The sequence below is a fragment of the Pectobacterium polonicum genome (assembly GCF_005497185.1).
In the GTDB taxonomy this organism is placed as follows: Bacteria; Pseudomonadota; Gammaproteobacteria; order Enterobacterales; family Enterobacteriaceae; genus Pectobacterium; species Pectobacterium polonicum.
Genome location: NZ_RJTN01000017.1, coordinates 1 through 99,724, shown reverse-complemented (window position 1 = coordinate 99,724; position 99,724 = coordinate 1). Strand labels below are relative to the sequence as shown.

Sequence of the window (99,724 nt, the reverse complement as noted above, 5' to 3'; positions counted from 1 at the left end):
ACATAATGCTGTGTTAATAATATTTGATTTATTGTAATGATTCGGCAACATCTATTATTAATATCATGTGCCACCCATCTTCCAGTTCCAGGCTACATTAACTTTAATGACGAGACTGGGCTTGTTCTAGCTCTTTTTTCAAATTATCTATCGTATTCCTGCTCTTCATCAGAAGAACCCCAACAGTAAGGCCGAGAGCAAAGCTGAGCAATTCTTTCATAGTACGTTCCCCATCTAATGGATTACCTTTAGAGGGCTATATTTACTCGATTAAAGCGACAATCTGTGTCGCCAATCGCTGTTATGCCAGAGAGATATATGGATGCCAGACCAACACGAGTAAAAAGTGAGTTGCGCTAGCCATTCATAATGCTCGAAAACGGTTGTGCTAGTATCATCAGACTATCGTCACAGCCAATATCAGATAAAAAGCTAAATAAATCAATAGAATTGGTGAACTCATTATCAACCTATCAACACATCCCCAGAGCAAAGGGATGAGTTCTTTAGTGTGCGCTGCTTTTAGAAAGGCACCGGACATCTCATCTTTACACGCCCCGAGCTGATCGAGCAGATGAACAGCATTGTCGCCAAACATTATCCAGAAATGTTGGCGGCGAGGTAATCATCTCCTTTCTTGTCAGCCTGGTATTCATGCCGATCCCCGAACGTACCAAGATTTACCACATTCTTCACATTGATCGACCTCGTTTGTCACGTGGCATGATCAAGGGGCAGATTCAGGATGATTAATCCTTACGGCTCCAGCACTCTAATCAGGCGTCTTTCCCCAATATGGAGTGAAAATTTCTCTTCTGGTTGGAAGGGGCAATGCCGAAGCCTACCAGCTCGGCTCCAACAATAATGTTCGGAAGCGTTAAAGGTGAGCTGGCCGTCAACCTGTATGTTTAAACCTTCGCTCATCCAGAGCAGACATAACGTGTTGTGATGGCTTCATGCCTGATTCCTCATTTTTCCTTTCTGTTGCACTGGGAAGCCTGAATGTTGCCTGAAATATTTCCCTGGCAGATAACTGTCGCTTTTTAACCTGAAAATGGTCCTTAAAAGATCATTTAACTGCCTATTGCAGTGATTTTTGTTATTAAATTCCACCATTTATTTACTCTTGGTTTTTTATGCTTTGCATGCGTTTTTTTATAGGTTTAAAATCTTTTAATTTTTGTTAAATAACAAATAATTGCTAAATTATCTAATATTTATTTTTTAATAAGGAAATAGTTTCTTAAGGTTGTATGGTTTTTTGTTCTGACAAAAGTAAAAAATAGAGGGTAAGTTGTTTTGCTAAATTAAAATTAATGCACCATTTGTGATTTTTTTAATTTGTTAGCGAATTAAGTATTTCGTTTTTAACGAAATTAAAAGGCACAAAATATATCCTTTTTCTTCTAATAGAAAATCAACGAATTATTCTGTTTTTATATTGATATTTTTACTTAATATTACCTTAAGATGTTGTTTTTATTTGATTGTTTGTTTTAATGATTCCATTTACTTGCTCTGCTATATAAGCGTTGACCATGCGTTTAGGTTGTGTGTATGATCTAAATTCAAAATATAAATGTATTTACATTCCTTCTTGGTGTAACTCTTTTTACACCGATATGAGCCGTAAAATTACGGTTTTATTGTGTTTTTAATTCGGTTTTAATTTATTTCATCTCGCTGGTCGAAAAACAAATACGATATTTGTTTGCCGAATCGCTGCCGTTCTTATGGATTACGGCGGGCTTTTGGTAGGAATCGACTTTACTTCTCCGGGCCCGAGTGCCCTTACGTTGGTATAGACACATGGCAAAAGGAACTGATGGTGCATCTGTCGCACCAAAGGAACGTATTAATATCAAATATGTTCCGGCCACTGGTGGTCAGCAGGCGGAAATAGAATTGCCGTTGACGCTGATGATCGTGGGAAATATGAAAGGGCGCACAGAGGAAACGCCGATCGAAGAACGTCAGACCGTATCGATCGATAAGAACAACTTTACCTCGGTGATGAAAGAAGCAAATCTGGAATTGAATTTCAGTGTGCCAAACCGCCTTGAAGAAGAAAGTCCGGACGATCTGCCAGTGAAACTGAGCATCGGCGGTCTGAATGATTTCTCCCCTGACCGCATTGCCCAACAGGTGCCTGAATTACGTAAGTTGCTTGATTTACGTGAAGCACTGGTCGCGCTGAAAGGCCCCCTCGGCAATATTCCCTCATTCCGTAATCGTTTGCAGGATCTGTTGTCCAGCGAAGAAGCCAGAGAGCAGCTTTTGAAAGAGCTCGATCTGGTAAAACCCGCCGAATAATTGACGAAATAGGGAAATAAATATGTCAATAATTGAAGAACAGGTTCAGGCAGGCGCTGCCAGCGCTTCTGGATCGCTGCTTGATGACATCATGGCTCAAGCGCGTATCAGTCCGGTTGATGAAGGCTACAGCGTGGCTAAACAGGGCATTGCCGCGCTGGTCGCTAACATTCTTGATAGCGGTAATGCAGCAGAGCCCGTGAACAAAGCGCTGGTCGATAGCATGATCGTCGAACTGGACAAAAAGCTCAGCAAGCAGATTGACGTTATTCTGCATGCTAAAGAATTACAGGAACTGGAATCTTCCTGGCGTTCGATGAAACTGCTGGTCGATCGCACTGATTTCCGTGAAAACATCAAACTGTTGGTGTTGCATGCGACGAAAGAAGAGCTGTTGGAAGATTTCGAATTCGCGCCTGAAATCTCACAGTCTGGCTTCTATAAGCACGTATATTCCAGCGGTTACGGTCAGTTTGGCGGCCAGCCTATCGGTGGCGTGATTGGTGACTATGCGCTGACGCAAAGCTCACCAGACATCAAACTGATGCAGTATGTCAGCGCCGTTGGCGCGATGGCGCATGCGCCGTTCATCTCTTCCGTTGCTCCGACCTTCTTTGGCGTGGATCGCTTCACCGATCTGCCTTCCATCAAAGATCTGAAATCCGTTTTCGAAGGCCCGGCCTATACGAAATGGCGTTCGCTGCGTGAGTCCGAAGATGGTCGCTATCTGGGGCTGACGGCACCGCGCTTCCTGGCTCGCCTGCCTTATGACCCCGTAGAGAACCCGATTAAGGGCTTCAACTACAAGGAAGATATCAGCACCGATCACGAACACTATCTGTGGGGCAATACCGCCTACTTGATGGGAACGGCGCTGACGGACAGCTTCGCGAAATACCGCTGGTGTCCGAACATCATCGGTCCGCAGAGCGGCGGTGCGATTACCGACCTGCCTGTGCATGTTTATGAAGCCATGGGCCAACTTCAGGCCAAGATCCCGACTGAAGTGCTGATCACCGATCGTCGCGAATATGAAATGGCCGAAGAAGGCTTTATCACGCTGACGATGCGTAAAGACAGCGACAATGCGGCCTTCTTCTCGGCTAACTCGGTGCAGAAGCCGAAGGTGTTCCCGAACACCAAAGAAGGCAAAGAAGCGGAAACCAACTACAAGCTGGGTACGCAACTGCCGTACATGTTCATCATCAACCGTCTGGCGCACTACATCAAAGTGTTGCAGCGTGAACAGATTGGCTCATGGAAAGAGCGTCAGGATCTTGAGCGTGAGTTGAATACCTGGATTAAACAGTACATCGCCGATCAGGAAAACCCGCCAGCAGATGTTCGTAGCCGTCGTCCTCTGCGTGCCGCACAAATCAAAGTGCTGGATGTAGAAGGAGAACCAGGTTGGTATCAGGTCACCATGTCTGTGCGCCCGCACTTCAAGTACATGGGGGCGAACTTTGAGCTGTCGCTGGTAGGGCGTTTGGATAAGGAATAAGACTGATGCCGTCTCTTTCTGCCTGGGAAAGGGGAAGCGCGGCAAGTCTGTTTGATCGTATCCGTGGGGAGGAGCGTCGCTCTTCCCCTGAAACGGACGTTGAAGCACTGATCGAGTCCGTTAAGCGTCAACTGGACAATGTGCTCAACACCCGGCCCGGAAATTGCCGCAGCGCACCTGAGCTTGGCGTGATTGATTTTAATGACGCGACGCAGGGTGGTGCGGATATTCGGGGGAAAATCCGGGAGGCGATCCGACAATGTATCTGTCGCTTTGAACCTCGAATTGTTCATGTGGATGTCAACACATCGGACTATTTATCGAATCCGATGGAGATGTCGTTTCAGGTTACCGCCCGGGTCAGATTGGAAGATCTGGAGCAGGTTGCCTCTTTCAATATCCACATGGATAGCCACCGCCATTACAGAATGATCTGATTATGTCACTGGAACATTTTTTCAGGGATGAGCTGACCTACTTGCGCCTGCAAGGGCGTGAATTCGCCAAGGCGCACCCTGAGCTTACCCGATTTTTGTCAGAACAAACTACGGACCCAGACGTCGAGCGTCTGCTGGAAGGGTTCGCCTTTTTGACAGGGAGCCTGCGGGCGAAGATCGAGGATGAATTTCCGGAATTGACGCACGGTCTGCTGGGCATGCTGTGGCCTAATTACCTGCGCCCTGTACCGAGCATGACGATTATGCAGTTTTCGGTACTCCCCGGCGCGATTGCCCAACCCGCGTTTGTCGAGCGCGGCTGTGAGCTTGATAGCCTGCCGATTGATGATGTGGTTTGCCATTTTCAGACTTGTCACGACGCCTGGATTTATCCGGCGGATATCCGTGAGATCAAGGTACAGAGCGGCAACGATCTGTCCACCATTACGCTGGATGTTGGGCTGCATGGCCCGCTATCGCTAAGCGACCTGCAACTCGACAAACTGCGTTTTTATCTGGGCGGTGATACCTATACGGCCTACGAGCTCTATTTCTGGATCGCCAGTCAGCTGTCGCACATTGAGCTGGAAGTCGATGGTCAGCGCTTCCGTCAGGAAGCCAGCGTGCTGAAGACGGTCGGCTTTGAGCGCGAAGATGCACTATTGCCGTATCCCGGTAACGTTTATTCGGGGTATCGCATCTTGCAGGAATACTTCTGTTTCCCTGAAAGTTTTCTCTTTTTCCAACTCGCGGGCGCGGTATGGCCGGATCTCCCGCTGACGGTAACGGAATTCCGTCTGCATTTTTGCTTTGACCGCCCGCTGCCGGCGGAGCTGAAGATCCGCCCTGATTCGTTCATGCTCAACTGCGTGCCTGCGATCAATCTCTTCCAGCATGATAGCGAGCCGATCAACCTCAGCGGACGCCAGACGGATTACCCGCTGAAAGCCAGTTACCGTAACGCGGATAGCTTTGAAATCTTCTCCGTGGATAAGGTTGAAGGCTGGGTTGAAGGGAATTCAGGCCGTGCTCGGGGGATTCCACGCACCTATCAGCCTTTTGAGAGCTTTCAGCACCAAATTGAGCGCGCTAAAGGACGTCTGGCGCTCTATTACCGCATCCGGGTAAGAGAAGCGGTGAACGGCAACGGGTTTGATCACATGCTCTCTTTTGTCCGTGGCGATGAGCAGGAAGTGATTGATTTAGATGAGTCGATCTCAGTGACTCTGACCTGTACCAACCGCTCGCGTGCGGCACAGTTGCCTGTTGGATCGGTCTGCGTGCCGACGGGGAATTCGCCGTCTTTCGCGACGTTTCGTAATCTGGTGCGGCCGACGCGACCGCTGCGGCCTGCGATGGATGGCAGCCTGCACTGGACGCTGATCTCCAACCTGTCCCTGAACTATGTGTCGCTGCTGCGGCGCGATGCGCTGGTGCAGATCCTGCGTACCTACGATTTTCCGGCGCTGCACGACAAGCAGGCAGAGCAAGCCTCGCGTAAGCGTCTGGCAGGGATCGAATCGATTGAAACCACGCCTATCGACCGTCTGGTTCAGGGGATGCCGGTTCGCGGCTTGAAATCCATTCTGTCAGTACGGCAATCCGCGTTTTCCAGTGAAGGAGAACTCTATCTGTTTAGCACGGTGCTGGCGCACTTCTTCTCGCTATACGCCAGCGTCAACGCCTTCCACCTGTTGGAGGTCGTCAACATCGATAACAAGGAGCGCTACCGATGGCCGGTACAGATAGGTCAACACTCAATGATGTGACGTTCCGTCAGGATGTCTCACGCTTTAATTTTTTCCAATTGGTGGAGTTGCTTAATCAGTTGGAAGGCGTGGATCTGGAACAAGAGCTGGATTTTCGCCCTGAACAGGAACGCCTGCGCTTTCGCTCTACGGCCTCCATCGGTTTTCACCCCAGCGATATCTTGCAGGTGGGACGTGATGAGGAAGGCCGTCAGGAGCTGGAGGTCGCGTTTCTTGGCCTGCACGGCAGTCAGTCACCGATGCCCGGTTATTACCTCGAAGAGCTGGCCTGGGAATACGCGCAGGGCGAGCAGAAGTTGGGCGTGTTTCTCGACTTCTTTCATCACCGCTTGCTCACGCTGCTGCACCGCGCATGGCGTAAATACCGCTATCACGTGCGCTTTCAGAATGAGGGGGAGGATGGATTCTCCCGCCTGATGTTTGCGCTGGTGGGGTTAGGGAATGACGCCGTACGCGACAGCCTGCCGGTTAACCGCGCCAAGATGCTCTCCTACGCCGGGGTACTCGCCAGCCCCAGCCGTTCCCCGGAAGTGGTCGCGGGCTTGGTTATTCACTGTTTTGACCTGGATGACGTGGCCGTTCTGGCCTGGCAGCACCGTCGTGTGCCGATTCACGAAGGGCAGCAGAACCGTCTGGGAAAAGCCAACATGATGCTGGGCGGTGATTTTGTTATCGGCGACAAAGTGAACGACTGTGCCGGCAAGTTTTTGCTCAAGGTCGGCAATCTCAGCTTTAGCCGCTTTCTCAGCTTTTTGCCCAACGGCGAGCATTTTCAGCCGCTGGTGCGTTTTGTCTCTTTCATTCTTCGCGATCAGTTGGCCTGGGATCTGCGTCTTGGTTTTGCGGAAGGCGAAGCTAAGGGCTTAAGCCTGGGCAGTGAGCAAAGCAGCCGATTGGGATGGAGCAGCTTTCTCGGGCAGCCGCCCGCGGACCCCTATGTGACGATTTGTGTGCAGGAGTAAATGTGAACGTAACCCATCCACTCACGTTGGTTGTGCTCAACAGTGAGCAGCTCGATATCAATTCTCAGGTGCAGCACCAGTTCGATCATCGTGGTGGCACGCTGGGTGCGTCGGAAAAAGACCAATGGCAACTGCGGGATCGGCTGGGCTCTGTCGTGCCGGAGCACGCCCGTATCGAAATGACCGATGGTTATTTTAGCCTGTGCGATCTGAGCGGTCAGTCTTTTATTAACGGTTCTCTGTCGCCGATTGGGCGCGATCGGAAAGTCATTCTGTCGCACGGCGATGAGCTGGTTATCGGGCCTTTCCGGCTAGGTGTTTATATCGGCGATCCCACCACGGAACAGGATATCGATCAGGTATTAGGGCAGGGCACGGTCGATGTGCTGGGCGGCTGGCTAAGTGAAGATAAAAAAAGGCGCTCAACGGATCTGGCCGATCCCACGGTTGTGTTGAATGACCCGCTGTGGGCGCTCCAGAAAGAACAGAGCCAGCCACTCTTGCCATCAGACAGTGAGACAGCCGGAGCTTCGTTCACGGCCTCTCTTTCTTCTTTTTCTTCTGCTGAGGACACCATGGATCAGAAATTTGTGGAATTACCGACCATCAACACACCGTACGCGGGAGACGGGCTGGAAGGGTACAGCGAGGGCACGTCTCTGGCTCCGCTGATGCGCGGTCTGGGGCTGTCGCTTCAGCCGGGCGACGATGCGCGATTGCGCGAAATGCTGGAAGAGATGGGGAAAAGCCTGCGCGCGATGGTTGAAGGCTTACTGGCATTACAGACGGAACAGGCGGCGATGGCGGACACGCATTTACGCCCGATTGAAGATAACCCGCTGCGTCTGGGGTTGGGCTATGCGGATACGCTGTCGGTGCTGTTTGCCGAAGGGAAAAGCCCGGTGCACCTGTCTGCGCCCGCTGCGGTGGAAGAAGTGTTGAACAATGTGCGGGTACACCACATTGCGAATCAGCAAGCGATTGCCGTGGCGTTGGAAAATATTCTTCAGGCTTTTTCGCCTGCCGCGTTGCTTAACCGCTTTGAACACTATCGCCGCAGCGGCGAACAACTGGCAGCGGATGACGGCTGGGCGTGGCAGATGTATCAGCACTACTACCGTGAATTAACGTCGCCGCGCCAGCAGGGATTCCAGAAACTGTTCCATCAGGTGTATGCGCAGGCGTATGACCGCGCCGTGCGTCAACAGCAGGAGCAAAAATAATGCTGCGGGCTCTGTGCTTATGTTCTCTGATGTTCCTGCTGTCGGGGTGTACCACGCTGGGCAAAATGGCGCAGGTGGCGGCGAATCCCGATATTCAGGTAGGCAGCAACAATCATCAGCCTTCTACCGTGGGTTTCAGCCTGCTGGCGGAGCCGGACGTTAATCCGAACGACAGCGGTGAAGCGGCTCCTATCGAATTTCAACTGGTGCTGTTGGCGGAAGATTCGCGTCTGTTAGCCACGGATTATGACCAGATCACGACGGATATCGAAAAGGCGCTCGCCAAGAATTACCTCAGCCATCAGGACTACACGCTGTTGCCGGGGCAGTTCAAATATCTGCCGCCCGAAGCGCTGGATGAAAAGGTGCACTACCTCGGCGTGGTGGCGCGCTATGCGGATTCGGAAAGCGCCGAGTGGCGCAAAGTCATCAAGCTAAAGAATACCGGGCAGACGTATCAGATCCTCGTGCACCTGCGCCGGGATGAAGTCGAAATCAAAAAAGACCAAGAAGAAGAATAATTATGTCGAGTCGCAATCGCATTATCTGGCGGGAAGGTCTGTTCATTAAACCGCAGCATTTTCAACAGCAACAACGACACACCGATTACGCACTGCACGCGCGTCTCAGCGCCCTCAGTGACTATTTCTATGGCTTGCAGTCGCTGGCGATTAATGAGGAATACCTCAATTTTGGCCGCATCGCGCTGGTTAACGCCAGCGGCGTGATGCCTGACGGCACCGTGTTCAATATTCCGGGTGATGACGCGCTGCCGCAGCCGTTAGAGATTACCGACGTCGCGCTGGCAAACCAGAAAGTGTATCTGGCGCTACCGCTGGCGGTGAATGGCGTCAGCGAAGTCGGTCAGCCGGGGCAGGGGATCGCCAGCCGCCTGCAATCGCATCGGCATGACGTACGCGATCTGCACAGCGACGGCGGCGACATCGTTTCTCTGGAAGTCGGTAAAGTCAGCCTGCGCCTGATGCTCGATCGTGACGATCGCAGCGCCTATGCCTCGCTGGCGATTGCCAACATTCTGGATAAGCGCCCTGACGGCGGCTTGATTCTGGACCCTAACTTTATGCCGTGCAGCATCAGCGTCACCGCGATCCCCACCTTAAAACGCTTTTTGGGTGAATCTGCCGGTTTAGTGGCAGAACGTGCGCGTAGTCTGGCGCAGCGTATTGCCGCCCCAGGACAGCAGGGCGTAGCAGACGTGGCTGAATTTATGATGCTGCAATTGCTTAACCGCGCGCAGCCCAAACTGTCGCATCTGGCGCGCCTTGGCACCTTGCACCCTGAACGCCTGCACGAAACGCTGGTTGAACTGTGCGGCGAACTGATGACGTTTACCGATGAGTCGCGTCTGCCGCCGGAATTCCCCGCCTATCGCCATGAACACCAGCAGGCCAGCTTTGAGCCGCTGATGATGGCGCTGCGTCAAGCGCTGAGTACCGTACTGTCGCCGCGTGCCGTCTCCATCCAACTGAAGAAACAGCCGTATGGCGTGATGGTAGCGATGGTTGGCGATGCGGAATTGATGGCTAGCGCCGAGTTTGTGCTGGCGGTACGTGCGCGTATGCCGCAGGAGCATCTGCGTAAACAGTTGCTGCAACAAACGAAGATCGCCTCCAGCGAGAAGATCCGCGAACTGATCAGCCTGCAACTGCCGGGCATCCCGCTGCTGCCGCTGCCGGTTGCGCCGCGCCAACTGCCTTATCACGCGGGTTACAGCTATTTCCAACTGGATAGACAAAGTCCTGCCTGGCAGATGCTGGTGTCTGGCAACACGCTGGCGTTCCACATTGCTGGCGAATTCCCGGAGCTGGATATGCAGCTTTGGGCCATCCGCGGCCAGTAGTAAGGAGAGGAAGAGATGAGCATCGAGGTTATTAAAAACGATCAACTGGGCGATCTGCTTTTTGACCACGCCCGACAGCTGGATATGGACTCCGACTACTGGTTCCGCCTGCGTGGACAAAGCATTAATCCGATGGTGGATGCGGTCACGCCGCTGCTGGGCATGGTGGAGCGGGTACGTCAGCTTTCGGTCTATGAGGGGGTGGAAGATCTGTATCAGCGCGTGGTGTCTGAAATTCAGGCTATCGAACAGGAATTGCATTCTCATGGCTATGAAAACGGCGTGATTTTGTCGTTCCGCTACATCCTCTGCACCTTCATTGATGAAGCCGTGATGGGGCGGGAGTGGGGCGGCCAAAGCATGTGGTCGGCACATTCCCTGCTGACGCGTTTTCACAATGAGACCTGGGGGGGCGAGAAGGTGTTTGTCCTGCTGGAGAAGCTGCTGGACGACCCAACCCGCTATCGCGACATTCTGGAGTTCATCTACCTCTGTCTCTGTCTGGGTTTTGAAGGGCGCTATCGGGTGATGACGCAAGGCCGTGAAGAACTGAACCGCATCGTGAGCAAGCTGCATGACACCCTGCACCCTGAGCCTGCGAATTCGCCGATGGTCTTTCACCTGAATCTGGGACAGCAGGCGTCACGCTACCACCTGCGCAAACAGGTGTCATTGCGCACGCTGTTTGTCGGCGTGTGCGTGGTTCTGGTGGCCGCCTTCGGCCTGTACCACTATCAGCTAACTCATCAAACCCAGGACGTGCTGCGTCAGCTGGGAGAATTATTACAATAACAGGAGCTACACCGTGATTCGAATTGAACTGCCGACACTGGTTGAACGACTCAACCCCGTGTGCCGTCATATGCTGGAAGAAGCGGCGGCACTCTGTATTCAACATCAGGGTGCGGAAATCCGTATTGAGCACCTGTTGCTGAAAATGCTGGAAACGCCGCTGTGTGATGTGCGCCAGATCCTCAAGCGTGCGGGCGTGGATGCGGATGAGCTGTCTTCGCTGCTGTTGCCTTCTTCCATGGATAAAGAATTTGACGCGGGCTATCCTTCCTTCTCTCCTCTGCTGGTGGAGTGGCTACAGGATAGCTGGCTGCTGGCGTCGGCTGAATTCCAGCACACGCGTTTGCGTAGCGGCATTCTGCTGCTGGTCCTGCTGCTGACGCCCAATCGCTATGTGGCAGGCGCGGTATCCCGCCCATTGGCGCAGATTAACCGTGAGCTTTTACGCCAGCAGTTTGATGAGTGGGTGAAGGATTCGGTGGAAACGGACGTCGCGGTGCAATCCGCCACGGCCGAACAGGCTGTCGCCGCGAACACACAACTCTCTCGCTATACCCAAAACGTGACGGAATCCGCCCGACAGGGGCAGTTAGATCCGGTGCTGTGCCGCGACCATGAAATCGATCTGATGATCGACATTCTCTCTCGCCGTCGTAAAAACAACCCGATTGTGGTCGGGGAAGCGGGCGTTGGTAAAAGTGCGCTGATCGAAGGGCTGGCGCTGCGTATTGTGGCCGGTGCTGTGCCGGAAAGACTGCGTGATGTGGAACTGCTCACGCTCGATCTGGGGGCGATGCAGGCCGGTGCCTCGGTGAAAGGCGAATTTGAGAAACGCTTCAAAGGCGTGATGCAGGAAGTGAAAGATGCGCCGCGCCCCATCATTCTGTTTATCGATGAAGCGCATACGCTCATCGGGGCAGGGAATCAGGCCGGCGGGCTGGACGTTTCCAACCTGCTCAAGCCTGCGCTGGCGCGTGGCGAACTGCGTACCATCGCGGCCACGACCTGGAGCGAGTACAAAAAATACGTCGAGAAAGACGCTGCGCTTTCCCGCCGTTTCCAGCTCGTCAAAGTCGGTGAACCGAACGCGGAAGAAGCCACGGTTATCCTGCGTGGACTGCGCGGCATCTATGAAAAAGCGCACGGCGTCCTGATTGATGAAGATGCGCTTCAGGCGGCCGCACAGCTATCGGCGCGTTACATCTCCGGTCGTCAACTTCCCGATAAGGCCATTGACGTGTTGGATACCGCCAGCGCACGTGTCGCCATTAACCTGACGACGCCACCGCGTGCGGTCAGCCAGCTACAGACCCGCCTGCATCAGCAGGAGATGGAAATCACCCAGCTTGAGCGTCAGGCGCGTATTGGTCTGGGTAATACCGAAGAACGCTTAGCCGAGCTGCGTGACGCTCGCGAAGCTGGTGCGGCGCAACTGACACAGCTGGAAGCCGATTGGCAGCAGCAGAAAACACAGGTTCAGCGCGTGATTGAACTGCGCACGGCGCTGCTGGATGACGAGCAGTCTGTCGATTTTGATGCGGTGTCGGCGTCGGCGGAACTGGCTGCCTGTGAACAGGCGCTGGAAGCACTGCAACACGCCTCCGTACTGGTTTCCCCTCACGTTGATAAAACGCAGATTGCGGCCGTTATTGCCGAGTGGACGGGCGTGCCGCTGAACCGCATCTCACAGAGTGAAATGGATGTCGTCACGCGCCTGCCTGAATTCCTGGGGGATTTAATTAAAGGGCAGCAGTTGGCAATTGCTCAATTGCATAAGCACCTGCTGACCGCGCGTGCGGATCTTCGTCGTCCGGGGCGTCCACTGGGGGCTTTCCTGCTGGTGGGGCCGAGCGGCGTGGGTAAAACGGAAACCGTGCTCCAGATTGCCGACCTGATGTTTGGCGGACGCAACTATCTGACCACCATCAATATGTCCGAGTATCAGGAAAAACATACGGTTTCACGTCTGATCGGTTCGCCGCCGGGCTACGTCGGGTTTGGTGAAGGCGGCGTGTTGACCGAAGCTATCCGCCAGAAACCGTATTCCGTGGTGCTGCTGGATGAGGTGGAGAAAGCGCACCCGGATGTCCTGAACCTGTTCTATCAGGCGTTTGATAAAGGTGAACTCGCCGATGGCGAAGGCCGGGTAATCGACTGCCGCAACGTGGTGTTCTTCCTGACGTCCAACCTTGGGTTCCAGACGATCGTGAACTACGCCGAGCAGTCGGATGTGTTGCTGGATGCGCTTTACCCTGAGCTGGCAGCCTTCTTCAAACCCGCACTGTTGGCGCGTATGGAAGTCATCCCTTACCTGCCGCTGGCGCATGACACCATGGTTGAGATTGTGCAGGGCAAATTGTCGCGTCTGGTGTCTCTGCTGCAACAGCGTTTTGGCGCGGAAGTCATCATTGAGGACGAAGTGCCGGAAGAGATTCTGCGGTTGGCGAATCGCAGCGAAAACGGTGCGCGTATGCTCGAATCGGTGATTGATGGCGCCTTGCTGCCGCCTGTTTCGCTACAGCTGCTGCAACGCCTGTCTGCGGGGGAACCTGTCAGCCGTATTCATTTCCGCGTCGAAGCCGGCCAGTTCCAGACTGAGGTTGAGGGCTGAGTATGCAACATGCCCTCGAACTGGCGCTTGCACTCACCCGACAGCATGATGAGGCCGGTCTGTGCGACTGGCTGCTGGAGACGATGCAGGCCGCCTGGCAGCCTCAAGGGATGCTGCTGGGTATGGTGGATGTCAGCGGCAGGCAGCTGACCTGCCAGGGGCGAGTGCATGAAACGCCAGTGGCGCTGAGTCTGGGCGTGGATGACTTTAGCCACCCGCTGGCTTATGTGCTGCACAAGAATCAGGCGCGCACCTGGGATTCTCTCTATGGTGGTGCCCGCATTGAGCACCGTGAGTTTCGGCAGATGCTGGCTTCTGTCGGGACGAACTGCGGGCTGCACGCGTTGCCGCTGCTGTCGGATAGCGGCAAACCGCTGGCGGTGTTGGCGCTGCTGGATACGCCGACGCACCTGCAAACGCTGCATCAACGAGGCGAATGCGAACGGCTGGCGCAGGTATTTTGCCGTCAGCTTATGCTGCTGCGTGAGCTGGCGCATACCCGGCGGGAGCAGGTCGCGCTGAGAGATTCACTCCGCCAGATTAAGGATGAAGGGCAGAGCCGTCGCGAGCAGGAGAAACGGGTGGAAGCCACGCTGATTGGCCGTTCTGTCGCCATTAAAGAGCTGCATCAGCAGATCTATCAGGCGGCAAAACACCGGCTTTCAGTGCTGATTCAGGGCGAAACCGGTTCAGGGAAAGATGTGGTGGCGCGTTTGCTGCATCAGTGCTCCGAACGTGCCGACAAACCTTTTATCGCCATCAACTGCGCGGCGATCCCGGAAAACCTGATTGAAAGTGAGCTGTTTGGCTATCAGAAAGGGGCGTTCTCTGGCGCACAAAGTAACAAGATTGGTCTGGTTGAGCAGGCTAACGGCGGAACCCTGTTTTTAGATGAAGTCGGCGATATGCCGCAGTCCATGCAGGCCAAGCTGTTAAGGGTGTTGGAAACGCATAGCTTCCGTCCCCTCGGTGCGGAGAAAGAGGTGCATTCCGATTTCCGCCTGATTGCCGCGACCCATCAGCCGCTGGAACAGCAGGTGTCTGACGGTGTGTTTCGACAGGATCTCTACCATCGCCTTTGCCAGTGCCTGTTGCAGGTCGCACCGCTGCGTGAGCGGCCAGACGATATTCGACTGCTGTGCGAGCACTTCATCGGTCAATTTGCAGATAAACAGCAAAAACACGTTGGATCATTGAATCGTGCCTTCCTTCGACAGCTGGTGGCGTATGACTTTCCCGGCAATGTGCGGGAACTGCGTAATCTGCTGGAAGTCGCCTGCGCACATACGCCGGACGGTGAGGCGTTGTCTCTGGCATCGCTACCGCCTGAACTGCGCGATCGGCTGACGAGCAGTACGCCGGAAGAACAGGATTGCTATCAGCACATCCACGATTTGCGTATTGCCACACAGCGGTATGAAGCCGCTGTCATTGAAGCACGTCTGCGCCAGTTTCAGGGCAACCGCCTGCTGGTGGCCGATAGCCTCAATATCCCTAAACGCACTCTCGACCACAAATGCCAGAAGCTGGAGGTAAATTGATGTTTCTGACGATGGCACCCTTACTGTTGGCAACCGCAGCGACCCCCGATCCCGCCTGGCAGTCGTTATGGGAACAGTGTCGTAATGAAACGGCTTCAGAGCTTCGGCTGGCCTGCTATGACGCGCTGGGTCGTGAAGCGGAACGCAGCGGCACGCTATCCCCACAGAGTGATAACGCCGCGACGGGCGGAACGTTTCAACTGGGACGTGAAGCAGACAGCGGCGATATGACACTCACCCGCGTGCTGGCCGATGGCAATACGCTGGTGATTAGCTGCGCCAGCAATATTACGCACTTGCGCTTAACGCTCAGTGAACCTTGGGCAGGTGAGTCCGTCACATCACAACTGGATGGCGTGACGGTGTCCGACAGCTGGTTTATCCGCAACCGCGGGCTGCTGCTGGAATCGGGACGCGGCCTGCCGGCGATTGATGCGTTAAAGCGCTGGATTGGGCATCGCGAACTGGTGCTTAACGGCGCGGACGGTCATGCGTTGCGTATCGAACTCGCCGGGCTGGGCGAAGCACTCGCGCCGCTGCGTCAGCAGTGTCACTGGTAAAGGAGGCGTTCATGCATGCACATCCCTGGTGTAAACGCCTGCAAACCGCGTTGCCAGATGAGAAGTTGCGCGCGGCGGTATTGGCTGACGATCCGCTCTGGGAAAAGGTCGAAACGGAGCTGGTCAAGCTGGGATCGCTGGCGCATAACCAGGTCGATCTTAACGTGGTGGCAGGGTATTGCCTGACCTTGCTGGAAAGCAAAACCAAAGATATGCGGGTACTGGTGCAGCTATTGCGCTGCTTACAGCACCCAGCTAAAGCGACGCCGTTTTCTACTGCCCTGATGCTGCTGGACAGCTGGCTGGAGAGTTACTGGGTGCCTGCCTGGCCTGCCAGTCCGGTTCAGAAACAGAAGTTGATGATCCAGATTGTTCGGCGTTTTGAGAGCGCGCTTCCCCGCATTGCAGAAAGTGCCTCCAGCGCAGAGCTGGAGCAATTACAGCAGTTAACGGAGCAGGTGGCGACCCGCTGGGGCGAACTGGCGAGCGACAAAGCGGCGCTGATGGATGAACTGGTGCAGGGCGTTAAGCGCGCCAGACAGCGACAGCAGGCGCAGGAACAGGCGAATCAGACGGCGAAGCCAGCACCGGCAGCCAGCAGTAGTGGAGGCGCGGGCGGGAGTGAAACCAGCGCGAGCGCGGCCTCGACGCCCGCCAGTTCGGTGGAGATTAATTCATCCGACGAGCGTGGCTGGCGGCAAACCCAATTGAACGTTGCGGCGCTGCTGGTTGAGCGTCATCCCGCTTCACCGATGGGTTACCGTCTACGCCGCCACGCTATCTGGTCCGGTATTGCCACACCGCCGATGTCGTCCAAGGGAAATAAAACTCAGTTAGCCCCTGTCTCGTCAGACCGCGTGGATGAATACCAAAGTGCGCTGGCTCAGGCTGATTTGGCGCTGTGGGAACGCATAGAACAAAGTCTGGTTTTGGCTCCTTACTGGTTTGATGGCCACATGTTGTCCGCCTCAGTGGCCTCACGGTTAGGGCATGCTTCCGTCGCGACGGCGATTGCCGAGGAGCTTTCTACGTTTCTTCAGCGTGTGCCGGAGCTGCGTGAACTGGCGTTCAGCGATGGGACACCCTTTTTGACCGGGAAATGTAGCCAGTGGTTGCAGTCCAGCCAGCCGGTTCGCGGCGGCGGCGGGGCGCGGCAGGACGATCTGGCGACGGAGGCGGCGGCCTGTCGAGATGAGAAAGGTATTGGGGCGGCGATGCAGCTATTGGATGAACGCATGCGTCGCCTGAAAGAGCCGCGCGACCGCTTTTATGCCGAGTTGGTTCTGGCGGATTTACTCGCCGAAGAAGGGATGAAATCACTGGCAGCACAGCACTATCAGCACATGTGGCAGGAAAGCCAACAATTGGGCCTGATGCAATGGGAACCGGGACTGGTTAGCCGCGTAGAGCGGTTGGCGGCATCCCGCAAAAAATAAGACATTCGGAGTGAATGGTCACTTATGTTTAAAACAATCATAACCTTTCTACGCAAGCAGTTGCCTAAACTGAAACCCTCCTGGCTGCTTTTGGGCGTGCTACTGTGGGTCGTCGTGTTGGTTCTGGCCTGGTGGCTGGGGCCGCGTTTGACGGTGGGCGAGTCGCGCCCGTTGCAGGGAATCTGGGGTCGCGTGGTGTTCACGCTGGTCTGGCTGTGGCTGGCGTTCTCCTACAGCGCCTGGCTGGTCTGGCGTCGCGTGCAGCAGATGCGTGCGGAGCGTCATGAACAGCAGGTGATTGAGCAGGACCCTTTACAGGTGTATGTCGACGGCCAGCAAACGTTCCTCGACCGCTGGCTGGACGCGTTTCAGACCCAGTTGGGTAAAAGAGCGCTGTATGCGATGCCCTGGTATCTGACCATTGGTCTGGCAGGCAGCGGGAAAAGTAGCCTGATCCATCGCGCCAATCCGGCAAACAAGATGAATCCGAAGCTGGACGCGGAGCTGCGGGATGTGGCAGCAGGCCAGCAGGTGAGCAGTTGGGTCGGCGAATCCGCGGTGATTTGGGACCCCAGCGGGCAGCTACTTGCCCAGCCTGAACTGGAGGGCGATTCACTCGGGCAGCGTCATGCTCGTCTGTGGCAACACCTGCTACAGTGGCTCAGTGAAAACCGCCGCCGCCAGCCGCTCAACGGTCTGGTGCTTACGCTGGATATTTCGTGGCTGGCACAGGCTGGCGTCGCGGATCGCAAAGCCTACGCGCAGGTCATGCGCGCCCGCTTGCAAGACATTTCCGTCAACATTAATACGCGCTTACCGGTGTATATCGCGCTGACCCGACTGGATATGCTGAGCGGCTTCGACAAGGTCTATCGCCAGTTGAACCGCGACGCACGTCAGGCGGTATTAGGGGTGACCTTTACGCCGCAGGCGAGCAACAGCAAAGGCTGGCTGGAAGAGCTGGAGCGCTTCTGGGACGAGTGGGTCACGCACCTGAATGACAACCTGCCCGACATGCTGCTGACGCAATCGGACAGAAGCGTGCGCAATTCGCTGTTCTCGTTCGTTCGCCAACTGGCCGGCGTGAAAGATTACGTAATGGACGTGCTGACGGAAACGTTAGCGACGGGCGAGGATCGCGCGTTCCTGATTCGCGGCGTCTACGTCAGTTCTGTCTATCAGCAAGGGGTGCCGTTCGATGCCTTTGCGCAGTCGGCTTCCCGACGTTACCAACTGCCCGAGCCGATTAACCCTGCGCTGCGCGGTGAATCGAACACGTTCTTTGTGCAGCGCCTGTTCCCCGATGTCATTTTCCCTGAGGCCAGTCTGGCAGGGGAAAACCGGCTGCATAGCCTGTATCGTCGCCGTCGGCTGAGTATTGGTGTGGGCTGTATGCTGCTCGCTAGTCTGGCGCTGGTTGGCAGTTGGCACCATTTCTATCGGGTCAATGAAGAGGCTGGGCGTAACGTCCTGACGAAAGCGCAGGCGTTTATTGGCACTAATGAGTTGGAAGGCCAGCCGGGCTACGGCTATCAGCAGTTGCCGCGTCTGAATTTGATTCGCGATGCGACCTTATCCTTTGGTAATTACCACGAACGTACGCCGTTACTGGCCGACCTTGGTCTGTATCAGGGCGGTAAGATTGGGCCTTATGTTGAAGGCACCTATCTGCAAATGCTGAATCAGCGTTTTCTCCCTGCGGTGATGCAGGGGCTGCTGGAAGATCTGAATCAGGCACCGGCCAATAGCGAGCAAAAGCTGACGATTCTGCGCGTGATGCGGATGCTGGATGATGCGTCAGGACGCAATAAGGCGCTGGTCGAACAGTTTATGGCGCAGCGTTGGCAGAAGGCATTTCCCGGACAGGGCAATGTGCAGGAACAGCTGATGCAGCATCTGGATTACGCTCTTGATCACACCAACTGGCACCAGTCACGCGAGCAGAAAGATGCGGTGGCGATCAGTACCTTTGCGCCATTTAATCAGCCCATTACGCTGGCTCAACAGGAACTGAGCAAGCTGCCGATGTATCAGCGTGTTTATCAGAGTCTGGTGATGAAGGCGACGCAGGTGTTGCCGCCGGATTTAGCCATTCGTGATGAAGTCGGGCCGACGTTTGACCCGGTGTTTTCCCTGCGCAATGACAAAGCGGGAAGCGTGCCTCGACTGCTGACGTATCCCGGCTTTAGTGATTATTACCTCAAGCAGGACAAAGCGCTGTTAGAGCTGACGGCACTGGATGCCTGGGTGCTGGGACAGCGTGAACGTGCACAGTTCAGTGAAGCTGACCGTCGGGAAATTCTGCGCCAGGTGAATGATCGTTACATTACGGATTACATCAACCAGTGGCAGAAAGTGCTGGCGAACATTGATGTGCAGACGCTCGATACGCCGGAGCAGGCGCTCGATATCCTCACGGATATTACTGGCAACGATCAGCCCTTTCAGCGCGTGCTGACCACGGTGAGTGATAACACCCGTATCCGCAAGCTGGCTGATGATGATAACGACACGGCGCAGAACATTAACACGCGTATCGGTCGTCCGTTTATGACCATCAATGCGGCGTTAAGTGGGCGTGGCGAACAAGGGCCGCTGGTGCAAGAGGTCAATCAGAAGCTGACCGATCTCTACCACTATCTCGATCAGATCGTCAACGCGACCGATCCGGGGCAGGCAGCGTTGAAAGCGGTGCAGGCGCGGCAGGGGAATAAATTTGCCGATCCGGTGTTCGCTTTACAGCAATACGCCCGCAGTCTTCCCGCGCCGCTGGATCGCTGGGTAGGGCAATTAGCCGGAGAGAGCGCCAGTTTGGTGACCGGGCTGGCGATGTCGTCGCTGAATCAGGAATGGCTGGATAAAGTCGTGACGCCATTCAATGAGAAGCTGGCGGATCGTTACCCCTTTGACCCGTCATCGAACAAGGATGTGCCGCTATCGGAAATGGAAATGTTCTTCATGACCGGCGGTACGCTGGACAGCTTCTATCAAACCAACCTCAAGGCGATGATGGAAAGCGGCATGCTGGAAGAAGGCATGGCATCGCCCCTACAGGCAGAGCTGGTGAAACAGCTTGAACGCGCGACCCGCATTCGCCAGACCCTGTTTAATGCGCAGGGCAGCCTGGAAGTGCATTTTGTTCTGGAACCGCTGGAACTGACGGCGAACAAGCGCCGTAGCGTGCTGAATCTGGACGGACAGTTGCTGGAATACAGCCACGGTCGTCGCCAGAAAACGCCGCTGGTGTGGCCAAACAGTATGCGTGACGGTGCCGAGAGCAAGCTGACGCTGGTGCCGGACGATCGTGAACGTTCACCGCGCAGCCTGAGCTTTAGCGGGCCGTGGGCGATGTTCCGGTTAATCAATAGCGATCAACTGACTCAGGTGAATGAGAACACCTTTGACGTGCGCTTCTCGCTGGAGAACGGGGCGATGACGTATCGCGTGTACACCGATGCCAGCCATAACCCGTTTGCCGGTGGTCTGTTCAGCCAGTTCACGCTGCCTGACTCGCTTTATTAATTAACTCTCGGGAGCCTGCTTAGGCTCCCTATTGCTGGATGATGTGATATGCAAGATGCACAACAGGCCCTGAAAGTGGGTCGCGATCCACGGATGCTGCCGGAGTTTGACGCACTTCGGGCGGAAATTAACAAGTTGAGTCACGCGTCTCGCCCTGATGTGGATTGGATGCTGGTGCACGATATGGCCACCACCATCTTTGAAAAGCAGGGCGTGGATCTTCAGACCGCGATCTACTTTACGCTGGCGCGTTCACGGCTGGCGGGATTGACTGGTTTCACGGAAAGTTGTGAGTTTCTGGCGAACCTGATCGTGACGCAGTGGGATAACTTCTGGCCGCCGGTCCATCAGGAACGGGCGCGTATCGAGATGCTGGACTGGTTTATTGCTCGCATCAGCGAAGTGGTGCGGCAGTACGCCATAAGTCATGAACACAAGCGGCTGGTTTATCGTTGCGAACGCGCGCTGCAATTGATGAGTGAAAAGCTGCACAACTCGGGGTTGAGCCGCATTCCTCGCGTCGAGAATCTGCTGCACTTCGTCGAAGGCTATACCCATTTGTTTGATGAAACCGAGATTGTCATTGTGTCGGACGATCAGGAGCTGAAAAAGCAGGATATGCAGATTCCGCCCATGGTGTTCTTTCATTCAGATATGGAGCCCGGCACGACGGTGCAAAGCAGTGGGTCATCAGGCTCGGGCCAGGCTGCTCTGCCTGCGGGCAGCATTCTCATCGGACGGGAGAAAGGGCAAATGAAACCAACGGTATTGAAAATTGAGGCGCATAAAAAGCAGAAGCCAGCGTGGTTCTGGTTTGTCTCCGGGCTGCTAACCTGCGCGTTGCCTGTGGCCGCGATCATGGGCTGGCAGTATTGGCAGGAACAGAAAGCCGATGCGCTGGCGTTACTGCAACAGCCAGCCTACGCGTTGCCCGCCGCTCCCGATCATAATGACATTCGCCGGGTGCGCATTGTTCTGGGCGAGCAGAAATTGCAGGGTATGGAAGGCGAGCTGATCAACCGCTATCAGGCACAACTGGAGCAAGTGAAAAATGCCTCGCCTTTCTACCTGTATCAATACGGCAACGGGTTGAAAAACGTGATGCAGCAGCTCTATCCCGATTCACTGGCAGTGAAGGAAATGGAACGCCAATGGCAGATTGCGCTTGAGCGTCAGCAGGGCGATGAACCGAAAACACAAGGTTACGAACAGGTTCGCGCCAGCGTTAACGATACGTTGCAGCAACTGCTGGAACTGGAACGGCAGCGCCGGACGGTGACGATTTCCTACCTGAAATCAAAACTCTACGATATGCAAAAAGACCTGATATCGGACGTCCCCTTCGGGATACGACTGCGGGAACTTGAGGCGCGTAAAATCAAGAGCCAGTCGCTGACGCCAGCGGAGCTACGTGCGATGGAGGACGAACTGCGTTCCTTCAATATTCGCTTGTACCGTTTGCAGCAGAGTAGTTCTGCCAGCTGATTATCGTGAAGGGAAAAACGCTGAGCACATGATGAAATACAAAAAATTAGTGATAGCCTTGTCGGCCTGTTGGCTGGCGTCATGTCAGGCACCGGTCACGTCACTGCCTGAAGCAGAGTTAGTGGCATCAGCGAATCGGGGAAATGGCGAAGCGCAATATCAACTGGCAAAGACGTTAGCCAAACGTTCTCAGTATACCGAGGCGATGCAGTGGATGCAGAAGGCGGCTGAGCGGTCTGAACTTCCCGGTACTCAGGAAATGCGTGCTGCTGCCGCGCTTCAGGTGGGTGATTGGTATCAGGCTGGGCTAGGTGCGCCCAAGAACAGCCCGTCTGCCCGCCAGTGGTGGACGACGTCCTCACGTCTGGGAAATGGCGAAGCCGGGCATCGGCTTGGCATGGACTGTCAGGTTCAACATCAGGGAAAGTTGGTGGCGGCCTGCCTGAGCGCATTTGAATCCGCTGCGGCAAATGGTTATCCCCCCGCGCAGTTGATTGTCGCCCAGTGGCACGCGACGCATGTGGGCGGTGAAAAAGAGGCCGTGTCATGGTTGCTGAAGGCCTCCGAACTCGGTAATCGGGATGCGCAATACCAGCTGGCGCAGCGCTATGAGCAGGGTAAAGGCGTGGTGATCCGTCGCGATCTGGCTGAACGCTGGTATTTCCGCGCGGCGACGCTAGGTCAGGCACAAGCGCAGCTGTGGATGGCGCGACACGAAGACGGCGAGGACGCGTTGAACTGGTATCAAAAATCCGCGTCATCAGGTGATGCCGAAGCACAGCTTTGGCTGGGCAAAGCATACCGCGAAGGTAAGCGCTTACCTTGGGATGAAAAAAAGGCGCGTTATTGGCTGGAACGTGCCGCATCTGGCGGATCGGGCGAGGCTGATTATTTACTCAGTCAGAGCCAGACAACGCATGAAAAGCGCGAACAGTATCTGGTTCAGGCTTCCTCTGCGGGCTATATCCGGGCGCAACGCGAACTGGGGGATCGGTTATTTAAAGCGAGCGAATTCGCGCGTGCGCGTGAAGAATATGCCAAAGCGGCATCAGCAGGAGACGCCGAATCCCGTCTGGCCTATGGCGAGATGCTGCGGCTGGGGCAAGGCGGCAAAGAGGATTATGTTGAGGCGATGAAGCAGTACCGTCTGGCGGCGAATGAGGGTAACCGTATGGCTCAATATCGTATGGGCATGATGCGTCAGGACGGGCTGGGTGCCTCCCGCAATCGCATTCATGCTTACGCCTGGTACGCGATGGCGGCGACGGAGGGAATGCCCGAAGCCATTCATGCGCGTAACGATCTGGAAGCGACGATGCAGCCGGATGAAATCAAAGCCGGACAGCGGCTGGCGATGCACTGGTCATCGGGGAAAACAGAGTAATCCGTGGTCGTGGCTCGCCGATGGTAACTCGCTGAGAGTCAATCGCCGGTGAGAAATAGCGAAAGTAGAACGGACAGATTGTTGCGTGCAGGCCGGATCGTAGTGGCATAAATCGTGGCAATAAACAGGCGGGTGTTGCGTGATAGCAACACCCGCTTTTTTGTTTTTTATGACTATTTTTATTACGTGTTGTCCTGACTTTGGCATTCCCATTTCTTATAAAAAACGTAAGTGACTGCTTACTCTTATTGTTTTAAAAAGTGAGTGATTTATCGCCAATTATAGTTTTTCTCTATTAATAAGCATGATTTCTATTGGTTATTCATTGCATTAATTCATCGCTAACGCAAACTTTCAGAATAATTGCGCATTCTGCGCAACTTCTTGCTCACTTTCTGGTGTAAATCACTTTTTGCGCAATGTTTGCAAACGATCCGCGAGGTCTGCGCAATTTCTTGCTCAAATTTTACTTAGGAGAAATTTGAGTTAGGTAAATTTCTTTATAAAACATAAAGATAATTTTTGGCATGTGAATTGCTATACAGACCGTGAAGTTACTCATTCCGTTTAACGAGTAATCCCGTTCAACAATTCATTCCGTTTAACAACAAGGGGCAAGACTATGCCAACTCCATGCTATATCAGCATCGAAGGTAAAACGCAGGGCAATATCACCGCGGGTGCTTTCACGTCTGATTCTGTCGGTAACATCTATGTGGAAGGCCACGAAGACGAAATGCTGGTACAGGAATTCAAACACATCGTCACCGTACCGACCGATCCACAGTCTGGTCAGCCGTCCGGTCAGCGTGTACACAAGCCGTTCAAATTCACCGTCGCGCTGAACAAAGCGGTTCCGCTGATGTACAACGCCCTGGCGTCTGGCGAAATGCTGCCAACCGTGACCCTGAAGTGGTACCGCACGTCTGTGGAAGGTAAACAAGAGCACTTCTTCTCTACCATCCTGACCGATGCGACCATCGTGGACGTCGACTGCAAAATGCCACACTGCCAGGACCCATCAAAACTGGACTACACCCAGTTGATCGAAGTGTCACTGGCCTATCGCAAAATCGATTGGGAACACACCGTCGCAGGAACTTCCGGTTCCGATGACTGGCGTGCACCGGTCGAAGCGTAATTCCTCTTTAACCCGGGCTTGCCCGGGTTTTCTGTGTTTTTCTCCGGGTTTTTTTCCCCGTGCGGCGTTTTTTGTTGGCGTGATGTTTTTATCAACATGAATTGTGGTGTGAGCAGACTCAGACCACAGCTCGGGTTTTCATTTTAATCAGGATTGTGACGTGCCGCTCCGGGAGAACCCGGGGTGTGCGGTAGCCATGGCAACGGCGAAGGAAGAAGGAGAGGGCGGGTGGCAAACAGTACAGGATTACAGTTCACCGTAAAGGTCGGCGCGTTGGAGGCTGGCACCTTTGCGGTAGTGGATTTCAGGCTGGATGAAGGGCTGAACCGGCCTTTCAGCCTGTCGCTGAGTCTGGCGAGTGCGTTGCCGGATGTGGATTTTGGCGCGGTGCTGGACCAGCCGTGCGAGCTGATGATTTGGTATGAGGGTGAGCTAAAGCGCCGGGTCAGTGGGATTGTCAGTGGCTTCACGCAGGGCGACACCGGATTCCGCCGCACGCGCTATCAGATGGAAGTCCGTCCGGCGCTGTGGCGGCTGGGATTGCGTACCAATGCCCGCATCTTTCAGGCGCAGAAGCCGGAGGCGATTATCGGTGCGCTGCTGGAAGAAGCGGGCATTACCGACTACGCCTTTGCGCTGCGCCGTGAACACGCACCACGGGAATACTGCGTGCAGTATCGGGAAAGTGATTTAGCCTTTATCACCCGGCTGGCCGCTGAGGAGGGAATGTATTTCTTCCACGAATACGAAGAGGGGAAACACCGGGTGGTGTTTGCCGACGATGCAGGGGCGCTGACCAAAGGCCCTGAGCTGTTTTTCAATCTGGCGACGCAGGGGTTGAGCGAAGGCGAATATGTCCGGCGTTTCCACTACGCGGAGCGGGTAAGTACATCGGACGTGGAGCTGAAAGACTACAGCTTCAAAACGCCGGCTTACGGGCTGTCGCACAAGAAAATGAGCGGCGAGCTGGCGCACCAGCGCGAAAGCTATCAGCATTACGACTATCCGGGCCGCTATAAGCAAGACCCGAGCGGCAAGGCGTTCAGCGGTTACCGGCTGGATGCACTGCGCTCAGGGGCGGTGACAAGCGAAGGGGAATCCAACTGCGCCGGGCTGATGCCGGGTAACACGTTTACCCTGACGGAGCACCCGAATGCGACGCTGAACGCGGTGTGGCAGACGGTAAGCGTGACGCACGTCGGGCAGCAACCGCAGGCGCTGGAAGAGGAAAGCGGCGGCGAGCCGACGACCATGAGCAACAGTTTTGCCGTGGTGAAAGGCACGACGACATGGCGCGCAGTCATGCCCTACAAACCGATGGTGGACGGCCCGCAAATCGCCACCGTCGTTGGCCCGGCAGGGGAAGAGATTTACTGCGACCAGTATGGTCGGGTAAAACTGCAATTTCCGTGGGATCGCTATGGTGCGAGCAATGACCAGAGTTCGTGCTGGGTGCGTGTCAGTCAGGGCTGGGCAGGCGGTCAATACGGCATGATTGCCATCCCGCGTATTAATCATGAAGTGATCGTCAGCTTCCTCGAAGGCGACCCGGATCAGCCGATTATCACCGGGCGTACTTTTCATGCGACTAACCCTACGCCATACGTTTTACCGGCACATAAAACGCGTACCACGCTTCGTACCGATACCCATAAAGGCAGTGGTTTCAACGAACTGCGTTTTGAGGATGAGGCGACGCATGAACAAATTTATTATCACGCGCAGAAAGATATGGATGGCGTCATCAACAATATCCATCGACAGAGCGTGGGGCGCGATCAGCACCTCAGCGTGGATCAGGATCAGTTCCAGCGGGTCACTCGTCACCGTCACCGAACGGTAGGTAAAGATGATTTTGAAAACATCGGTCAGGATCATCATCAGGAAATTGGCCGGAGTTTTATTCAGAAAATTGGTGCTTCGTTCAAGCGGTTCATCGGTGGGGGGGTGATTACCCGTATCGAAGGGAGCCGTCAGACCACGATGTCCGGTTCTGAAGAGACACTGATCGGCGCGCACCAGCGTATTCTGGTGAATACGGATAGCTACCTGAAAGCCGCAGATATCGTACTGGAAGCGGGGCAGGCGCTGACCATTAAAGCGCCCGGCGGCTTTATCAAGATCGATAGCGCGGGCGTCACGATTTCTGGGACGATTGTGAAAATCAACGATGGCGGTGCGGCTGGCGTAGGGACGGCACCAGTGTCGATTACGCCAGAAGATCCGACGAAGCCTACGCTGCCGGATGCGCCAGACAGACGTTAAGGAGGAACTATGCCAGGTGCTGCACGTTTAGGGGACAGCTGCGCGGGTCACGGCTGCTTCCCTGCCACGCCGATTATTGAAGGCAGCGGTGATGTCATCATCAATGGCAAACCGGCTGCCCGTAAAAGCGATGGGGTCTTACTCCACGCTTGCCCCTGCCCGAATATGCCTCACGGCGTGCACAATCGTGCGATATCCGCGGGCTCCGGTACGGTCATCATCAATGGAAAGCTGGCGGCGCGTATCGGTGATGCGATCGGCTGTGGCGGCTCGGTCGCCGCGGGGAGTGGGAACGTCATCATTGGCGACTCACCCTATCAGTCTCCGGTGAAACCCTGTGCCGAGCAATCGGCAAAAAGCCGTGCGCCTCTGCTGGCATTGGCACCGATGTTATTGCCGACGTTAATGGACTGGGCTTCGGTCGCTGAGCTGCCCATTCTTGACGATCTGCTCTCCGTCGCCCAGCGCAAAGAGCGCTATCTGGCGCGTGCCAAGTTGGCAACTGAAGCGGCATCGCTGCCAGGGTTAGCCGATGCGGCGAAGCGTCTGGCATTTAATAACGACAGCATCTTACGCGCCGAAGCGGCCCAGTATGTGTATTCGGTCGATGAATTTCGACGAGGCGTGTTGGATAAACTGCCTAAGGCACCGGTTGGACTGGATATTCTGGATGCGAGTCAGCTTCCTGGCCTGACAGACAATGATTTTATGGATAAGAAAACAGGGTTTGGTTCTGCTCTGTTCAAATCAGCAATTAATGGCGAAACGATGTTGACCTACCGGGGCACCAATAATGCGGTGACAGGCGTTAAAGACTGGTTGACTAATGCCACTCAGGGTATGGGATTTGAATCAGCGCAGTACAAACAAGCAATGGATCTCGCGACTCAAGTCAAAGATCTGATGCCAAATCCTCCACCTGTTATTGTTGGCCATTCTCTGGGAGGCGGGTTAGCCTCCGCTGCGGTCAGTGTGACAAAACTTCCCGGCTATACATTCAATGCCGCAGGATTACATGAGAATACTGCCTTGCGAGGTGGTGGTGCGACATTGGCAGAAACAGCGTCATTGATTAAAACACAAGCGGTCGATGGCGAGATATTAACCATGGCACAAACCTACGGTAAGGCTTTGATTCCAGGTTTATTGTCTGGCGCAGGCGCATTGATTGGTGGAACCGCCGGTGCTGTGCTCGGGGGCGTCGTCGGTGTTGCAAAATTACTGGAAGGGGGCCTGCCGAAAGCAAGCGGTGATATGATGGCACTTCCCGCAGTAGGGGGCTCGCCGATTGCTCGTCACGGTATGGATCAGGTAATTGCGGGTATTGAAAGCCAGAAAAAGGAAGATATCGGGAAGATAACCAATACATTCAGGGGAATATAATGCAATGGTTGGCTCGTATAAAATGGTTGGGCGTCATTATTCTGGGATTATTAACCGCTTGTCAGGCAGGAGGACACAGTATGCGGGCAAGTGAACTTTTTGAGCCGCCCGTGGTGGCGGTACTGGAAAGTATTCAAAAAGGTGACGAGCCAGCAGCCCGTCATCAACTGTCGCAGGGCGTTAACCTGAATATTCAGGGAAAAGAAGGCGTCACGCCGCTGTTATGGCTGATTTATGAGACGAAGGATAAAAAAGCGGTCACGCTGGCGCTTAAACTGGGTGTCGATCCAAACTATAAAGACGGCTTTGGCGACAGCGCAGTCAATTCTGTGGCGGGCGCTAAAGATCCAGACTGGCTTCGCATTATTCTGGATGCAGGTGGAGATCCGAATGCAATTGGTCGCCGTGGTCAGCCTGCAATATTTAGTGCCATTAATGAGCAACGATGGGCTGATATTAAGCTACTCGTTGAGAAAGGGGCTGATCTGAATTTAGAAGATCAAAATAAAAGAAATAGTGCGCTTTATGCCGCTTATGTAAATGAATACGAAATTGTTTATTGGTTGATTGAGCAGGGCGCAAGTTTTGATACCTATTCTTCAACCGGCAGTAGCCTGGCGTGGCGTGTACACGACAGCTTATCCATTATGTCTCCTAAATCCCCTCAATACCCTTGGGCATTAAAGGTAAAACAGGTGTTGCTGGATCGCGGCGTTAAATTCCCACCGTTGCCTCCTACTGAAGTTCGGGTGCGTTGGGAAAAAGGAGAACCGCTTTGAGATGGTGGTGTTGGCTGCTGGCTAGTCTGCCACTATTAACCGCTTGTCAGGCAGGAGGACACAGTATGCGGGCGAGTGAACTTTTTGAACCGCCCGTGGTGGCGGTACTGGAAAGTATTCAAAAAGGTGACGAGTCAGCAGCCCGTCATCAACTGTCGCAGGGCGTTAACCTGAATATTCATGGAAAAGAAGGCATCACGCCGCTGCTGTGGCTGATTTATGAAACGAAGGATAAAAAGGCCGTCACGCTGGCGCTTAAACTGGGTGTCGATCCGAACTATAAAGACGGCTTTGGTGACAGCGCCGTCAATTCCGTGGCGGGCGCAAAAGACCCTGACTGGCTTCGCATTATCCTGGATGCGGGGGGCGATCCGAATGCGATTGGGCGTCGTGGTCAGCCAGCAATATTTAGTGCTATTGGGGAGGAGCGCTGGGCCGATATCAAATTGCTCGTAGAGCGGGGCGCTGATTTGAATCTCGGTGATGGCCCCAAAAGAAACAGTGCTCACTATGCTGCTTATCTGAATAAATACGAAATCGCCTATTGGCTGATAGAACAAGGCGCAGAGAGTAATATTTATGATGAGACAGGCAGTAATCTCGCTTTTACCGTTGAAGACAGCTTATCCATTATGTCTCCTAAATCTCCTCATTACCCTTGGGCGCTGAAGGTAAAACAACTGTTACTGGATCGTGGTGTTAAATTCCCACCGTTGTCTCCTACTGAAGTTCGGGAGCGCTGGGGAAAAGGATTGCCAGTATAGCTTTATTTTTATTCTCCGTTTTATTATCCATTTTGCGTCATAAAAATAATCAGCACTTCCCGACCAGATTATCACACTGATTATCTGGTCTTTTCTGTGGCGCTTAATACACGCCCATCGTATTAAAAATTATCCCATTTATTTACAGGCAAATAACGATGATGGAAAACGGTTATACCCTGTTTGAAATCAGCCAGTTTAATGCACCTTTGTTCGCTATTATCTCACCGTTGAGTTATCCCTCCTTACCTGAGTATTGGCAGGCTTTTCAACCTGCGGTGGCGGATATATGGCAGCAGCTGCATTTTGGCAAGGATGCTGAAAGTTGGCAGGTGTGGGCACCTATTGTGGTGAAAATAGAAGAAGGAAAGCCAGGCGAAACGCTACTGCATTGGCTGACTGAGACACAGCCAATGCAGCATGGTGGCGTGATCCTCATGCATGGTGAAATGACATTGCAGCAGATGGCTGATTTTTGGCAGCAGCGCATTTTCTGTCTCTGGCCTGATGGCACACGAGCGCTATTTCGTAGCTACGCACCAGACGTTTTATCGGCCTGGTGGTCCACCCTGGAACTTGCTGCTCAAACTGATTTTCTCGGCCCGCTGAATAACCTGTATTTGCCCATCGTAAATAACGAACGTGGGGAATATCAGCTATTCGCACAGCGGGGGATTAAGAATGAAAATAACGATAGAATTAATAAAGCTTACCACATTATTTTAACGCGCTATCAATATTATCTTCTCGCTAATGACAATCGCCTACACCGATTAGCGAATGAACTCTTCCTTTTTGTCAGCGCGCAATGTGTTTTTCCACTGGATATCGAAATAGTAAAAAAACGCTTTATTAGCGGTATTGAATTCGCCGGGAACGCTTATCCCAAAGCCAGTGAAGCAGAGTGTGAAGCCTGGTCTGCTCATCGCTGGGTACTCGGCAGTGAATTCTATTTGCACCCGATCTTTATTCATCTGACTGAACGTTATTCGATGGCGGACAGTATTCGGATTTTTAAATCTGAGCCTGAACGTATTGAAAATGTACAGCTTAATTACCATCGCCCCGGTTGGATGCGGGGAGAGTTACCTGACATAACGGAGGTCACGCTGTGAGTGTATCGCAACCTTTTCTTGAACTGATGCCAGAAGATGACGCCGTCTGGCAAACGCGTATCGCTCAGGGCGGCTGTTTTGTTATCGCCGAGGCAGCGATGAACGATGCTGTGCCGTGGCTAGCCGAACGCTGGGGAGGTAGCCTGGAACAGACGCGCTTGTACTGGGGGGACACGGGGCGCGTTCATGCTTCGGTGTCACCCTATTGCATCCCGCTTCACGCCGCTAACTGGCCGCAGGTGAAAGAACATATCGTCATTCAGCCGGGCTGGGGAATGGGGCTACAGCTGGAATGGTTTATGCAGGCGTATTCACCGCTCGATCAACTGCTTGAGGTGACGAAGCACCTGCGGCAGTGGAGCCTGGTAACCTCACCTTCCGGGGAAAATGCCATCCTGCGTGTGAGCGACTGGCAAGTGGTGAATCAGCTGTTATCCGCCAGTTCCGCACAAGAAGCCTGTGCGCTCTATGGCCCGATAGCCAGCTTCTGCGACATTTCTCCTGACGGCGCGGTGCGTGCCTTAAATCTCACCGCCCGCGAACCCCACTCCATTCCAGACATCCTGCCGCGCCAACTGAGTAATGAACAATGGCAAGCCATCATCGTGCCTTACGAGCATCAGAATCTGGCGCGCTATAGGGAGCATCTGCTCACCTACCACGCTGACTGGCAGAACGCGTCCGACGATGAGCTACAGGCGTTTATTCATCAGCAGGCGGAACGGGCGAAAAACAACGGTTTTAACAACGACCGCGATATCGTGCGCTGGCTGGCATTAGCGACAGAACTCTCGCCGGAATTCATGCATCAGCCTTGGGCAAAAAATATTCTGGTCCAGCCGGAATACATTGGCACACAAAGCCGTATGGATCGCCTGTATCAGGCAGCCATTGACCACCTGGACGAAGCATAAAATAAAAAGGACGCCATTTCATGAGTCAGGATAAAAGCAGCGCGTTAGCTGCCAGCGGGGATGCCGCAAAGCGTAATTTCACCACGGATAATAAGATTTCAGGGGGATGTACAACCTGTGGCTGCGAAATATTGGTGCGTTACCATTACGATTCAGGTGAACCCATCCCGAATGCCCCTTTTCAGGTAACCGATAGCAATAACCACAAAATAAGGGGTAAAACCGACGAGAACGGCATGTTTTTCATCCATGACATGGGGTGTAACACGTATGAACTGCTGTTAGGGGAAGGTAGCGATACTTTCGACCCTAAGGAAACGGTGAAAAACAACCCCGTTTTGATGTCTAACCCTGCCTATGCGAGTTTTGCCGGAGAATATTTTTCCCTGTTCGTCATCCTGAGAGAGCAAGGGATCGCGCAGTATGGTTCCGTCCAGCAGTCTGTGAGGATGCCGCTGAGCGATATACCGGAGCAATATAAACCGGCGTTGAAGCGTTTCTGGGAATTGGAAAAGCAGTTGCATAGAGATGATGGTGAACTCCAACGGGAAATCCGTCGAATTCAACATCGAATGTCGGCGGAGGTGGCAAGTGAGGCATCCAGTGTTGATAACGCTGTTCTGCTGATCTGTGAGGTAATGCTGGGCTGTGTTCCCGTGGTTGGACAGGCGATGGATGTCTACTTCCTTGGGCAATGGTGTTGGTATAGCTATAAAAATCCTAACTTATTGAACGATACCATGCACCGAATTGACGGGGTGCTGTGTGTCATTGGCTTTGTTCCTGGCGTCGGGGATGCGCTAAAAGTCAGTGGAAATGCCATTACGCAAGCCTTACGGAAGCTGAAAGGCGCGAAAGGCAACAAACAGCAGGATATTGAGGAAGCCACGCAGATTATTCGCCGTTTGAGTAACGGGAATATAGTCACCTGGCTAACGGGTATACGTTCTGATATCAGAATCTATGCTGATAAAGGGCAAGAAATACTGAAAACCATCAAAGAGGCGCTGGACCTGCTAGTGAAAGGTGCTTCTGGTGAGCGCAGTTGGATAGTCGCGCTGATGGCCGACAGTTTCCGAGCCATGGTGGATGTGCTCGAAAAATTAATCGCAATTTTTACCATCGTGACGGCATTGATTGAAGCCGAGTTTGCTGAATTTATTCCCCAAATCATGACGCAGGTTATTGGAAGTGCGCGGCCTAAAGGGAGCTGTGAATTATCTGCGATGGCTGTGCAAAAGGGCGGATCGGGAGACTACCGTACTGAAGAGGAAATTACTGAATTTAATCAACGGGTAGAAAGACCTGGTGGCTTGACGATGGCTGAGGCCAGCCTGATACCGACAATAGGAATATTGCCTGGTGTTTTGGGAGGCGGTAAGAATAAAGTCGGCATGGCCGCTAAAGGGGGAAAACATTCGCCGAGTTCTCCACCTGCTTCTCCAGCCTCACATACACCACCTACTCCACCTAAGCAACCTCATTCTCCCCCGACGGACACGCCAAATGCTCAGGATAAGCATCAGCCCAAAACTGGCGATAATAATCAAAAAAATAAGTCTTCCGCTCATGGGCGACATGGCTCGGATGAGAACAAAAACACATCAGATGACGGGAAAACCGTTCAAACGCCCACAGGTGCCGAGAATGTAACGCCCGGTGCCAGAACTCCCCCTAAAGACGGTGCTACTGCTGCCCAGGAAAGAGCAAAGAGAGAAAACGGGGAGACGAAAAATGACCCGAAGAAAGGCGAGCAAAACGGCGATCCGGTTGATATGGCAACCGGTGCTGTGGTGGAGCAGCGCGCTGATATTCAGTTAGCGGGGGCGCTGCCGCTGTCAATGCAACGTTATTATCGTTCCACGGGAGAACGACATCCCGGTTTGCTGGGGAAACTGTGGCGCACCAATTGGGACATCAGTCTGACGCTCAGCAGCGGGATAGCTACGCTAACGGATGGCGAGTTCAATCAGGCATTTTTCGCTTTGCCCAATGAAGGAGAGTCCAGCCGCTCATCGTCCAACCCACAATGGCGGCTGACCCGGCAGCAGGGTGAGTTGGTGCTCCACCACGTTGGTGGCCTGTGCTATCGGTTTGAATATGCACTTGGTCTCCAGCTTTGCCTGACGTCTATCGACGATGCGGCGGGCAATCGGATTGCTTTCGAGTGGGTGTTGGGAGAACTGCGCTGGGTTGTGCTATCTGATGGGCGTTTGGTTCATGTCACATCGGAACACCAAAGAATCACGACACTGACGCTATGTACACCGCAGCGTCAGCCATTAAAAACGCTGGCAAACTATACCTATGATGACCGTGGGCATTTATTGAGCGTGCGGGCGGATGAAGGGCGTAACTTTGACTATGGCTACTCACCGGAAGGCTGGTTGCTGCGCTGGTCGGATTTAGGTTCGACTTGGGTGGAGCACGACTACGATAAAAAAGGCCGCGCCATACGGGACAGGACCTCGGAAGGTTACTGGCCGGGTCACTTTGAATATGACGATGATACTCTGACCAGCCATTACCATAGCGGATTTGGCGGGATATTCAGCTACGTGCGTGACGAACGCAACAATATCCTGCTCAAACGTACACCTGATGGTGGGGAGACTCGATACGAGTGGGTGGATAACCAACTGGTAGCGGAGACCGATCCGCTGGGCGGCCGCACGGTGTATCAGCGCAATGACTGGGGGCAGGTGACCGAGGTTACCCTGCCTGACGGTGCGACGCATCAGTATGCGTATGACGACAATGGACAGTTGCTGAGCTATACCGACCCATTGAGCAGTGAATGGCGCTATCAGCGGAATGCAGCCGGGCAGGTTGTTGAGGTGAACGACCCGGAAGGGCGCGAGTGGCTGTACCGTTATGGTGAAGCGGGGCAACTGTCGACGGTGATAGGCCCGGACGGCGTATTGCAGCGTTACCACTATAACCGCCGTGGCCTGCTGAGCTGCCTTGAGCGGGATAATGCCCCATCGGTAATGTTCCGGTATGACGACCTTGACCGTCTGACCGAGCGGCATATTGGGCATGAGGCGGGCGTACAGGTTCGACGCTGGGAGTATGATGGTGTACGCGAATCACCGTCGAAAGTGGTGTATGAAGACGGCAGCGAGACGCGCTTTGGTTACGATGTAGAAGGTAACCTGACGGCGGTGACGGATGCGCTGGGGCAACGTTACCAGTTCCGCTACGGGGCGTTCGATAACCTGCTGGAAGCGACCGACCCGCTGGGGGCGACGGTGCGCTACCACTATAACGCGGAAGCGGAGTTCGCCGGGGTGACGAACAGTCAGGGACGGGACTGGACGTATGGCTTTGACCACAGTGGACGGCTGAGTGAAGAGCGGCATTACGACGGGCGGGTGTACCGTTATGACTACGATGTGGCAGACCGCCTGGTGCAGCGTACTGCGCCGGATGGCAGTACGCTGCACTACGAGCATGATGCGGCCGGCCGGATAACGCGCATCACGGCGCGGAAGGCGGACGGGGAAACAGACGGCATCACGGAACTGGACTATGACGTGGCCGGGCGGTTGACCAAAGCCGCCAGCCCGGATGCGGTGGTGGAATACGTCTATAACCGGGCGGGTCAGGTGACATCGGAAACGGTGAACGGCGAGGCGGTACAAAGCGGTTATGATGCGGGCGGCCAGCGTGCCGTGGTTGAAGGGATTCTGGCCCCGCTGCAACTGGCGTGGCAGTCGGGGCGGCTGTCGTCGCTGGGGATTGGCTCACATCAGCCATTGCAGTTCAGCCACACGGCGGCGGGCGAAGAGCAACGGCGGAGTAACGGTAGTGGATTTGCGCTACGCCACGAATGGAGTCCGACGGGATTGTTGCAGCGTCAGGCGCTGGAAGGGGCGGATGGTCGGGTGAATGACGTGCTGGAGCGGCGCTACCAGTACGATGTGCTGGACCGTCTGACGGGCATCAGCGACAGCCACTGGGGTGAGCAGGCATTCAGGCTGAACGGTGCGGGTCAGGTGACGGCGGAGCGTCGTGATGAGGGACGGCGGCGTCAGGCGCGGCTGTTTGGTTACGACAGCGAACAGAATCTGTGTGAGGTGTCGCAGATAGCGCCGGGTCTGGGTGAGACGCTGAAGGTGCAGGATGCGGTGGTGCAGTCGTCGGCGCGGTATGATGTGGCGGGTCGGGTAGTGGAGCGTGGGCATACGCAGTACCGGTACGATGACTGCGGGCGTCTGGCGATGAAGCGGGAAACGCGGGCGGGGTTCAGGCCGAAGGACACGTATTTCGACTGGGATGTACAGGACCGTCTGGTGCGGGTGAGTTTGCCAGACGGGGCGCGGTGGCGGTATCGTTACGATGCGTTTGGTCGCCGAATCCAGAAGGTGCGCGAGGGGCAGGTGCCATCGGCGCAGGCGGTAGCGCGGGTGGCGTACCGGTGGGACGGTGACCAGCTTATCGGTCAGCAGCAATACTATGCAGATGGCAGTGCGGCAAGGGAAGTGCAGTGGGTGTACGAGCCGGGTAGCTTCCGGCCGCTGGCACAGGTGGAAGCGCAGGGGGAAAGTACACAGCTGCACTACATCGTGACCGACCTGACGGGTACGGCGAGAGAGCTGTGCAGCGAGGAAGGTGAAGTTCGCTGGCGCGGTGAACAGGGCCTGTGGGGCGCCCACCGCGAAGAGCGGCGGCCTATCCCGCTGCGTCGCTATCTGGGGGATGCGGCGAATGAGGAAGTGTACTGTGAGCTGCGCTATCAGGGACAGTTGTACGATGCGGAAACGGGGCTTTACTACAACCGGCATCGTTACTATGATGCGGAGAGCAGGCAGTACCTGTCGCCGGATCCGATAGGTTTACTTGGGGGAATAAGGCCGCAAGGTTATGTGCATAATCCGCTGGAGTGGGTTGACCCGCTGGGATTAACAAAGAAAGAGGGAATTAAGCCCAATGGTCCCACTCTCCCAGAGGGTATCGCAAATACATTTACGGATGGAAAGTATAATAATAGGCAATTAGCTGATGATGAAGTTTTTTATAAATACCACGGTGTGGATAATAGAACTGGAAAGAAATTTTCTTGGTTAACAAATAAAAAATATGATTCGGAAGACTTTCTTCGTGAAGATCTGGCGATACATCGTGACTGGAAAGTTAATATTACGAAAGTATCTGAGTTTAATGTTCCTAAAGGGACATGGGTAAGTGAAGGAACTGCCGCTCCTCAAGGTGTAGGATATCCAGGGGGAGGGTATCAAGCTGTTGTTTCAAATTTACCGCGGTCATGGGTAACCAAAACTAAGGGGGTTAATTGGTGACGATATCTAATGAGTTAATTGTATCTCTTGAAAACTTAATAGTCGAATTGAATAAGAGTGGAAAAAATGAGACAGCCAATTTCTTTGTCGAAAAATTAAGGCTGTTAACATGTTTGGAACTATCAGTTGATGATAAAATAAAAATAATAGAGGAGCTATCCAGATGTAGGGCGATGGCTCAATATGCTAACTTTACTTATTATGAAGAAAGTGTTTTGGATGATCTTATCAATATAATAAATTTTCAATTGAAAAATAAATAAAGTTAAAAGAGAAAGCCGGAAGCGATCTTACGATCCTTCCGGCTATTTTTTAGCAGCTTGTGTTATTACGCCAGCATATTCCCCACCTCAGCCCGAATAATTATCTTACCGGGCAGCACCTCAACCATTAACGGCTGGCCGAGTAACCCGCTCAGGGTGAGCCAGTCGCCCGCCAGTGTCAGTTCGCCGTTGTCGCTCACCCAGTCAGCCCCTTCCGTCTCGTTGCCGTCCAGTTCAGCCATCAGCGCCGCAATATCGGTATCCTCATCCAGTCGTGTCAGCATCAGGCCGTTACGGTAAAGCTGGATACGGAACAGGGTGTTGGCAGTAAAACCCGCCTGCGCCAGTTCGTCGCCCGTCAGCACGGTGGTGGAATACGTCTATAACCGGGCAGGTCAGGTGGCATCGGAAACGGTGAACGGCGAGGCGGTACAAAGCGGTTATGATGCGGGCGAAGAGCAACGGCGGAGTAACGGTAGTGGATTTGCGCTACGCCACGAATGGAGTCCGACGGGATTGTTGCAGCGTCAGGCGCTGGAAGGGGCGGATGGTCGGGTGAATGACGTGCTGGAGCGGCGCTACCAGTACGATGTGCTGGACCGTCTGACGGGCATCAGCGACAGCCACTGGGGTGAGCAGGCATTCAGGCTGAACGAGGCGGGTCAGGTGACGGCGGAGCGTCGTGATGAGGGACGGCGGCGTCAGGCGCGGCTGTTTGGTTACGACAGCGAACAGAATCTGTGTGAGGTGTCGCAGATAGCGCCGGGTCTGGGTGAGACGCTGAAGGTGCAGGATGCGGTAGTGCAGTCGTCGGCGCGGTATGATGCGGCGGGTCGTGTGGTGGAGCGTGGGCATACGCAGTACCGGTACGATGACTGCGGGCGTCTGGCGATGAAGCGGGAAACGCGTGCGGGGTTCAGGTCGAAGGACACGTATTTCGACTGGGATGTACAGGACCGTCTGGTGCGGGTGAGTTTGCCGGACGGTGTGCGGTGGCGGTATCGTTACGATGCGTTTGGTCGCCGAATCCAGAAGGTGCGCGAGGGCCAGGTGCCATCGGCGCAGGCGGTAGCGCGGGTGGCGTACCGGTGGGACGGTGACCAGCTTATCGGTCAGCAGCAATACTATGCAGATGGCAGTGCGGCAAGGGAAGTGCAGTGGGTGTACGAGCCGGGTAGCTTCCGGCCGTTGGCACAGGTGGAGGCACAGGGCGACAGCACGCAACTGCACTACATCGTGACCGACCTGACGGGAACGGCGAGAGAGCTGTGTAGCGAGGAAGGTGAAATCCGCTGGCGCGGTGAACAGGGCCTGTGGGGCGGACACCGTGAGGAACGACGGCCTATCCCGCTGCGGCGTTATCTGGGGGATGCGGCGAATGAGGAAGTGTACTGCGAGCTGCGCTATCAGGGGCAGTTGTACGATGCGGAAACGGGGCTTTACTACAACCGACATCGTTACTATGATGCGGAGAGTGGGCAGTACCTGTCGCCAGACCCGATAGGTTTAGCGGGAGGGATAAGGCCGCAGGGGTATGTGCATAACCCATTGGAATGGGTTGATCCGCTGGGGTTGGTCAAAGTTGGTCGTTGGATGGGCCCTGCCGAACATAAACAAATGCTGGAGACGGGAAAAGTTGTGCAAAGCAATACGGGTACAACTCATGTTGCTTTCCCCGCAGATGTTGAAGCCTTTGGTAAACAGGCTAAACCCGGAACAGTATATGCTGAGTTTGATGTGCCAGAAGGATCTTTAATTAAAACCAATGAAGGCTGGGCAAAAATTGTAGGTCCAGATTCTCTTGAAGGACGTTTAGCTAAACGTAAAGGATTACCTGTTCCTGAAATGCCAAAAGCAGAAAATATAAAGGTGACAGCACATAAAACTGAGAAGGGAATAGAAAAGAAATGCTAAATGAAATAAAAGATTGGATTTTATTAAATAGTGCTTATCAAGTTGTGATTAATCAGAATGACTATACAGATAGCTTGGTGGTTTATTTTGAAGATGAAAATAATATTGCTCGTTTTACTGTGTGGGATGATAAATCATGCATGTTGGAAATAATAAATGTTGATACTGAAAAATATATTATAAATGAGCGAAGAGAACTATCAGAGATAACTGAAATAATAGAGTCATTTAAAGAATTTAGCGATCTTCTAAAATAAATAATAGCCGGAAGCGATCTGACGATCCTTCCGGATTTTTACTTTATTAGCGTTCAGGTCAGCCGCTATAAATTAATCTGCGTCTCAATAATAATCCTGCCCCGCTCTACCGTGACGGTGACGGGCATCCCGGTGATAAATCCCGACTCTTCCAGCCAGCGGCCTTTGAGGTTGATAGCAGAGGGCGGGTTGGGCTTGCCGTTGTGCGACGCGTATCCCACTGTGTAGTAACGCTCTGTTTTGGCGGGTTTACTCTCACGAAGATGGCAGCGAGATGCGGTGGTGGAGGCGCAGGGCGACAGCACACAGCTGCACTACATCGTGGCCGACCTGACAGGAACGGCGAGAGAGCTGTGCAGCGAGGAAGGAGAAGTCCGCTGGCGCGGGGAGCAGGGACTATGGGGCACCCACCGCGAAGAGCTACGGCCCATCCCGCTGCGTCGCTACCTGGGGGATGCGGCGAATGAGGAAGTGTACTGCTAGTTGCGCTATCAGGGGCAGTTGTATGATGCGGAGAGCGGGCAGTACCTGTCGCCTGACTCGATAGGTTTAGCGGGAGGAATAAGGTCTCAAGCTTACGTTCATAACCCGATGACCCGTATAGATCCTCTGGGACTGGCTGAATCTGCATGTGAACAGCGGAAAGGGTTCTCGAAAATATAGAGGCAAGCCAGAGAGCCAGAGAATCATCTAATCTCTCGGATTACAATGAGTGGCCGCCAAATAGAAGTTTCGATGGCGGCTCATCTAAATTTACATTATTACCCGGTTCTACAATTTATAGATATGGTTCCGAATATGGAATGTTCGCCTCTCCTGAAGGAACTCCATATAGAGACAGAGCCTTGAAGCCAGGGTCAGATGGCAGACCTTATAATGTTTATGAAGTTACTAAGCCGATTACTATTGATGCCGGTGATATCAAAGGCTGGTTCGGGTATGAAGGTGGCGGAACCCAGTACGAATTACCAGATAAGATAATAAATTTATTGGATAATGGTTCGTTAAAGAGATTGTGACTTTATGAATAAAAAAGAGCTAAAAGACAGGCTTATCAAGGAAAAAGTATCGAGATCTTTATATTCTTTGGATGGCGGGTTACCAAATGAAAAGTTATGTCTCGATCACGAAAATGGTTGTTGGGTTGTTTATTATTCAGAAAGAGGTATTAAAACTGGGATGATAAGTTTCCTGACGGAAGATGAAGCCTGTAAATATATATATGATCAAATTAATGCAATTGTTATTGGTAAAGTAAAATAAATAATAGCCGGAAGCGATCACCCGATCCTTCCGGATTTTTATTTTATGGTTTATGGGTTAGTCAGCCGCTATAAATTAATCTGCGTCTCAATAATAGTCCTCCCTCTTTCCATCGTAACGGTAACAGGCATCCCGGTAATAAAGCCACACTCTTCGAGCCAGCGGCCTTTAAGGTTGATGGCGGAGGGCGGGTTGGGCTTGCCGTTGTGCGACGCATATCCCACGGTGTAGTAACGCTCTGTTCTGGCGGATTTACTCTCACGAAGATGGCAGCGAGATGCGGTGGTGGAGGCACAGGGCGACAGCACGCAGCTGCACTACATCGTGACCGACCTGACGGGAACGGCGAGAGAGCTGTGCAGCGAGGAAGGTGAAATCCGCTGGCGCGGTGAACAGGGCATTGGGGCGCCCACCGCGAAGAGCGGCGGCCTATCCCGCTGCGTCGCTACCTATCCCTCGGGATAAAGATGGAAATTTAATTCCCCTTGATAAACAAAAGGTTAATGACCAAGATATTCCTCTACCTCACCCTAAGGCAGAAGGCCGGGCTCACACTGTATTAGGCGGAACTGTTAGCTCTATATCTGGGGATGAATATAGGCAGTCAGCTACTTTCCCAGCACAAACATGGCCACTGGCTGATGGACAACCAGTTCCTTTGAGTGAGGTTCATTGGTCTGATCATGGTCAACCACACCATCATAAAAACCCTCATCAGTATATATTTAATTATGAGGGAAAAGACGGATGGAAGAGGGGAAATCAATCATTTTTTGATCCCACTAAGGGAAATTGATATAGGTGATTTTATGGATGTTTTATTTGAATTTTTTTTGCCAAAGAATATAGATCTTAAAGTGTTAGGTTGGAAGGAAGTTTATATTGAATGGGGAGGTGAGGAGTACTCCTATGATCCTAAATTATATAAATGGAATGATTTAATCTCATTTGAGTTTAATAAGGGGATTCAATGTTATGAAAGGTTGCTAGGTAAATATATCTGCCTAGATGATTATTTTTCATATACTTTAAAAGGGAGTTTGATTTCTGAATTGGAATGGTGTGTCAACAAAAACACAGATGAAAAAAACAATCTAATGAGTTTGTTTGTTAATAAATTTTTGAATGAAATAAAATATTGGACAGTGCTAACATTAGTTGATGGCGATCAATTTGATGAGGTATATGAAATTGATAGTAATACAGACGCATTCTCGATTATAAAAAAAAGCTTAGATTGGAATGACCCAAAAGGAATCGCATTGATAAAAAAAGATAGATAACCGAATCCGGTTGAACGGGGCGGGTCAGGTGACGGCGGAGCGTCGTGATGAGGGACGGCGGCGTCAGGCGCGGCTGTTTGGTTACGACAGCGAACAGAATCTGTGTGAGGTGTCGCAGATAGCGCCGGGTCTGGATGAGACGCTGAAGGTGCAGGATGCGGTGGTGCAGTCGTCGGCGCGGTATGATGCGGCGGGTCGGGTAGTGGAGCGTGGGCATACGCAGTACCGGTACGATGACTGCGGGCGTCTGGCGATGAAGCGGGAAACGCGGGCGGGGTTCAGGCCGAAGGACACGTATTTCGACTGGGATGTACAGGACCGTCTGGTGCGGGTGAGTTTGCCGGACGGTGCGCGGTGGCGGTATCGTTACGATGCGTTTGGTCGCCGAATCCAGAAGGTGCGCGAGGGGCAGGTGCCATCGGCGCAGGCGGTAGCGCGGGTGGCGTACCGGTGGGACGGTGACCAGCTTACCGGTCAGCAGCAATACTATGCAGATGGCAGTGCGGCACGGGAAGTGCAGTGGGTGTACGAGCCGGGTAGCTTCCGGCCGCTGGCACAGGTGGAAGCGCAGGGGGAAAGTACACAGCTTAATCCGCAGGGGCTTGCTGAATCAGGATGTAAAACTGATCCGAAAAAAATGTCGAGGGCAGAACGGCAGGCAAGGATTAATGAACTTGCTGAGGCCAATGTTCATTGGCGATTGAAAGAGATGCAAGACGCAACGCCTGGCGCGCAAACAAGTATAATTGATCAAGTTGCTAGAGCTTCTACTGGTAGAAAACCCACTACGGGAGCTATTGAGAAAATGCCAACTGCGGCAACTCGTTTTTCTAGTCATAGAGATCAATTAAATGCGATTCAAAGAGTCGAAACAATTTATCGGCAAGCAGGAAAAACTGCTGCGGAACAACCAATTGATCATGGAAGATGGATTGGTGACGGTGTAAGACGTGGAGATTTAAAATACTCCGTTTCTCATGGTGCTAAAGTATGGTTTCATCGATCTGGAGAGGTTATTACTGCCTTTCCTGTTTGGGGTTCTTAAGCATGAAAAGAAATGTTTTTATATTGGAGAGTTTACTTAAGGTTTTTGATGCGAATTATGTTGTTGATTCTGATGTTTCTTTGTTGTCGGGTCTAGATGTCAATAATAAACATGATTTAAAAAAAGCTTGCGAACTCTTACTTAAAGATGAGTATTTTTCTTTTTCTGATAAGGAAAGAAACGACTTTATATCGACAATTGATTATTTTTTAGAAGATAAAGGTTGTGAATTTGAAGACTTATTAGGTAATTTATCTTTGGTCTTTGATGATGATATTTTAAATAACAGGGGGTTTATATCCAATATAAGAGATATTATTAGTTCCTATTAAGAATAAAATCCGGAAGTGATCACACGATCTTTCCGGCTTTTTAATTTATTAGCGGTCAGGTTAGCCGCTACAAATTAATCTGTGTCTCAATAATAATCCTGCCCCGCTCTACCGTGACGGTGACGGGCATTCCGATAATAAATTTCCTCAATGGGGTAAATAATGGGTGGTGCTAATTTTAAATATGCAGATTTAGTCGGATTATTGTCATCACTTGATGATAATGTTGTTACCGATGAAGAGTATGAATTAATAAAAAATAGAAACATTAATAACGATATTGAGCAAGAGGATATAATAGGGGTAATTGTTATCCCATGGTTTAAAGAATATTCTTTTGACGCTAAAGATAAGGTAATGCAATCTTTAGAATTCGCAATTAATAACAGTAATCTTGATGATGTTTTTAATCAGGTTGATTTTGTTTTTAATTGTGAAATTCTAGATAAGAAAAACTTCTTGGTTAGGATAAAGAGTGCTCTTGATAAATATATCTAACTGTTAGCTTATTCCATTTTAATTAAGTTGGAAGAGATCATAAAGATCCTTCCGGCTTTTTACTTTATTAGCGGTCAGGTCAGTCGCTATAAATTAATCTGCGTCTCAATAATAATCCTGCCCCTTTCCACCGTAACGGTAACGGGCATCCCGGTGATAAAGCCGGACTCTTCGAGCCAGCGGCCTTTAAGATTGATGGCGGAGGGCGGATTAGGCCTGCCGTTGTGCGACGCGTATCCCACGGTGTAGTAACGCTCTGTTCTGGCGGGTTTATTAAGTGTGATAGTACGATGTACAGGACCGTCTGGTGCGGGTGAGTTTGCCGGACGGTGCGCGGTGGCGGTATCGTTACGATGCGTTTGGTCGCCGAATCCAGAAGGTGCGCGAGGGCCAGGTGCCATCGGCGCAGGCGGTAGCGCGGGTGGCGTACCGGTGGGACGGTGACCAGCTTATCGGTCAGCAGCAATACTATGCAGATGGCAGTGCGGCACGGGAAGTGCAGTGGGTGTACGAGCCGGGTAGCTTCCGGCCGCTGGCACAGGTGGAAGCGCAGGGGGAAAGTACACAACTGCACTACATCGTGACCGATCTGACGGGAACGGCGAGAGAGCTGTGCAGCGAGGAAGGTGAAATCCGCTGGCGCGGCGAGCAGGGGGACTGTGGGGCGCCCACCGCGAAGAGCGACGTCCTATCCCGCTGCGTCGCTATTTGGGGGATGCGGCGAATGAGGAAGTGTACTGCGAGCTGCGCTATCCAAAGGTGAATTTTCAAAAGTGCAAGTTTCAGTTATGACTTCAGGATCACCTTTTAATACTGGACCACATATAGCTTTGCCATGAAAAAAAAACATGAGATAGATACGAGGTTTGCGATTGCAGTCAATACAGGGCTTGGGGCCTTGGAAACTGCTAATTTCATGAATGAAGCGTTTCCTGATTTCGAAAGGAATACAGCTTTTTCCTTTTTGGAAAGTAAAAATATGGTGGTCTTAGAGAAAAACTTTGATCATGATAATAACAAACTCGATGATGATGATGGATGGATGTTTTATCAGTATGAAATATCTATTTTTCCTGTTAATGAAACAGATTTGGAATATCAAAGGGAGCTGTCGAAGAGGATGTTGGATGTGTTTAGATATAACGGTTTTTTAGCTGAAATTATTTGTGATAGTGATTTTTATGATGAGTGAGTTACCTGAATTATATATTTCTGTTGATGTAGAGGTTGATGGGCCGATACTTGGCCCATATAGTATGTTGTCATTAGGAATGCAAGTTATTGGGAGAATGAGAGTGATTTTTACTTTTATAGTGAATTGAAACCTATATCGGAAAATTTTGTACAAGAGGCATTGGCTGTTTCAGGGTTGAATAGAGATGTCTTATTGAGAACAGCTTCTGAACCTAAAGAAGTAATGCTAAGCGTTCATCGTTGGATAAACAATTAAGGAAAATAGGACGGCCTGTTTTCCTCGCCGCTCCTTCAGTATGGGATGGGACGCAAGAAATGTGATGGGTTAAGACGAGAAAAGGGATAATAAAATATGAGCTAGTATTAGAAAACGTTACCCATTCACATTCCGCTGGGACTTGCGGAGTCTGTCTGTAAATATGCCTCTGGATGACTGCTTAAGAATTTATATTATTCAGTGGCTTACGAAGCCAAGACCGATAGCCGATTTTATTCTGGTCGCTCTGATAAAGTTCATTTCCAAGATGCAAATAAAAAGCTACATGAGGCAATGCAGGTTGACCCGAGCTTTGCAAAAAGTATGGAAGATATGTATCTAGGAATCACCGATGGGGTTAAGCCAGGACCTCGTGGCGCGTATCCAAGACGCTTACCTATAAGTGATTTGACGTGGCATCACCATCCTGAGAAACCTGGAGTTATGCAATTAGTACCTTTATCTCAGCATCAGGCTCCCGGTGTGGTTCAAGAAACCTTACATCCAAGTGGAAAAGGAGGAATGTATAATTGGGACGGAGGACGATGAAATGGTTCAGAAAGATCTAAGAGAAGTATTAAGGGATGCTGGAAATATTGATTGGCGTTTAGCTTTATATCTACCTAAGGATGTTTCGTCTTGGAGTTTAGATTCAGTAGTTATGGTAGAAGATCCCGACGATGTAGATTCAGATTATCCAGATGAAGATCCTGATGTGGTTAAAGATGCTGGGTACAGGTATGTCATGGGAATCCAATCAATACAAGGCATCGTTAATAATGCAAATCTTCAGAAAAATAATGCGCTAGATGAGGATTTTTTCAAGGCATTTATATATTACTTTGAAAATGATGCTTTTATTAAATTATAAGCACAAATAATGTTGAAGTTAAGCCGGAAGAGATCGTAAAGATCCTTCCGGTTTTTTTATTTTTAGCAGCTTGTGTTATTACGCCACCATATTCCCCACCTCAGCCCGTCGGGAAAATGGTTCAGCCACTGGGTGGCCGCACGTTCATCAAACGGGGCGATGTTGAGGGCTTGCAGGTTGCCCCAGAGTTCATGGATAGCCTGCGTGGTGATGATAATACAGCTGGATATGATGCGCAGCTTGAGCGGTTTGTTTGTGCAAAATCCATTTTGTTTCAGTTGTTTCAGTTGTTTCAGTTGTTTAGGATGGGTTGGTGTAAAGTTATGACTACGATGTGGCAGACCGCCTGGTGCCGCGTACCGCGCCGGATGGCAGTACGCTGCATGATGCGGAGAGCGGGCAGCACCTGTCGCCTGACCCGATAGGGCTGCTGGGGGGATAAGGCCACAATCATATGCCACGAATCCTTTAGAGTTCTGTGATCCGCTGGGGTTAGCAATGTCTGTTTGTCAGGCTCTATATGAAAGGTATAAAGACTATCGCTCACAAGTGTATTCGGTTGAAGAGGCCGCAAAATTATCCAAAGGAGCTAATCCTGCTACGATCACCCCAGGCTCTCTTCCTGCTGCGGAAGAAGCAGCAGTAAATAGAACGCTAGGACATATTGATAACGGAGATAAATCTGTTGGAGCTCTTGGGAAAAAATAGGGAACTACGTTTAAAAATCATCAAGGCGAACTGCTTGGTGGAAGTGGTGCAAATTCTCCTTATAGAGAGTATCGAGTAGATCCTGGCCCCGGTGTGAGTGGAGCAGGAGTTAGGCGAGTTGTTGTCGATAGTAATACGGGTGAAACATATTATATCTGGACGCATTACGGTGATTCAGGAAACCCATCTTTTGTAAGGATTAGATGATATGTCTTTGAATTTTTTCCAAACAAACGAACTGGATACACTATCGCATGAGTATGCGGAAAATGGGTATGTGATAATTAATTCCTGTTTCAGTCAAGTAAAAAATATATATGATGTCTTTGATGAAATAAAAATATCTCTACCCCTAGATCCACCATTGCATAGTAGATGCAATTTTGATGCTTTTTCTGATTCTATGTTTGGTGGTTTGGACTCACTTGAAAATGATAAGGTATGCGTTTTTTTAGTAGATATTAAAAAAGCGCTTAGAAATGACAGTAAGAATTATCATATTTTACTAGATATATTTTCTGATAATTTGTCTTATCTTGAGAGTGAAGGGAAAAAGATTGTTTTTTTTATTAGCTAACTAAAAAAGCTGGAAGTGATCACACGACCCTTCCGGCTTTTTGTTTTATGGTCAGGCTAATGGCTATAAATTAATCTGCGTCTTAATAATAATCCTTCCGAGCTCCACCGTAACGGTAACGGGCATCCCGGTGATAAAGCCGGACTCTTCGAGCCAGCGACCTTTCAGGTTGATGGCGGAGGGCGGGTTGGGCTTGCTGTTGTGCGACGCGTATCCCACGGTATAGTAACGCTCTGTTTTGGCGGGTTTATTAAGTGTGATAGTGCGATGTGCAGAACCGTCTGGTGCGGGTGAGTTTGCCGGATGGCGTGCAGCGGCGGTATCGTTACGATGCGGTTGGTCGCCGAATCCAGAAGGTGCGCGAGGGACAAGTGCCATCGGCGTAGGCGGTAGCGCGGGTGGCGTACCGGTGGGACGGTGACCAGCTTATCGATCAGCAGCAATACTATGCAGATGGCAGTGCCGTAAGGGAAGTACAGTAGGTGTATGAGCCGGGTGGCTGTTATCATACTGGGAATATATAAGGCACTATATACCCGTCATACTTCAAGTTGCATGTGCGTTGGCAGCGTTCAGTCACCCGAATCACTTACCTGAGTAAGCTCATCGGGACTCCTTTCCTTGCCGCCTTCCTGAAACTCGAATTATTTAGGGTATAGATCTTTCAAAAGGTCGGAAAAATTTAGATTTTAACCCAGCAGATCAAGGCGGCTTTTAGGTGATAACAGACAAAGTCCAAGCGGAAGAATGAGCAAAGCTACGCCATCACCCTGCTATCGTCCAGTTTGATATTCCGAATTCTGAACTCACAAAACTTGATATCAAAGATTTCAGCTCAGCTAATGATTAATGGGCCGATTTTGTGACTCAAGGCAGAGCTGGGACTCTTTCCCACAGTCATGATGCTGTGAATGATCCGATGTTGGGGAATCCTAGTGTCGTAGAAAGAGGAAAGGTTCCGACAAGTAAAGGTAGCCAATTTGCTATCTTTTTTGATGACGCGGCAAGACTATTCGATAGATTTAAATTATAGAGACGAATATTGTGATAGACGATGTGAATATATCTGATAATTTGATTTTCTGTGATAATGAAACCGGTGGTGAAGTTATATTTAATTATCATACTTGGTGCGAAGTAATAATTGCTGTGATTTTTAAATATACTGGAAAGACCAAAGAAGAAAGCAATTACTTGGTTCATTCTAGCCAATTAATAAAAAATGCTATTAATAGCTATATGTCAGTTGTGTTGTGTAGCCATGAGATTGAGTACCATTGGGCTATGTTGATAGCATATGGTGATTTATATTGGATGACTGGAGTCAGTCAAGATAAACCTGATGGATATTGGGAATGGGAATCTGAATATAGAAAGGTTAATTGTTTAGCTAAAGAAAGTTTTGTCTTTATTGATTAATTTTTAGCCAGAAACGATCGGATGATCCTTCCGGATTTTTATTTTATGGTCAGGCTAATTGCTATAAATTAATCTGCGTCTCAATAATAATCCTCCCCTTTCCACCGTAACGGTAACGGGCATCCCGGTGATAAAGCCCGGCTCTTCGAGCCATCGGCCTTTAAGGTTGATGGTGTTGCATAACGTCACTAATGCTAACCACATGAAAATCAGTATGATTGTACTGTGCAGGCAAGATAACTGAATGCCAAGGTATGGCGGTAGCATGTAAAGTTTATAACAAGCAGCCACTACGATCACTTCCGATAGCACGATCTGTATGATGGATCAATTGTTCCAATGGACCCGATAGGGGTAGCTGGGGATGAGACCACAATCGTATGTCACAAATCCATTGGGATGGATAGAACCCTTAGGCTTATCCAATAGCTCTATTCTTGACAAGGCGATGGAAGGGCAAGTTGGAGATAAGTTATCAGCTCACTATGTTATTCCGAGAGAGAAAGGTGCAGCTATTAAGCGGGAAGGTAGTGCGTTTACGGAGCCGGGAATGCCTCACTATAAAGCCATTGCGCAATGGAGAATTTCTGGGATAAATATAGGCGAGGTGGTGAACTCAATGGCCAGCGACCTACTAATATGAAATATACTCAAGCATTGAAAAGATCTTTAGAAGCTGCTGGGCTACCTGAAAATGAGGTAAGTCAGGTAGTAAGGTATAGTATACAAAATAGAGTTCGAGATGGTGTTCTTGGCAGCGTGAAGGTACCTAGTCTCCCCGGAAGAATTAATCAGGTTAAATCATGAAGATATCTAATGATGCCGTTGATAGACTGCTTAAAGTAGATTGGTTTGCTAATGTTGGTAACCAATGCTCTATTCCTAATATCAAAGTTGCTGCCTCTTTGAATGAGGCTAATTTATCTTTGAGTAGCCTTGATTGGGAAAATGTTACTCTGGAAGAGTCCAATGAAATATCAGGGTATCTTGCAGTTAAACACACTGTTATTTTCCAAGAGTGGAATAATTTAGCAAAAGAAGCTAAGTGTTTTTTGAAAGATAAATTATTGAAAACAATACCCAGGTTGAATGATTTTGACAATGTTCTACTTTTGCAATGTATTGAATGGGATGTTGTTAGTTATTTAATTGAGGATGCATATAAAGATAAAATTAAAAAACCACTGTTCTTTGATTCTTTGATTCACATCTATGAGTCAGGTCATATACCCTGTGGTTGGGATGGGGTGTGGCCCAATGGTAAATTAGTGGTTTATTGATATATAAAAATAGCCGAAAGCGATCTCACAATCCTTCCGGCTATTTTATTTTTATCAGCTTGTGTTATTACGCCAGCATAGTCTCCCATTCTGCCCGAATAATCATTTTATCGGCAGCGCATCAATCATGAACGGCTGGTCGAGTAATCGCTCAGGGTGAGCCAGTGTCAGTTCTCCGTTATCACTTACCTGGTCTGCCCCTGCTGTTGTGGCCGTCGAGTTCGGCCATTAGCGCCGTAATATCGGTGCCCTCATCGAGTCGTGCCTGCATCAGTCCGTTACGTAGAGGCTGATGCGGAACAGGGTATGGGCGGTAAAACCCATCTGCGCCAGTTTGTTGCCTGCCAGCGTCATTTTTGGCAGGTCGCCGCGCTGGAATGCGTATCTTATGCTTATCGCGCCCCTCCCACATCCAGCCCGCCGAGAAAGCGGTTGAGCCACTGCCGCACGTTCATCAAACGGGGTAATGCTGAGGGCTTGCAGGTCTTGCCAGAGTACGTGGTAATCACAATGCCGCCGGGTATGGTGCGCAGCTTCAGCGGTTGCTCGGTGATAAATCCGACTCTTCGAGCCAGCGCCTTTAAGGCTGATGGTGGAGGGTGAGTTGGGCTTGCCGTTGTGCGAAGCGTATCTCACTATGTAGTAACGCTCTGTTTTGGTTACTTTGTTCTCACGAAGACGGCAGAGAAACGAGGTTTGGTTACGATGTGGAAGGTAATGGGGATGCGGCAAACGGGGAAGTGTACTGCGAGATGCGCTATCAGGGGCAGTTGTACGACGCGGAAATACAACCGGCATCGTTACTATGATGCAGAGAACGGGCAGTACCTGTCGCCTGATCCGATAGGGTTGGCGGGGGGTATTAGACCTCAAGCGTATGTACACAATCCGCTCAGCTGGGTAGATCCTCTTGGATTAACGCCGAAAGAAGGGATTAAGTCTAGGGACATATTGAAAAAAGCAAGGGATGGAAATTATGCTATATCGCCAGAGCAGCGTCAGAAGATAATAGATTCCATAGATAATCCTAAATTAAAGAACATGTTTTCTGAATTATATCGTCCTGGTGAAAATGTTCCTGATGGGGGCAAGGTAGCATCTATTCTACATACAAAAATACTGGGCGATTAATTTGCTGATCTGACCGTGTAAATAAAGGTGGAAATTATTTTTTGTGCGCTTAAAAATATCACGAGTGGTTCGGATGGAAGCTTGGGAATTATATCATGGATGATTTAAGGGGAGCGTTGGTATCTATGAAAAATAATGAGTTAATAAACATGCTGAGGGAAAATTTCCCTCTTTTCTCTCAAAGCAATGACGATGACGATGTGTATTTATTATATGGATCTTTTGGATCGTTTTTTATTGATTTAATTAATCTTCGATTTTTTAATAAATGCGATCCTAGAAATTATTTTTATGGCAATGTTGAAGTGATTTATGAAAACAAAGAACTCCTTGATAAAGAAATAGAAAGGATCTGCTTGTTTATTGATGAGGTTTATTTGAGTTCTGACTGTGATGTCCGTGATGTATTAAATACATGTGTATTCGAAGCGATGATGGGGAATGATTTTAGCTATAATTTGGCTAGAAAATTCCTTAGTAAAGAGACTTATAATCATTATTTAGAGATAACTAAAAGGGTTGTTTAGAAAAACTGGAACTTCCGGATTATTATTTTATGGTCAGGTTGTTTTTTATAAATTAATCTGCGCCTCAATAATAATCCTGACGCGCTCCAACGTCACAGTGATGGGCATCCCGGTAATAAAGCCGGGCTCTTCCAGCCAGCGGCCTTTAAGGTTGATGGCAGAGGGCGGGTTAGATTTACCATTGTGCGGGGCGTATCCCACGGTGTAGTAACGCTCTGTTTTGGCGGATTTATTAAGTGTGATAGTACGATGTACAGGACCGTCTGGTGCGGGTGAGTTTGCCGGCCATAATATTCCTAATAAAAATTAGGGTTCTGTCGCGGAAAATAGCACGCACATTCCTTTACCTAATGGAGTAATTCCATGAAAGAACAAGATTTAGTATCCGCTATAAAAGAGCATGATTGGAAGCAAAGTTGGTTGGATTTCTCTGTTTTTTTATATGACCGAGAACGTCTAATCATAGTAGGGAGTGATGATTTATCATACTACCATACGTTGGAAATAATCATTGAATTACCATCATTTGTTCAAGGGATATTGGACTGGCCATGTGATGTGAATGATGATTTTATTAAAATATCTAAAAGTCATTTAGGCGATGAATTTATTGTTGAGTTCTATTCGGATGATGATTTTACGTTTAAGGTAATAGGGAAGTATATATCCATTAATTTTGATACTGTTTTTTATTATAAGAGAGAAGATTTGAAACTAGGTGAGCGCTTAGCATACTTTATTAAATAATAAACAGCCGGAGTCGATCACACGCTCCTCCCAGATTTTTTATGATCAGGTTATTTCTACACATTAATCTCAGTCTCAATAATAATCCTGCCTCTTTCCACTGTAACGGGTATCCCGGTAATAAATTTCGACTTTTAGAGTTAGCGGTCTTTAAGGTTGATGGCGCTACATAAGTTACTAATTCCATCCTCAAGTGTATGTGCATAATCTATTAGGTTTAACTGCTTGGCATGAGTTATATGATTGGTACATAGATAAAGTTTTTTTGGAACGTATTTTAAGGTGCGGGAATGAGAAATGGAGTGAATAAAAAATACGGATTATTATGAATCATACTGATTCTCATATCGATGTAACAGGATTGGGAATGATTACTTCCAATATTCCGATAAAATAGGAAGCGGCATGAAATATATTACCTGTCAGAATTGTTATTCTAGTTACGAATCAGAAGCAGCACGTTGCCCAGATTGTAACGTGTCGCAGGAAAAAAAAGATGATGGGTTGATTTTTTTCACAGATGATGTTCGAAGTGAAATATCTCGGCTTGGTGGTATTACTTATGACATCATTCCGCTTTCCTTTGAAAGATACATAGTTCCATGTGAATGGGGAGTGATATTTTTTGATAATAAAAATAAAACTTCATGGAATTATCTTTGCGGAATAATCAACTCTGTAGAAGTGAGTGAATATGTTGAAGTTTTTCATGGTAATGAAAAAGACTATCTTTCTATTGATAAAGGTAAGTTAATTAAACGAGAGGCGTTAAGATAAATAAAAATCTGGAGGCGATCTCACGATCCTTACTTTATTAGTGGTCAACTATTACAAATTAATCTCAGTCTCAATAATAATCCTGCCTCTTTCCATTGTAACGGGTATCCCGGTAATAAACCCCGACTTTTCGAGCTAGCGGTCTTTAAGGTTGATGGCGCTACATGAGTCGCTAATGCCAATTACATGAAAATAAATATGATTGTATTGTGCAGGTAAGATCAGAATGCCAAGGTATGGTGGTAGCATGTAAAACTTATAACAAGCTGTCACTATGGTAGCTTCTGGTGGTACGTCTGTATGATGGGTTAATTATTCCAGTTGATCCGATAGGTTTATACGACGGTGTCTGACCTCTAGCGTATGTTCATAACCCATTTGGAATGGGGTGATCCGCTGAGATTGGCTGGATCTGGATGTAAACAGCCGAATAGTCCAGAGAATTTAAAAAACTGATCCGTCAGCAGATCGGCATTTCTCAGGAACGGAGAAAACAAGAAATACTGTTAGAAATTGAATCCCACACGGCCTATAGGAAAATGAAAAATTTTATGATCATAAATATGCTTAATGAAATAACGAACGGATATGATGGGGTTATTAAAAATATTAACTTTATTTCCTTTGAAAGTGCGATTGTCGAGGTCTCTGTTATAAGGAGAACTGACAGGGAGTGGGTCAATGTAATATTTGAATTAAAAGGGTTGGTTGAATTTGCTGTTAAGAAAAGAATAAAATGCAGCAATACAGTAATGAGTAATGGTATCTCTTATAAATATATTGAAGACATTCATTATATCGATTTCTCTCCATATTCTGATGATATGGATGATGTTAATGATTATCGTATGTCAGATGTGTACTTTGCTACAAAAGAAATTAAATACAGCATTAATCCTTATTCTGATATATGAAAGGGGAATCGGGTTTTTCTTATGATTACTAATTTGTGTTGATTAATGACCTGATCAATCTATAGCTAAAACCGTAAGTGCTCTCATGATTCGTCCACATTTTTATTTTATTTTCTGGTCAACCATTACGAATTAATCTCAGCCTCAATAATAATCCTGCCGCTTTACCCCGTAACGGTAACGGGCATCCCGGTAATAAATCCCGACTTTTCGAGCTAGCGCCCTTTAAGGTTGATGGCAGAGAGCGAGTTGGACTTGCTATTTTACTCCCCTTATTCTGAGGCTCGCCCTGCGGACCCGCTAAAACTGTTCAAGCCCGTTTGCAAAAGGCTTATGCCACGATGTAGTAACACACTATTTTTGTTGTTTTATTCTCAAGAAGATGGCAATGACACTTGATTTGGTTACGACAGCGAATAGAACCTGTGTGAGGTGTCGCAGAGAGTAGTAAAGTGAGAGAGCCTTTCAATGCTAACGAATCGAAGATAATATCAGGATGGGAAAAATAAACTGATATGAGTTGGCCGAAATTGGCTTAGCCAATTTGAACGCCGCTTGCGGCGGCCCCTCAGGGTGAGGCCCAGAGATGAGCCGAGTATTGTCAACGCACAAGCAGCTTGAAGTATGACGGGTATATACATGGAAGATTCTGCCCATGAAAAACATGTCCTATCATAAACAGGGTGGTGAAATTTTGGATTTGTTAGGGAGGTAAGGATTATGAATATTAAAGAAGCTTGTGATAAACTGAATGAATGGATCTTACTGAGTAATGGATTACTTATAGATATTGGTGCCAGTGAAAAATTTTCTTTTTCTAGAAAGAAAATTTTAAATAAAAATGAGTTATCTAATTTTGAGAAGGTAAGTAAAATAAATTTACCTGATGATTATAAATTTTTTTTAATCACAGTTGGTTCTATTGATATTTTCATTGGTGAAGTCAGTTCTGGAATTGAAATACAGTCACCTTTTGATGTAAAAGGGTTCTCAAAATCTGTTTTTGATAATTATGGTGATGATTTATTTCCTGATTTGTTTTTAACTACATCCATACCAAAGTTTGGGTGTTTTGGCGGTTTTTTATTAGATGGTGAATCTGAAGGGAATTATGGGATATTTTATCCAGAAACTCCACCAGAGCTATGGATAGAAGAATGTGATTTTATGTCATTTAATGATTGGGTTGTTAATTTGGTGGATTTTAAATCAAAGAAAATATAAATAAAGGCAGAAAGTGATCTCACGATCTTTCCACATTTTTATTTTATGATCTGGGCAGTTGCTATAAATTAATCTCAGTATCAATAATGATTCTTCCGCGATCTACCGTGACCGTCACTAGTATTCCGGTAATAAATCCCGACTTTTCGAGCCAGCGGCTTTTAAGGTTGATGGCGTTACATATATCGTTAATGCTAAATGCATGAAAATCAGTATGGTTGTATCGTGTAGGAAAGATAATTGAATGCTAAGGTATGATGGTAGCCTGTGATATTTATAAAAAACTGTCACAACGATCTCTTTCGATAATACGATCAGTATGATGGTTTAATTATTCCAGTTGACCTGATAGGGGCGCTGGGTGGGGATAATAACTACGGGTATGTGCCGAATCCCAATACGTGGGTTGGTCCATTTGGGTTAGCTGGCTGTAAAAATGAAATATACTATACCCAAAATAATTCGAGTTGCATGAAGGCGGCAAGTGAGGGAACCCCGATGAGCTTATTTGAGTAAGTGATTCGGGTGAGTGAGCGCAGCCAACGCACAAGCAGCTTGAGGTATGATGGGTATATCGCACTATGAGTCCAGACGGCTTTACCCATTTACAAAAAACAGGGAGATTACGTCCAACTTTCGAAACATTTATATCACCAACACAAGCCTTCTCTGAAGGTTACAAAGGTATATTGGTTCGTTTTGAATTGGAGGAAAGCCAATCATGCGTATTTCAAAAGTGAAAGAGGGAAACTTAATATTGGTTTAGAAAATGGTAAAATACTTGATATATTTAATTTTTGGATTGACAAAGTGACGAAAAAAATGGAGGTTTTTAAATGAGCCCATATAATCAAGAACTGCTCAATCAATTTTATTCTCAAAACCTTTCTAAAGATGAGATATCAATAACGAGAGTGCCAAATTTAGATTATCCAAACGCTGTCAATAAAATATAGGAATTATTAAATTAAATGCAGAAAAACAATTAAATAGATCATCAAAATCATAGTTTATGATTACTAAACCAGGTGGTGGATTTTGCCTCCTGCAATACTTATAACGTTTGAGGGATGACAGATGAAACCTATTATTTGGGATCTTACGGGTTTTAACATTTCTATGAAGGGTCAGTATGCTGACATTTATGAATTAGAAAAAGACATAGAAAAAAACTCTGGTAGTAGTAACTTTAGTGAAATAGATTCTCTAGACTGGTTTCTATCAAATAAGATCACTGGTCAAATCTCGTTTCTATTACTAACTATCCCTTCGGTTTTAAAAAAAACATCCGAAAGCTCTAGTCTTGACATTAATTCTCTCTGTATCATTAATTCGTCCGAATGTGTTCATGTTTTTTCCGATAATGTTTCAATACAAAACGAAGCCACTTACTTCATTAAAAAAAATGAATTAGTCGTTACATCTAATAACTCACTGATTTTTTATAAAACTCTAATATTAGATGAACTATATTTTTTGCTAGATGAAAATTTTAAGTATCAAGGCTATTTATTAGTCAATGCTACTCATCATATTTATGGGTATACTAAAGAATGCGATGATAATATTTTTAATTCATTTTTAATAAAAATGTTATATTTTTGCAATCAAGAAGCATATGACGCAATGGATGACATGGACAATCATTACTTATTAATGATGAATCAATTGGAAGAAGAGTGTTCCGTTTATCAAAATACTGACGTAAGATTATTACAAATTATTGATTTTATAAAAAATCTCAAGTCAATATTTTACGATATAGAGGTGGATTGAATTTTACGCGTCAAAAAATTAATAAAAACCAACATTTTAATTGAAGCATCCGAATAATTTTTAAGTTGTGAATTTCAGCACTAGTGACATTGCATCACTGGGGGCCCAATGGCTGGGGAAACCGATTTTGTCACCAGCAGCCAGAACGGTGGTTCTACGACCCGACTGGTGAATACTACGTTTCGCCTGATCCGATAGGGCTGGCAGGAAGTATTAGGCATCAAGGTTATGCATTTAATCTGTTAGAATGGGGAGTTCCTCTAGGTTTATAAAAGAAAGATCCACATTCACATAAAGTCCTATTAAGTCGAAACTCTGCAAGGAAATTATTAACAGTAGATGTCTAGATAAAAATTCAGCGTGAAACGGTAAATGGCTTCGATGGGAAAAATTTACGCTAGTTAGGGGAATAAAGATGATGTATTTGATATCACGGAGAAGTTCTCCAGACGCTGTTTCTCAAGTTTATGTGACACGAGGCTTCGCAGGCATAACAGTTTCAGAAAGAAGGACTAATTTAGCACTTCCTCAAACTAATAATGCAACTTACCAAGGCAAAGTTATGCTAACTAGGGATCAGGTATTGCTGGAAGGACAGGCAGCACCTCAACCTCAATCGGGAGCTGATAAAGTCGGCGGGGAATGGCAGGTTGTGACTGTCGGAGGAAAATATTCGGGAGCCACGAGATTGATGCCATGAGCATGATTGATATAGGAAAGGAAATATGTGTTTATCTTACTTTTTCTTCTATTAATAACGAGGCCATGGAAATAGAAAGTTTTATAAAGATAATTGTTGATGAGAGTGAAAATATAGGGGTTAGAAAGTCTGCTATAGATAATTTATTATCACGCTGTCATCCTAAATGGTTGGGTGATTATTATATTGAAGGTGTTACCTATCAAGAGTGGACGAATTTAATATCAAGATTCTATTGTTCACTTAATAAATTTAAGACGAAATTGAAAGATTAATGAAAATGCCGAAAATGATCGCCGTGATCATTCTGGATTTTTATTTTATAGTCTGGTCAGCTGCTACAAATTAATCTGCATCTCAATAATAATTAACGCGCATCACGGCGTGGAAAGCAGCCGGAGAGACGGACGGCATCGCGGAACTGGACTATGACGTGGAGGGCAGGTGACCAAAGCAGCCAGCCCGGATGCGGACGGTATTCTGGCACTAGGGTAACTGGCGTGGTCGCTGTCGTCGCTGGGCATCGGTTTATACCAGCCGTTGCCGTTCATCCACACGGTGGAGTGAGAAAAGCTGCGCCGCATACGCCACGAATGGAGTCCGATGAGGCTGCTGCTGCGTCAGGCGCTGAAAGGGGCGGATGGTCAGGTGAATGATGTGCTTAGAATTGAGTGGGTATTTACAAGATGTCTTATGGCTGTGAAAATGTGCTAAATAAACATGGAGTACCAATTGTTTATCGATAGGTGATGCAATGAATACCACGTTAATGAAAGATTTTTTTATTTCAAATGGTTTCTCTAAAGAGAGTGGTGCTGATTTTTTTAGGGAGAATAATGGTTTTTTGAATTGTATTAATCTTCAGAAAAAAACCACAGGAGACATTTTTTTTATAAATTTAGGTGTTCATCCCATCTTTGCTCAGATAAATAGTCAATCTCTTCCTAAAAGAGAGATTGACTGCTATATCCGTACTCGATTATCTACTGACGAAATGCTAAGTATCGAATTGTTAAATTCGCCAAATGGTGTCTCTTTGGTTATTAAGGAACTAGAAGAAAAAACATGGGCATTTTTTGATTTTTTTAGTTCTATCGATGATGTTTTTTCTCATCTGAGTATCGACAACATTAAGGATGGGAATATTCCTGCTGAATTTGATAGTGTTACATCTGTTAGATTAATATCAATGTGTATGAATTATAATTTTTTAAGGGGTAATATAGATGTCGCACGTGATTTTGCACGTTATGGATTGTCTATCGCAGGAATGGCTGTAGGGGTAAAAAAGACTTTAAGCAGGTTTTAAAAGATACTGAAAATAATATCTAAATGTTATTAAAAAATGAAAAATCCAGAAGCGATTGTCGATCCTTACGGTTGGTTGAAAAACCTTTAAGTTGGGTAGATCCTCTTGGGCTGACTTCGAAATAAGGTTCGTCAAGAGTTGATTGTGCAAGAGCCCGTCAAGCCAAAATGTTAAAATACGATGTCGGGTATAACATTAGTCCGACAAGCTGGGATCAATATCCCCCAATAGGAAGAGATGAAACCTTTGTTACAGATAGAGAAGGTGAGCTTAAATATTTTGATGGGGCTAAAGGAAATTTCTATTTCCAGATCTATGGTGGAAAGAATCGAAAAGGATGTGGGGTTACACCCTGGATCTCTGAAAGATGGATTCAATGCCAGGAAAATAGAAAGGATAAAAAATATGCAGCTTAGAAGTCGATTGGGTGGTAATGATTGCTTCCTTGGTCCGGGGAAAAATTTGCCGGGAGGAGCATCTGAAATGGTTATAAACCCTGTTTCCATATCGACTCCAGCTATACTCAGAGTAAATGTATTATGAATGTGATTCCTGATAATTCTATTGTTGTAAGTGATATTTCAACTAATACAGTAAAGCTCAGAGTTAAGGGGAGTGAATCAGTAAAGACAGTAGAAGATCTTGGTTTTTTAGTTTCTGGCCAGTTTATGGTTAAAACGGTAAAAGATGAAGGTGAGAAATTAGAGCTCATTAAATATTTAGTTAACTTTGATGCTTTTTTTGTATTTGGCTATGGGGGCTATCCATCAGAAATTATGGGATTTTATAAAGAACAAAACGTTTATACAGATAAGTACAAGATTATATCTTGGTCAGATCCGAACCATTACAGGATTGAAGAAAAATAAGGAAGTGCCCTGACAATCCTTTCGGCTATTATTTTATAGTCTGGTCAGTTGCTACAAATTAATCTGTGTCTCAATAATAATCCTTCCCCGCTCTACCGTGACAGTGACGAACATATTCGGTGATGAAGCCGGACTCTTAGAGCCAGCGGCCTTTAAGGCTGATGGTAGAGGGCGGGTTGGGCTTGCCGTTGTGCTGGGTGCAACGGGACGCGACTTCTACAATGCGGGAGCGGAATTTACTGGGGTGGCAAATAATCAGGGACGCGATGTACGGTACTGAACAAAGGGAGAGATCAATCTGTATTGCCACTTATCCACGGTTTTAATAATTAATCCTCATTATATTTATTTTATATCCAAAGTTAATTATTAGCAGTGTAAATAAAAATACTGAATATGTTATTCAGTATTTTTTTTGTACTCGACAAGGGGTTTTATTTTATTGTTTCTTCGACATGGCTATGCAGTTAATTCCGTTTTTTAAATTAATGTAAATTAATGAGGTTATTTTGGATATAATAAATAATGAATTAGTTTCATCGCTAATATTAAGTGAGTTAATTCAATATCGGCGTAGATTCACTCACTCGACGAAAGCCGTTAGTGAAGAAGAGGCCCTGGTGACTCAGGTACAATTACCCAGGATTCGTGCTTTTGTTGATAAAAATAGCCGTATTGAACTTATTCTACCTGCGTTCCCGGTAAAATCGCCTAGCCCTTATAAGGTTCTGGGTAGAAAACCGGATATGGCGGAACGCCTGTCTCTGATATTTTTAAATTCGTTATGCCAGCGCATTCAGCTTTATTACCCGCCTGGAGCCCATATCCGTATTTGCTCTGATGGGCATGTATTTGGCGATCTAATTGGAACTAGCGACGAAACCATTAATGCCTACCAGCATGAAATTGAAAACTTATTGCATGAATTGGGGGCTATTCATCTCAGTGTTTTTAATCTTAAAGATGTAGAGAACATGGCTGCGCTTACTGCTGATTACGATCATCTTCGCCAGCGACTGGTTGAGGATTATGCTGAATCGGAAGAAGAGATTAAATCGCAACTCATGCAGAGCGAAGAAGGCTTGCAGCTTTACCGTTCAATCACCCGCTTTCTCTATGAAGATAGCCTGCGACCAGACTATACCGGCTCTAATGCGGCGTTACAGAAAGATGCCAAAAAGCGTGCGTGTGGCGTTATTCAGCGCAGTTGGGCGTGGGGCAACCTGCTTGCTGAAAATTTCCCAGAGGCTATTCGTCTGTCTATTCACCCTCAGCCTTCGGACAGCCTGAAGCTGGGTATTCATATGATGCCCACGAAGGACGATTGGTTGACGCCCTGGCATGGTGTCGCCGCCAATGTTAATGGCCAGTTTGTGCTTATGAAGAATACTGATGCACAGCAGTTGGCTGGTGAAGTCGTGGAGATCCGCGGTACGCCTAGTTATTACGTCGTCAAGCAGCATGATGTGGCGTAAGCGTATTTTTCTCGCCTTATCATTCGTCGAGACATCGATAATTGTCATCTTATAAAGGAATATACATGATGGAGAACAGCATGAACTGTCGCATTGAAACGCTTTCCCCTTTTGGTGCGTTGTTGACGCCTGCTGAAGTAGGGCAGAGCATCGCCACTCTGCCGATCGAGACACTGCGTGAACTTGCTCGCGAGCATCATCTCTTGGTATTACGCGGTTTTTCCTCTGGGTTTTCCGATCCTGAAACGTTGACCGAGTATGCTGGCCACTGGGGGGAAATCATGATGTGGCCTTTCGGGGCGATACTGGATGTGAAGGAACATGCAGATACCAAGGATCATATCTTTGATAACAGCTATGTGCCGCTACACTGGGATGGAATGTACAAGCCCACTATCCCCGAATTCCAACTGTTCCACTGCGTTTCTGCGCCGGGACAGGATCAGGGGGGACGTACCACTTTCGTTGATACCACGCGCTTGTTGGCAGAGACTGACGCACAGTTAGTCGATGAGTGGCGTCGTGTTTCAATTACTTATCGTATTAAAGCCGTTGTGCATTATGGTGGCGAAGTGACTTCCCCATTAATCATTCCTCATCCTAACGGCGTTGGGGAGATTATGCGCTATAACGAACCGACAACCGAAGGGGAGCGTTTTCTCAACCAGCATGCGCTGGAATACCATAATGTCACACCGGAAGCGCAAAGCGCATTTAGCCAGACGCTACGGCAGCATTTGTACGATCCCCGTTATTACTATGCGCATAAATGGCTACAGGGTGATGTGGTGATAGCCGACAACTTCTCGCTGCTGCATGGACGTGAAGCCTTTACGGCTCATTCGGCTCGTCATTTGCAACGTGTGCATATTCAGGGCACCCCGATTTGCGTGAATACCTGCATTGATAACGCGGCATAAGGGAAAGCACCATGGCACATATTCTCATGGCGTCGATGGCAACGCCGGGACATGTTTATCCTTTGCTGACTATCGCTCGCTATTTGGTTGAGCAGGGAAACGATGTCACGTTGTTTAGCGGCGCGTTGTTCCGTGAGCAGGCAGAGGCTGTAGGGGTTGGTTTTATCCCTTTTAGCGATGAGATTGATTTCGACTACAGGCACCTGGAGCAGCACTTCCCTCTGCGAGCTACGCTGCCGCCGGGCAACGCGCAGATGGCTCTGGCACTGAAGAATTTCTTCGCTGCACCCATTCCATTGCTGGATCGCCAATTGCGTGACGCGTTGGCAAAGACGCATGCCGACCTGCTCATCGTTGAAAACTGTTTTTATGGTGTTTTACCGCTGTTGTTGTCTGGTCAGCGGCCGCCGGTCATTGCGGTAGGCGTGACGCCGCTGTCTTATTCGACGCGAGATTCTGTTTTCTATGGACCTCGTATTCCACCTAAATTGCTGCCGCCTGACTTGAGTCATGAACAACTGGTGGATGAAGAAACGAGGGGGTTCTTGAGCGACGTTCAGCATGTGTTTAATGATGTGATGGTGCAGGCGGGAGGAAAGCCGCTTGAGCAGCCTTTTATGGATGCGCTCATTGCTCATTGCGATCGTTTCTTGCAATTATCGACCACGGAACTTGAGTACCAGCGGGATGATTTGCCACAGAGCGTGCGATTTATTGGGCCATTATCCCATCACATCGCAGCAGAGCGTGTTCCGCAATGGTGGGCACCAGATGACAGCCGACCGCTTATTATCGTTTCACAAGGAACACTGGCGAATGTCGATCTCCAGCAGCTCATCGGGCCAACGCTGCGCGCCCTCGCGGATTTACCCGTCAGGGTGCTGGCGACCACGGGGGGACGTTCGGTTGATGCGCTACAAGCCTCATTGCCTGAAAATGCCAGGGTGGTCAGTTTCCTTTCTTATGATGACTGGCTGCCAAGAGCATCGATATTTATCACCAATGGTGGATATGGTTCGATTAATTCCGCGCTGAAAGATGGCGTTCCATTAATTGTGGCTGGCGTCGGTGAAGATAAACAGGAAAGTGCCGCGCGTGTGGTGTTTGCTAAATGCGGGATTAACTTACAAACCAGTACGCCGAGTGAACAGCAGATTAAGCAGTCTGTCATCGAAATATTAGAGGACCCAGGCTATTTACAGCGCGCAAGATGGATTAAGGCAGATTATGCAAGCTATGATGCGTTTGCTCTGATTAACGCTGAAGTTAATGCGCTAGTTAATCAAAGGAGGACGGCCTGGCACTAGGTAGGGGAAGGCTTACTCTATGTCGTCATGACTTCATATAGCCATGATTTCATATAACACGTATTGAAATCTGCCACACGTTATGGGGTAACGCTATGCCCCATAACGCTATTGCGAATCGTATTATGCTTACAGCGCTTTATCGGTCAATAAGGCGACTTTACTGGCTTCTGATACGCGCTCAAGGTAGGCGTGAACGTTAGGGCCAAACTGCACGCCTTTCACGATCGTGAGCGACAGTAAGATCGGGAAGAGAATAAAATCAGTGGTGGAAATGGCATTAACGTTTGCCAAACGCGGCTCCAGCGCGTCGAGTTTCTGCTCCACTTCTGCAATCAGCTCTGGCGTTTTTGCTATCAACGCATCCAGATCGCCGAAGGCTTTTTCTTCACGCAGGATATAGGCATGACGCGCTTCTGGTGTAGAAAGCTCTTTGAAATCGGCTTTCGTGAAGCGAGGAACCGCAAGGTTAAATACCGCGCTGGAAACGGATTTACACCAGGCTTCAATATCGGCATCAACGGGTTGGTCGGCGATTAACGGTGTTTGCTTGCTGTCGACATAGTGGACGATATCCATGCTTTCTGGCATGAAGCTGCCATCTTCTTTTTGCAGGATCGGCACCACTTTGCGGCCGACCATGCGCGTTGGCGTGTCAACGTCGCCTTCCATAATGACGGATTGCTCAACAGGCAGATTTTTCAGACCAAAAATCATTCTGGCTCTGACACAGAATGGGCAGTGTTCGTAAATGAAAAGTTTCATGCATCGCCTCGTAACATTTTGAAAAAGGCCGCGAAAATGTGCGCGCCCGGTCATGACAAGTCATGCCATCAGAGTAATACCTCATAGGGGCGGTGGTAAAGTGAATGTGATTCGCCGCTGCTGAAAGGGCGGCATGATAGCGAGTCTGCGTTACCCAGGCTGGATTGCGGTATGATGCCGTGCCACCCCTTTGCAGAAGAGAGATAATGGATCGCTTGAGCGCGTTGGAAACATTTATCTGCGTTTTTGAAACCGGGTCGTTTTCCGCCGCGTCCCGTAGACTCGGTATTGGTCAGCCAGCGGTTTCTAAAGCGATCATGCAGCTTGAAAAACAATTGGCAACTACGCTGTTGATTCGCTCTACCCGAGGGTTGACGCCAACAGAAGCCGGACAGCATTTTTATGAGCAAGTCGCTCCCGCGTTAACGATGCTGGGAGAGGCTCAAGAGCGCGTGGTTAGCGGGAATGCCGCGCTGTCTGGTCGGTTGCGCATCTGCGCGCCCGTCACCTTTGCCAGACTGCATATTATGCCGCGACTCCATGAATTTATGGCCGAACATCCACAGCTCAACGTTGATGTCATTCTCGACGATCGTCCGATCGATCTGATTGCTGAAGGCATTGATGTAGCACTGCGTTTGGGCGAGATGAAGGATTCAAGTTTGATCGCCCAGCGGCTGGCCTCGTGTACTATGCACCTGTTAGCAACACCCAACTATTTTTCCGTTCATGGCATACCTGTTTCTCCTAATGCACTGGCTGCGTATCCATCTGTCATCTATTTGCAGGGAGAGAAAACCGATCGCTGGATTTTTTCTCAAGATGGAACACAGACCACGGTATTCCCCAATGGGCGTATCCGTGTTTCTGCGGCGGAAGGTGTGCGTGCTGCTGTGCTGTCTGGCGCTGGGGTGACGGTTGCATCTGAATGGATGTTTGCACCAGAGCTTGAAAGCGGGCAGGTCATCACTGCACTGGACTCATGGACGCTAGGTAAGATGGATCTGTGGGCTGTCTACCCTGGAGGCCGTATGACATCAGCCCGTGCCAGAATCTTTACTGGTTTCGTTCAACGTCTCTTTTCCTGATTCATTCCCATTCGGAATAGCTGATATCCATTCTACCGCTCTACTAGGAATGAGCTCGGCGTCTTATTCTGTGCTCATCGCTTGCCGACGTCCGGCGGGAAAGACATAAACAGGTATGATGATGAGTACATTATCCAACGAAATCGATGTCAGGACACCGCGTGCTCCCGGCAAATTATTGATTTTCTCAATGGCCGCAGCCAGCGGTATTTCTGTTGCCAATATCTACTACAACCAGCCTATGCTGGGCGTGATAGGAGAAAGTTTTACGTCGAGTGGCGCGGTCTCACTTATGCCGACGGTAACGCAATTAGGTTATGCGCTTGGGTTGCTGCTGCTGGTTCCGCTCGGTGATAAGTTTGATCGTCGTCGGCTGATCGTGTGGCAGTTTTTGATGCTGGCGCTAGCTTCTGCGTTTGTTGCATTGTCGACATCGGCTTTTTCTTTATTAAGTGCTTCGTTACTGATTGGTTTTGGTGCTACCGCCGCACAGCAGATTGTTCCTGCTGCCGCAGTGCTCGCCGATGCAAAACAGCGTGGCGCGATTGTCGGAACGGTGATGAGCGGGTTGTTAAGCGGAATTTTGCTGAGTCGTACGATTGCGGGTGTGGTGGCGGAAAGTGCGGGCTGGCGTGCGATGTTCTGGCTGGGTGTGCCTTTGGCGCTGGCAGGAGCATGGGCGATGGGGAGAATGCTACCGACTTTGCCATCGAATCAGAGCATTCGCTACAGTGAACTGATGCGTTCGCTGGTGGCGCTATGGCGGAGTGAGCGTGTATTACGCAAAGCTACGTTGGTTCAGGCGTTGTTGTTTGCGTCTTTCAGCGCATTCTGGAGCGTACTTGCGCTGTATTTGGGAAGCGGGCGTTTTCAGATGGGCGCGGCGGCGGCGGGTCTCTTTGGTGCGATCGGCGTGGCTGGCATTCTTGTCGCACCGCTGGCGGGAAAATTGGCTGATCGAGTCGGTAGTCGCCCTGTGGTGATCGCGGGTACGTTGTTGACGCTGCTCTCATGGGGGATATTCATCAGCTTCGATTCCCTTATTGGCCTGGTTATCGGTGTTGTACTGCTCGATCTTGGTGTTCAGAGCGCGCTAATTGCCAATCAACATGTGATTTATGGGCTTGGTGAGGCCGCCAGAGGCCGAATTAATACCGTATTCATGGGCGGTATGTTTCTGGGCGGTGCTGCAGGTTCCTCCGTTGCGATAGCGGCCTGGCATCAGGGGGGATGGATGATGGTCGGCGGGCTTGCCAGCGTGTTGACGATGATGGCACTGATGATCGCGTTGATGAAGGCGAAAAATGCCTAATGGCTATTAGGGGAGTGGGCTGAAATAGCGAGATATTACGGCAAGGGAAAGCCTTACCAATGTTGTTTTACAACCGGTAGACTAACCTTACTTGCTGATGACAATACTATACATTTGGCTTGCTATAGTCCTTGCATCCCTTGTCAGTACCTCACATCTCTGTGAGTGTTGTGTAGTTAACCATCCCTGTCATTAGAATGACCTTACCCGCCTCGTGCGGGGTTTTTTTTGCCTGCGATTCAGCCCATTAGACTAACGCTGTGTGTGTGCCTAATTTGTATCTTTTTTGAGCGAATGTTCGGGGGGGATTTTGGTAACGACTCGATTTCTACCTTCATGCTTGGCTTGATAGAGGGCGTCATCCGCAGTTTTCAATATGCTATCGATTTGTTCTGTTCCTGGAGTAAAACAGGTGACGCCTAATGAAATCGTGATGTTTTCAGGAATCGGCAGCGGCATTTTTTCAACTTTTTTACGCAGCCGTTCGGCAATCTCGGCGGCTTGCTCCATATCTGTATCGGGTAAGAGCGCCAGGAATTCCTCCCCACCCGTGCGACAAATCAGATCGGATTCTCGTGAACCCTGTTTTATGTTGTTAGCCAACAGCCTGATGACGTCATCGCCGACATTGTGCCCATAGGTGTCATTGACGCGTTTGAAATGATCGATATCAATCACGATAGCGGCAACCTGATGGCTCTTTGACAGAATGAGTTCAACATTCTCATAGATACCACGGCGATTGAGTAGCCCGGTGAGTGGGTCGGTGTGGGCTTGCAAACTCAGCTTGCCGATCCGCTTGTGTAACAGCACCGTACCGAAAAGAATGACGCGTTTTAGCTGGTCCACCTCAAAATACCAGGAGGGAACTTTCTTGATTTTTTCAATGACGTCGGGCTCCTCCATTTTACTGGCAGAAACGGCCAGCAAGCGCAAAGGGTTGGCAATAGAGAAGGCAAGCAGGGTCAGTGCAATCAGCGTTAATGCCATCACCGGTGCACCTTCGTATAAGACGGACCGCATGACGTTGTTAAGTGAATCGAGTACATTTTGATAGGGATGTAAGGTAATGATAACCCAGCCGGATGACGCCACAGTATCAAACCCAGCCAGAGACGGAGTGCCTCGCATATCGGGTATGGCAAGCGTTCCGCTCTTTTTGTTCTGAAAGGCTTCCTTGATTTTCTTGTCGTTAACGGGCTTGCCGACCCACTGTTTATCCTGATGGTAGAGAACAATTCCATTTTTATCGATGACATAAACGCTGGAGTAATCGTTATAGAAATGAGTATTCATGAACTCGTTTAACACGCTTTTGCTTTTTAAATAAATGGTTCCGCCGATGTAGCCAAGGTAATTGCCTTGTTTATCTTTGATGGGGGAGGAAACCAGCACGATGAGATTTCCTGTAAGGGAAATATAAGGCTGGCTAATTAACGGTTTTTTTTCCTCTAGCGCTAGCTTGCTGGCATCTGAGGTCAGCGTGCTTCCTTTCAGGTTGAGCGATGTTGGGTAAACCGCGTGTATGCGGTTCTGGCTATCCGCAACGAAAACCGAATTAAAACTTTGGCTCATGCGGAATGTTTGTTCGCTTTTCTCTAACAGCACATCATCGTCACTAAAACTATCCGCCATCGATATCGCACTGTAGGCTAACTCCTGCTGTGCGGAAGATAAAAAACTTTCTGTGGTGGCTGCTAATTTGGTGGAGTAATTAAGGTTTGAACTAAGTATCTGATCGGTAATGAGCTTTTTTTGTACATTATAAACGGCGATATAAGCATTCGTCAGCGTAACGATCATACTGATAATTGCGAGGGACAAAATGAGTGAACGTAAATTGACTGGGAACCGCTTTCTTATTTTCATGATTGGCCGCCCCTACTTTCCGTTAGGTAAGCAAAAATTAATCTTTCTTATTGTTATATAAAATTTGTTATGTAACACGGGCTGAACATCTCTTACGGCCGTTGAATAAACCCCGCTATTCAAAGTTATAGACGCTAACTGGGCTATTTGGCAATGTGCTGATACTGCTATTATCATTCAGCTTAATGGAGAGAATGCACGATCTCCAGTGTGCCATTAATGATGAACTGTACACCCATGCAAACCAGCAGGAACCCCATCAGCCGTGAAATGGCTTCAATACCACTTTTCCCAATCAGCCGCATAATCAGGCCAGAGCTTTTCAGACTGAGCCAGACGATCAGACTGATTAACATAAAAGTGAGGACGGGGGCGACGGTAATCACCCATGGCGTAATATCGACGCCGCTTTTGATTTGTGATGCAGAGCTAATGATGAGGGCGATGGTGCCTGGCCCAGCAGTACTAGGCATCGCCAGTGGAACGAAGGCGATGTTGACTTCATTGGCGGAGAAACTGTCGTTAATTTCTTCTTTTTTGCTTTTGACTTCGGGCGCATGTTCTGGTTTTTGCTGAGGAAAAAGCATGCGAAAGCCGATAAATACCACGATGAGCCCGCCAGCAATGCGTAATCCAGGGATGGAAATACCGAAGGTATTCATCACGATCTGACCCGCATAGTACGCGACAGTCATGATAATGAAGACATAAAGCGAGGCCTGAAAGATCTGACGATTGCGTTCCCCTTCGCTCATGTTGCCGGACATCGCCAAAAATACCGCTACCGTCGTCAGTGGGTTCGCGAGTGGCAGGATTAACACCAGACCAAGACCAATGGTTTGAATCAATTCCAGCATTCTACGTTCCTCTTTATTGGGGCGCTTTTGTCAGTTCAGGAAAATGGTCAATAATGACCTGTCGCGGTGGTGCCCTATGCCAACTCACCTTCCGCTAATTTTTTAAAACGATAGAGCGTTTTAGTCAGCATCTCGCGAGAAAACATATCAAACATTTGGCCGATCTTTTTTCCGATCAAGCCTCCTGGTGGATTGTAGCGAATGGTCAGCGTTACGGTTGTCCCCGCTTCTGCCGAGGCTGGCCGAAAAGAAAGCCGGCCTTCATTAGGAACACGCGCGCCTTCCAGTGAACGCCAGTGGATATATTCCCCCGGTTTTTCGTCAATAATACGAGCCTGCCACTCAATGAGTGCACCAATCGGTGTGTTAATTCGCCAGTTAGAGTCGGTATGGTTCAGTATCTCAATACTCGCGAAGTGGCCCATCAGGATCGGCAACGTTTCCGGTTTTCGCCAAAGATCAAACAAGTATTCTTCCGGCCGATTGATCGTGATACTGCCGCTGATTTCATTGGCATAGCTGCCGTTTTTCACTGCTATTCGTCTTAAGAAAGAGGGAAACACCCGTCATCCTCCCTAATGGATTGTTACCCCTTTATGGGCAGATGAACGCCATTCTGACTGATATCGACCAGCGAAGCAAAGTTGGAGGAGGTTGGCAGTAGAGTTGGTACAGGCTATCGCAGCAATAGCCAAAATTTTTACGCGCCTAATGTTACGTTAATGTTCATTCGGTACTGTAAGTATCAGACAGAAGCCGAATGAAGTGCCGCAAAACACCAGGGTTTTTATATAACGATAATAGCTATACCCCGCCCACTATTATTAGTGGGCTTTTTTTTATTTTCACCTCCCTGTTTATATATTTTATTTTTATATTATTTGATATTTGTCAATTTATGATTAATGAGGTTATACCTATTAAGGTGTAATAGGGTTTTGTCCATATTTTTTGTCCCGTGAATAATGTGTTGATTGTCGTGATTTACTTTATCAGTTCGTCGTGATACGTTTATAATCAGCTTTTACGCTGATGAGTAATAAATATGAATAATCCATTTGTTGCCAAATGGAGCCGTAATGGCAACCTGCTTTGTCATGGCCATTGGTTAATCTCTTATAAAGAAAAAGATTTTTCGCTACCGGAAAAATATAAAGAAAATCATATGGGAACGATGGGGATTTACTCTATCATCGATCCTGATGACGAAATGTACCGTGACGGATTAGATGAGGATGATTGGATTCTGGAAAATATCGACTGGCTTGCTGATAGCTTTGAAGAGAATAATGTACCTATCGAGGAATGTTATTTTAGATATTTTTTTCAGGCTATAAATAAACACGACTGGCGATGCACCAGTTGTGCGGGTTGTATGTAAATCACGCTATCATTATTAATTACTCCATCCTTTTACCCTGCCGACCAATGAACGATTCAGGTCACACTGTTCTTTGCATCATTATCCGGTTTCTTTCTATTCAATTTTCATCGGCTTCTCTCATTTTTCATCCTATTTCATCTTCTTTGCTAGGCGCATCGCATCCTGCGTAGCGGGGCGTCTTTTTTGGGGAAAAGTGTTACCCTGACCAAACCATCCTTGATTACTATGAGGCGACAATGACGGAAGATGACATTCTGCGGTTAAGTGCTTTAGTGGGTGAAAAACTGAAAGCCCGCGGTGCCACGTTGACGTGTGCAGAATCCTGCACTGGGGGCTGGCTGGCTAAATCTATTACCGATGTCGCAGGCAGTTCCGGCTGGTTTGACTACGGCTTTGTGACATATAGCAATCTGGCTAAACAGCGCCTGGTAAATGTGAGCGCAGAGACATTGGAGCGGCATGGTGCTGTGAGTGAAGATGTGGTCAATGAGATGGCCGCAGGAGCGTTGCAGGCCGCCAGTGCAGATTTTGCCATATCGGTAAGTGGCGTCGCGGGGCCAGATGGGGGGACGGAAGAGAAACCTGTCGGCACGGTATGGTTTGGCTTCACTGACAAGCAGGGCGGGGGATTTGCCCAAAAAATGCGATTTAGCGGAGACCGAAATACGGTACGCCTGCAATCCGTGCATTTTGCGCTGCAAACGCTGCTCGACGCATTTCTGAAAAAATAACCTTGATGCTGTATACGCATACAGTATAATGTCAGTAATTATTCGGCAATTCATGATTAAGCAGCCGCGTAGAGACAGCAGAGCTACGCCGCATGACAGGAGCAGAAATGGCTATTGATGAGAACAAACAAAAGGCACTTGCGGCAGCACTGGGCCAAATCGAAAAGCAATTTGGTAAAGGTTCTATCATGCGGTTGGGCGAGGATCGCTCAATGGATGTTGAAACCATTTCTACAGGCTCTTTGTCCCTTGATATTGCTCTGGGCGCCGGCGGTTTACCGATGGGGCGTATCGTTGAGATTTATGGACCAGAATCTTCCGGTAAAACTACGCTGACTCTACAGGTGATCGCTGCTGCTCAGCGCGAAGGTAAAACCTGTGCGTTCATCGACGCTGAACATGCGTTGGACCCCATTTATGCGAAAAAGCTGGGTGTAGATATTGATAACCTGCTGTGTTCTCAGCCGGATACCGGCGAGCAGGCGTTGGAGATTTGTGATGCGCTTACGCGTTCTGGCGCTGTTGACGTTATCATTGTCGACTCTGTAGCTGCTTTGACGCCGAAAGCTGAAATTGAAGGTGAAATCGGTGACTCTCATATGGGCCTTGCGGCACGTATGATGAGCCAAGCTATGCGTAAGCTGGCGGGTAACCTGAAGCAAGCCAATACGCTGCTGATCTTCATCAACCAGATCCGTATGAAAATTGGCGTGATGTTTGGTAACCCTGAAACCACCACTGGCGGTAATGCCCTGAAATTTTACGCTTCTGTTCGTTTAGATATTCGTCGTACTGGCGCTATCAAGGAAGGTGAAGAAGTTGTCGGCAGCGAAACGCGTGTTAAAGTTGTGAAAAATAAAGTCGCGGCGCCATTCAAGCAGGCTGAGTTCCAAATTTTGTACGGTGAAGGCATCAATATCCACGGTGAGCTGGTTGATCTGGGTGTGAAACACAAACTGATCGAAAAAGCCGGTGCCTGGTATAGCTATAACGGCGACAAGATCGGTCAGGGTAAAGCAAACGCCTGTAATTTCCTGAAAGAGAACCCGGCGATTGCTGCTGAGCTGGATAAAAAGTTGCGTGAAATGTTGCTACACAAAGGCAATGAACTGACGCCAGCCGCCGCTGGAAATAGCCATGACGAAGATGAATTCGCTGGCGAAGGCAACGAAGAATTCTAATGGTGGTTGAACTACCTGTGATAGAGCACGTCAGCGGATAGATGGATGAATAAACCATTACGCTATGCGATGAACGTGCTTTCTGTGCGCGATTATAGTGAAACCGAAATACGCCGCAAATGTGCGGCGTATTTATATAAGTCAGAAAGCGTAGAAGGTGAAGTAGACGAATCCACAGCCCAGGCTGCGGCAGAAGATGTGGAAGCGGCTATTGCTTATTGTAAGGAGCATGGTTGGCTGGATGATGCGCGCTATGCTCGCCGCTATATCAGCAGCCGGAGCCGCAAAGGCTATGGCGTCCAGCGGATTAAAATGGAGCTGGGCCAGAAAGGAATCGACAAAACAATATTAGCCACGGCACTGAACGAGAGTGATATTGACTGGTGTGCGCTTGCTAAATCGGTTGTGGAACGGAAATTCGGGCATCCTCTGTCCGATGAATGGAAAGACAAAGTCAAACATCAGCGATATCTGCTCTATCGTGGCTTTTTTCATGAAGAAATCCAGTCAATCTATACGAATTTTTCAGATTGAACGCACACGGGATTTTACTTCCCATCGAAGAAAATTTATCTTATTCCCACTTTTTTGTTCGTGAGTTGCTCGGTAACGTCAGCATGCTGGACTAACCTTGCCCGCGATCTGTTCTTCTAGCTTGATTCCAGGACAATTATGAGCAAGAGCACCGCTGAGATCCGTCAAGCGTTTCTCGATTTTTTCCACAGTAAGGGACACCAGGTTGTTGATAGCAGCTCTCTGGTGCCGAACAACGATCCGACATTGTTATTCACCAATGCGGGTATGAACCAGTTCAAAGATGTGTTCCTCGGGCTGGATAAACGCAGCTATGTCCGAGCGACGACCTCGCAGCGCTGCGTACGTGCCGGTGGTAAACATAATGACCTGGAAAACGTAGGTTATACCGCACGCCACCACACCTTTTTTGAAATGCTGGGTAACTTCAGCTTCGGTGATTACTTCAAGCATGATGCGATTCGCTATGCGTGGGAATTGCTGACGTCTCCCCAGTGGTTCAATCTGCCAAAAGAAAAATTGTGGGTAACGGTATACGCAACGGATGATGAAGCTTACGACATTTGGGCTGATGAAGTTGGCGTGCCGCGCGAAAGAATTATTCGTATTGGTGATAACAAAGGCGGACCTTACGCTTCTGATAACTTCTGGCAGATGGGCGAGACGGGGCCGTGTGGTCCATGCACCGAAATTTTCTTTGATCACGGTGAGCATATCGCGGGTGGCCCGCCGGGAAGCCCTGATGAGGATGGCGATCGCTATATCGAAATCTGGAATTTGGTGTTCATGCAGTTCAACCGCCAGGTTGACGGCACAATGCTGCCACTGCCGAAGCCTTCCGTCGATACGGGTATGGGCTTAGAGCGTGTTTCTGCGGTATTGCAACATGTCAATTCAAACTATGACATTGATCTGTTCAAGACGCTGATTGATGCGGTAGCGAAAGCTGTCGGTACAACCGATTTAACCAATAAATCGTTGCGTGTTATCGCAGACCATATCCGCTCTTGTGCGTTCCTGATTGCCGATGGCGTGATGCCGTCTAATGAAAACCGTGGCTATGTCCTGCGCCGTATTATTCGTCGTGCTGCGCGTCACGGTAATATGCTGGGTGCAACGGATGCCTTCTTTTATAAATTGGTTGCGCCACTGATTGAAGTCATGGGTCCTGCGGCTGCCGAATTGAAAAAGCAGCAATCGGTAGTTGAGCAAGCGCTGAAGATGGAAGAAGAGCAGTTTGCCCGCACGTTAGAACGCGGGTTATCTCTGTTAGATGAGGAAATTAAAAACCTGAAAGGGGATACCCTGGATGGTGAAACTGTCTTCCGCCTATATGACACTTATGGTTTCCCTGTCGACCTCACTGCGGATGTTTGCCGCGAGCGTGGATTAAAAGTTGACGAGAAAGGTTTTGAATCTGCGATGACGGCTCAGCGTCAGCGTGCTCGCGAGGCCAGCGGATTTGGTGTGGATTACAACAGCCTCATTCGAGTGGATGAAAACACGCCATTCTGCGGCTACGAAAAAACGCAGCAGCAAGCGAAGGTGATCGCGCTTTATCATAATGGAAACGCGGTCGATCAGATTGCGGCAGGTGATGAAGCCGTCGTGATTCTGAATGAGACGCCATTCTATGGTGAATCCGGCGGTCAGGTTGGTGACCAGGGTGAACTGAAAAATGCGGGCGTCAGCTTTGCCGTTCAGGATACGCAGAAATACGGTCAGGCAATCGGCCATGTCGGTAAACTAACTCAGGGGACACTGCGTGTTAACGACAGTGTCGATGCAAACGTTGATAGCCAACGCCGCGATCGCATTCGTCTGAACCACTCTGCAACGCACCTGCTGCATGCCGCGCTCCGTCAGGTCTTGGGCGATCATGTCGCACAGAAAGGTTCTCTGGTTAACGATAGCTATCTGCGTTTTGACTTCTCACATACGGAAGCGATGAAACCTGAGCAAATTCGTCAGGTTGAAGATATCGTTAACGCGCAAATCCGCCGTAACCTTACCGTGCAAACGGATGTTATGGCGTTGGATGATGCGAGGGCGAAGGGCGCAATGGCGCTGTTCGGCGAGAAGTACGATGACCATGTCCGTGTTCTGACGATGGGGGATTTCTCCATTGAACTTTGTGGCGGTACGCATGCAAGTCGTACTGGTGATATCGGACTGTTCCAAATCATTTCTGAGTCAGGTACTGCTGCTGGCGTGCGTCGTATTGAAGCGACCACGGGCGAGAATGCGCTATCCGCGCTGCATCGCCAGAGCGACGTTCTGCAAGACATTGCGCAACTGCTTAAAGGGGATAGTCACAACCTGACGGATAAGGTACGCTCTGTTCTGGATCGTGCGCGAGCATTGGAGAAAGAGCTTCAGCAGTTGAAAGCTCAGCAAGCCGCGCAGGAAAGCTCGTCCCTGTCCGGTAAAGCAAAAGAGATTAACGGTGTGAAGTTGCTGGTTACGCAACTGGATAATGTCGATCCTAAACTGCTGCGCACGATGGTTGACGACCTTAAAAATCAACTCGGGTCTGCCGTTATCGTTCTCGGAACGGCGGCAGAAGGCCGGGTTAGCTTGATTTCTGGTGTGACGAAAGATCTAACTGACCGCGTAAAAGCTGGCGAACTGATAGGGTTTGTTGCCCAACAGGTTGGCGGCAAAGGCGGTGGTCGCCCTGATATGGCTCAGGCTGGTGGTTCAGACGTGTCGGCATTGCCTGGCGCGTTAGCTAGCGTTGAGCCTTGGGTTGTTGCTAAGTTATAAGCGATAGATAACGTTTTATTTGCGTTATCCCACAAAAACGCCATAACTTTCTGGTTGTGGCGTTTTTGTCTGCGGAAAAGGATTCGTTAAACAGGGGGGGGGAAGTATGTTACCTTCAGACATTCTGAGGCGTTATATGCTAAGCCCTCTTGTTGTGATAACAAAAGCACAAGCTACTGATATCGACTAAACTAACAAGTAGTAACGAGCCGAAGTGTGATGGGGTGGTTATACCATCGGCTAGGTTTACGTTTTCACAGCACATGATGGATAATGGCGGGGAGACAGAGAGACCCGACTCTTTATAATCTTTCAAGGAGCAAAGAATGCTTATTTTGACTCGTCGAGTTGGCGAAACCCTCATGATCGGCGATGAGGTAACGGTTACCGTATTAGGAGTGAAAGGCAACCAGGTGCGTATTGGTGTTAACGCACCTAAAGAGGTTTCTGTCCACCGTGAAGAGATCTATCAGCGTATTCAGGCCGAAAAATCTCAACCGACGTCATATTGATTGACAATGCGTCTCGTGTTCGCGGGACGCAATTGCCACTTCCCGCTTTTCTCCCACACATTTATCGATATATCTATTTTTATTGCGCGCTTCCTTTGGCAAGGTAACCGCCTGTTTTTCTGTCGATAAAACAGACTTTTTGTTGTGAAAATGCGCGTCTTGGATGCGAATTGTTCAAACGAACGTAAGGTGGGAAAAATTGTTTGACTTATAAGTCTGGGAAAGTAATATGTGCGCCACGCAGTACCGGTGAGCACTAACAAGAAGTTCTTAGTAGCAAACAGGTAATGTAAGGTGAGGTGGCCGAGAGGCTGAAGGCGCTCCCCTGCTAAGGGAGTATGCGGTCAAAAGCTGCATCGAGGGTTCGAATCCCTCCCTCACCGCCATTTAATCTGCATCCGTAGCTCAGCTGGATAGAGTACTCGGCTACGAACCGAGCGGTCGGAGGTTCGAATCCTCCCGGATGCACCATTAAATATTGCCTTTGCAAGGCAAGCGGTATTAGTAAAAGCAATTTTTGTCGTAGATGAAGAATCAGTAATGCATCCGTAGCTCAGCTGGATAGAGTACTCGGCTACGAACCGAGCGGTCGGAGGTTCGAATCCTCCCGGATGCACCATTCTTAAGTATCTCGTTTAATTGCTCACCCCATGTTTCTGCACCACACTCTGCATCCGTAGCTCAGCTGGATAGAGTACTCGGCTACGAACCGAGCGGTCGGAGGTTCGAATCCTCCCGGATGCACCATATTCTATATCAATAAAACTATTGCTCTGTTTCTTATTTTAGCGTGGGTTATACGTACGAATCACATCGTATAAGAACGATTAGAAGGGCAATCGTAAGTCAGGCACTATATCTAAGATATACCACTTCTGTTTTATCAATCGTTCCCTATCTGCTTTTAGCGCGATAGCATCATTATTTTCCCTTGCCTATTCAGAACGATATTTCACTCATCACGTCCATAGCTTAATTCTTGCTCTTATTCTGTCTTTATATCGATATTGAATTGGTGAACAAATAAAGGTTTTCTTACCACTATGGTAGTAATAACCTGTTTTTTATAAGGTTATTGAGTAAGCGACAACGTTTTCACTTTACGATAAAGTAAGCTCTCTTTTCAGTGAGCATGGAGTCATGATGTACGATCGCTATCAAGGGCTGATCTTTGATATGGATGGCACCCTACTCGATACAGAACCTACACACCATAAAGCGTGGGATCTGGTGCTTGCCCGGTATGGGATGAATTATGACGCCAGTGCTATGACAGCATTGAACGGCTCGCCTACCTGGCGTATTGCGCAGCGTATTATTGACAGCTATCAGGCTGATATTGATCCTATCCAACTGGCAGCGGAAAAAACGGCTGTTGTTGAGGAAATGCTGCTGGATACAGTAAAACCCCTACCGCTGATTGATGTGGTTAGGCATTATCGCGGACGGCGCCCTATGGCAGTTGGCACGGGTAGCACGCATGGAATGGCTGATAGACTGCTAACCCATTTGGGGCTGCATAGTTATTTTGATGCGATCGTCGGTGCAGATGATGTCACGCAGCATAAGCCTTTTCCCGATACTTTTCTGCGTTGCGCCGCGTTGATTTCTGTCGCACCGGAACACTGTATCGTGTTTGAAGACGCTGATTACGGTATTGAAGCGGCTAAGCGAGCCAATATGGCTGTGGTTGACGTCCGTACACTGTGAGTGAGTTCTGGGCCGTTTTTTCTCTTTTCTGGAGTAGCCTGCTCAGTGCAACACTGTTGCCCGGCAGTTCGGAAGTACTGCTGGTGACATTATTGTTGGCTGATAGCGCAAAACCTTATCTGCTGATCATCGTGGCAACGGTAGGAAATACGCTGGGCGGATTAACAAATATTTTTATAGGGCGCTTACTCCCTCAGCCAAAACAACAAGCTGGGCATACGGTGGCCATGCGCTGGTTACAGCGTTATGGTTGTGCTGCGCTGTTATTTAGCTGGGTGCCGGTAGTAGGCGATTTATTATGCGTGTTAGCGGGTTGGTTACGTATGCCCTGGGTGAAATCGGCGGTTTTTATCGGTATTGGAAAAGCGCTGCGCTATATCGTATTGACAGGTATAACGTTACAGGGGATGGCGTGGTGGTCTTAGCCAGATTGCGATGTGAGCTGGTGAGCACTACTGAGTTTCAATTATGCTTACAACAATTACATTTTAACAACGGGAGGTCGATTTGATCCCGGACATTTCAGAAGCACTTTCTTGGCTGGAAAAACACCCACTGGCAGTGAAGGGTATTCAGCGTGGAATTGAACGCGAAACGTTGCGCGTAACAGAAAACGGACACCTTGCTACGACAGGACACCCTGAAATATTGGGCTCAGCGTTAGCACACCCGTGGATTACGACAGATTTTGCTGAAGCGCTGTTGGAGTTTATTACGCCGGTTGACGGCGATGTCGATCATCTGCTGACGTTTTTGCGCGATATTCATCGTCATGTTTCCCGTAATCTAGGCGATGAGCGGATGTGGCCATTGAGCATGCCGTGCTTTATCGACAGCGAGCAAAATATCGAGCTGGCGCAGTATGGCTCTTCAAATATTGGGCGTTTTAAAACGCTTTATCGCGAAGGGCTGAAAAACCGCTATGGCGCATTGATGCAGACCATTTCCGGCGTGCATTATAATTTCTCCCTGCCGTTGTCATTCTGGCAGGCTCGAGAGGGTGTGGCTGATGCAGAAAGCGGTAAAAAAGCCATATCAGCGGGATACTTCAGACTGATTCGCAATTATTACCGCTTTGGTTGGGTGATCCCTTACTTGTTTGGTGCTTCTCCGGCGATCTGTTCTTCTTTCCTGAAAGGGCGAGAAACCGCACTGCCGTTTGAGCGTACGGAAAAAGGCATGCTTTACCTGCCTTATGCCACTTCTCTACGGCTCAGTGATTTAGGCTATACCAATAAATCACAGAACAATCTGGGGATTACATTTAACGATCTGGATACCTATGTCGCGGCGTTAAAACGTGCGATAAAAACGCCATCTGACGAATATGCTCAGGTTGGTATGATGAAGGATGGTCGTTATCTACAATTGAATACGAATGTCTTGCAGATTGAGAACGAGCTCTATGCACCGATTCGTCCGAAACGTGTGACGCGAGCAGGAGAAACACCATCTGATGCTCTGCTGCGCGGCGGAATTGAATATATTGAAGTCCGTTCGTTGGATATCAACCCGTTCTCTCCGACCGGGGTGAGTGAAAGTCAGGTGCGTTTCCTGGATTTATTCCTGATCTGGTGTGCGTTGGCGGATGCACCGGAAATGAGCGCGGATGAGCTACTGTGTACGCGTAAAAACTGGAACCGAGTGATCCTTGAAGGTCGTAAACCAGGGCAAACGGTGGGAATGCGGTGTGAAACCATCCAGCAGCCGATTGCTGAGGTGGGGAAATCCCTGTTTGCGGATTTACGTCGCGTTGCGGAAGTGCTGGACGCTGAAAACAATCAACCGCACTATCAGCAGGTATGCGATGAGCTGCTTGTGGGGTTTGACGATCCAGAAACGACCTTCTCTGGTCGACTATTAGCGTTGATGAAGCAAGAAGGCAATGGTAGCGTGGGACTGAATTTAGCGGAAGAATATCGCAAAATGCTCAGCAGCGAACCGCTACAGGTGTTGACGGAAGAACAATTGGCTGCGGCGAGTGAGAAATCCTGGCAGCGCCAACGTCAGATTGAGTCTGAAGATACGATGAGTTTTGCCGATTATCTGGCGGCGAATTAAAAAGAAAAGGCCACAGAAACTGTGGCCAAATAAACATCTCTAATAGGGATGATGATAATAAATGCGCGTCTTTCAGTAAGTCAGACCCGCATAAAAAGGAAAAGTTTCCCGGAAACGAGAAAAAATGAATTTTTTCTATGAGGAGGTGGCATTATGCCGTTACTAGATAGCTTTACCGTTGACCACACTCGTATGGCTGCACCTGCCGTTCGGGTCGCTAAAACCATGAAAACCCCTCATGGCGACAATATTACGGTATTTGATCTGCGCTTCTGTCGTCCTAACATCGAAGTCATGCCTGAGCGTGGAATTCATACGCTAGAACACCTGTTTGCTGGCTTTATGCGGGATCATTTAAACGGCGATGGCGTTGAAATTATCGATATTTCTCCGATGGGATGCCGCACCGGTTTCTACATGAGCTTGATTGGTACGCCGGATGAGCAACGTGTTGCTGACTCTTGGAAAGCGGCAATGGCGGACGTTCTGAAAGTGACTGATCAGCGTAAAATCCCTGAGCTGAATGAGTACCAATGTGGCACCTATGATATGCATTCACTGGAAGAAGCGCAGGAAATCGCTCAGCATATTCTGGATCATGATATTGGCATTAACCAAAATGACGATCTGGCGTTGCCGAAAGACAAATTAGCTGAGCTGCATATCTAGTTTGTTAGGTATGATCAGATAAAAAAAGAGAGCCGGAAGTGGGCTCTCTTTTTTGTGTGCGTGAACATGTCAGACTGCGAGAAAGTGCTGGATTACCCGACTGCCAAAGTAGGACAGCGTCAGCATCAGCGCACCGAGCAGGCTGAACCAGACGACGCGTCGCCCCCTCCATCCTTCATGGTAGTGTCCCCATAGCAACAGAATATAGATGAACCAGGCGAACAGTGAGAACACCGCCTTGTGAAGGTTCTCTTTGTTGTCAATCAGGTCGTCCATATAGAAGAGGCCAGTACAAAGCGTCAGTGTGAGCAGGATGACGCCAATCTGCGTGATGTGAAACATCTTACGTTCAATGCTCATCAACGGCGGCATGTCAGCGGCAAATCCTAGCTTCTTGTTCTTGAGCAGGTAATCAAGCCAGGCAAGCTGGAGCGCATAAAGTGCCGCAATCAGCAAGGTTGCATAGGAAAAAAGTGCCAGGCCGATATGGATCATCAAACCCGGTGACGCTTCCAGATGCGTAATAAATTCACTCGGCATGAAGCTGGCAAAAGCCAGATTGATCAGCGCAAAGGTGTAGACGATAGGGAGAATAAACCAGCCGCGATCGCGTGCTGCAACAATCGTCATAACGGTACAGATGATGAGGCTGACCAGCGAACCGATATTCAGCAGGCTAAGATTTTGCCCCACCTGAACATCAAAAATGCGTTGATAGAGCGCCACCGCATGGCAGAGTAGCGCAGCGCTGGCCGAGAGTATTGCCAGCCGACGATATGCACTGTTCTTGCGCAGCAGACTGGGGATAATCAGTCCGAGGCTGAGTGTGTAGGCGACAAGCGCCACAATAGCGAAAACAGACATACAAATAGGTTATTAAATATCAACTAGGTAAAATAAAGAATCAGTATAGCGTTAGTCGCCGTGGGCACCAACAGTTCTCCATCAGCAGCGCTGAGATCGTTGCCGCTTTTGTGTATAATCCCTCCTATTCGTGTCGCGCTGCGGCCTGTCTTACGTTGAGCATGAGATATGTTTGAAAATTTAACCGATCGACTCTCGCGCACATTGCGCAATATCAGCGGCCGCGGGCGGTTGACTGAAGAAAACATTAAAGAAACGCTGCGTGAAGTGCGTATGGCATTGCTGGAAGCCGACGTCGCGTTACCCGTGGTGCGTGATTTTATCAATCGTGTAAAAGAACGTGCTGTTGGGCGTGAGGTCAACAAAAGCCTGACGCCGGGTCAAGAGTTCGTCAAGATTGTTAAAAACGAACTTGTCAGCGCAATGGGCGAAATTAACGCCGAACTAAACCTCGCTGCTCAGCCGCCGGCCGTGGTCCTGATGGCCGGTCTGCAAGGTGCGGGTAAAACGACCAGCGTGGGCAAGCTGGGTAAATTCCTGCGTGAAAAGCAAAAGAAAAAAGTGCTCGTGGTGTCTGCCGACGTGTATCGCCCTGCGGCGATTAAACAGTTGGAAACGCTGGCACAGCAGGTGGGCGTCGATTTCTTCCCGTCAGATGCGCAGGAGAAGCCGCTTGCTATCGTAGAACGTGCGTTACAGCACGCTAAGCTGAAATTCTACGATGTCTTGCTGGTTGATACCGCTGGTCGTCTCCACGTTGATGACGCGATGATGGACGAAATCAAGCAGGTTCATGCGGCAATTAAGCCCGTTGAAACGCTGTTTGTCGTTGATGCTATGACGGGTCAGGATGCGGCAAATACGGCGAAAGCCTTTAATGAAGCGCTGCCGCTGACTGGGGTCATCCTCACCAAAATTGATGGTGATGCCCGTGGTGGTGCGGCGTTGTCTATCCGCCATATTACTGGCAAACCTATTAAATTTCTCGGCGTCGGTGAAAAAACCGAAGCGCTGGAACCGTTCTACCCCGATCGTGTCGCATCGCGCATTCTCGGTATGGGCGATGTGCTTTCACTGATTGAAGATATTGAAAGCAAGGTTGACCGTACACAGGCAGAGAAGCTGGCGAAGAAGTTGAAAAAGGGCGACGGTTTCGATTTGACCGATTTCTTGGATCAGCTCAAGCAAATGCGCAACATGGGCGGCATGGCGAGTATGATGAGTAAAATGCCTGGCATGGGTCAGTTGCCTGATAATGTTAAGTCACAAATGGATGACAAGGTTCTGGTGCGTATGGAAGCAATCATTAATTCGATGACGCTTCAGGAACGCGCTAAACCCGAAATTATCAAAGGTTCGCGTAAACGCCGCATCGCACAGGGTTCAGGTATGCAAGTACAGGATGTTAACCGCCTTCTGAAACAGTTCGATGATATGCAACGAATGATGAAGAAGATGAAAAACGGCGGCCTGGCTAAAATGATGCGCGGTATGAAAGGAATGATGCCACCTGGATTTCCGGGGCGTTAATCACCTAAATTGAAGGCGTAGAGAAACTCTTGGCGAGATTACACGCTTTAGATTGCTTTTTGCGCCAAAATGAGTAAACTTTTCGGGCTTTTTATATGACATACTGGGCTCCGTTCCTCGATGGGGCCCAGTTGTTTTATTCACTAAAGAGGATGTTATGGTAACAATTCGTTTGGCACGTGGCGGCGCGAAAAAACGCCCCTTCTATCAAGTAGTCGTGACCGATAGCCGCAATGCGCGTGATGGTCGTTTCATCGAGCGCGTAGGTTTCTTCAACCCAATCGCATCTGGTCAAGCAGAAGCCCTGCGTCTGGATCTGGACCGTATCGAGCATTGGCTTGGTCTGGGTGCAACTGTGTCTGATCGCGTATCTTCGCTGATCAAAGACGCTAAAAAAGCAGCATAATCTGTTGCGGTGGTGATAATGAGCAATCAACTCAGCCCAAAACCTCCCGTTAACCCGATTGTTATGGGGAAAATTGGGTCGGCGTATGGCATCCGAGGTTGGCTCAGAGTGTTTTCATCCACCGAAGATGCCGAGAGCATTTTTGATTATCAACCTTGGTTCACCCAGAGTAAAAGCGGTTGGCAGCTTATCGAAATTGAAGGCTGGAAGTATCACAATCAGGATCTGATCATCAAAGTGAAAGGTGCTGATGACCGTGATGCGGCTAATTTATTGACCAATTGTGAAATTGTCGTAGATTCGTCACAACTGCCCGATCTGGGCGAAGGTGATTATTACTGGAAGGATCTTATTGGCTGTCAGGTCGTGACCGTAACAGGTTATGAGTTGGGTAAAATCATCGATATGATGGAAACCGGCTCGAACGATGTGATGGTGATAAAAGCCAACCTGAAAGATGCCTTCGGGGTCAAAGAGCGGCTGGTTCCGTTCCTCACCGAACAGGTTGTTAAGCGCGTCGACCTTTCTGCTCAAACTATTGAAGTAGATTGGGACCCGGGTTTTTGAACTCTGAATCGACCAGTAGTACCCAGCGGAACGAGACTATGTGGATTGGGGTGATTAGCCTGTTTCCAGAGATGTTCCGGGCAATTACTGATTACGGAGTCACTGGCCGGGCAGTTAAAAATGGCCTGCTGAACGTACAGTATTGGAGTCCTCGTGATTTCACTTACGATCGGCATCGCACCGTGGATGACCGACCTTATGGTGGTGGTCCTGGAATGCTGATGATGGTGCAACCTTTACGGGATGCGATCCACGCAGCAAAAGCAGCGGCAGGCGAAGGCGCGAGAGTGATTTACTTATCACCTCAGGGCCGTAAATTAGATCAGCAAGGCGTACGTCAACTCGCTACGAACCAGAAGATGATTCTGGTCTGTGGACGGTACGAAGGGATTGATGAGCGCGTAATTAAAACCGAAATCGATGAAGAATGGTCGATAGGAGATTACGTGCTCAGCGGTGGGGAACTGCCAGCGATGACTCTGATTGACTCCGTTGCCCGTTTTATACCGGGCGTTCTGGGGCATCAGGCTTCAGCAGAAGAAGATTCTTTTGCTGATGGATTGCTGGACTGTCCTCATTTCACTCGTCCTGAAATACTGGAAGGCATGGACGTTCCGGCAGTGTTACTGTCTGGCAACCATGCAGAAATACGCCGCTGGCGATTGAAGCAGTCGCTGGGCCGAACCTGGCTTAGAAGACCTGAACTTCTGAAAAGCCTAGCTCTGACTGACGAGCAAACAAGGTTGCTGGCTGAGTTCCAACGTGAATATCAGTCTGAGCAACGAGAGTATTAGGTGGTTACGCCGGTTTGACCTGGCGAACCCAACTATCAGTTTACCTAGGGTAAGAGACATATTATGAGCAACATCATTAAGCAAATCGAAGACGAACAAATGAAGCAGGACGTACCTGCATTTCGTCCGGGTGATACCGTAGAAGTGAAGGTATGGGTTGTTGAAGGTAGCAAAAAACGTCTGCAGGCATTCGAGGGCGTGGTTATCGCTATTCGTAACCGCGGTCTGCATTCTGCATTCACTGTTCGCAAAATTTCTAACGGCGAAGGCGTGGAGCGTGTATTCCAGACTCACTCTCCGGTTGTTGACAGCATTGCTGTTAAACGTCGTGGTGCCGTGCGTAAAGCCAAACTGTACTACCTGCGTGAGCGTACTGGTAAGTCTGCTCGTATCAAAGAGCGTCTTAACTAAGATAGCGCTTTCGCAACATCCGAAAGTTGTTATGAATAAGGGGTTTAGCCAAAGGCTAAGCCCCTTTTTTTGTGCCTGTAGGCTAAAGAGAACAGTAGTGTGGTTACTATCTCTTTTTGAGAATAGCGCTCTACTAAAAGTCAGATTCTACGGTATTGGCTATTTCAGTAGCAAAAAGCCCACCAAATCTGGTGGGCTTAGCTTTCCCTAGTGCCATCATTATTGTTTGAATTTCAGTACCATAATGACACCAGACATGGCTATTTTATAAACGTTTATACAGATCAATTTTCTAATATTGATCGGCAACGACGATCAAAATATCGCGTTGACGCCAATTTTCTACTCCGTTCACAATGGCTTGTTAGCGATGACCGTAGGGTACATGTGCATATGGTCGTTAATAAACTGAATATCAGTAAATCCGGCCTGCTCTAACTGCAACTGTGTTTGTTTGTGGGTGCGAAATGCTGTCCAGGTGGCGCCAATAATGCGTGAGAAAAGTACATATTGAAGCGCTAGCAATTTCGGGTCGGTATTTATCCATGGGGAGTCTTGTGACTGTGTAGGGGGCGGCGTCATAAAGCTGGTTATCAGTGTTCCGCCTGGCTTCAGCCCAGAGTAGAAAACACGGTAAAGTTCGGTGACTTTGTCATCATCTTGCTCATAAACATTGAGCCCATTGCTGGTGATCACATCGGCTTGTGCTGCTAAATCAATTGTCCAGGCATCAGCAAGAACCAGTGATATTTGGTTTTCTAACCCTTGCTGGCTGGCAAGTTTATAAGCTTCTTCCAGAGCGTGTTTATCCAGATCGATCCCGATTAATTTCACATCTCGGTGCCGCGTATAGTCCAGCAGTAATAAATCAGCCATGACACCACAGGGGACGGATACCATGACGGCATTGGGACGTAAGAGTTCTTGAAGCAGACGTTGGAAAATGCTGAATCGTTCGCGTGTCGCCAAAACGTTGGGTAACCGTGTGTAGATGATTTCTTCTAGCGGATTAACATAGTGAGTTGGCTGATGTGCTATCACATTATGTGTCCAATATGCATTTAACCCATGATGTTTCAGTAAAAATCGACCTATCTCAAGGTGAGAGAAGGCATCCAGAATCGCGAGTTGTTCCTCTGCGGAAATACCGGGATGATTGCCGGACTCAATAATTTTGTTCTTTACCGCCGCAACTCGTTCATCATGACTTTCCTGTGATGAAGTCGCGTGTGATAAGAGCCTTGAACTATTATTTGGAGACGAATTATGAGGTTTGTTTGAACCGGGCATGTGAGCACTCCATAATATCAATCTTTATCAGGGATAATGGGGTCAGCTATCAGTGAACTATGATTTCTCGGTATTCTAGCGTTAGCCATTAATAACTTAATGTGATTGTTTCATGTGAGCGATAATAGAGGTGAGGTGTGTCTGACGTATTTCTGTGAGAGTACAAAAGTGAGTGGAATTGTTACCAGATGCGATGAACCATAGCTTTTTTCCAGCTAACTCACTGATGAGCATGTGTCATCGTCTTGTCTTCATAAGGGGTTAGGGGACGTTCTGTTGCCAGCGAGTTCGCAGTGTCTCCGCAGACTCAACACCATCACAGCTGGCGGGAAAATTTTTCCCTGCTTTCCCCCATTCTTCCATCGTGTCTGCTCGGCAAAAAGCCGATTGCCCGGCCTGATAACCGCGTAGATAGGTTTCGCGATCGATCTGTGGATCACCAAACCATTCTTGTAAGGTACTATCGTCCTTTACGACCACGCCAGATATGGCATCCTGATAGCCAGCTTCATACCAGAACCCAGACTCACTTTTAGCGGGTAGCGACGGTATATTGCTCTGGCATGCTGTCATTAAAAGAATTACAGCCAAGATGTAACTGTATTTCATCATCAAACCTTCAATATTTGCGGCTATCGGCCTGAATGAACACTCTGTCAGACGATGCCTAGCTTTTCTTTCAGTAATTTGAGATAGCGTCGACTGACGGGGATGTGCTTTCCCGTATGTGTCAGCACTTCTGCTGCGCCGTTCTCCATTAACTGGATTTCTTTTAGTTGCTCTGTATTAACCATATATTGACGATGGCAGCGGACAAAAGGTGTTTTCTCTTCCAGCGTTTTCAGGGAAAGTTGGGTATAACCCGATTGGCTTACGCCTACTACGTGTACACCGCTGAGCTCCGAACAAAGATACTCGACTTCTTCAATTTTGAGCAAAAAAATACGATTGTGTCCGTTACAGGGAATATGGCGAAGCAAGGGCTCTGAAATTATCTGTACGTTTTTATTTACACTTATGCCGCGGCGTAGGCGGTTTAGTGTTTTGCTTAATCGCTGTGCATCCAGCGGTTTAAGTAAGTAGTCAAAAGCATGTTCTTCAAATGCCCTTACCGCATACTCATCATAGGCTGTCACAAAGACGACGTAAGGCATATTTTCTGGGTCTAACATGGCAACCAGCTCTAATCCGCTGACTTTTGGCATCTGTATATCCAGGAAAATCACGTCCGGTTGCAGTCGGTGAATGGCCGGTATTGCCTCCAGCGCATTGCTGCACTGTGCAATGATCGTGATATCGGATTCATTTTCCAGTAGCAGGCTGAGCTCTTCGCGTGCTAGCTGTTCGTCATCGATGATTATGGCTTTCAGCATCCTTCCCCCTTGTTGGCGTGATTCTATCATTATTCGCTCTGAAGATAGGTATGGTTACGTTGGGAAGTGATAGAGCATGCAGATATCGTTTTTCTGGCAATATTTAGGGTGGTAATTTTTTATTTACACTAAGTGGATTGAAATCTTTACGGTTCATGTTATGGTGTAAACATCATACGTAGATTGTTCAGGCAATCGCGAACAGACCGAACTTTTCAGGAATGGGATCATGCAAAAAGATTCACTTAACAATATTAACATCAGTGCAGAACAGATTTTGATTACTCCCGATGAATTAAAAGCCAAGTTTCCACTTAACGATGTGGAACAGCGCGAGATCGCGCAAGCGAGATCAACCATTGCGGATATCATTCATGGCCGCGATGATCGGTTGCTGATCGTCTGCGGCCCTTGCTCGATTCATGACACCGATGCTGCGCTGGAATATGCGCGACGCTTGCAGTCGCTTGCTGCGGAATTAAGCGATCGCCTCTACATTGTGATGCGTGTTTATTTTGAAAAACCGCGTACTACCGTGGGTTGGAAAGGTCTTATCAACGATCCGTTCATGGATGGCTCATTTGATGTTGAAGCTGGGCTGCACATTGCACGTGGTCTGCTGCTAGAACTGGTGAATATGGGGCTGCCGCTGGCAACAGAAGCGCTTGATCCGAACAGTCCGCAGTATCTGGGCGATCTATTTAGCTGGTCAGCTATCGGTGCACGTACAACTGAATCTCAAACACACCGCGAGATGGCTTCTGGCTTGTCGATGCCTGTCGGGTTCAAAAACGGAACGGATGGCAGTCTGGGAACGGCGATCAACGCGATGAGAGCCGCTGCAATGCCGCATCGTTTCGTTGGTATTAATCAAACCGGGCAGGTTTGTTTGCTGCAAACGCAGGGGAACGTTGACGGTCATGTAATTCTGCGCGGTGGTAAGAAGCCAAACTACAGTGCGCAAGATGTCGCTGAATGTGAAAAACAGATGCAGGAAGCAGGACTGAGACCCGCGCTGATGATAGATTGTAGTCACGGCAATTCAAATAAAGACTACCGCCGTCAGCCACTTGTTGTTGAATCTGCGATTGAACAAATCAAGGCGGGAAATCGTTCCATTATAGGCTTGATGCTGGAAAGCCACCTCAACGAGGGGAGCCAGTCTTCAGAACAGCCGCGTTCAGATATGCGCTACGGTGTATCGGTCACGGATGCCTGCATCAGTTGGGAAAGTACAGAAACGTTGCTGCGTTCCGTTCATCAAGATCTGAGTGCAGCGCGTGTGAAACATTCAGGAGAGTAACAAGATATGGTAGCTGAACTGACCGCATTACGTGATCAGATAGATGAGGTAGATAAGGAGCTTGTCGCGCTGTTATCACGTCGGTTGCGTTTGGTGGCGGAAGTGGGTGAAGTCAAAAGTCGCTATGGTTTACCCATTTATGCGCCCGATCGTGAAGCGGCCATGCTCAGCTCACGTCGCAAAGAGGCTGCGTCGCTGGGGGTTCCGCCGGATCTCATTGAAGATATCCTGCGGCGCACCATGCGTGAATCCTATTCCAGCGAGAACGACAAAGGCTTTAAAACGCTGTGTCCACAACTGCGTCCGGTCGTCATCATTGGCGGCCGTGGTCAAATGGGCAATTTGTTCGAGAAAATGCTGACGCTGTCGGGATACCAGGTGAGGATTCTGGAACAAGATGATTGGCCTCGCGCTGATGAGCTGTTGTCTGATGCAGGTATGGTGATTGTCAGCGTGCCGATTCACGTTACCGAACAGGTTATTGCCCGCCTGCCTACTTTGCCAGATGATTGTATTTTGGTTGATCTGGCGTCGGTAAAAAATGGCCCGCTTCAGGCGATGCTGGCGGCACATAGTGGCCCTGTACTCGGTTTACACCCGATGTTTGGGCCAGACAGTGGTAGTCTTGCCAAACAGGTGGTCGTTTATTGCGATGGGAGACAACCGGAAGCCTACCAGTGGTTACTGGAACAGATTCAGGTATGGGGTGCACGTCTGCATCGCATTAGCGCGGTCGAACACGATCAGAACATGATGTTTATTCAAGCGCTGCGTCACTTCGCGACATTCGCTTATGGGCTGCATTTAGCAGAAGAGAATGTGCAGCTTGAACAGCTATTAGCGCTGTCATCGCCGATCTATCGTCTGGAATTGATTATGGTTGGGCGGTTGTTTGCACAGGACCCGCAGCTGTATGCTGACATTATCATGTCTTCAGAGGATAACCTGGCGCTGATTAAGCGTTACTACAAACGTTTTGGCGAAGCGATTGAGTTACTGGAGCAGGCAGATAAAGCGGAATTTATCAGTAGCTTCAAGAAAGTCGAACACTGGTTTGGCGACTATGCTAAACGTTTTCAGGCAGAGAGTCGGGTGCTTTTACGCCAGGCAAACGATATTCGCCAATAAGTACGTTTGAGCTGTGAGTGATAGTTGAATGGTGTTTGAGAAGCCATCCGGGCGGATACCTGGATGGCTTTTTCAATTATTCGTTCACATCGACCGGTACGACGTTTTCACTAGGATAGCAGCCTAATACTTTTAGCGAGCGGGTAATGGGGGATAACCCTTTAAGTGCTTTCTGCATAGCATCGCTACGTAAATTAGCCTGCACATCAAGATAGAACATCTCTTCCCACGGGTTGCCGTTGATTGGTCTGGACTCCAGCTTGGTCATCACAATACCGTTATCACGCAATACTAGCAGTGCTTCTACCAATGCGCCTGACTGTTGACCCGTTGCCATAATCAGCGTGGTTTTTGCAGGCACTTGCTCAGTCACATCAATGGGTTTACGCGCCAAGACAATGAAGCGAGTGATATTTTGCGATTGGTTTGCCAGATTATGTTCCAGTACTTGTAGCTGATAAAGCTGGCCACCGGCTTCGCTGCCGAGTGCTGCTGCTTTTGGTGAGTTAAGCGCCGCGACTTTCTCCATCGCCGCAGCGGTACTCTCACAATATTCAATCTTCCAATGCGGAAAACGATTGATGAAGTGGCTGCACTGCTGGAACGGCTGAGGATGGCTATAAACCGTTTCGATTTGTTCCAGAGACGTATTGGTCGCGACCAAGACGCAGTGATTTATCGGATTGGTTAATTCGCCGACGATGGATAACCCGGTGTGTTGCAACAGGTCGTAAACGTCGTTGATCGAACCGGAGCTGGTGTTTTCAATCGGCAGAACGGCATAGTCGGCTTGCCCTGTTTCCACAATGTTGAAGATGTCTTGAAATTTCTGGCAACCACACTCAACCAATTGCTCGAAGTGGCGCGCAGCGTATTGGCGTGCGGCGAGATGGGAGTAAGAACCTTTCGGGCCAAGAAACGCAATACGTGCAGAGTGTGCCGTTGTTTGGTTGAGGTGATGCTGTAAGAGTGCTTGCTGTGTCAGTACCGAATCTTCAATGATGAGCTGAAATAAGCGGGTAATGTAGTGACCATCAAGATGATGCTTTTTCCCAGCGGCTGTCAGTTTGTCCAGCAAATCACGCTCACGCTCTTTGTCACGGATTGGACGATGTGAATGTAATTTGCTGCGGGCAACGTCCAGCGCCAGTTCTCGCCTTTGTGCCAACAAGTCAATTAATTGCAGATCCAATGCGCTGATGCGTTCTCGCAGTGCCAGTAATGGGTTGTCTGTCATGATGCCGGTTACCTGTCTTATGTTCTTATATAAAAAAAGCCTCCCGGTCAGGAGGCTTTTTTGTTCGTCTTCGTATTCTTGCTCTTACGACGAATCGCCTCCCAAATCAGGGGAAGGTGAAAAAGAATACGAAGAAGAACAGTTTATTGATCATGTTTACTCGGTTAGTCAGGAAGATATCCAATTTCTGAGCAGGTAAGGTAACTGTTGGCTTTTCATCCTGTCAATACAAAATCGCCGAGCGCAATGTTAAACCCTGCATGATATTGGTGCTCTAGGTCGTAGCATCATGATACGTAGTATGCAAAAACGCGCCCTTGGGCGCGTTATATTGAGGTAAAGAGAACAAGAACTTATTCTTCTTGAGTTGGCTGTAAATTGGTTTCTTTGACGCCTGCTACCGCACGTCTGGCTTCACCTTTATGTTGGAGTTTGTCCAATTGGCGTTCAAGCTTGGTGATCAACTCATTGATAGCGGCATACATATCATCATGTTTGGCGCTGGCAACCAACGGGCCATTTGGCGTACTGATAGTGGCATCGGCCACAAAACCCTGCGGTTCTTTTGACAGAATAATATGCGGGTTGATCAGCTGGGTTTGCCATTTGTCCAGCTTAGAAAGACGGTCTTCGACATGTTGACGAATTGCGGGGGTGATATCCATTTGCTTACTGGTAATATTAATAGTCATATAAACTTACCTCTCTGCCTATGTCCGTCTTGGATAATTTCAGCATACCGCGAGTTGTGGCAAAAAGCGTGATATTGATCAGTTTTTTTCGTCACTTTTTGTCAAGAAAACGCGATTTGTGAAGCACCATTGGGAATAGAAGGGAAGTACTTGAAGGGGGCATCTAGCCTATGCCATTATTGATAGGATTTATTGAGTTTACCGCACTGTTGTTGACTCCCGCCAACCCTGTTTTTTCTGCTCATCGACGTATAACGAATTGATTGAACCATAAAAAAACGGCAACCGAAGTCGCCGTCTTATTATGGGATGTTACTTATCGTTTATGCCGGATTAGCCGCGATGACTTTTGCAACTTTGTCTGCCTGTGCAGCCAGTTGCAGTTCACGGTAGGCGTTTTCCATCAACGGCAGGGCATTTTTTGTTGCTTGGGTATCTGGGTAATCACGCAGCATTTGCTCAACGCGGTTAACTACTGCCACATAAGCGCCGCGTTTCGTGTAGTATTGCGCGACAGAAAGCTCATACTTGGCCAAACGCTCTTTGAGGTAAACCAAACGCTTGTTTGCGTCGGTGGCGTATTGACTGTTCGGATATCCCTGAATGAGCTTACTGAAATCCCGGAATGCGGTACGGGCATACTGCGGGTCACGATCGGAACGATCGACCCCGAAGAAGCCTTGTAACGCGCTATCATCCAGCGCCATGTCGGTCAGGCCGCGCATGTACAGGACATAATCCACGTTTGGATGGGTCGGGTTGAGCCGCAGGAAGCGGTCAATAGAAGCTTGGGCCAATGGCAACTCTGCGGATTTGTAGTAGGCGTAGATCAAATCCAACTGTACTTGCTGCGAATAGGGGCCAAAGGGATACCGGTTATCCAGTGCTTCCAACTGCGTGATGGCTGCTTTAAAGTTGCCGTCCTGCAGTTTTTGTTGAGCATTGGCATAGATTTCAGATGGCGGACTATCAGGAACCGCATCTTTGGAATTGCTGGAGCAACCAGCCAGCGCCAGGCTCAACGTGGCGGCAGCCACCAGATATTTCATACGCGTCATGACGTTTTGATTATCCTCAGAATGTTATTCCGGGAGACTGTCCGTGAAGCTCCCGATTTAGACCAGCTACAATAGTACATTATTTTAAACGGCGTCGCCGTCAAAACCCAACGTTAACGAAGAAGCTGCATAATATGGCACAACAAGTACAACTCACCGCAACGGTGGCCGAATCTCAACTCGGACAACGTTTAGATCAGGCTTTGGCCGAATTGTTCCCTGATTATTCACGATCCCGCATAAAAGAGTGGATTCTTGAGAATCGAGTACAGATTAACGGCAATGTCATCAATAAGCCAAAAGAGAAAGTACTTGGCGGCGAATCGGTAGCCATTGATGCATTGATTGAAGAAGAAGCGCGCTGGGAAGCGCAGGATATCAAGCTGGATATCGTGTATGAAGATGAGGACATTCTTGTCATCAATAAACCCAGAGATCTGGTCGTTCACCCCGGTGCGGGTAATCCGGATGGCACGGTATTGAATGCCTTGTTACATCATTATCCTGAGATTGTCGATGTGCCCCGCGCCGGGATTGTACATCGGCTTGATAAAGATACGACAGGACTCATGGTCGTCGCGAAAACTGTGCCTGCACAGACGCGTCTCGTTGAGGCGTTGCAGGCACGCGAAATCACTCGTGAGTATGAGGCCGTCGCGATTGGTTCGATGACGGCTGGCGGCATGGTCGAGCAACCTATCGCCCGTCATGCAACCAAGCGTACTCACATGGCGGTGCACCCGATGGGCAAGCCAGCGGTAACACATTACCGCATCATGGAACATTTCCGTGCGCATACTCGTCTGCGGTTGCGGTTGGAAACGGGGCGCACCCATCAGATTCGCGTGCATATGTCACATATTAACCATCCACTGGTTGGCGATCAGCTATACGGTGGCCGTCCTCGTCCGCCAAAAGGCGCATCGGATGATTTCATAGAGACGCTGCGCGGGTTCGACCGCCAGGCTCTGCACGCTACCATGCTGCGTTTCTACCATCCGATTACCGGAATCCAAATGGAGTGGCATGCGGCACTGCCGCAGGATATGGTCGATCTGATTGATGCACTGAAAGCGGATACCGAAGCGTTTAAGGATCAGCTCGACTGGTAATGTATTCAATGTGATAAATGCTGATTTATAGAGGTGACGGACTATGCTGATATACCCCGACTGGCCTGTGCCAGACAGTGTGAAATCTTGTAGTACGACGCGTATTGGCGGGCGTAGCGCGGCACCTTATGATTCGCTGAATGTGGGCAATCATGTGGGTGATGAACCCGCAAACGTCACCGCAAATCGGCAAACGTTGGTGTCGCTGGCAGATCTTCCTGCCATGCCGCATTGGTTGGAACAGGTCCATGGTACTGATGTGATTCGTATTGGTGAGGCTTTGCCATCGGCCGTTTGCGGTGATGCTGCTTATACGGATAAGAAAGGTCAGGTTTGTGCGGTGATGACGGCGGACTGTTTGCCGGTGCTCTTTTGTGCAGTCAACGGCGATGAAGTGGCTGCTGCACATGCTGGCTGGCGTGGATTGCACGCGGGTGTGCTGGAAGAAACATTAGCCTGTTTTCGAACGAAACCTGCACAAATTATGGCGTGGCTGGGACCAGCTATCGGACCTAAAGCCTTTGAAGTCGGCCCAGAATTTAGGGAGGCGTTTATTCAGCATGATGCGTCGGCTGCCTCTGCATTTAGGCCTGAAGGAAACAAATTTTTTGCCGATATTTACCAACTGGCAAGTTTGCGTTTACGCGCAGCAGGGGTAACGCAAATTTTTGGTGGAAATTCCTGTACTGTGAGCGAGCCTCACAAATTTTTCTCTTATCGGCGTGATGGCGTGACTGGCCGTATGGCAAGTTTAATCTGGCTGATATAACCTATTGAATTAAGGCGATCCAAGACAAGTAACGTTTAAATCCCGTCACGACTGGCAAAATAACCTTGAAATTTTTGAGGGATGACCTCATTTAATCTCCAGTAGCAATTTTGACCAGTGTACGGGAGGTGTTATGCGTCTGGATCGTCTTACCAACAAATTCCAACTTGCTCTTGCCGATGCCCAGTCTCTTGCCCTTGGGCGCGATCACCAGTTTATCGACTCACTTCATTTGATGAGCGCTTTGCTTCATCAGGACGGAGGAACTGTTGGTCCACTTCTGACTGTCGCAGGAGCTAATCTTAATCACCTGAAAACCGAAATCGACCAGGCAATCACGCGTTTGCCTCAGGTTGAAGGTACGGATGGTGATGTCCAACCTTCGAACGAGTTAGTCCGCGCATTAAATATGTGTGACAAACTCGCGCAAAAGCGTGGTGATACCTTTATTTCCTCAGAACTTTTCGTGCTTGCCGCTCTGGAGTCTCGCGGCACGCTGGGGGATATATTGAAAAAGGCGGGTATTACGCAGCAAGGTGTAACAAACGCGATTGATCAAGTGAGAGGAGGAGAACAAGTGAACGATCAGGGGGCTGAAGATCAGCGCCAGGCATTAAAGAAATTCACGATTGATCTCACTGAACGTGCAGAACAAGGCAAGCTCGACCCCGTTATCGGTCGTGATGAAGAGATCCGCCGCACTATCCAGGTGTTACAACGTCGGACCAAAAATAATCCGGTATTAATCGGTGAGCCTGGTGTGGGTAAAACTGCGATAGTCGAAGGGTTAGCCCAACGTATCGTTAATGGCGAAGTGCCTGAAGGCTTGAAAAACAAGCGCGTACTTTCGCTGGATATGGGCGCGCTGGTGGCTGGTGCGAAATATCGTGGTGAGTTTGAAGAACGTCTGAAAGGCGTGCTCAACGATCTGTCTAAACAGGAAGGCAACGTCATTCTGTTTATTGATGAACTCCATACGATGGTGGGCGCGGGTAAAGCTGATGGCGCGATGGATGCCGGTAATATGTTAAAACCCGCGCTGGCGCGTGGTGAACTGCATTGCGTTGGGGCGACTACGCTGGATGAATATCGTCAATATATTGAAAAAGACGCTGCTCTTGAGCGTCGTTTCCAGAAAGTGTTTGTCGCGGAACCTACCGTTGAAGACACTATTGCGATTCTACGAGGGCTGAAAGAACGCTATGAATTGCATCATCATGTACAAATCACTGACCCGGCAATTGTAGCGGCGGCAATGTTGTCCCATCGCTATATTGCGGATCGCCAGTTGCCGGATAAAGCGATTGACCTGATTGATGAAGCGGCATCCAGCATTCGTATTCAGATGGATTCGAAACCAGAGCCTCTTGATCGACTTGAGCGCCGAATCATCCAATTAAAGCTGGAGCAACAGGCGCTGAAAAAAGAATCTGATGAAGCTAGCCTGAAGCGACTTGAATTGCTGAGTGCGGAGCTTGACCAAAAAGAGCGTGAATATTCTCAACAAGACGAAGAGTGGAAAGCAGAAAAAGCGTCACTCACGGGAACGCAGAATATTAAGGCCTCTTTAGAGCAGGCCAAAATTGCGCTGGAACAGGCTCGACGTCAGGGAGACCTGGGAAGAATGTCTGAGTTGCAATACGGCAAAATTCCTGAGCTAGAAAAACAGCTGACAGCAGCAACGCAGCAAGAAGGTAAAACGGTTCATTTGCTGCGTAATAGAGTCACTGATGCTGAAATCGCTGACGTGTTGGCTCGTTGGACTGGAATTCCCGTTTCCCGCATGTTGGAAAGCGAGAAAGAAAAGTTATTGCGAATGGAAGATGAGTTGCACCAGCGGGTGATCGGGCAGAACGAAGCCGTAGAAGCCGTTGCGAACTCTATCCGTCGTAGTCGGGCAGGGTTATCTGACCCTAACCGTCCGATTGGGTCGTTCCTGTTCCTTGGGCCGACAGGTGTTGGGAAAACGGAACTCTGTAAAACGCTGGCGACGTTCCTTTTCGACAGTGATGATGCCATGGTCCGCATCGATATGTCTGAATTTATGGAGAAACATTCGGTTTCACGTTTGGTTGGTGCGCCCCCTGGATATGTCGGTTACGAAGAAGGTGGATATCTGACGGAAGCGGTACGTCGTCGCCCTTATTCGGTCATCTTGCTGGATGAGATCGAAAAAGCACACCCTGATGTGTTCAATATCTTGCTTCAAGTATTGGATGATGGCCGTCTTACTGATGGGCAGGGGAGAACCGTCGATTTTCGTAACACTGTCGTCATCATGACATCAAATCTGGGATCTGACCTTATTCAGGAACGTTTTGGTGAGCGCAGCTATACCGAAATGAGAGATATGGTGCTTGAAGTCGTTAGCCACAGCTTCCGCCCCGAGTTTATTAATCGTATCGATGAGGTTGTCGTATTCCATCCGCTGGGGAGAGCGCATATTACGTCGATCGCACAAATTCAGCTCCAAAGACTGTACAAGCGTCTTGAAGAGCGTGGATATAGCGTTACGATCGCGGACGCTGCATTAGATATGCTCGGAGAGGTCGGGTTTGATCCTGTCTATGGTGCGCGCCCGCTTAAAAGAGCGATACAGCAACTGATCGAGAACCCACTTGCTCAGCAGATACTGGGAGGAAAATTGATACCCGGTAAACCGATCACATTAGATATTGAAGGCGAACAGATCGTTGCACGACAGGAATAATGTGAGTGAAACGGTAAGCGACAAACGGTGCATTCGTTAACGGATGCACCGTTTTTACACGCTGAGCTCATGTTATATTCACTTTCTGTATGTGAAGTACGCGAAATGATGGCTTTTGCTTTGTTTTTGAACGGTTGGAAATTATTTTGCATTTAGCACTTGTCAGCCGCCGAGAAGTCCCTATAATGCGCCTCCACTGACACGGCAACAGCGACACGCGGTTGTGGTGACAGGAAAAAGATTTACGAAAGGCAGTCAGTAATGACTTGACTTTAAAGCGGATTAGCATAGTATGTGCAGCCCGCGCCACCGAAGAAGTGGCACTGCTCTTTAACAATATAATCAGACAATCTGTGTGGGCACTCACAAGACCGTATCTTAACGATATAAAAAAGTCTTGAAGAGTGAACAACAGTAAATTCATTACGAATAAACAGTTTTAATTCTTTGAGCATCGCTGACGAGTTCAGCAAATCAAACAAATCTTAAATTGAAGAGTTTGATCATGGCTCAGATTGAACGCTGGCGGCAGGCCTAACACATGCAAGTCGAGCGGTAGCACAGGGGAGCTTGCTCTCTGGGTGACGAGCGGCGGACGGGTGAGTAATGTCTGGGAAACTGCCTGATGGAGGGGGATAACTACTGGAAACGGTAGCTAATACCGCATAACGTCTTCGGACCAAAGAGGGGGACCTTCGGGCCTCTTGCCATCGGATGTGCCCAGATGGGATTAGCTAGTAGGTGAGGTAATGGCTCACCTAGGCGACGATCCCTAGCTGGTCTGAGAGGATGACCAGCCACACTGGAACTGAGACACGGTCCAGACTCCTACGGGAGGCAGCAGTGGGGAATATTGCACAATGGGCGCAAGCCTGATGCAGCCATGCCGCGTGTGTGAAGAAGGCCTTCGGGTTGTAAAGCACTTTCAGCGGGGAGGAAGGCGGTGAGATTAATACTCTCATCGATTGACGTTACCCGCAGAAGAAGCACCGGCTAACTCCGTGCCAGCAGCCGCGGTAATACGGAGGGTGCAAGCGTTAATCGGAATGACTGGGCGTAAAGCGCACGCAGGCGGTCTGTTAAGTTGGATGTGAAATCCCCGGGCTTAACCTGGGAACTGCATTCAAAACTGACAGGCTAGAGTCTT

94 protein-coding genes, 4 tRNA genes, 1 rRNA gene, 8 pseudogenes and 1 other annotated feature are annotated in these 99,724 nt (G+C 49.1%); of the genes and pseudogenes, 88 read left to right on the top strand and 19 right to left on the bottom strand.

The window, feature by feature from the left end; genetic code table 11:
* Positions 1-538: 538 nt before the first annotated feature.
* The 26 genes and pseudogenes from EDI29_RS23245 to EDI29_RS16360 all read left to right on the top strand — a co-directional run.
* Positions 539-625 (top strand): annotated as a pseudogene (locus tag EDI29_RS23245) (DUF4942 domain-containing protein); the annotation flags it as partial.
* 1,184 nt (positions 626-1,809) lie between these two features.
* Entirely contained in the window at positions 1,810-2,313 is a 504-nt protein-coding gene (gene tssB / locus EDI29_RS16480; RefSeq protein WP_137741734.1) for a type VI secretion system contractile sheath small subunit, read from the top strand.
* A gap of 22 nt (positions 2,314-2,335) precedes the next feature.
* Positions 2,336-3,814: a type VI secretion system contractile sheath large subunit gene (gene tssC / locus EDI29_RS16475; protein ID WP_010303163.1), complete on the top strand. Its 1,479-nt coding sequence runs from the start codon at positions 2,336-2,338 to the stop codon at positions 3,812-3,814.
* 5 nt (positions 3,815-3,819) lie between these two features.
* Positions 3,820-4,251 carry a type VI secretion system baseplate subunit TssE gene (gene tssE, locus EDI29_RS16470; protein WP_137741733.1) on the top strand — a complete coding sequence of 144 codons (432 nt, stop codon included), beginning with the start codon at positions 3,820-3,822 and terminating at the stop codon, positions 4,249-4,251.
* A gap of 2 nt (positions 4,252-4,253) precedes the next feature.
* Positions 4,254-6,020, top strand: coding sequence for a type VI secretion system baseplate subunit TssF (gene tssF, locus EDI29_RS16465; RefSeq protein WP_137741732.1), 1,767 nt, complete (start codon positions 4,254-4,256; stop codon positions 6,018-6,020).
* Positions 5,984-6,982 carry a type VI secretion system baseplate subunit TssG gene (gene tssG / locus EDI29_RS16460; RefSeq protein ID WP_137741731.1) on the top strand — a complete coding sequence of 333 codons (999 nt, stop codon included), beginning with the start codon at positions 5,984-5,986 and terminating at the stop codon, positions 6,980-6,982. The genes tssF and tssG overlap by 37 nt, the downstream gene beginning before the upstream one ends.
* 2 nt (positions 6,983-6,984) lie before the next feature.
* The gene (gene tagH / locus EDI29_RS16455; protein ID WP_137741730.1) at positions 6,985-8,205 is read left to right on the top strand and encodes a type VI secretion system-associated FHA domain protein TagH; all 1,221 of its coding nucleotides are present in this window, start codon (positions 6,985-6,987) and stop codon (positions 8,203-8,205) included.
* Positions 8,205-8,726 (top strand): type VI secretion system lipoprotein TssJ, encoded by a 522-nt coding sequence (gene tssJ / locus EDI29_RS16450; protein WP_010303144.1) that lies wholly within the window; start codon positions 8,205-8,207, stop codon positions 8,724-8,726. Before tagH ends, tssJ begins: the two co-directional genes overlap by 1 nt.
* A 2-nt stretch (positions 8,727-8,728) precedes the next feature.
* Positions 8,729-10,066 carry a type VI secretion system baseplate subunit TssK gene (gene tssK, locus EDI29_RS16445; RefSeq protein WP_137741729.1) on the top strand — a complete coding sequence of 446 codons (1,338 nt, stop codon included), beginning with the start codon at positions 8,729-8,731 and terminating at the stop codon, positions 10,064-10,066.
* A gap of 15 nt (positions 10,067-10,081) precedes the next feature.
* Complete coding sequence (gene icmH / locus EDI29_RS16440) at positions 10,082-10,858, top strand: type IVB secretion system protein IcmH/DotU (RefSeq protein WP_137741728.1); 777 nt, start codon at positions 10,082-10,084, stop codon at positions 10,856-10,858.
* 13 nt (positions 10,859-10,871) lie between these two features.
* Positions 10,872-13,469, top strand: a complete 2,598-nt coding sequence (gene tssH / locus EDI29_RS16435) for a type VI secretion system ATPase TssH (RefSeq protein ID WP_137741727.1) — start codon at positions 10,872-10,874, stop codon at positions 13,467-13,469.
* 2 nt (positions 13,470-13,471) lie between these two features.
* Positions 13,472-15,010 (top strand): sigma-54 interaction domain-containing protein, encoded by a 1,539-nt coding sequence (locus tag EDI29_RS16430; RefSeq protein WP_137741726.1) that lies wholly within the window; start codon positions 13,472-13,474, stop codon positions 15,008-15,010.
* Complete coding sequence (gene vasI, locus EDI29_RS16425) at positions 15,010-15,570, top strand: type VI secretion system-associated protein VasI (RefSeq protein ID WP_137741725.1); 561 nt, start codon at positions 15,010-15,012, stop codon at positions 15,568-15,570. Before EDI29_RS16430 ends, vasI begins: the two co-directional genes overlap by 1 nt.
* Positions 15,571-15,581: 11 nt before the next feature.
* Complete coding sequence (gene tssA / locus EDI29_RS16420) at positions 15,582-17,006, top strand: type VI secretion system protein TssA (protein ID WP_137741724.1); 1,425 nt, start codon at positions 15,582-15,584, stop codon at positions 17,004-17,006.
* 24 nt (positions 17,007-17,030) lie between these two features.
* Entirely contained in the window at positions 17,031-20,528 is a 3,498-nt protein-coding gene (gene tssM / locus EDI29_RS16415; RefSeq protein WP_137741723.1) for a type VI secretion system membrane subunit TssM, read from the top strand.
* Between the two features lie 48 nt (positions 20,529-20,576).
* Positions 20,577-22,013 carry a VasL domain-containing protein gene (locus tag EDI29_RS16410; RefSeq protein ID WP_137741722.1) on the top strand — a complete coding sequence of 479 codons (1,437 nt, stop codon included), beginning with the start codon at positions 20,577-20,579 and terminating at the stop codon, positions 22,011-22,013.
* A 28-nt stretch (positions 22,014-22,041) separates the two neighbouring features.
* Positions 22,042-23,397 carry a tetratricopeptide repeat protein gene (locus tag EDI29_RS16405; RefSeq protein WP_137741721.1) on the top strand — a complete coding sequence of 452 codons (1,356 nt, stop codon included), beginning with the start codon at positions 22,042-22,044 and terminating at the stop codon, positions 23,395-23,397.
* A gap of 622 nt (positions 23,398-24,019) precedes the next feature.
* Positions 24,020-24,538: an Hcp family type VI secretion system effector gene (locus EDI29_RS16400; protein ID WP_039475383.1), complete on the top strand. Its 519-nt coding sequence runs from the start codon at positions 24,020-24,022 to the stop codon at positions 24,536-24,538.
* A 228-nt stretch (positions 24,539-24,766) separates the two neighbouring features.
* A complete protein-coding gene (locus EDI29_RS16395) occupies positions 24,767-26,803 on the top strand; it encodes a type VI secretion system Vgr family protein (protein WP_137741720.1) in 2,037 nt (678 codons plus the stop codon).
* 9 nt (positions 26,804-26,812) lie between these two features.
* Positions 26,813-28,186, top strand: coding sequence for a PAAR domain-containing protein (locus EDI29_RS16390; RefSeq protein ID WP_137741719.1), 1,374 nt, complete (start codon positions 26,813-26,815; stop codon positions 28,184-28,186).
* Between the two features lie 80 nt (positions 28,187-28,266).
* The gene (locus EDI29_RS16385) at positions 28,267-28,965 is read left to right on the top strand and encodes an ankyrin repeat domain-containing protein (protein ID WP_137741747.1); all 699 of its coding nucleotides are present in this window, start codon (positions 28,267-28,269) and stop codon (positions 28,963-28,965) included.
* Positions 28,966-29,030: 65 nt separating this feature from the next.
* The gene (locus EDI29_RS16380; RefSeq protein WP_137741746.1) at positions 29,031-29,729 is read left to right on the top strand and encodes an ankyrin repeat domain-containing protein; all 699 of its coding nucleotides are present in this window, start codon (positions 29,031-29,033) and stop codon (positions 29,727-29,729) included.
* Between the two features lie 158 nt (positions 29,730-29,887).
* Positions 29,888-30,844 carry a DUF4123 domain-containing protein gene (locus tag EDI29_RS16375; RefSeq protein ID WP_137741718.1) on the top strand — a complete coding sequence of 319 codons (957 nt, stop codon included), beginning with the start codon at positions 29,888-29,890 and terminating at the stop codon, positions 30,842-30,844.
* Positions 30,841-31,758, top strand: coding sequence for a DUF4123 domain-containing protein (locus tag EDI29_RS16370; RefSeq protein WP_137741717.1), 918 nt, complete (start codon positions 30,841-30,843; stop codon positions 31,756-31,758). The genes EDI29_RS16375 and EDI29_RS16370 overlap by 4 nt, the downstream gene beginning before the upstream one ends.
* A gap of 20 nt (positions 31,759-31,778) precedes the next feature.
* Entirely contained in the window at positions 31,779-37,058 is a 5,280-nt protein-coding gene (locus EDI29_RS16365) for an RHS repeat-associated core domain-containing protein (protein ID WP_241664949.1), read from the top strand.
* Positions 37,055-37,321: a hypothetical protein gene (locus tag EDI29_RS16360; RefSeq protein ID WP_137741716.1), complete on the top strand. Its 267-nt coding sequence runs from the start codon at positions 37,055-37,057 to the stop codon at positions 37,319-37,321. Before EDI29_RS16365 ends, EDI29_RS16360 begins: the two co-directional genes overlap by 4 nt.
* 65 nt (positions 37,322-37,386) lie before the next feature.
* Here the strand turns inward: EDI29_RS16360 and EDI29_RS16355 are convergent, their stop codons facing one another.
* Complete coding sequence (locus tag EDI29_RS16355; protein ID WP_137741715.1) at positions 37,387-37,686, bottom strand: SymE family type I addiction module toxin; 300 nt, start codon at positions 37,684-37,686, stop codon at positions 37,387-37,389.
* On the opposite strand from EDI29_RS16355, the pseudogene EDI29_RS16350 reads away from it, so the two are divergent.
* A pseudogene (locus tag EDI29_RS16350) lies at positions 37,682-39,235 on the top strand (RHS repeat domain-containing protein); the annotation flags it as partial. The gene EDI29_RS16355 and the pseudogene EDI29_RS16350 sit on opposite strands and share 5 nt — an antisense overlap.
* Positions 39,229-39,492: an immunity protein TriTu family protein gene (locus EDI29_RS16345; protein ID WP_137741714.1), complete on the top strand. Its 264-nt coding sequence runs from the start codon at positions 39,229-39,231 to the stop codon at positions 39,490-39,492. The pseudogene EDI29_RS16350 and the gene EDI29_RS16345, both read left to right, overlap by 7 nt.
* A gap of 65 nt (positions 39,493-39,557) precedes the next feature.
* On the opposite strand, the gene EDI29_RS16340 is transcribed toward EDI29_RS16345, so the two are convergent.
* Positions 39,558-39,794, bottom strand: a complete 237-nt coding sequence (locus EDI29_RS16340) for a SymE family type I addiction module toxin (protein ID WP_137741745.1) — start codon at positions 39,792-39,794, stop codon at positions 39,558-39,560.
* Between EDI29_RS16340 and EDI29_RS23240 the strand changes: the two are divergent.
* From EDI29_RS23240 to EDI29_RS16325, 3 genes and pseudogenes are all read left to right on the top strand, one after another.
* Positions 39,769-40,113, top strand: a pseudogene (locus tag EDI29_RS23240) (RHS domain-containing protein); the annotation flags it as partial. The gene EDI29_RS16340 and the pseudogene EDI29_RS23240 overlap by 26 nt on opposite strands.
* Before the next feature lie 38 nt (positions 40,114-40,151).
* Positions 40,152-40,511 carry a TNT domain-containing protein gene (locus tag EDI29_RS23135; RefSeq protein ID WP_137741713.1) on the top strand — a complete coding sequence of 120 codons (360 nt, stop codon included), beginning with the start codon at positions 40,152-40,154 and terminating at the stop codon, positions 40,509-40,511.
* Positions 40,512-40,515: 4 nt separating this feature from the next.
* Complete coding sequence (locus tag EDI29_RS16325; protein WP_137741712.1) at positions 40,516-40,755, top strand: hypothetical protein; 240 nt, start codon at positions 40,516-40,518, stop codon at positions 40,753-40,755.
* Positions 40,756-40,823: 68 nt separating this feature from the next.
* Here the strand turns inward: EDI29_RS16325 and EDI29_RS16320 are convergent, their stop codons facing one another.
* Positions 40,824-41,063 (bottom strand): SymE family type I addiction module toxin, encoded by a 240-nt coding sequence (locus EDI29_RS16320; RefSeq protein ID WP_241664945.1) that lies wholly within the window; start codon positions 41,061-41,063, stop codon positions 40,824-40,826.
* On the opposite strand from EDI29_RS16320, the pseudogene EDI29_RS23235 reads away from it, so the two are divergent.
* The 5 genes and pseudogenes from EDI29_RS23235 to EDI29_RS16290 all read left to right on the top strand — a co-directional run.
* A pseudogene (locus EDI29_RS23235) lies at positions 41,035-41,231 on the top strand (RHS domain-containing protein); the annotation flags it as partial. The gene EDI29_RS16320 and the pseudogene EDI29_RS23235 sit on opposite strands and share 29 nt — an antisense overlap.
* A gap of 207 nt (positions 41,232-41,438) precedes the next feature.
* Complete coding sequence (locus tag EDI29_RS16310; RefSeq protein ID WP_241664944.1) at positions 41,439-42,038, top strand: hypothetical protein; 600 nt, start codon at positions 41,439-41,441, stop codon at positions 42,036-42,038.
* Positions 42,034-42,630, top strand: a pseudogene (locus EDI29_RS16305) (hypothetical protein); the annotation flags it as partial. The gene EDI29_RS16310 and the pseudogene EDI29_RS16305, both read left to right, overlap by 5 nt.
* A gap of 455 nt (positions 42,631-43,085) precedes the next feature.
* Positions 43,086-43,415 carry a hypothetical protein gene (locus EDI29_RS16300; RefSeq protein ID WP_137741711.1) on the top strand — a complete coding sequence of 110 codons (330 nt, stop codon included), beginning with the start codon at positions 43,086-43,088 and terminating at the stop codon, positions 43,413-43,415.
* Between the two features lie 162 nt (positions 43,416-43,577).
* On the top strand, positions 43,578-43,913 hold the full coding sequence (locus tag EDI29_RS16290; protein WP_137741710.1) for a hypothetical protein: 336 nt from the start codon (positions 43,578-43,580) through the stop codon (positions 43,911-43,913).
* An 86-nt stretch (positions 43,914-43,999) separates the two neighbouring features.
* On the opposite strand, the gene EDI29_RS16285 is transcribed toward EDI29_RS16290, so the two are convergent.
* Complete coding sequence (locus tag EDI29_RS16285; RefSeq protein WP_137741742.1) at positions 44,000-44,197, bottom strand: SymE family type I addiction module toxin; 198 nt, start codon at positions 44,195-44,197, stop codon at positions 44,000-44,002.
* 2 nt (positions 44,198-44,199) lie between these two features.
* On the opposite strand from EDI29_RS16285, the pseudogene EDI29_RS16280 reads away from it, so the two are divergent.
* The 7 genes and pseudogenes from EDI29_RS16280 to EDI29_RS16245 all read left to right on the top strand — a co-directional run.
* A pseudogene (locus EDI29_RS16280) lies at positions 44,200-44,666 on the top strand (RHS domain-containing protein); the annotation flags it as partial.
* A gap of 82 nt (positions 44,667-44,748) precedes the next feature.
* Complete coding sequence (locus tag EDI29_RS16275) at positions 44,749-45,105, top strand: hypothetical protein (protein WP_137741709.1); 357 nt, start codon at positions 44,749-44,751, stop codon at positions 45,103-45,105.
* Between the two features lie 459 nt (positions 45,106-45,564).
* Positions 45,565-45,912: an HNH endonuclease gene (locus EDI29_RS16265; protein ID WP_167494525.1), complete on the top strand. Its 348-nt coding sequence runs from the start codon at positions 45,565-45,567 to the stop codon at positions 45,910-45,912.
* Position 45,913: 1 nt separating this feature from the next.
* Positions 45,914-46,234: a DUF7716 domain-containing protein gene (locus EDI29_RS16260; RefSeq protein ID WP_137741707.1), complete on the top strand. Its 321-nt coding sequence runs from the start codon at positions 45,914-45,916 to the stop codon at positions 46,232-46,234.
* A 498-nt stretch (positions 46,235-46,732) separates the two neighbouring features.
* A complete protein-coding gene (locus tag EDI29_RS22890) occupies positions 46,733-46,942 on the top strand; it encodes a hypothetical protein (protein WP_193555670.1) in 210 nt (69 codons plus the stop codon).
* A gap of 30 nt (positions 46,943-46,972) precedes the next feature.
* On the top strand, positions 46,973-47,149 hold the full coding sequence (locus EDI29_RS23230; protein ID WP_137741741.1) for a ribonuclease domain-containing protein: 177 nt from the start codon (positions 46,973-46,975) through the stop codon (positions 47,147-47,149).
* Between the two features lies 1 nt (position 47,150).
* Positions 47,151-47,519: a barstar family protein gene (locus tag EDI29_RS16245; protein WP_137741706.1), complete on the top strand. Its 369-nt coding sequence runs from the start codon at positions 47,151-47,153 to the stop codon at positions 47,517-47,519.
* 63 nt (positions 47,520-47,582) lie between these two features.
* Here the strand turns inward: EDI29_RS16245 and EDI29_RS23030 are convergent, their stop codons facing one another.
* A complete protein-coding gene (locus EDI29_RS23030; protein WP_241664954.1) occupies positions 47,583-47,780 on the bottom strand; it encodes a SymE family type I addiction module toxin in 198 nt (65 codons plus the stop codon).
* A 5-nt stretch (positions 47,781-47,785) separates the two neighbouring features.
* On the opposite strand from EDI29_RS23030, the pseudogene EDI29_RS23225 reads away from it, so the two are divergent.
* Both EDI29_RS23225 and EDI29_RS16235 read left to right on the top strand, forming a co-directional pair.
* Positions 47,786-47,998, top strand: a pseudogene (locus EDI29_RS23225) (RHS repeat domain-containing protein); the annotation flags it as partial.
* A gap of 565 nt (positions 47,999-48,563) precedes the next feature.
* Positions 48,564-48,938 carry a hypothetical protein gene (locus EDI29_RS16235; protein ID WP_241664942.1) on the top strand — a complete coding sequence of 125 codons (375 nt, stop codon included), beginning with the start codon at positions 48,564-48,566 and terminating at the stop codon, positions 48,936-48,938.
* Between the two features lie 54 nt (positions 48,939-48,992).
* Here the strand turns inward: EDI29_RS16235 and EDI29_RS16230 are convergent, their stop codons facing one another.
* On the bottom strand, positions 48,993-49,142 hold the full coding sequence (locus EDI29_RS16230) for a SymE family type I addiction module toxin (protein ID WP_241664941.1): 150 nt from the start codon (positions 49,140-49,142) through the stop codon (positions 48,993-48,995).
* Between the two features lie 599 nt (positions 49,143-49,741).
* Between EDI29_RS16230 and EDI29_RS16225 the strand changes: the two genes are divergently transcribed.
* From EDI29_RS16225 to EDI29_RS16205, 4 genes and pseudogenes are all read left to right on the top strand, one after another.
* Positions 49,742-50,218 (top strand): hypothetical protein, encoded by a 477-nt coding sequence (locus EDI29_RS16225; protein WP_137741704.1) that lies wholly within the window; start codon positions 49,742-49,744, stop codon positions 50,216-50,218.
* Between the two features lie 261 nt (positions 50,219-50,479).
* Positions 50,480-50,821 carry a hypothetical protein gene (locus EDI29_RS23165; RefSeq protein ID WP_193555668.1) on the top strand — a complete coding sequence of 114 codons (342 nt, stop codon included), beginning with the start codon at positions 50,480-50,482 and terminating at the stop codon, positions 50,819-50,821.
* A 116-nt stretch (positions 50,822-50,937) separates the two neighbouring features.
* Positions 50,938-51,151 (top strand): annotated as a pseudogene (locus EDI29_RS23220) (RHS repeat-associated core domain-containing protein); the annotation flags it as partial.
* Between the two features lie 293 nt (positions 51,152-51,444).
* Entirely contained in the window at positions 51,445-51,876 is a 432-nt protein-coding gene (locus EDI29_RS16205) for a hypothetical protein (RefSeq protein WP_241664940.1), read from the top strand.
* A gap of 45 nt (positions 51,877-51,921) precedes the next feature.
* Here EDI29_RS16205 and EDI29_RS16200 read toward each other — a convergent pair whose 3' ends face one another.
* On the bottom strand, positions 51,922-52,119 hold the full coding sequence (locus tag EDI29_RS16200) for a SymE family type I addiction module toxin (protein ID WP_137741703.1): 198 nt from the start codon (positions 52,117-52,119) through the stop codon (positions 51,922-51,924).
* Positions 52,120-52,239: 120 nt separating this feature from the next.
* Between EDI29_RS16200 and EDI29_RS16195 the strand changes: the two genes are divergently transcribed.
* The 4 genes from EDI29_RS16195 (at position 52,240) to EDI29_RS16170 (ending at position 55,538) form a co-directional block, all read left to right on the top strand.
* The gene (locus tag EDI29_RS16195) at positions 52,240-52,623 is read left to right on the top strand and encodes a hypothetical protein (protein ID WP_137741702.1); all 384 of its coding nucleotides are present in this window, start codon (positions 52,240-52,242) and stop codon (positions 52,621-52,623) included.
* 405 nt (positions 52,624-53,028) lie between these two features.
* Entirely contained in the window at positions 53,029-53,400 is a 372-nt protein-coding gene (locus EDI29_RS16185) for a hypothetical protein (RefSeq protein WP_137741701.1), read from the top strand.
* 551 nt (positions 53,401-53,951) lie between these two features.
* The gene (locus tag EDI29_RS16175) at positions 53,952-54,314 is read left to right on the top strand and encodes a hypothetical protein (RefSeq protein ID WP_137741700.1); all 363 of its coding nucleotides are present in this window, start codon (positions 53,952-53,954) and stop codon (positions 54,312-54,314) included.
* A 720-nt stretch (positions 54,315-55,034) separates the two neighbouring features.
* Complete coding sequence (locus EDI29_RS16170; protein ID WP_137741699.1) at positions 55,035-55,538, top strand: SMI1/KNR4 family protein; 504 nt, start codon at positions 55,035-55,037, stop codon at positions 55,536-55,538.
* A 61-nt stretch (positions 55,539-55,599) separates the two neighbouring features.
* Here the strand turns inward: EDI29_RS16170 and EDI29_RS23160 are convergent, their stop codons facing one another.
* Positions 55,600-55,710 carry a SymE family type I addiction module toxin gene (locus EDI29_RS23160; protein ID WP_338325769.1) on the bottom strand — a complete coding sequence of 37 codons (111 nt, stop codon included), beginning with the start codon at positions 55,708-55,710 and terminating at the stop codon, positions 55,600-55,602.
* 905 nt (positions 55,711-56,615) lie between these two features.
* Here EDI29_RS23160 and EDI29_RS16160 point away from each other — a divergent pair.
* The 8 genes from EDI29_RS16160 (at position 56,616) to EDI29_RS16120 (ending at position 63,894) form a co-directional block, all read left to right on the top strand.
* Complete coding sequence (locus EDI29_RS16160; protein WP_137741698.1) at positions 56,616-57,314, top strand: hypothetical protein; 699 nt, start codon at positions 56,616-56,618, stop codon at positions 57,312-57,314.
* Between the two features lie 696 nt (positions 57,315-58,010).
* Positions 58,011-58,289: a hypothetical protein gene (locus EDI29_RS16155; RefSeq protein ID WP_137741697.1), complete on the top strand. Its 279-nt coding sequence runs from the start codon at positions 58,011-58,013 to the stop codon at positions 58,287-58,289.
* 479 nt (positions 58,290-58,768) lie between these two features.
* Complete coding sequence (locus EDI29_RS16150) at positions 58,769-59,323, top strand: DUF4304 domain-containing protein (RefSeq protein ID WP_137741696.1); 555 nt, start codon at positions 58,769-58,771, stop codon at positions 59,321-59,323.
* A 237-nt stretch (positions 59,324-59,560) separates the two neighbouring features.
* Positions 59,561-59,866, top strand: a complete 306-nt coding sequence (locus tag EDI29_RS16145; RefSeq protein ID WP_241664939.1) for a hypothetical protein — start codon at positions 59,561-59,563, stop codon at positions 59,864-59,866.
* The gene (locus tag EDI29_RS16140; protein WP_137741695.1) at positions 59,863-60,192 is read left to right on the top strand and encodes a hypothetical protein; all 330 of its coding nucleotides are present in this window, start codon (positions 59,863-59,865) and stop codon (positions 60,190-60,192) included. The genes EDI29_RS16145 and EDI29_RS16140 overlap by 4 nt, the downstream gene beginning before the upstream one ends.
* Before the next feature lie 509 nt (positions 60,193-60,701).
* On the top strand, positions 60,702-61,667 hold the full coding sequence (pvcA, locus tag EDI29_RS16130) for an L-tyrosine isonitrile synthase (protein WP_137741694.1): 966 nt from the start codon (positions 60,702-60,704) through the stop codon (positions 61,665-61,667).
* Between the two features lie 68 nt (positions 61,668-61,735).
* Positions 61,736-62,587 (top strand): TauD/TfdA dioxygenase family protein, encoded by an 852-nt coding sequence (locus EDI29_RS16125; RefSeq protein WP_241664950.1) that lies wholly within the window; start codon positions 61,736-61,738, stop codon positions 62,585-62,587.
* A gap of 11 nt (positions 62,588-62,598) precedes the next feature.
* Entirely contained in the window at positions 62,599-63,894 is a 1,296-nt protein-coding gene (locus EDI29_RS16120) for a glycosyltransferase (RefSeq protein WP_137741693.1), read from the top strand.
* Between the two features lie 129 nt (positions 63,895-64,023).
* Here EDI29_RS16120 and grxB read toward each other — a convergent pair whose 3' ends face one another.
* On the bottom strand, positions 64,024-64,659 hold the full coding sequence (grxB, locus tag EDI29_RS16115; RefSeq protein WP_137741692.1) for a glutaredoxin 2: 636 nt from the start codon (positions 64,657-64,659) through the stop codon (positions 64,024-64,026).
* Between the two features lie 206 nt (positions 64,660-64,865).
* On the opposite strand from grxB, the gene EDI29_RS16110 reads away from it, so the two are divergent.
* A complete protein-coding gene (locus EDI29_RS16110; protein ID WP_137741691.1) occupies positions 64,866-65,747 on the top strand; it encodes a LysR family transcriptional regulator in 882 nt (293 codons plus the stop codon).
* Positions 65,748-65,868: 121 nt separating this feature from the next.
* The gene (locus EDI29_RS16105) at positions 65,869-67,059 is read left to right on the top strand and encodes an MFS transporter (RefSeq protein WP_137741690.1); all 1,191 of its coding nucleotides are present in this window, start codon (positions 65,869-65,871) and stop codon (positions 67,057-67,059) included.
* A gap of 270 nt (positions 67,060-67,329) precedes the next feature.
* On the opposite strand, the gene EDI29_RS16100 is transcribed toward EDI29_RS16105, so the two are convergent.
* From EDI29_RS16100 to EDI29_RS16090, 3 genes are all read right to left on the bottom strand, one after another.
* Complete coding sequence (locus EDI29_RS16100) at positions 67,330-68,928, bottom strand: sensor domain-containing diguanylate cyclase (RefSeq protein ID WP_137741689.1); 1,599 nt, start codon at positions 68,926-68,928, stop codon at positions 67,330-67,332.
* Between the two features lie 182 nt (positions 68,929-69,110).
* Positions 69,111-69,785 (bottom strand): MarC family NAAT transporter, encoded by a 675-nt coding sequence (locus tag EDI29_RS16095; protein WP_137741688.1) that lies wholly within the window; start codon positions 69,783-69,785, stop codon positions 69,111-69,113.
* Between the two features lie 74 nt (positions 69,786-69,859).
* Positions 69,860-70,348, bottom strand: coding sequence for an SRPBCC family protein (locus EDI29_RS16090; RefSeq protein WP_137741687.1), 489 nt, complete (start codon positions 70,346-70,348; stop codon positions 69,860-69,862).
* A 482-nt stretch (positions 70,349-70,830) separates the two neighbouring features.
* On the opposite strand from EDI29_RS16090, the gene EDI29_RS16085 reads away from it, so the two are divergent.
* The 14 genes from EDI29_RS16085 (at position 70,831) to luxS (ending at position 81,333) form a co-directional block, all read left to right on the top strand.
* The gene (locus EDI29_RS16085) at positions 70,831-71,166 is read left to right on the top strand and encodes a hypothetical protein (protein ID WP_137741686.1); all 336 of its coding nucleotides are present in this window, start codon (positions 70,831-70,833) and stop codon (positions 71,164-71,166) included.
* A 239-nt stretch (positions 71,167-71,405) separates the two neighbouring features.
* On the top strand, positions 71,406-71,900 hold the full coding sequence (gene pncC / locus EDI29_RS16080) for a nicotinamide-nucleotide amidase (RefSeq protein WP_137741685.1): 495 nt from the start codon (positions 71,406-71,408) through the stop codon (positions 71,898-71,900).
* A gap of 107 nt (positions 71,901-72,007) precedes the next feature.
* A complete protein-coding gene (recA, locus tag EDI29_RS16075) occupies positions 72,008-73,081 on the top strand; it encodes a recombinase RecA (protein WP_010285348.1) in 1,074 nt (357 codons plus the stop codon).
* Between the two features lie 45 nt (positions 73,082-73,126).
* The gene (gene recX / locus EDI29_RS16070) at positions 73,127-73,615 is read left to right on the top strand and encodes a recombination regulator RecX (RefSeq protein ID WP_137741684.1); all 489 of its coding nucleotides are present in this window, start codon (positions 73,127-73,129) and stop codon (positions 73,613-73,615) included.
* A 138-nt stretch (positions 73,616-73,753) separates the two neighbouring features.
* Positions 73,754-76,381 (top strand): alanine--tRNA ligase, encoded by a 2,628-nt coding sequence (alaS, locus tag EDI29_RS16065; RefSeq protein ID WP_137741683.1) that lies wholly within the window; start codon positions 73,754-73,756, stop codon positions 76,379-76,381.
* Positions 76,382-76,707: 326 nt separating this feature from the next.
* Positions 76,708-76,893, top strand: a complete 186-nt coding sequence (gene csrA, locus EDI29_RS16060) for a carbon storage regulator CsrA (protein WP_005972168.1) — start codon at positions 76,708-76,710, stop codon at positions 76,891-76,893.
* 293 nt (positions 76,894-77,186) lie between these two features.
* A tRNA-Ser gene (locus tag EDI29_RS16055) sits at positions 77,187-77,279 on the top strand.
* Between the two features lie 8 nt (positions 77,280-77,287).
* Positions 77,288-77,364: transfer RNA gene (locus tag EDI29_RS16050), tRNA-Arg, on the top strand.
* 71 nt (positions 77,365-77,435) lie between these two features.
* Positions 77,436-77,512: transfer RNA gene (locus EDI29_RS16045), tRNA-Arg, on the top strand.
* A gap of 51 nt (positions 77,513-77,563) precedes the next feature.
* A tRNA-Arg gene (locus tag EDI29_RS16040) sits at positions 77,564-77,640 on the top strand.
* Between the two features lie 396 nt (positions 77,641-78,036).
* The gene (gene yqaB / locus EDI29_RS16035; RefSeq protein WP_137741736.1) at positions 78,037-78,603 is read left to right on the top strand and encodes a fructose-1-phosphate/6-phosphogluconate phosphatase; all 567 of its coding nucleotides are present in this window, start codon (positions 78,037-78,039) and stop codon (positions 78,601-78,603) included.
* On the top strand, positions 78,600-79,028 hold the full coding sequence (locus EDI29_RS16030; RefSeq protein WP_137741682.1) for a YqaA family protein: 429 nt from the start codon (positions 78,600-78,602) through the stop codon (positions 79,026-79,028). The genes yqaB and EDI29_RS16030 overlap by 4 nt, the downstream gene beginning before the upstream one ends.
* Before the next feature lie 82 nt (positions 79,029-79,110).
* Positions 79,111-80,664, top strand: coding sequence for a glutamate--cysteine ligase (gene gshA, locus EDI29_RS16025; RefSeq protein WP_137741681.1), 1,554 nt, complete (start codon positions 79,111-79,113; stop codon positions 80,662-80,664).
* A gap of 153 nt (positions 80,665-80,817) precedes the next feature.
* Entirely contained in the window at positions 80,818-81,333 is a 516-nt protein-coding gene (gene luxS, locus EDI29_RS16020; protein WP_107169153.1) for an S-ribosylhomocysteine lyase, read from the top strand.
* A gap of 69 nt (positions 81,334-81,402) precedes the next feature.
* Here luxS and EDI29_RS16015 read toward each other — a convergent pair whose 3' ends face one another.
* Positions 81,403-82,197, bottom strand: a complete 795-nt coding sequence (locus EDI29_RS16015) for a cytochrome C assembly family protein (protein ID WP_137741680.1) — start codon at positions 82,195-82,197, stop codon at positions 81,403-81,405.
* Between the two features lie 168 nt (positions 82,198-82,365).
* On the opposite strand from EDI29_RS16015, the gene ffh reads away from it, so the two are divergent.
* From ffh to rplS, 5 genes are all read left to right on the top strand, one after another.
* On the top strand, positions 82,366-83,727 hold the full coding sequence (gene ffh / locus EDI29_RS16010; RefSeq protein ID WP_137741679.1) for a signal recognition particle protein: 1,362 nt from the start codon (positions 82,366-82,368) through the stop codon (positions 83,725-83,727).
* A 157-nt stretch (positions 83,728-83,884) separates the two neighbouring features.
* A complete protein-coding gene (gene rpsP, locus EDI29_RS16005) occupies positions 83,885-84,133 on the top strand; it encodes a 30S ribosomal protein S16 (RefSeq protein ID WP_010285998.1) in 249 nt (82 codons plus the stop codon).
* Between the two features lie 18 nt (positions 84,134-84,151).
* Positions 84,152-84,700, top strand: a complete 549-nt coding sequence (gene rimM, locus EDI29_RS16000) for a ribosome maturation factor RimM (protein ID WP_107169156.1) — start codon at positions 84,152-84,154, stop codon at positions 84,698-84,700.
* A 38-nt stretch (positions 84,701-84,738) separates the two neighbouring features.
* Positions 84,739-85,494: a tRNA (guanosine(37)-N1)-methyltransferase TrmD gene (gene trmD, locus EDI29_RS15995; protein WP_107169157.1), complete on the top strand. Its 756-nt coding sequence runs from the start codon at positions 84,739-84,741 to the stop codon at positions 85,492-85,494.
* 63 nt (positions 85,495-85,557) lie between these two features.
* A complete protein-coding gene (gene rplS / locus EDI29_RS15990) occupies positions 85,558-85,905 on the top strand; it encodes a 50S ribosomal protein L19 (RefSeq protein ID WP_010285987.1) in 348 nt (115 codons plus the stop codon).
* A 351-nt stretch (positions 85,906-86,256) separates the two neighbouring features.
* On the opposite strand, the gene EDI29_RS15985 is transcribed toward rplS, so the two are convergent.
* The 3 genes from EDI29_RS15985 to btsR form a co-directional block, all read right to left on the bottom strand.
* The gene (locus tag EDI29_RS15985; RefSeq protein WP_137741678.1) at positions 86,257-87,195 is read right to left on the bottom strand and encodes a class I SAM-dependent methyltransferase; all 939 of its coding nucleotides are present in this window, start codon (positions 87,193-87,195) and stop codon (positions 86,257-86,259) included.
* A gap of 261 nt (positions 87,196-87,456) precedes the next feature.
* A complete protein-coding gene (locus EDI29_RS15980) occupies positions 87,457-87,804 on the bottom strand; it encodes a DUF2799 domain-containing protein (RefSeq protein WP_137741735.1) in 348 nt (115 codons plus the stop codon).
* Between the two features lie 47 nt (positions 87,805-87,851).
* A complete protein-coding gene (btsR, locus tag EDI29_RS15975; RefSeq protein WP_107169159.1) occupies positions 87,852-88,568 on the bottom strand; it encodes a two-component system response regulator BtsR in 717 nt (238 codons plus the stop codon).
* 229 nt (positions 88,569-88,797) lie between these two features.
* Between btsR and EDI29_RS15970 the strand changes: the two genes are divergently transcribed.
* Positions 88,798-89,871, top strand: a complete 1,074-nt coding sequence (locus tag EDI29_RS15970) for a 3-deoxy-7-phosphoheptulonate synthase (protein ID WP_137741677.1) — start codon at positions 88,798-88,800, stop codon at positions 89,869-89,871.
* A 6-nt stretch (positions 89,872-89,877) separates the two neighbouring features.
* Positions 89,878-90,999 (top strand): bifunctional chorismate mutase/prephenate dehydrogenase, encoded by a 1,122-nt coding sequence (tyrA, locus tag EDI29_RS15965; RefSeq protein ID WP_137741676.1) that lies wholly within the window; start codon positions 89,878-89,880, stop codon positions 90,997-90,999.
* Positions 91,000-91,075: 76 nt separating this feature from the next.
* Here tyrA and pheA read toward each other — a convergent pair whose 3' ends face one another.
* The 3 genes from pheA to bamD form a co-directional block, all read right to left on the bottom strand.
* Entirely contained in the window at positions 91,076-92,236 is a 1,161-nt protein-coding gene (gene pheA / locus EDI29_RS15960) for a bifunctional chorismate mutase/prephenate dehydratase (RefSeq protein WP_137741675.1), read from the bottom strand.
* 29 nt (positions 92,237-92,265) lie between these two features.
* Positions 92,266-92,391: a sequence feature (Phe leader region), on the bottom strand.
* A gap of 198 nt (positions 92,392-92,589) precedes the next feature.
* Positions 92,590-92,928 (bottom strand): ribosome-associated translation inhibitor RaiA, encoded by a 339-nt coding sequence (raiA, locus tag EDI29_RS15955; protein WP_137741674.1) that lies wholly within the window; start codon positions 92,926-92,928, stop codon positions 92,590-92,592.
* A gap of 323 nt (positions 92,929-93,251) precedes the next feature.
* The gene (gene bamD, locus EDI29_RS15950) at positions 93,252-93,986 is read right to left on the bottom strand and encodes an outer membrane protein assembly factor BamD (protein WP_039325274.1); all 735 of its coding nucleotides are present in this window, start codon (positions 93,984-93,986) and stop codon (positions 93,252-93,254) included.
* Between the two features lie 134 nt (positions 93,987-94,120).
* On the opposite strand from bamD, the gene rluD reads away from it, so the two are divergent.
* The 4 genes from rluD to EDI29_RS15925 form a co-directional block, all read left to right on the top strand.
* On the top strand, positions 94,121-95,098 hold the full coding sequence (rluD, locus tag EDI29_RS15940; protein ID WP_107169163.1) for a 23S rRNA pseudouridine(1911/1915/1917) synthase RluD: 978 nt from the start codon (positions 94,121-94,123) through the stop codon (positions 95,096-95,098).
* A 43-nt stretch (positions 95,099-95,141) separates the two neighbouring features.
* Complete coding sequence (gene yfiH, locus EDI29_RS15935) at positions 95,142-95,867, top strand: purine nucleoside phosphorylase YfiH (protein ID WP_137741673.1); 726 nt, start codon at positions 95,142-95,144, stop codon at positions 95,865-95,867.
* A gap of 133 nt (positions 95,868-96,000) precedes the next feature.
* On the top strand, positions 96,001-98,577 hold the full coding sequence (gene clpB / locus EDI29_RS15930) for an ATP-dependent chaperone ClpB (RefSeq protein ID WP_137741672.1): 2,577 nt from the start codon (positions 96,001-96,003) through the stop codon (positions 98,575-98,577).
* A 487-nt stretch (positions 98,578-99,064) separates the two neighbouring features.
* A 16S ribosomal RNA gene (locus EDI29_RS15925) occupies positions 99,065-99,724 on the top strand; the annotation flags it as partial.

Bases quoted from the DNA above. Each gene is read 5' to 3' on its own strand.
- EDI29_RS16095 (WP_137741688.1), bottom strand. From the start codon at position 69,785: ATGCTGGAATTGATTCAAACCATTGGTCTTGGTCTGGTGTTAATCCTG.
- EDI29_RS16430 (WP_137741726.1), top strand. From the start codon at position 13,472: ATGCAACATGCCCTCGAACTGGCGCTTGCACTCACCCGACAGCATGAT.
- tssK (WP_137741729.1), top strand. From the start codon at position 8,729: ATGTCGAGTCGCAATCGCATTATCTGGCGGGAAGGTCTGTTCATTAAA.
- raiA (WP_137741674.1), bottom strand. From the start codon at position 92,928: ATGACTATTAATATTACCAGTAAGCAAATGGATATCACCCCCGCAATT.
- rpsP (WP_010285998.1), top strand. From the start codon at position 83,885: ATGGTAACAATTCGTTTGGCACGTGGCGGCGCGAAAAAACGCCCCTTC.
- grxB (WP_137741692.1), bottom strand. From the start codon at position 64,659: ATGAAACTTTTCATTTACGAACACTGCCCATTCTGTGTCAGAGCCAGA.
- yqaB (WP_137741736.1), top strand. From the start codon at position 78,037: ATGTACGATCGCTATCAAGGGCTGATCTTTGATATGGATGGCACCCTA.
- trmD (WP_107169157.1), top strand. From the start codon at position 84,739: ATGTGGATTGGGGTGATTAGCCTGTTTCCAGAGATGTTCCGGGCAATT.
- EDI29_RS22890 (WP_193555670.1), top strand. From the start codon at position 46,733: ATGTCTGTTTGTCAGGCTCTATATGAAAGGTATAAAGACTATCGCTCA.
- EDI29_RS15970 (WP_137741677.1), top strand. From the start codon at position 88,798: ATGCAAAAAGATTCACTTAACAATATTAACATCAGTGCAGAACAGATT.
- tssE (WP_137741733.1), top strand. From the start codon at position 3,820: ATGCCGTCTCTTTCTGCCTGGGAAAGGGGAAGCGCGGCAAGTCTGTTT.
- tyrA (WP_137741676.1), top strand. From the start codon at position 89,878: ATGGTAGCTGAACTGACCGCATTACGTGATCAGATAGATGAGGTAGAT.
- EDI29_RS16105 (WP_137741690.1), top strand. From the start codon at position 65,869: ATGAGTACATTATCCAACGAAATCGATGTCAGGACACCGCGTGCTCCC.
- EDI29_RS16405 (WP_137741721.1), top strand. From the start codon at position 22,042: ATGATGAAATACAAAAAATTAGTGATAGCCTTGTCGGCCTGTTGGCTG.
- EDI29_RS16325 (WP_137741712.1), top strand. From the start codon at position 40,516: ATGAATAAAAAAGAGCTAAAAGACAGGCTTATCAAGGAAAAAGTATCG.
- csrA (WP_005972168.1), top strand. From the start codon at position 76,708: ATGCTTATTTTGACTCGTCGAGTTGGCGAAACCCTCATGATCGGCGAT.
- ffh (WP_137741679.1), top strand. From the start codon at position 82,366: ATGTTTGAAAATTTAACCGATCGACTCTCGCGCACATTGCGCAATATC.
- pncC (WP_137741685.1), top strand. From the start codon at position 71,406: ATGACGGAAGATGACATTCTGCGGTTAAGTGCTTTAGTGGGTGAAAAA.
- EDI29_RS16380 (WP_137741746.1), top strand. From the start codon at position 29,031: ATGCGGGCGAGTGAACTTTTTGAACCGCCCGTGGTGGCGGTACTGGAA.
- EDI29_RS16230 (WP_241664941.1), bottom strand. From the start codon at position 49,142: ATGTGGTTAGCATTAGTGACGTTATGCAACACCATCAACCTTAAAGGC.
- EDI29_RS16140 (WP_137741695.1), top strand. From the start codon at position 59,863: ATGAATGTGATTCCTGATAATTCTATTGTTGTAAGTGATATTTCAACT.
- rluD (WP_107169163.1), top strand. From the start codon at position 94,121: ATGGCACAACAAGTACAACTCACCGCAACGGTGGCCGAATCTCAACTC.
- icmH (WP_137741728.1), top strand. From the start codon at position 10,082: ATGAGCATCGAGGTTATTAAAAACGATCAACTGGGCGATCTGCTTTTT.
- tssC (WP_010303163.1), top strand. From the start codon at position 2,336: ATGTCAATAATTGAAGAACAGGTTCAGGCAGGCGCTGCCAGCGCTTCT.
- EDI29_RS15980 (WP_137741735.1), bottom strand. From the start codon at position 87,804: ATGAAATACAGTTACATCTTGGCTGTAATTCTTTTAATGACAGCATGC.
- EDI29_RS16155 (WP_137741697.1), top strand. From the start codon at position 58,011: ATGAGCATGATTGATATAGGAAAGGAAATATGTGTTTATCTTACTTTT.
- EDI29_RS16245 (WP_137741706.1), top strand. From the start codon at position 47,151: ATGTCTTTGAATTTTTTCCAAACAAACGAACTGGATACACTATCGCAT.
- tssF (WP_137741732.1), top strand. From the start codon at position 4,254: ATGTCACTGGAACATTTTTTCAGGGATGAGCTGACCTACTTGCGCCTG.
- tssB (WP_137741734.1), top strand. From the start codon at position 1,810: ATGGCAAAAGGAACTGATGGTGCATCTGTCGCACCAAAGGAACGTATT.
- EDI29_RS16100 (WP_137741689.1), bottom strand. From the start codon at position 68,928: ATGAAAATAAGAAAGCGGTTCCCAGTCAATTTACGTTCACTCATTTTG.
- EDI29_RS16390 (WP_137741719.1), top strand. From the start codon at position 26,813: ATGCCAGGTGCTGCACGTTTAGGGGACAGCTGCGCGGGTCACGGCTGC.
- EDI29_RS16150 (WP_137741696.1), top strand. From the start codon at position 58,769: ATGAATACCACGTTAATGAAAGATTTTTTTATTTCAAATGGTTTCTCT.
- EDI29_RS16085 (WP_137741686.1), top strand. From the start codon at position 70,831: ATGAATAATCCATTTGTTGCCAAATGGAGCCGTAATGGCAACCTGCTT.
- EDI29_RS16185 (WP_137741701.1), top strand. From the start codon at position 53,029: ATGAAATATATTACCTGTCAGAATTGTTATTCTAGTTACGAATCAGAA.
- EDI29_RS16125 (WP_241664950.1), top strand. From the start codon at position 61,736: ATGGAGAACAGCATGAACTGTCGCATTGAAACGCTTTCCCCTTTTGGT.
- bamD (WP_039325274.1), bottom strand. From the start codon at position 93,986: ATGACGCGTATGAAATATCTGGTGGCTGCCGCCACGTTGAGCCTGGCG.
- EDI29_RS16015 (WP_137741680.1), bottom strand. From the start codon at position 82,197: ATGTCTGTTTTCGCTATTGTGGCGCTTGTCGCCTACACACTCAGCCTC.
- alaS (WP_137741683.1), top strand. From the start codon at position 73,754: ATGAGCAAGAGCACCGCTGAGATCCGTCAAGCGTTTCTCGATTTTTTC.
- EDI29_RS16260 (WP_137741707.1), top strand. From the start codon at position 45,914: ATGGTTCAGAAAGATCTAAGAGAAGTATTAAGGGATGCTGGAAATATT.
- clpB (WP_137741672.1), top strand. From the start codon at position 96,001: ATGCGTCTGGATCGTCTTACCAACAAATTCCAACTTGCTCTTGCCGAT.
- EDI29_RS16375 (WP_137741718.1), top strand. From the start codon at position 29,888: ATGATGGAAAACGGTTATACCCTGTTTGAAATCAGCCAGTTTAATGCA.
- EDI29_RS16385 (WP_137741747.1), top strand. From the start codon at position 28,267: ATGCGGGCAAGTGAACTTTTTGAGCCGCCCGTGGTGGCGGTACTGGAA.
- pheA (WP_137741675.1), bottom strand. From the start codon at position 92,236: ATGACAGACAACCCATTACTGGCACTGCGAGAACGCATCAGCGCATTG.
- tssJ (WP_010303144.1), top strand. From the start codon at position 8,205: ATGCTGCGGGCTCTGTGCTTATGTTCTCTGATGTTCCTGCTGTCGGGG.
- EDI29_RS16290 (WP_137741710.1), top strand. From the start codon at position 43,578: ATGGGTGGTGCTAATTTTAAATATGCAGATTTAGTCGGATTATTGTCA.
- luxS (WP_107169153.1), top strand. From the start codon at position 80,818: ATGCCGTTACTAGATAGCTTTACCGTTGACCACACTCGTATGGCTGCA.
- EDI29_RS16345 (WP_137741714.1), top strand. From the start codon at position 39,229: ATGCTAAATGAAATAAAAGATTGGATTTTATTAAATAGTGCTTATCAA.
- recA (WP_010285348.1), top strand. From the start codon at position 72,008: ATGGCTATTGATGAGAACAAACAAAAGGCACTTGCGGCAGCACTGGGC.
- rplS (WP_010285987.1), top strand. From the start codon at position 85,558: ATGAGCAACATCATTAAGCAAATCGAAGACGAACAAATGAAGCAGGAC.
- EDI29_RS16195 (WP_137741702.1), top strand. From the start codon at position 52,240: ATGAAAGAACAAGATTTAGTATCCGCTATAAAAGAGCATGATTGGAAG.
- EDI29_RS16120 (WP_137741693.1), top strand. From the start codon at position 62,599: ATGGCACATATTCTCATGGCGTCGATGGCAACGCCGGGACATGTTTAT.
- EDI29_RS16300 (WP_137741711.1), top strand. From the start codon at position 43,086: ATGAAAAGAAATGTTTTTATATTGGAGAGTTTACTTAAGGTTTTTGAT.
- EDI29_RS16275 (WP_137741709.1), top strand. From the start codon at position 44,749: ATGAAAAAAAAACATGAGATAGATACGAGGTTTGCGATTGCAGTCAAT.
- EDI29_RS16175 (WP_137741700.1), top strand. From the start codon at position 53,952: ATGATCATAAATATGCTTAATGAAATAACGAACGGATATGATGGGGTT.
- EDI29_RS16145 (WP_241664939.1), top strand. From the start codon at position 59,561: ATGAAACCTTTGTTACAGATAGAGAAGGTGAGCTTAAATATTTTGATG.
- EDI29_RS16170 (WP_137741699.1), top strand. From the start codon at position 55,035: ATGAATATTAAAGAAGCTTGTGATAAACTGAATGAATGGATCTTACTG.
- tssG (WP_137741731.1), top strand. From the start codon at position 5,984: ATGGCCGGTACAGATAGGTCAACACTCAATGATGTGACGTTCCGTCAG.
- tssA (WP_137741724.1), top strand. From the start codon at position 15,582: ATGCATGCACATCCCTGGTGTAAACGCCTGCAAACCGCGTTGCCAGAT.
- rimM (WP_107169156.1), top strand. From the start codon at position 84,152: ATGAGCAATCAACTCAGCCCAAAACCTCCCGTTAACCCGATTGTTATG.
- EDI29_RS15985 (WP_137741678.1), bottom strand. From the start codon at position 87,195: ATGCCCGGTTCAAACAAACCTCATAATTCGTCTCCAAATAATAGTTCA.
- EDI29_RS16160 (WP_137741698.1), top strand. From the start codon at position 56,616: ATGAAACCTATTATTTGGGATCTTACGGGTTTTAACATTTCTATGAAG.
- yfiH (WP_137741673.1), top strand. From the start codon at position 95,142: ATGCTGATATACCCCGACTGGCCTGTGCCAGACAGTGTGAAATCTTGT.
- EDI29_RS16365 (WP_241664949.1), top strand. From the start codon at position 31,779: ATGAGTCAGGATAAAAGCAGCGCGTTAGCTGCCAGCGGGGATGCCGCA.
- recX (WP_137741684.1), top strand. From the start codon at position 73,127: ATGAATAAACCATTACGCTATGCGATGAACGTGCTTTCTGTGCGCGAT.
- EDI29_RS16310 (WP_241664944.1), top strand. From the start codon at position 41,439: ATGGTCAACCACACCATCATAAAAACCCTCATCAGTATATATTTAATT.
- EDI29_RS16410 (WP_137741722.1), top strand. From the start codon at position 20,577: ATGCAAGATGCACAACAGGCCCTGAAAGTGGGTCGCGATCCACGGATG.
- tssM (WP_137741723.1), top strand. From the start codon at position 17,031: ATGTTTAAAACAATCATAACCTTTCTACGCAAGCAGTTGCCTAAACTG.
- vasI (WP_137741725.1), top strand. From the start codon at position 15,010: ATGTTTCTGACGATGGCACCCTTACTGTTGGCAACCGCAGCGACCCCC.
- EDI29_RS16400 (WP_039475383.1), top strand. From the start codon at position 24,020: ATGCCAACTCCATGCTATATCAGCATCGAAGGTAAAACGCAGGGCAAT.
- EDI29_RS16205 (WP_241664940.1), top strand. From the start codon at position 51,445: ATGGATGATTTAAGGGGAGCGTTGGTATCTATGAAAAATAATGAGTTA.
- EDI29_RS16225 (WP_137741704.1), top strand. From the start codon at position 49,742: ATGAAGATATCTAATGATGCCGTTGATAGACTGCTTAAAGTAGATTGG.
- btsR (WP_107169159.1), bottom strand. From the start codon at position 88,568: ATGCTGAAAGCCATAATCATCGATGACGAACAGCTAGCACGCGAAGAG.
- EDI29_RS16110 (WP_137741691.1), top strand. From the start codon at position 64,866: ATGGATCGCTTGAGCGCGTTGGAAACATTTATCTGCGTTTTTGAAACC.